Source organism: Streptomyces sp. YS415, assembly GCF_023544665.1.
Lineage (GTDB): Bacteria > Actinomycetota > Actinomycetes > Streptomycetales > Streptomycetaceae > Streptomyces.
This window is the reverse complement of record NZ_JAMJFL010000010.1, coordinates 111,949-223,748: the sequence shown is the minus strand read 5'-3', so window position 1 is coordinate 223,748 and position 111,800 is coordinate 111,949. Positions and strand designations below refer to the sequence as shown.

Annotated in this window: 105 protein-coding genes, 1 pseudogene and 1 riboswitch (1 of these 107 running past the window's edge); of the genes and pseudogenes, 54 read left to right on the top strand and 52 right to left on the bottom strand. The window is 72.4% G+C overall.

Translation table 11 applies throughout. The annotated features are described in order from the left end of the window. Positions 1-35: 35 nt before the first annotated feature. Genes M8H82_RS15715 through M8H82_RS15700 form a run of 4 tightly spaced genes read right to left on the bottom strand, consistent with a single transcriptional unit; the run spans position 36 to position 4,015 of the window. Positions 36-1,304 (bottom strand): FAD-dependent oxidoreductase, encoded by a 1,269-nt coding sequence (locus M8H82_RS15715; protein ID WP_250074299.1) that lies wholly within the window; start codon positions 1,302-1,304, stop codon positions 36-38. A gap of 31 nt (positions 1,305-1,335) precedes the next feature. After that, a complete protein-coding gene (locus M8H82_RS15710; RefSeq protein WP_250074297.1) occupies positions 1,336-2,010 on the bottom strand; it encodes a maleylpyruvate isomerase family mycothiol-dependent enzyme in 675 nt (224 codons plus the stop codon). Continuing rightward, entirely contained in the window at positions 2,010-2,849 is an 840-nt protein-coding gene (locus tag M8H82_RS15705; RefSeq protein WP_250074295.1) for a fumarylacetoacetate hydrolase family protein, read from the bottom strand. Before M8H82_RS15705 ends, M8H82_RS15710 begins: the two co-directional genes overlap by 1 nt. Further along, positions 2,846-4,015, bottom strand: coding sequence for a cupin domain-containing protein (locus M8H82_RS15700; protein ID WP_250074293.1), 1,170 nt, complete (start codon positions 4,013-4,015; stop codon positions 2,846-2,848). Before M8H82_RS15700 ends, M8H82_RS15705 begins: the two co-directional genes overlap by 4 nt. A gap of 77 nt (positions 4,016-4,092) precedes the next feature. Here M8H82_RS15700 and M8H82_RS15695 point away from each other — a divergent pair, with 77 nt between their 5' ends. Then, complete coding sequence (locus M8H82_RS15695) at positions 4,093-4,869, top strand: IclR family transcriptional regulator (RefSeq protein ID WP_250074291.1); 777 nt, start codon at positions 4,093-4,095, stop codon at positions 4,867-4,869. A gap of 60 nt (positions 4,870-4,929) precedes the next feature. On the opposite strand, the gene M8H82_RS15690 is transcribed toward M8H82_RS15695, so the two are convergent. From M8H82_RS15690 to M8H82_RS15680, 3 genes are read right to left on the bottom strand one after another with little or no spacing between them, the layout of a single operon-like run. Beyond that, positions 4,930-6,996 carry an iron ABC transporter permease gene (locus M8H82_RS15690; protein ID WP_250074289.1) on the bottom strand — a complete coding sequence of 689 codons (2,067 nt, stop codon included), beginning with the start codon at positions 6,994-6,996 and terminating at the stop codon, positions 4,930-4,932. A 4-nt stretch (positions 6,997-7,000) separates the two neighbouring features. Then, entirely contained in the window at positions 7,001-7,987 is a 987-nt protein-coding gene (locus M8H82_RS15685) for an iron-siderophore ABC transporter substrate-binding protein (RefSeq protein WP_250074287.1), read from the bottom strand. Continuing rightward, on the bottom strand, positions 7,984-8,841 hold the full coding sequence (locus tag M8H82_RS15680; protein ID WP_250074286.1) for an ABC transporter ATP-binding protein: 858 nt from the start codon (positions 8,839-8,841) through the stop codon (positions 7,984-7,986). The genes M8H82_RS15685 and M8H82_RS15680 overlap by 4 nt, the downstream gene beginning before the upstream one ends. A gap of 251 nt (positions 8,842-9,092) precedes the next feature. Here M8H82_RS15680 and M8H82_RS15675 point away from each other — a divergent pair, with 251 nt between their 5' ends. Further along, positions 9,093-10,601: a SulP family inorganic anion transporter gene (locus tag M8H82_RS15675; protein WP_250074284.1), complete on the top strand. Its 1,509-nt coding sequence runs from the start codon at positions 9,093-9,095 to the stop codon at positions 10,599-10,601. A gap of 203 nt (positions 10,602-10,804) precedes the next feature. Here M8H82_RS15675 and M8H82_RS15670 read toward each other — a convergent pair whose 3' ends face one another. Next, entirely contained in the window at positions 10,805-11,227 is a 423-nt protein-coding gene (locus tag M8H82_RS15670) for a secondary thiamine-phosphate synthase enzyme YjbQ (RefSeq protein WP_250074281.1), read from the bottom strand. A 191-nt stretch (positions 11,228-11,418) separates the two neighbouring features. Here M8H82_RS15670 and M8H82_RS15665 point away from each other — a divergent pair, with 191 nt between their 5' ends. Beyond that, positions 11,419-12,138 carry an ABC transporter ATP-binding protein gene (locus M8H82_RS15665; RefSeq protein ID WP_250074280.1) on the top strand — a complete coding sequence of 240 codons (720 nt, stop codon included), beginning with the start codon at positions 11,419-11,421 and terminating at the stop codon, positions 12,136-12,138. Between the two features lie 44 nt (positions 12,139-12,182). Then, a complete protein-coding gene (locus tag M8H82_RS15660; protein WP_250074277.1) occupies positions 12,183-13,253 on the top strand; it encodes an NAD(P)-binding domain-containing protein in 1,071 nt (356 codons plus the stop codon). Between the two features lie 12 nt (positions 13,254-13,265). Here the strand turns inward: M8H82_RS15660 and mltG are convergent, their stop codons facing one another. Beyond that, positions 13,266-14,114: an endolytic transglycosylase MltG gene (gene mltG / locus M8H82_RS15655; protein WP_250074274.1), complete on the bottom strand. Its 849-nt coding sequence runs from the start codon at positions 14,112-14,114 to the stop codon at positions 13,266-13,268. A 43-nt stretch (positions 14,115-14,157) separates the two neighbouring features. Then, entirely contained in the window at positions 14,158-15,960 is a 1,803-nt protein-coding gene (locus M8H82_RS15650; RefSeq protein ID WP_250074273.1) for an ABC transporter ATP-binding protein, read from the bottom strand. Between the two features lie 92 nt (positions 15,961-16,052). Here M8H82_RS15650 and M8H82_RS15645 point away from each other — a divergent pair, with 92 nt between their 5' ends. Continuing rightward, a complete protein-coding gene (locus M8H82_RS15645; RefSeq protein WP_250074271.1) occupies positions 16,053-16,499 on the top strand; it encodes a MarR family winged helix-turn-helix transcriptional regulator in 447 nt (148 codons plus the stop codon). Here M8H82_RS15645 and M8H82_RS15640 read toward each other — a convergent pair. Continuing rightward, complete coding sequence (locus M8H82_RS15640) at positions 16,486-18,117, bottom strand: peptide-N4-asparagine amidase (protein ID WP_308293257.1); 1,632 nt, start codon at positions 18,115-18,117, stop codon at positions 16,486-16,488. The two genes, M8H82_RS15645 and M8H82_RS15640, sit on opposite strands and share 14 nt — an antisense overlap. 269 nt (positions 18,118-18,386) lie before the next feature. Here M8H82_RS15640 and M8H82_RS15635 point away from each other — a divergent pair, with 269 nt between their 5' ends. The 4 genes from M8H82_RS15635 to M8H82_RS15620 all read left to right on the top strand — a co-directional run bounded on the left by M8H82_RS15635 (position 18,387) and on the right by M8H82_RS15620 (position 23,285). Next, positions 18,387-20,303 (top strand): ABC transporter ATP-binding protein, encoded by a 1,917-nt coding sequence (locus tag M8H82_RS15635; RefSeq protein WP_250074269.1) that lies wholly within the window; start codon positions 18,387-18,389, stop codon positions 20,301-20,303. Then, positions 20,300-22,117 carry an ABC transporter ATP-binding protein gene (locus M8H82_RS15630; RefSeq protein WP_250074268.1) on the top strand — a complete coding sequence of 606 codons (1,818 nt, stop codon included), beginning with the start codon at positions 20,300-20,302 and terminating at the stop codon, positions 22,115-22,117. The genes M8H82_RS15635 and M8H82_RS15630 overlap by 4 nt, the downstream gene beginning before the upstream one ends. 403 nt (positions 22,118-22,520) lie before the next feature. Further along, positions 22,521-22,991: a DUF5709 domain-containing protein gene (locus tag M8H82_RS15625; RefSeq protein ID WP_250074266.1), complete on the top strand. Its 471-nt coding sequence runs from the start codon at positions 22,521-22,523 to the stop codon at positions 22,989-22,991. Between the two features lie 33 nt (positions 22,992-23,024). Further along, positions 23,025-23,285, top strand: coding sequence for a type B 50S ribosomal protein L31 (locus M8H82_RS15620; RefSeq protein WP_250074264.1), 261 nt, complete (start codon positions 23,025-23,027; stop codon positions 23,283-23,285). A 20-nt stretch (positions 23,286-23,305) separates the two neighbouring features. Here M8H82_RS15620 and M8H82_RS15615 read toward each other — a convergent pair whose 3' ends face one another. Then, positions 23,306-24,100, bottom strand: a complete 795-nt coding sequence (locus tag M8H82_RS15615; protein ID WP_250074263.1) for a metal-dependent hydrolase — start codon at positions 24,098-24,100, stop codon at positions 23,306-23,308. A 145-nt stretch (positions 24,101-24,245) separates the two neighbouring features. Here M8H82_RS15615 and M8H82_RS15610 point away from each other — a divergent pair, with 145 nt between their 5' ends. Beyond that, positions 24,246-26,759: a DEAD/DEAH box helicase gene (locus M8H82_RS15610; RefSeq protein WP_250074260.1), complete on the top strand. Its 2,514-nt coding sequence runs from the start codon at positions 24,246-24,248 to the stop codon at positions 26,757-26,759. A gap of 19 nt (positions 26,760-26,778) precedes the next feature. Further along, a complete protein-coding gene (locus tag M8H82_RS15605) occupies positions 26,779-27,648 on the top strand; it encodes an acyl-CoA thioesterase II (protein WP_250074259.1) in 870 nt (289 codons plus the stop codon). A gap of 1 nt (position 27,649) precedes the next feature. Here the strand turns inward: M8H82_RS15605 and M8H82_RS15600 are convergent, their stop codons facing one another. The 7 genes from M8H82_RS15600 to M8H82_RS15570 all read right to left on the bottom strand — a co-directional run bounded on the left by M8H82_RS15600 (position 27,650) and on the right by M8H82_RS15570 (position 34,308). Continuing rightward, positions 27,650-28,516: a DUF6397 family protein gene (locus M8H82_RS15600; RefSeq protein ID WP_250074256.1), complete on the bottom strand. Its 867-nt coding sequence runs from the start codon at positions 28,514-28,516 to the stop codon at positions 27,650-27,652. Between the two features lie 126 nt (positions 28,517-28,642). Further along, a complete protein-coding gene (locus M8H82_RS15595) occupies positions 28,643-29,056 on the bottom strand; it encodes a roadblock/LC7 domain-containing protein (protein ID WP_250074254.1) in 414 nt (137 codons plus the stop codon). 175 nt (positions 29,057-29,231) lie between these two features. Then, a complete protein-coding gene (locus M8H82_RS15590; RefSeq protein WP_250074251.1) occupies positions 29,232-29,837 on the bottom strand; it encodes an ATP/GTP-binding protein in 606 nt (201 codons plus the stop codon). A gap of 197 nt (positions 29,838-30,034) precedes the next feature. Then, complete coding sequence (locus tag M8H82_RS15585) at positions 30,035-30,448, bottom strand: DUF742 domain-containing protein (protein WP_250074248.1); 414 nt, start codon at positions 30,446-30,448, stop codon at positions 30,035-30,037. An 18-nt stretch (positions 30,449-30,466) separates the two neighbouring features. Beyond that, positions 30,467-30,940, bottom strand: coding sequence for a roadblock/LC7 domain-containing protein (locus M8H82_RS15580; RefSeq protein WP_374211663.1), 474 nt, complete (start codon positions 30,938-30,940; stop codon positions 30,467-30,469). After that, positions 30,937-33,492, bottom strand: coding sequence for a sensor histidine kinase (locus tag M8H82_RS15575; protein ID WP_250074245.1), 2,556 nt, complete (start codon positions 33,490-33,492; stop codon positions 30,937-30,939). Before M8H82_RS15575 ends, M8H82_RS15580 begins: the two co-directional genes overlap by 4 nt. 42 nt (positions 33,493-33,534) lie before the next feature. Beyond that, the gene (locus tag M8H82_RS15570) at positions 33,535-34,308 is read right to left on the bottom strand and encodes an MHYT domain-containing protein (protein WP_250074243.1); all 774 of its coding nucleotides are present in this window, start codon (positions 34,306-34,308) and stop codon (positions 33,535-33,537) included. A gap of 173 nt (positions 34,309-34,481) precedes the next feature. Here M8H82_RS15570 and M8H82_RS15565 point away from each other — a divergent pair, with 173 nt between their 5' ends. From M8H82_RS15565 to M8H82_RS15550, 4 genes are all read left to right on the top strand, one after another. Continuing rightward, positions 34,482-35,081 carry a class I SAM-dependent methyltransferase gene (locus tag M8H82_RS15565; protein ID WP_250074240.1) on the top strand — a complete coding sequence of 200 codons (600 nt, stop codon included), beginning with the start codon at positions 34,482-34,484 and terminating at the stop codon, positions 35,079-35,081. Positions 35,082-35,216: 135 nt separating this feature from the next. Continuing rightward, a complete protein-coding gene (locus tag M8H82_RS15560; protein WP_250074410.1) occupies positions 35,217-35,513 on the top strand; it encodes a hypothetical protein in 297 nt (98 codons plus the stop codon). 137 nt (positions 35,514-35,650) lie between these two features. Next, complete coding sequence (locus M8H82_RS15555; RefSeq protein WP_250074238.1) at positions 35,651-36,556, top strand: hypothetical protein; 906 nt, start codon at positions 35,651-35,653, stop codon at positions 36,554-36,556. A gap of 195 nt (positions 36,557-36,751) precedes the next feature. Then, the gene (locus M8H82_RS15550) at positions 36,752-38,137 is read left to right on the top strand and encodes a tannase/feruloyl esterase family alpha/beta hydrolase (RefSeq protein WP_250074408.1); all 1,386 of its coding nucleotides are present in this window, start codon (positions 36,752-36,754) and stop codon (positions 38,135-38,137) included. 48 nt (positions 38,138-38,185) lie between these two features. Here M8H82_RS15550 and M8H82_RS15545 read toward each other — a convergent pair whose 3' ends face one another. Beyond that, positions 38,186-38,368: a hypothetical protein gene (locus M8H82_RS15545; RefSeq protein WP_250074236.1), complete on the bottom strand. Its 183-nt coding sequence runs from the start codon at positions 38,366-38,368 to the stop codon at positions 38,186-38,188. A gap of 241 nt (positions 38,369-38,609) precedes the next feature. Between M8H82_RS15545 and M8H82_RS15540 the strand changes: the two genes are divergently transcribed. The 3 genes from M8H82_RS15540 to M8H82_RS15530 all read left to right on the top strand — a co-directional run bounded on the left by M8H82_RS15540 (position 38,610) and on the right by M8H82_RS15530 (position 44,202). Next, a complete protein-coding gene (locus M8H82_RS15540) occupies positions 38,610-41,459 on the top strand; it encodes a DEAD/DEAH box helicase (RefSeq protein ID WP_250074234.1) in 2,850 nt (949 codons plus the stop codon). After that, positions 41,459-42,712, top strand: a complete 1,254-nt coding sequence (locus M8H82_RS15535; RefSeq protein WP_250074233.1) for an SWF or SNF family helicase — start codon at positions 41,459-41,461, stop codon at positions 42,710-42,712. Before M8H82_RS15540 ends, M8H82_RS15535 begins: the two co-directional genes overlap by 1 nt. A 149-nt stretch (positions 42,713-42,861) precedes the next feature. After that, positions 42,862-44,202 (top strand): esterase-like activity of phytase family protein, encoded by a 1,341-nt coding sequence (locus tag M8H82_RS15530; protein ID WP_250074231.1) that lies wholly within the window; start codon positions 42,862-42,864, stop codon positions 44,200-44,202. A gap of 98 nt (positions 44,203-44,300) precedes the next feature. Here M8H82_RS15530 and M8H82_RS15525 read toward each other — a convergent pair whose 3' ends face one another. Both M8H82_RS15525 and xylA read right to left on the bottom strand, forming a co-directional pair. Beyond that, positions 44,301-44,762 (bottom strand): hypothetical protein, encoded by a 462-nt coding sequence (locus M8H82_RS15525; RefSeq protein ID WP_250074227.1) that lies wholly within the window; start codon positions 44,760-44,762, stop codon positions 44,301-44,303. Positions 44,763-44,935: 173 nt separating this feature from the next. After that, entirely contained in the window at positions 44,936-46,102 is a 1,167-nt protein-coding gene (gene xylA / locus M8H82_RS15520; RefSeq protein ID WP_250074226.1) for a xylose isomerase, read from the bottom strand. A 159-nt stretch (positions 46,103-46,261) separates the two neighbouring features. Between xylA and xylB the strand changes: the two genes are divergently transcribed. From xylB to adh, 5 genes are all read left to right on the top strand, one after another. Next, positions 46,262-47,707 (top strand): xylulokinase, encoded by a 1,446-nt coding sequence (xylB, locus tag M8H82_RS15515; RefSeq protein ID WP_250074224.1) that lies wholly within the window; start codon positions 46,262-46,264, stop codon positions 47,705-47,707. Between the two features lie 33 nt (positions 47,708-47,740). Continuing rightward, positions 47,741-48,928, top strand: coding sequence for an ROK family transcriptional regulator (locus M8H82_RS15510; protein WP_250074222.1), 1,188 nt, complete (start codon positions 47,741-47,743; stop codon positions 48,926-48,928). A gap of 246 nt (positions 48,929-49,174) precedes the next feature. Then, entirely contained in the window at positions 49,175-49,774 is a 600-nt protein-coding gene (locus M8H82_RS15505; protein WP_250074220.1) for an N-acetylmuramoyl-L-alanine amidase, read from the top strand. Positions 49,775-49,881: 107 nt separating this feature from the next. Then, positions 49,882-51,150, top strand: coding sequence for a helix-turn-helix domain-containing protein (locus M8H82_RS15500; protein ID WP_250074406.1), 1,269 nt, complete (start codon positions 49,882-49,884; stop codon positions 51,148-51,150). A 110-nt stretch (positions 51,151-51,260) separates the two neighbouring features. Then, a complete protein-coding gene (gene adh, locus M8H82_RS15495) occupies positions 51,261-52,784 on the top strand; it encodes an aldehyde dehydrogenase (protein ID WP_250074217.1) in 1,524 nt (507 codons plus the stop codon). 54 nt (positions 52,785-52,838) lie between these two features. Here the strand turns inward: adh and M8H82_RS15490 are convergent, their stop codons facing one another. Both M8H82_RS15490 and M8H82_RS15485 read right to left on the bottom strand, forming a co-directional pair. After that, positions 52,839-54,140: an RICIN domain-containing protein gene (locus M8H82_RS15490; RefSeq protein ID WP_250074405.1), complete on the bottom strand. Its 1,302-nt coding sequence runs from the start codon at positions 54,138-54,140 to the stop codon at positions 52,839-52,841. A gap of 100 nt (positions 54,141-54,240) precedes the next feature. Next, positions 54,241-55,674 (bottom strand): endo-1,4-beta-xylanase, encoded by a 1,434-nt coding sequence (locus tag M8H82_RS15485; protein WP_250074216.1) that lies wholly within the window; start codon positions 55,672-55,674, stop codon positions 54,241-54,243. A gap of 444 nt (positions 55,675-56,118) precedes the next feature. Here M8H82_RS15485 and M8H82_RS15480 point away from each other — a divergent pair, with 444 nt between their 5' ends. After that, complete coding sequence (locus M8H82_RS15480; RefSeq protein ID WP_250074214.1) at positions 56,119-58,023, top strand: protein-arginine deiminase domain-containing protein; 1,905 nt, start codon at positions 56,119-56,121, stop codon at positions 58,021-58,023. A 56-nt stretch (positions 58,024-58,079) separates the two neighbouring features. Here M8H82_RS15480 and M8H82_RS15475 read toward each other — a convergent pair whose 3' ends face one another. The 6 genes from M8H82_RS15475 to M8H82_RS15450 all read right to left on the bottom strand — a co-directional run bounded on the left by M8H82_RS15475 (position 58,080) and on the right by M8H82_RS15450 (position 64,513). After that, the gene (locus tag M8H82_RS15475) at positions 58,080-59,342 is read right to left on the bottom strand and encodes a phytase (protein ID WP_250074402.1); all 1,263 of its coding nucleotides are present in this window, start codon (positions 59,340-59,342) and stop codon (positions 58,080-58,082) included. 143 nt (positions 59,343-59,485) lie between these two features. Further along, positions 59,486-60,376: a dioxygenase gene (locus M8H82_RS15470; protein WP_250074211.1), complete on the bottom strand. Its 891-nt coding sequence runs from the start codon at positions 60,374-60,376 to the stop codon at positions 59,486-59,488. 23 nt (positions 60,377-60,399) lie between these two features. Further along, entirely contained in the window at positions 60,400-60,834 is a 435-nt protein-coding gene (locus M8H82_RS15465) for a VOC family protein (protein WP_250074209.1), read from the bottom strand. 82 nt (positions 60,835-60,916) lie between these two features. Further along, complete coding sequence (locus M8H82_RS15460; RefSeq protein WP_250074207.1) at positions 60,917-61,801, bottom strand: ion transporter; 885 nt, start codon at positions 61,799-61,801, stop codon at positions 60,917-60,919. Positions 61,802-62,359: 558 nt separating this feature from the next. Then, positions 62,360-63,934, bottom strand: a complete 1,575-nt coding sequence (locus tag M8H82_RS15455; RefSeq protein ID WP_250074205.1) for an MFS transporter — start codon at positions 63,932-63,934, stop codon at positions 62,360-62,362. A 105-nt stretch (positions 63,935-64,039) separates the two neighbouring features. Next, positions 64,040-64,513: a MarR family transcriptional regulator gene (locus M8H82_RS15450; protein WP_250074202.1), complete on the bottom strand. Its 474-nt coding sequence runs from the start codon at positions 64,511-64,513 to the stop codon at positions 64,040-64,042. Positions 64,514-64,628: 115 nt separating this feature from the next. Between M8H82_RS15450 and M8H82_RS15445 the strand changes: the two are divergent. The 3 genes and pseudogenes from M8H82_RS15445 to M8H82_RS15435 form a co-directional block, all read left to right on the top strand. Further along, a pseudogene (locus M8H82_RS15445) lies at positions 64,629-65,113 on the top strand (NUDIX domain-containing protein); the annotation flags it as partial. A 90-nt stretch (positions 65,114-65,203) separates the two neighbouring features. Next, positions 65,204-65,563 (top strand): DUF779 domain-containing protein, encoded by a 360-nt coding sequence (locus tag M8H82_RS15440; protein WP_250074200.1) that lies wholly within the window; start codon positions 65,204-65,206, stop codon positions 65,561-65,563. Between the two features lie 75 nt (positions 65,564-65,638). Beyond that, a complete protein-coding gene (locus M8H82_RS15435) occupies positions 65,639-66,874 on the top strand; it encodes a phosphodiester glycosidase family protein (protein ID WP_250074198.1) in 1,236 nt (411 codons plus the stop codon). 30 nt (positions 66,875-66,904) lie between these two features. Here the strand turns inward: M8H82_RS15435 and M8H82_RS15430 are convergent, their stop codons facing one another. The 6 genes from M8H82_RS15430 to M8H82_RS15405 all read right to left on the bottom strand — a co-directional run bounded on the left by M8H82_RS15430 (position 66,905) and on the right by M8H82_RS15405 (position 72,126). Next, positions 66,905-67,099 (bottom strand): hypothetical protein, encoded by a 195-nt coding sequence (locus tag M8H82_RS15430; RefSeq protein ID WP_250074196.1) that lies wholly within the window; start codon positions 67,097-67,099, stop codon positions 66,905-66,907. Positions 67,100-67,209: 110 nt separating this feature from the next. Beyond that, positions 67,210-68,073: a phosphatidylinositol-specific phospholipase C/glycerophosphodiester phosphodiesterase family protein gene (locus tag M8H82_RS15425; protein WP_250074194.1), complete on the bottom strand. Its 864-nt coding sequence runs from the start codon at positions 68,071-68,073 to the stop codon at positions 67,210-67,212. 180 nt (positions 68,074-68,253) lie between these two features. Next, positions 68,254-69,336: an acyl-CoA dehydrogenase family protein gene (locus tag M8H82_RS15420; protein ID WP_250074192.1), complete on the bottom strand. Its 1,083-nt coding sequence runs from the start codon at positions 69,334-69,336 to the stop codon at positions 68,254-68,256. Next, positions 69,333-70,505 (bottom strand): acyl-CoA dehydrogenase family protein, encoded by a 1,173-nt coding sequence (locus M8H82_RS15415; RefSeq protein ID WP_250074191.1) that lies wholly within the window; start codon positions 70,503-70,505, stop codon positions 69,333-69,335. The genes M8H82_RS15420 and M8H82_RS15415 overlap by 4 nt, the downstream gene beginning before the upstream one ends. Further along, entirely contained in the window at positions 70,502-71,467 is a 966-nt protein-coding gene (locus tag M8H82_RS15410; protein WP_250074189.1) for an NADPH:quinone oxidoreductase family protein, read from the bottom strand. Before M8H82_RS15410 ends, M8H82_RS15415 begins: the two co-directional genes overlap by 4 nt. A gap of 86 nt (positions 71,468-71,553) precedes the next feature. Continuing rightward, positions 71,554-72,126 carry a helix-turn-helix domain-containing protein gene (locus tag M8H82_RS15405; protein ID WP_250074187.1) on the bottom strand — a complete coding sequence of 191 codons (573 nt, stop codon included), beginning with the start codon at positions 72,124-72,126 and terminating at the stop codon, positions 71,554-71,556. Between the two features lie 64 nt (positions 72,127-72,190). Between M8H82_RS15405 and M8H82_RS15400 the strand changes: the two genes are divergently transcribed. The 8 genes from M8H82_RS15400 to M8H82_RS15365 all read left to right on the top strand — a co-directional run bounded on the left by M8H82_RS15400 (position 72,191) and on the right by M8H82_RS15365 (position 79,887). Then, the gene (locus M8H82_RS15400) at positions 72,191-73,132 is read left to right on the top strand and encodes an NAD(P)/FAD-dependent oxidoreductase (RefSeq protein WP_374211662.1); all 942 of its coding nucleotides are present in this window, start codon (positions 72,191-72,193) and stop codon (positions 73,130-73,132) included. A gap of 73 nt (positions 73,133-73,205) precedes the next feature. Next, a complete protein-coding gene (locus M8H82_RS15395) occupies positions 73,206-74,744 on the top strand; it encodes an ATP-dependent DNA ligase (protein WP_250074185.1) in 1,539 nt (512 codons plus the stop codon). Then, positions 74,741-75,202, top strand: coding sequence for an NUDIX domain-containing protein (locus M8H82_RS15390; RefSeq protein WP_250074183.1), 462 nt, complete (start codon positions 74,741-74,743; stop codon positions 75,200-75,202). Before M8H82_RS15395 ends, M8H82_RS15390 begins: the two co-directional genes overlap by 4 nt. Before the next feature lie 70 nt (positions 75,203-75,272). Beyond that, entirely contained in the window at positions 75,273-76,667 is a 1,395-nt protein-coding gene (locus tag M8H82_RS15385) for an NADP-dependent succinic semialdehyde dehydrogenase (protein WP_250074181.1), read from the top strand. Positions 76,668-76,692: 25 nt separating this feature from the next. Then, positions 76,693-76,926, top strand: a complete 234-nt coding sequence (locus tag M8H82_RS15380; RefSeq protein WP_250074178.1) for a DUF6213 family protein — start codon at positions 76,693-76,695, stop codon at positions 76,924-76,926. Positions 76,927-77,061: 135 nt separating this feature from the next. Then, complete coding sequence (locus M8H82_RS15375) at positions 77,062-78,147, top strand: type III polyketide synthase (protein ID WP_284048941.1); 1,086 nt, start codon at positions 77,062-77,064, stop codon at positions 78,145-78,147. Further along, positions 78,144-79,358 (top strand): cytochrome P450, encoded by a 1,215-nt coding sequence (locus M8H82_RS15370; protein WP_250074173.1) that lies wholly within the window; start codon positions 78,144-78,146, stop codon positions 79,356-79,358. The genes M8H82_RS15375 and M8H82_RS15370 overlap by 4 nt, the downstream gene beginning before the upstream one ends. Positions 79,359-79,365: 7 nt before the next feature. After that, the gene (locus M8H82_RS15365; protein ID WP_250074171.1) at positions 79,366-79,887 is read left to right on the top strand and encodes a cupin domain-containing protein; all 522 of its coding nucleotides are present in this window, start codon (positions 79,366-79,368) and stop codon (positions 79,885-79,887) included. On the opposite strand, the gene M8H82_RS15360 is transcribed toward M8H82_RS15365, so the two are convergent. Continuing rightward, positions 79,884-81,110 carry an acyl-CoA dehydrogenase family protein gene (locus M8H82_RS15360; protein ID WP_250074169.1) on the bottom strand — a complete coding sequence of 409 codons (1,227 nt, stop codon included), beginning with the start codon at positions 81,108-81,110 and terminating at the stop codon, positions 79,884-79,886. The two genes, M8H82_RS15365 and M8H82_RS15360, sit on opposite strands and share 4 nt — an antisense overlap. 171 nt (positions 81,111-81,281) lie before the next feature. Between M8H82_RS15360 and M8H82_RS15355 the strand changes: the two genes are divergently transcribed. Continuing rightward, positions 81,282-81,926, top strand: coding sequence for a TetR family transcriptional regulator (locus M8H82_RS15355; protein ID WP_250074167.1), 645 nt, complete (start codon positions 81,282-81,284; stop codon positions 81,924-81,926). Position 81,927: 1 nt separating this feature from the next. Here M8H82_RS15355 and def read toward each other — a convergent pair whose 3' ends face one another. Then, a complete protein-coding gene (def, locus tag M8H82_RS15350) occupies positions 81,928-82,467 on the bottom strand; it encodes a peptide deformylase (protein ID WP_250074164.1) in 540 nt (179 codons plus the stop codon). 83 nt (positions 82,468-82,550) lie between these two features. Between def and M8H82_RS15345 the strand changes: the two genes are divergently transcribed. From M8H82_RS15345 to M8H82_RS15325, 5 genes are all read left to right on the top strand, one after another. Continuing rightward, entirely contained in the window at positions 82,551-83,789 is a 1,239-nt protein-coding gene (locus M8H82_RS15345) for a MurT ligase domain-containing protein (protein WP_250074162.1), read from the top strand. A 24-nt stretch (positions 83,790-83,813) separates the two neighbouring features. Beyond that, on the top strand, positions 83,814-84,542 hold the full coding sequence (locus tag M8H82_RS15340) for a type 1 glutamine amidotransferase (protein ID WP_250074160.1): 729 nt from the start codon (positions 83,814-83,816) through the stop codon (positions 84,540-84,542). Positions 84,543-84,754: 212 nt separating this feature from the next. Continuing rightward, complete coding sequence (locus M8H82_RS15335) at positions 84,755-85,780, top strand: 6-phosphofructokinase (protein WP_250074157.1); 1,026 nt, start codon at positions 84,755-84,757, stop codon at positions 85,778-85,780. Between the two features lie 105 nt (positions 85,781-85,885). Then, the gene (locus tag M8H82_RS15330) at positions 85,886-86,836 is read left to right on the top strand and encodes a cytochrome c oxidase assembly protein (RefSeq protein ID WP_250074155.1); all 951 of its coding nucleotides are present in this window, start codon (positions 85,886-85,888) and stop codon (positions 86,834-86,836) included. Positions 86,837-86,958: 122 nt separating this feature from the next. Then, positions 86,959-87,129 carry a hypothetical protein gene (locus M8H82_RS15325; protein ID WP_250074154.1) on the top strand — a complete coding sequence of 57 codons (171 nt, stop codon included), beginning with the start codon at positions 86,959-86,961 and terminating at the stop codon, positions 87,127-87,129. A 4-nt stretch (positions 87,130-87,133) separates the two neighbouring features. Here the strand turns inward: M8H82_RS15325 and M8H82_RS15320 are convergent, their stop codons facing one another. From M8H82_RS15320 to M8H82_RS15305, 4 genes are all read right to left on the bottom strand, one after another. Next, positions 87,134-88,339 (bottom strand): sensor histidine kinase, encoded by a 1,206-nt coding sequence (locus M8H82_RS15320; RefSeq protein ID WP_250074152.1) that lies wholly within the window; start codon positions 88,337-88,339, stop codon positions 87,134-87,136. A gap of 82 nt (positions 88,340-88,421) precedes the next feature. After that, a complete protein-coding gene (locus M8H82_RS15315) occupies positions 88,422-90,131 on the bottom strand; it encodes a cation acetate symporter (RefSeq protein WP_250074150.1) in 1,710 nt (569 codons plus the stop codon). Between the two features lie 13 nt (positions 90,132-90,144). Further along, positions 90,145-90,507 carry a hypothetical protein gene (locus M8H82_RS15310; RefSeq protein WP_250074148.1) on the bottom strand — a complete coding sequence of 121 codons (363 nt, stop codon included), beginning with the start codon at positions 90,505-90,507 and terminating at the stop codon, positions 90,145-90,147. Between the two features lie 2 nt (positions 90,508-90,509). Then, a complete protein-coding gene (locus tag M8H82_RS15305) occupies positions 90,510-91,259 on the bottom strand; it encodes a LytTR family DNA-binding domain-containing protein (RefSeq protein WP_250074146.1) in 750 nt (249 codons plus the stop codon). Positions 91,260-91,336: 77 nt separating this feature from the next. On the opposite strand from M8H82_RS15305, the gene M8H82_RS15300 reads away from it, so the two are divergent. The 5 genes from M8H82_RS15300 to M8H82_RS15280 all read left to right on the top strand — a co-directional run bounded on the left by M8H82_RS15300 (position 91,337) and on the right by M8H82_RS15280 (position 97,452). Continuing rightward, positions 91,337-91,840 carry an Lrp/AsnC family transcriptional regulator gene (locus M8H82_RS15300; RefSeq protein ID WP_250074144.1) on the top strand — a complete coding sequence of 168 codons (504 nt, stop codon included), beginning with the start codon at positions 91,337-91,339 and terminating at the stop codon, positions 91,838-91,840. Between the two features lie 122 nt (positions 91,841-91,962). Further along, a complete protein-coding gene (ddaH, locus tag M8H82_RS15295) occupies positions 91,963-92,784 on the top strand; it encodes a dimethylargininase (protein ID WP_250074142.1) in 822 nt (273 codons plus the stop codon). After that, positions 92,781-93,998 carry an ornithine--oxo-acid transaminase gene (gene rocD, locus M8H82_RS15290; protein ID WP_250074140.1) on the top strand — a complete coding sequence of 406 codons (1,218 nt, stop codon included), beginning with the start codon at positions 92,781-92,783 and terminating at the stop codon, positions 93,996-93,998. The genes ddaH and rocD overlap by 4 nt, the downstream gene beginning before the upstream one ends. 117 nt (positions 93,999-94,115) lie before the next feature. Next, a complete protein-coding gene (locus M8H82_RS15285; RefSeq protein WP_250074138.1) occupies positions 94,116-96,563 on the top strand; it encodes a SpoIIE family protein phosphatase in 2,448 nt (815 codons plus the stop codon). Between the two features lie 166 nt (positions 96,564-96,729). Next, on the top strand, positions 96,730-97,452 hold the full coding sequence (locus tag M8H82_RS15280; protein WP_250074136.1) for a 1-acyl-sn-glycerol-3-phosphate acyltransferase: 723 nt from the start codon (positions 96,730-96,732) through the stop codon (positions 97,450-97,452). A gap of 17 nt (positions 97,453-97,469) precedes the next feature. Here the strand turns inward: M8H82_RS15280 and M8H82_RS15275 are convergent, their stop codons facing one another. The 7 genes from M8H82_RS15275 to M8H82_RS15245 all read right to left on the bottom strand — a co-directional run bounded on the left by M8H82_RS15275 (position 97,470) and on the right by M8H82_RS15245 (position 102,740). Next, positions 97,470-98,231 (bottom strand): urease accessory protein UreD, encoded by a 762-nt coding sequence (locus M8H82_RS15275; protein WP_250074398.1) that lies wholly within the window; start codon positions 98,229-98,231, stop codon positions 97,470-97,472. Further along, positions 98,228-98,905, bottom strand: coding sequence for an urease accessory protein UreG (gene ureG, locus M8H82_RS15270; protein WP_250074134.1), 678 nt, complete (start codon positions 98,903-98,905; stop codon positions 98,228-98,230). The genes M8H82_RS15275 and ureG overlap by 4 nt, the downstream gene beginning before the upstream one ends. Before the next feature lie 63 nt (positions 98,906-98,968). Further along, positions 98,969-99,643 (bottom strand): urease accessory protein UreF, encoded by a 675-nt coding sequence (locus M8H82_RS15265; RefSeq protein ID WP_250074132.1) that lies wholly within the window; start codon positions 99,641-99,643, stop codon positions 98,969-98,971. After that, positions 99,643-101,364 carry an urease subunit alpha gene (locus tag M8H82_RS15260; protein WP_250074130.1) on the bottom strand — a complete coding sequence of 574 codons (1,722 nt, stop codon included), beginning with the start codon at positions 101,362-101,364 and terminating at the stop codon, positions 99,643-99,645. Before M8H82_RS15260 ends, M8H82_RS15265 begins: the two co-directional genes overlap by 1 nt. Beyond that, positions 101,357-101,668 (bottom strand): urease subunit beta, encoded by a 312-nt coding sequence (locus tag M8H82_RS15255; protein ID WP_250074128.1) that lies wholly within the window; start codon positions 101,666-101,668, stop codon positions 101,357-101,359. Before M8H82_RS15255 ends, M8H82_RS15260 begins: the two co-directional genes overlap by 8 nt. A gap of 10 nt (positions 101,669-101,678) precedes the next feature. Then, positions 101,679-101,981 (bottom strand): urease subunit gamma, encoded by a 303-nt coding sequence (locus M8H82_RS15250; protein ID WP_250074126.1) that lies wholly within the window; start codon positions 101,979-101,981, stop codon positions 101,679-101,681. A gap of 129 nt (positions 101,982-102,110) precedes the next feature. Beyond that, complete coding sequence (locus tag M8H82_RS15245) at positions 102,111-102,740, bottom strand: TetR/AcrR family transcriptional regulator (protein ID WP_250074124.1); 630 nt, start codon at positions 102,738-102,740, stop codon at positions 102,111-102,113. 127 nt (positions 102,741-102,867) lie between these two features. On the opposite strand from M8H82_RS15245, the gene M8H82_RS15240 reads away from it, so the two are divergent. After that, the gene (locus tag M8H82_RS15240) at positions 102,868-103,839 is read left to right on the top strand and encodes an ABC transporter permease (protein WP_250074122.1); all 972 of its coding nucleotides are present in this window, start codon (positions 102,868-102,870) and stop codon (positions 103,837-103,839) included. A 373-nt stretch (positions 103,840-104,212) separates the two neighbouring features. Here M8H82_RS15240 and M8H82_RS15235 read toward each other — a convergent pair whose 3' ends face one another. After that, complete coding sequence (locus tag M8H82_RS15235) at positions 104,213-104,491, bottom strand: type II toxin-antitoxin system Phd/YefM family antitoxin (RefSeq protein ID WP_250074120.1); 279 nt, start codon at positions 104,489-104,491, stop codon at positions 104,213-104,215. A 69-nt stretch (positions 104,492-104,560) separates the two neighbouring features. On the opposite strand from M8H82_RS15235, the gene M8H82_RS15230 reads away from it, so the two are divergent. The 3 genes from M8H82_RS15230 (at position 104,561) to M8H82_RS15220 (ending at position 106,475) form a co-directional block, all read left to right on the top strand. Next, positions 104,561-105,139, top strand: coding sequence for an ATP-dependent Clp protease proteolytic subunit (locus tag M8H82_RS15230; protein WP_250074118.1), 579 nt, complete (start codon positions 104,561-104,563; stop codon positions 105,137-105,139). Positions 105,140-105,146: 7 nt separating this feature from the next. Next, positions 105,147-105,455 carry a hypothetical protein gene (locus M8H82_RS15225; protein WP_250074116.1) on the top strand — a complete coding sequence of 103 codons (309 nt, stop codon included), beginning with the start codon at positions 105,147-105,149 and terminating at the stop codon, positions 105,453-105,455. 337 nt (positions 105,456-105,792) lie between these two features. Continuing rightward, positions 105,793-105,998: riboswitch (cyclic di-AMP (ydaO/yuaA leader) on the top strand. 3 nt (positions 105,999-106,001) lie between these two features. Beyond that, entirely contained in the window at positions 106,002-106,475 is a 474-nt protein-coding gene (locus tag M8H82_RS15220) for a C40 family peptidase (RefSeq protein WP_250074114.1), read from the top strand. Between the two features lie 128 nt (positions 106,476-106,603). Here M8H82_RS15220 and M8H82_RS15215 read toward each other — a convergent pair whose 3' ends face one another. Then, the gene (locus M8H82_RS15215) at positions 106,604-107,062 is read right to left on the bottom strand and encodes an ATP-binding protein (RefSeq protein ID WP_250074112.1); all 459 of its coding nucleotides are present in this window, start codon (positions 107,060-107,062) and stop codon (positions 106,604-106,606) included. Positions 107,063-107,274: 212 nt separating this feature from the next. On the opposite strand from M8H82_RS15215, the gene M8H82_RS15210 reads away from it, so the two are divergent. After that, on the top strand, positions 107,275-108,144 hold the full coding sequence (locus M8H82_RS15210) for a helix-turn-helix transcriptional regulator (RefSeq protein ID WP_250074110.1): 870 nt from the start codon (positions 107,275-107,277) through the stop codon (positions 108,142-108,144). 9 nt (positions 108,145-108,153) lie between these two features. Beyond that, positions 108,154-108,381, top strand: coding sequence for a DUF397 domain-containing protein (locus tag M8H82_RS15205; protein WP_250074108.1), 228 nt, complete (start codon positions 108,154-108,156; stop codon positions 108,379-108,381). A gap of 86 nt (positions 108,382-108,467) precedes the next feature. On the opposite strand, the gene M8H82_RS15200 is transcribed toward M8H82_RS15205, so the two are convergent. Next, on the bottom strand, positions 108,468-109,595 hold the full coding sequence (locus M8H82_RS15200; RefSeq protein ID WP_250074106.1) for an 8-amino-7-oxononanoate synthase: 1,128 nt from the start codon (positions 109,593-109,595) through the stop codon (positions 108,468-108,470). A 147-nt stretch (positions 109,596-109,742) separates the two neighbouring features. Between M8H82_RS15200 and bioB the strand changes: the two genes are divergently transcribed. Both bioB and M8H82_RS15190 read left to right on the top strand, forming a co-directional pair. Then, entirely contained in the window at positions 109,743-110,918 is a 1,176-nt protein-coding gene (gene bioB / locus M8H82_RS15195; RefSeq protein ID WP_250074103.1) for a biotin synthase BioB, read from the top strand. Then, a protein-coding gene (locus M8H82_RS15190) for an adenosylmethionine--8-amino-7-oxononanoate transaminase (RefSeq protein ID WP_250074101.1) crosses the window boundary here: on the top strand, positions 110,911-111,800 show its 5' portion. Its footprint extends 391 nt past the window's final position; only the first 890 of its 1,281 coding nucleotides appear in the window; it begins with the start codon at positions 110,911-110,913; its stop codon lies off the right edge, out of view. The genes bioB and M8H82_RS15190 overlap by 8 nt, the downstream gene beginning before the upstream one ends.

The window sequence follows — 111,800 nt, the reverse complement described above, 5'->3', positions numbered from 1 at the left end:
CGGCCCGGCCCGTGGCGGACCCGAGGAGCTGCGCATCACGGATCCGGGACCGTCCGGGGCCCGCCGACGGACGTCTCGGCGGGAGCCGGAGACAGCGGGATCGGGGTGAACATGGGGGGCACCTCGTCCGGGGTGAGCGCGGTGGGGCCGTACACCCAGTCGGTGAAGGAGTAGTCGTAGGTGTCCCGCGCCCGCATGATCGCGTTGCGCCGGCGCCGGGGCTCGCCGTCGAGGTGCCACAGCTCGCCCCAGGCACGGGCGGTGGTCTGCACCCGGTGGCAGTGCTCCACGCGCACCGCCTCGTAGGCCATGAGGGCCGTGTCCCAGTCCTGTTGGCGGGCATGGTGCTCGGCCAGTACCCAGCCGTCCTCGATCGCCATGATCGCGCCCTGCGCCATGTACTGGAGCGGCGGATGGGCGGCGTCGCCGAGCAGGACGATCCGGCCGTGCACCCAGGTGTCCACGGGGTCGCGGTCGAGCATCTGCCACCAGCGGTCCCGCCACATCAGCGGAATGCCCTGGCGCACCGTGTCGCAGGTGGCCTCGAAGGCCGTGTCCAGCTCGTCGGGGGTGCCCCAGTCGGCGTGTCCGGCCAGGGCCTTGGGCGACTCGAAGACGGCGACCTGGTTGAACATGTCGCCGCCGCGCAGGGCGTACTGGACGAAGTGGCAGCGGGGGCCGACATGGACGGTGACGTCCTTCTCCGCGATGCCGTTCTCCCGGACCTGCTCGATGGGGACGGCGGCGCGGTAGGCGACGTAGTGGGAGCTGACGACGTCGTCGCCGACCAGCAGACGGCGGGCCGTGGAGTGCAGGCCGTCGGCCGCGACGACCAGCGGGGCGGACTCGGTCCTGCCGTCCTCCAGCACGACGCGGGCCCCGCCAGGGGTGTTCTCGTAGCCGGTGACGGTCCGGTCGGTCAGCAGCTCGACACCGGCGCGTGCGCAGGCGCGCAGGAGGATGCCGTGCAGATCGCTGCGGTGGATGACCAAGTACGGGTAGCCGTAACGGCGTTCGAGGTCTCGCAGGTCCAGCCGGGTGAGCTCCCGGGAGTCGAGCGCGTCGCGCATCACCATGTGCTCGGGGAGGACACCGAGCGTCCTTGCCTCCTCCAGCAGGCCGTACTCGGCGAGGATCCGGGTGCAGTTGGGTGCGAGCTGGAGGCCCGCGCCCACCTCGCCGAACTCCTTGGCGCGTTCCAGGACGCGCACCCGCAGTCCCCGGCGGGCCAGGGCGAAGGCGGCACCGAGGCCGCCGATACCACCGCCGACGACCAGGACGTCGGGGTCGCAGGGAGGGTTCATGATCTGCTCCTTCGGTCGCGGGCGGCGGCGCTCAGAGCCAGGGGCCCAGCACCGGGGCCCCGGGGCAGGTGCCCCTGCCGGTCAGGTAGGCGGCCAGGTCGGCCAACTCGCCCGTGACCAGGCGGAGTTCGCCCTCGCCCGGCAGGTCCCAGGCGGCGGTCGGCGTCCGCAGGGTGACGGCCGGGCCCGGCGCCGCGGACCGCTTGGCCACGACGTCGTCGCACAGGGCCAGGAGGAAGTCGTCCGGGAGATCCGCGAAGGTGACGGTGGTCGCCAGGTCGACGGCGTGCACGCAGACCTCGCGGGCCCGCAGCCAGGGCACCTCGGCGGCCGGTACGGTCCGGCCCTGCGCGGTGACGACCCGCGCCCGCCACTCCCCCTCGCCGAGCGCGGCCATCCCCTTGTCCAGGGCGTCCGCGGAGTGCCGCAGCCAGGCGGCGAGTTCGGCGGCGGGCAGGGCGCGGCCCCGCTCGATGCCCTGGGCGCGTTCCTCGGGCGAGGCGTACATCGGGGTGGGGTCGCCGGTGGCGGCCCAGTGCACGAGGTTGCCGAGCGCGTCGGCGTTGGCCGCCACATGGGCGACCAGGTGCGCGCGGGACCAGCCGGGCAGGGCGCTCGGCTCGTCGGACCCGGTGCCCACTGCCCCGAGAAACAGCTCGGTGCCGAGCCGCGTCCAGCGGCGGGCGTCGTCGAGGGTGCGGGGCATCAGGCGGACTTCTCCTCGACGACCCGGTTCTCCAGGCGGCCGATGCCCTGGATCTCGGTGACGACGGTTTCGCCGCCGAGGAGGTAGCGCTCGGGCCTGCGGGCGTGGCCGACGCCGCCGGGGGTGCCGGTGGCGATGAGGTCGCCGGGGTTGAGGCGGACGACGGTGGAGATGTACTCGACCAGGTCGACGGGGTCGAACAGCAGGTCGCCGGTGGAGTCGGACTGCATGAGCTCGCCGTCCACCCGCAAGGTCACGTCCAGCGCGGGGCGGACCCCGCCGGGCAGTTCGTCCGGGGTGACCAGGAAGGGGCCGACGGGGGTGGAGGAGTCCCACGTCTTGCCCTGGAGCCATTCGCGGGTGCGGAACTGCCAGTCCCGGCAGGTGATGTCGTTCAGCACGGTGAACCCGGCGACGGCGGCCTCGGCCTCGGCGCCCCGGGCGCGGCGCGCGGGTGTGCCGATCACGACGGCGAGTTCGGCCTCCCAGTCGAACTTCCCGGTCTCCGCCGGGCGCACGATGTCGTCGTGGGCGCCGATCAGGCAGTCCGCGAACTTCGCGAACAGCGTCGGATGTTCGGGCAGGTCCCGTCCCATCTCCTGGATGTGGCGCCGGTAGTTGAGGCCGACGCAGACCACCTTCGAGGGGGCCGGGACCACGGGCGCGAAGTCGGCGCCGTCGAGGGGGTACGCGGTCCCGGTCGCCGTCGCGGCCAGGTCCCGCCAGCCGTCCTGGCCGAGCAGAGCGCCCACGTCGGAGAACCCGAGGTCGACAAGCGCGTCTCCGTCGAGGCGTACGGCCTTCGTCGTGCCGCCGGTGCGGATGGTCGCGAGCTTCATCGGGGGGTTCCTTCCACGTGGGTGCGGTCGAGCCGCAGGGCTTCGAGGACGGGCGCGTCACTGAACCGGAACAGGTCCAGGGCGCCGGAGTCGGAGTCGGTGGCACCGGCCTCGGAGCGGACCGAGAAGGGCTGCCAGGAGGGGACGACGAAGAGGTCGCCGCGGGTGACCGACCAGGTGGCCTCGCCGACGGTGACGGTGCCGGAGCCGTCGAAGACCTGGTGGACCGAGGAGCCCGTCTCGCGCACCGGAGCGGTCTCGGTGCCGCGGGCGATCCGGTGCATCTCGGCCCGGATGGTGGGCAGCGCGTCGGCGCCGGTCGCCGGATCGGTGAACCGGACGGCGGCGTGACCGGGCTCGACGGTGCCGCCGTGCCCCTCCGCCTCCAGGGCGAGCTGGTCGCTGAGGGCGCGGTCGGTGTGCTCCCAGCGGTAGGCGAGCAGCGGCGATCCGGGGCCGGTGGGTGCGGCGGCCACCGGGCGCAGGCCGGGGTGGCCCCACAGGCGCTCGGCGCGCGAGCGGTCGGGGGTGGCCCGCTCGGCGTCGCTGAGCCGGTCCCGGCCGAACTCGAAGAACTGGGTCTCGGCGGCGTACTGCAGGGGGATGTCCAGGCCGTCGATCCAGGCCATCGGCGCGGCGGTGGCGTTGTGGTGGGCGTGCCAGTTCCAGCCGGCCTGCGGGAGGAAGTCGCCGCGCCGCATGGCGACCGGGTCGCGCCCGACGACCGTCCACACGCCCTCGCCCTCGACGACGAAGCGGAAGGCGTGCTGGGTGTGCCGGTGCTCGGGCGCGTCCTCGCCGGGCATGAGGTACTGGATCGCGGCCCACAGCGTCGGCGTGGCGAAGGGCCGGCCGCCCAGGGACGGGTTGGCCAGCGCGATGGCCCGCCGCTCGCCGCCCCGGCCGACCGGGACGAGGTCGCCGGCCCGGGCCGCGAGCTCCCGCAGCCGCTCCCAGCGCCACAGGTGCGGCAGGGCCCGGGAGCGCGGGTGGGCGGGCATCAGGTCGCCTATCTCGGTCCACAGCGGGACGAGCAGTTCCTGTTCGAAGCCCCGGTACAGCTCTTCGAGCGCCGGGGTGACCTCGGGCTGTCCGTCCGCGGCGACGGCCTGGAGGCGGACGGGGGAAGCCGGTGCGGTGTCGTGCGCGAGGGAGGAATCGGTCACGGACGACAGCGTGTGCCGCGTCCGCCTGGAGAACGGATAGATTCTGCAGAGCAGAATCCGAAGGCAGGTCACCGGTGATGGACAAGCCGCTGAAGAATCCGCCGCCCTACCCGATCGCCAGCGTGGACCACGCGCTGCGGGCGGCGATCGTCCTGCAGCTGGAGGGCGGCGCGACCGTGTCGCAGATCGCCGAGCGGCTGGGCGTCGCCCGGTCCACCGCCCACCGGATCCTCGCCATGCTCGTCTACCGGGACTTCGCCGTGCAGGACGAGGACCGCGTCTACCGGGCGGGCCCGGTGCTGGAACTCGCCGCGCACTCCCCGTCGCTGGTGTCCCGGCTGCGCGCGGCGGCGCTGCCCCATCTGCAGCGGGTGGTGGAACTGCTGGAGGAGACGGCGAACCTGATCGTGCGCACCGGGGACACGGTCCGGTTCATCGCCGGCGTGGAGTGCCGGCAGGCGCTGCGGGTCGGCTCCCGGGAGGGCATGGTGTTCCCGGCGCACCGCACGACGGCGGGGCTGCTGCTGCTCGCCGACCTTCCCGAGGCGGAACTGGACGAGGTCTACGCCCCCGAGCGGTACCGCGACCGCCCGGCGGACCGTCCCGATCTCGCCCGGCTGCGCACCGAGTTGAAACGACTGCGGCGCAACGGCTTCGCCGTCAACCGGGAGCGCTCCGAGCGCGGCCTCGTGGCCGTCGGCGTGCCGGTGCGCGACCGGAACGGCACCGCGCTGGCGGGCCTGTCGGTGTCGATGCCCCGCGTGCGCTACGACCCCCACCGGCTGCAGCCCCTGGTCGCCACCCTCAACGCCACGGCGCGCGCCCTGGAGAGGGACCTCGCCGAGCAGGACTGAGCACGCCGGTCGCCTGACGGCCGAACTCGTCGCCCGCCGCGGGCTCCACCGGCAGCCTCCCTAACGGCGGCTGCGCACCAGCAGATACAGGAAGTACGGCGTGCCGATCACCGCGGTGACCATCCCGGCGCCGAGCTGTGCGGGCGCGATCACGGTTCGGCCCAGCAGATCCGCCGTGCACACCAGGGCGGCGCCGAGCAGGACGGCCACCGGGACCACCCGGGCGTGCGGCCGTCCCACCAGGGCGCGGGCGGCGTGCGGGGCGACGAGTCCCACGAAGCCGATCGTGCCCGCGGCGGCGACGGCGGTGGCGCTCAGCAGCACCCCCAGCACGAGGAAGCCCAGGCGCCCCCGGGCCAGGTCCATGCCCAGCAGCCGCGGGGTGTCCTCGTCGAGCGAGACCAGGTCCAGCTCCGCGCGCCGCGCCACCGCGACGACCACTCCCAGCACGACGACGATCGCGAGCGGCACGACGTCCGGCATCGTCCGGCCGTACGTCGAACCGGTCAGCCAGGTCAGCGCCTTGACCGCGTTGAACGGGTCGGTGAGCACGATCAACAGGCTGATCAGCGCAGTGGCGGCGGTGGCGACACCGATGCCGACGAGCACCAGCCGGTTCTGCTGGAACCCGCCCCGCGCGGCGAGGCCGAAGACGACGACCGAGCTGACCGCCGCGCCCGCGAACGCCGCCCCCGCGAGGCTCCACGACCCGGCCAGCGGCACGGTCGTCACCAGGAGTACGGCGCCCAGCGCGGCCCCGCCGGAGACGCCGAGCACGGCGGGCTCGGCCAGCGGGTTGCGGGTCACGGCCTGGATGAGCGTGCCGGACAGGGCGAGGGCGGCCCCGGCGAGCAGCGCGGCCAGGACCCGGGGAACCCGGGTGTCCAGCACGAAGGACACGGTCTGACCCGCCCTGCCCTGCGCCCAGTTGACGACGTCACCGAGCAGCAGCTTGGCGTCACCCAGCAGCAGGGCGGCGATCGCCACCCCGACGAGGACGACCGCCAGGACGGCCGTGACGGTGAGGAAGACGGCCCGGCTCCTGATCCGCAGCCGGTCGGGGGCGGCCGAGGCGGCGGTGTCCTTCAGGCGTACCGCCATGACGATCAGGAAGACGGCGCCGACCAGGCTGGTGACCACGCCCGTCGGCACGGCGACCGCGCGGTCCGCCGGGACCAGGGACCTGAGCAGCACGTCCGAGCCGAGGACCAGGGCCGCGCCGGTCAGCCCGGTGACCGGCAGGCTCACACGGGTGCGGGTGAAGGCCCGGTAGCGGCGGGCGAGGGGCCGGACGAGGGCGGGGGCGCACAGGCCGACGAAGCCGATCGGTCCGGCCAGGGTGACGGCCGCGGCGGACAGCAGTGCCGCGAGCACCACGGCGGTGACCCGGGTGGCGCGGACCGGCACGCCGACGCCGCGGGCGGCCTCGTCACCGAGGGCCAGCGCGTCGACCCGGCGGGCCACCAGCAGCAGCCCGAGCAGGCCCACGAGACCGAGGGGCGCCATCCGGACCACGCCGTCGAAGCCGTTCTGGCCGATGCTGCCCTGGTTCCACTGGTAGAGCCCGTGGGTCTCCTCCGGGAACAGCAGGAGCAGCCCTTCCGTGACGGCGTTGAGGCCGAGCATCAGGGCGGTGCCCGCGAGCACGAGGCGTACGGTGCCGGCGCCGAGCCCGGACAGGCCGAGCACCACGGCCGCCGCGGCGAGGCTGCCGAGGAGCGCGACCCCGGAGGAGGCGAGCAGCGGCAGCGAGATGCCGGTGACGGCCACCAGGCCCAGGGCCAGGTAGGAGCCGGCGTTGACGGCGAGGGTGTCGGGGGAGGCGAGGACGTTGCGGCTGACCGCCTGGAGGGCGGCGCCCGCCATGCCGAGCATGGCCCCGACGAGGAGTCCCGCGGTCATCCTGGGCAGCCGGGAGGCGATGACGACGGAGGCGTCGGCGGGGTCGGCCTGCCCGGTGAGCGCCTTCCAGACCTCAAAGGCGCCGACGGCGGCGGTGCCCTGCGTGATGTCGACGACCGCGAGGGCCATGACCAGCAGGACCAGGGCGGCCGTCACCGCGGCCGCGCCCGTCCGGGACATGGCCGCCGACGGACGGGTGGCGGAGGTTGTCGCGGTGACGGCCATGGCGTTACTTCGTCAGCGCGGCGACGACGGAGTCGACGTACTGGTTCATCGACCCGGGACCGCCGAACATCCAGATGCCGTCGTCCAGCCGGTGGACGTTGCCCTTCTTCACGAAGGGCAGCGAGGTCCACACCTTGTCCTTGGCCAGGGTGCCGGTGAACGGGGTGCTGTTCTTGTCGCCGTCGTTGCCGATGTAGGCGAAGTGCACGTCGTCGCTGAGCTTGGTGAGGCCCTCGACGTCGGTGGAGCCGAGGCCGTAGCTCTCGTCGCCCTTGACGGTCCAGTCGTTCTTCAGGCCGAGCCGCTCGTTGACCGCGCCGATGAGGGAGCCGCTGGTGAAGGGGCGGACCGAGACCTGGTTGGAGATGTCGTAGCCGTCGGCGAAGGCGTACGCGGCTCCGGCGAGACCGGCGTCGGCGAGGGCCTTCTTGCCCTCGGCGAGCTTGGCGTCGAAGGCTTCCTTGACCTTGGCGGCCTGCTCGGTGGTGCCGGTGGCCTTGGCGAGCAGGTCGAGGTTCTCCGTCATCTGCCCGATCGGGTCGGCGGCGTCGGCGGACTTCACCTCGACCACCGGGGCGACCTCGCGCAGCTGCTTCACGGCGGCCGGCGGCAGGTCGGTGCTGGCGACGATGAGGTCCGGCTTCAGCGCGGCGATCGTGTCCATGCTGGGCTCGCCGCGGGTGCCGATGTCCTTGGGCTCGTTCTTCAGCGGAACCGCCTGGTCCCAGGTCTGGTAGCCCTTGACGTCGGCGACGCCGACCGGGTCCACACCCAGCGATATCAGCAGCTCGACCTCGTGCCACTCGGTGCCGACGACCTTGGTGGCGGGTCCGTCGAGTTCGACCTTGGTCCCGGAGGCGTCGGTGAGGGTGATGCGCTCGGCGGTCTTGGTGGCCTCGGCGCTGTCGGCGGCGGGCTCGGTGGTTCCGCAGGCGGTCAGGGTGAGCGCCGCGGCGGTGGCGGCCGCCGCGGTGAGGAGGAGGCGTCTCATGAGGGTGTGCTGAGCCTTTCGCTTCGCTGGTGGTGTCGGCCGATGGCGCGGGTGCGCAGCCGGCCGGTGAGGGGGTCGGTGTCGACGTCGATGCGGATGCCGTAGGTGTCGGTCAGCCGCTCGGCCGTCAGTACGTCCTCGGGGAGGCCGTCGGCGACGATCCGGCCCCGGTGCAGCAGGACGATCCGGTCGGCGAGGGCCGCGGCCTGGTCCAGGTCGTGCAGGACGGCGCCCACCGCGATGCCGTGGTCGTCCGCGAGGTCGCGGACCAGGTCGAGGAGTTCGATCTGGTACCGCAGGTCGAGGTAGGTCGTCGGCTCGTCCAGGAGCAGTACGCCGGTCTCCTGGGCGAGGCAGCTCGCGAGCCAGACCCGCTGGAGCTGTCCGCCGGAGAGGTGCTCGGCGCCGCGCCCGGCGAGTTCGGCGACTCCCGTCATGGCCAGCGCGCGGTCCACCGCGGCCGGCCCGTCCGGGTCCGCCCTGCCCCAGCGGCCCCGGTAGGGGTAGCGGCCGAACTCGACGACGTCCCGGACGGTCAGCCCGCTCGGGGTGGGGCGCCCCTGGGTCAGCAGGGCCACCCGGCGGGAGAACTCGCGCGGGGTCAGCGCCAGACCGTCGGTGCCGTCGACGACGAGGGTGGCGGTCCTGGGCCGCTGCAACCGCGCGATCGTCCGCAGCAGCGTCGACTTCCCGCTGCCGTTCGGCCCCACCAGCACGGTCACCCGGCCGGGCCGCAGGGTCACCGACGCGTCGTGCACGACGTCCACGCCGTCGTAGGCCACGGTGACGCCGGTGGCCGACAGTTCATGACCGCGAGCCGTCGGGGCCGCGGGGGTCTCTTCGCTTGATCGCACGAAACAGAGGTTAGCCTAACCTAAACTCGATCAGTGAGGGGGCTGGAGCGACCGGCCGGTCCGGCCGTAGAAGGTAGGCTTGCCCAGGTCATCGGACCGGCTGTCCGCCGCGCCGGGGCCGACGAAGCCCCCGTGTGCCGCCCGGTCTTCGCACCGCCGCCCCTGACCGGGCGAGCGGCTCCGCCGTACCCCTTCCGCCGCCTGCCCGCTCCTGCCGCCGGGTGTGCCCGAGCACGACAGGTCCCTTCCTCTTGCCCTCCTCCGTACCGTCGCCTGCCGCCTGGCTGCGCGGCTGCCGACGTCCGTCGTGGCTGTCCGATCCGAAGGTGCTGCGCACCGAGGTGCTGGCCGGTCTCGTGGTCGCCCTCGCGCTGATCCCGGAGGCGATCTCCTTCTCGATCATCGCCGGGGTGGACCCCGCCATCGGGCTGTTCGCCTCGTTCACCATGGCCGTCACCATCGCCGTCGTCGGCGGCCGGCCCGCCATGATCTCCGCCGCCACCGGCGCCGTCGCCCTGGTCATCGCCCCGCTCAACCGCGAGCACGGCTTTGGCTACCTCGTCGCCGCCGTCATCCTCGCCGGTGTCATCCAGATCGTCCTCGGCGCCCTGGGCGTGGCCAGGCTGATGCGGTTCGTGCCGCGCAGCGTGATGGTCGGTTTCGTCAACTCCCTGGCGATCCTGATCTTCATGGCGCAGGTGCCCGAGCTGACGGACGTGCCCTGGCCGGTCTACCCGCTGCTCGCGGCAGGGCTGGCGCTGATGGTGTTCTTCCCGCGGGCCACCACGGTGATCCCGGCGCCGCTGGTCTCCATCACCGTCCTCACGGTCCTCACCGTCGCGGCCGGGATCGCGGTGCCGACGGTCGGCGACAAGGGGGAGCTGCCGTCGGCGCTGCCGGTGCCCGGTCTGCCGGACGTGCCGTTCACCCTGGACACCCTGACGACCGTCGCCCCCTACGCGCTCGCGATGGCGCTGGTCGGCCTGATGGAGTCGCTCATGACCGCCAAGCTGGTCGACGACATCACCGACACCACCTCCTCCAAGACCCGGGAGTCGGTCGGCCAGGGCGTCGCCAACATCGTCACCGGGTTCTTCGGCGGCATGGGCGGCTGCGCCATGATCGGCCAGACGATGATCAACGTACGGGTCTCCGGCGCCCGCACCCGGCTGTCGACGTTCCTGGCGGGCGCGTTCCTGATGGTGCTGTGCATCGTCTTCGGACCGGTCGTCTCCGGCATCCCCATGGCGGCGCTGGTCGCGGTGATGGTCATGGTGTCGGTCGCCACCTTCGACTGGCACTCCGTCGCCCCGAAGACACTCCGGCGGATGCCCGCGGGGGAGATCACCGTCATGGTGGTCACGGTCGCGTGTGTGATCGCCACCCACAACCTCGCCATCGGCGTCGTCGCCGGCTCGGTCATCGCCATGGCCGTCTTCGCCCGGCGCGTCGCCCGGGTCGCCGAGGTCACCGCCGTCACCGACCCCGACGGCGGCAGCGTGGTCTACCGGGTGACGGGCGAGCTGTTCTTCGCCTCGTCCAACGACCTCGTCGGCCGCTTCTCCTACGCCACCGACCCGGAGCACGTGGTCATCGACCTGTCCGCCGCGCACATCTGGGACGCGTCCTCGGTCGCCGCGCTGGACATGGTCGAGGCGAAGTACGCCCGGCGCGGTAAGCGGGTGGAGATCACCGGCCTGAACGAGCCCAGCGCCCACCTGCACCGGCGGCTCAGCGGCGAGCTCACCGGCGGCCACTGACCGACGTGGTTCCGGTGCCGGACACCCGGTCGGCGCCCGGCACCGGAACCATCCGCGGTGCTCCCCGCGAGGTATCGTGCCCGACCGGCCACCGCCCGCGCATTGCCGGTTCCCGGCAAGGTTCGTGAGGGTTCGGATGCCGGGGCCGCGAACGCGGGGCGCACCGACCGCGCGGCCGGTGCTGCTCGGCCTGTCCGGCTCTTTCAGCTCAGGAAGCTCAGCCGCACCTGCCGGTTGGGGTTGTCCTTGTTCGTGTCCACCAGGCACACCGACTGCCAAGTCCCCAGTTCCAGCCTCCCCTTGAGCACCGGGAGGGTCGCGTGCGGGGGCACGAGGGCCGGCAGGACGTGGTCGCGGCCGTGGCCGGGGCTGCCGTGGCGGTGCTGCCAGCGGTCGTCGGCCGGGAGCAGGGTGTGCAGGGCGGCGAGGAGATCGTCGTCGCTGCCGGCGCCGGTCTCGATCACGGCGATGCCGGCCGTGGCGTGGGGGACGAAGATGTTCAGCAGGCCGTCCCGGCCGCCGGCCGACTCCCGGAGGAAGGCCTCGCAGTCGCGGGTGAGATCGATGACGGTCTCCGCGGAGCCGGAGGCGACCTGGAGAACTCGAGTGGTGAAGGCGTCTGACATGCCGTCCATCCTCCGTCATCCGGTCGTCATCCGGCCGCAGGAGCCCGGCAGGTGACCGCGCGAGTGTGACACCCGCATGAAGTTCCGCGGGCCGCCGTTGACCGGGGCAGCGGCATCTTCTTACGGTCGGCCGCATGCTGCGTCGCCCCGGCGCGAGCCCACCCTTGCCGCCGCGAAAGGCTGTTGACGCCATGGCGACCGACCTGCACCGGCCAAAGACCATCAAGGCCGCACAGGCCGTGCGGGTCGACGAGCTGACCCGCTCCTTCGACGGGCGTCCCGTCCTCGACCGGCTCCGACTCGAGATCCGGCCGGGCGAGTTCGTCGCACTGCTCGGCCGCAGTGGCTGTGGCAAGTCCACACTGCTGCGCATCCTCGCCGGGCTCGACCGCGACATCCAGGGCACGGTGCTGGTGCCGCGCCGCAAGGCCGTCGTCCTCCCGACACCTCGCCCGATGCCGTGGAAACGGCTCCGGCGAGACGTCCTGCGCGGCCTGTCCGGCAGGCCCGCACGCGCACGCGCCGAGGTTGGCCGCGGCCACCGCAGGACCGCCTGGCTCAAGACCCTCGTCGGCGGCGAGGCCCGAGGGACGGCACTCGCCCGGGCATTCATGCGGGAGCCCGATCTGCTGCTGCTCGACGACCCGTTCGGCGCACTGTCCGCGCGGACCCGCAGTGCGGCACAGCGGCTCACCGAGGAGTCGTGGCAGCGCCGCCGCTGCGCCGTGCTGCTCGTCACACGGGACGTGACGGAGGCCGTACTCCTCGCCGACCGGGTGCTCGTGATGGACGACGGCGTCATCACCCACGAGCAGCGGATCGATCTCGACCGGCCCCGGGACCTGACCGACGCCCGGTGCGCCGAGCTGCGAGCCGGACTCCTGCGCCGCCTCGGCGCCGACGACGCCTGACCCCCCTCGGGAAGATCTCCGGCTGCCGTGGGGTTGGTGGAAAGGTGAACAACACCGAGGTAGTCGTCATCGGTGCCGGGCAGGCGGGGCTCGCCGGCGCCTACCACCTGCGGCGCACCGGGTTCGAGCCGGAGCGGGACTTCGTGGTGCTGGACCACTCCCCCGGCCCGGGCGGCGCCTGGCAGTTCCGGTGGCCTTCGCTGACGTACGGCAAGGTGCACGGGATGCATGCGCTGCCCGGCATGGAGCTGACCGGGGCCGATCCGGCGCGGCCCTCCGCCGAGGTGATCGCCGCGTACTTCGCCGCCTACGAGCGCGCCTTCGACCTGCGGGTACGGCGGCCGGTGGACGTGCGGGCGGTGCGTGAGGGCGAGGGCGGGCGGCTGCTCGTCGAGACCTCGGCCGGGGTCTGGTCGACCCGGGCGCTGATCAACGCCACCGGTACCTGGGACCGCCCGTTCTGGCCGCGCTACCCCGGCCAGGAGAGCTTCCGCGGCCGGCAGTTGCACACCGCGCAGTACCCGGGGCCCGAAGAGTTCGCGGGGCTGCGGGTGGTCGTCGTGGGCGGAGGCGCGTCCGGAACACAGCATCTGCTGGAGATCGCCCCGTACGCGGCCGCGACCACCTGGGTCACCCGGCGGCCCCCGGTCTTCCGCGAGGGCCCCTTCGACGAGGACGCGGGCCGGGCCGCCGTGGCGCTGGTGGAGGAGCGGGTGCGGCGGGGACTGCTACCGAAGAGCGTGGTGTCGGTGACCGGGCTGCCGCTGAACGACGCGGTCCGGCAGGGCCTCGCGGACGGGGTGCTCGACCGGCAGCCCATGTTCGACCGGATCACTCCGGAGGGCGTCCTGTGGGCCGACGGCCGGCGCGTGCGGGCCGACGTCATCCTGTGGGCGACCGGCTTCCGGCCCGCGGTCGACCATCTGGCACCGCTGAAGCTGCGCGAACCGGGCGGCGGGATCCGCCTCGAGGGGACCAGGACGGTCGCCGACCCGCGGATCCACCTCGTCGGCTACGGCCCCTCGGCGAGCACCATCGGCGCCAACCGGGCCGGCCGCGCGGCCGTACGGGACATCAGGCGGCTGCTGGCCGAGGAGCAGCCGGTGGCCGCGTGATGCCCCGCCCGGTCACTTCGCCTTCGGCGAGCTCTGCTGGTTGCGGTTGAACTCGGCGACATTGCGCTGGTGCTCGGCGTAGTCGGCGGTGAAGCGGGTGTCGCCGGGCTTGACCGTGACGAAGTACAGCCAGTCGCCCGGGGTGGGGCTGATCGCCGCGCGCACCGCGTCCTCGCCCGGGTTGTCGATCGGGGTCGGGGGCAGCCCCATGCGCTGGTACGAGTTGTAGGGGCTGTCGATCCGGGTGTCGGCCTCGGTGGTCTTCAGCGTCGCCCGGTTGAGGGCGTAGTTGATGGTGGAGTCCATCTGGAGCGGCATGCCGCGCTCCAGCCGGTTGAAGACGACCCGGGCCACCTTGCCCATGTCGGCCTTGGTCGCCGCCTCGGCCTGGATGATGCTGGCGATGGTGACCGCCTGATAGACGTTCATGGCGTTGCGCTGGGCGCCCGCGGCGATCGGGGCGCCGTTGAACTTCTTGTTGGCGGTGTCGACCATGAACGCCAGCAGTTGCTCGGGCGTCGCCTTCTTGCCGTTCTGTTCCAGCGGGTAGGTCGCCGGGAAGAGATAGCCCTCGGGGTTGCCCTCGGCGTCGTTCGGCAGCTTCAGATTCGCCTTGGCCAGGGACTTCTTGGTGGTGCCCGCGGGCAGGGCGAGCGCCTTGTCGACGGCCTGGTAGATCTGGCCGGACCGCCAGCCCTCCGGGATCACCAGGGTGGTGGGCTTCTTCTCCTCTTCGCCGCCCAGGCTGAGCAGCGGCACCGCCACGGCGGTGCCGGCCACGACGGCCCCGGTCGCGATGAGGACGAGTCGGCCCCGGCGCGTCAGACGAATCGTGCTCCGTGACGGAGTGTTCATGTGCATGCGGGCACGGTAACCCGCTAAAGCTCACAAACCCGGCATATTTTCACCTTGTCGGCTCCAGTTGGGCGTCCCGGCGGACCAGCGCCGCGTACCGCCCGTCCCGCCCCAGCAGCTCCTCGTGCGTGCCGCGTTCGACGGCCCGCCCGGCGTCCAGAACGACGATCTGGTCGGCGCCCCGGATCGTGGACAGCCGGTGCGCGATGGTGAGCGTGGTGCGGTCGGCCGAGAGTGCGTCGATGGCCTCCTGCACGGCCCGTTCGGTACGGGTGTCCAGGGCGCTGGTCGCCTCGTCGAGGATCAGCACCGGAGGGTCGCGCAGGATGGTCCGGGCGATGGCCAGGCGCTGCTTCTCGCCGCCGGAGAAGCGGTGGCCGCGCTCCCCGACCACGGTGTCGTACCCCTCGGGCAGCGACGCGATGTGGTCGTGGATCTGCGCCGCCCGCGCCGCCTCGTGCAGTTCCTCGTCGGTGGCGTCCGGCTTGGCGAAGCGCAGGTTGTCGGCGACGGAGGCATGGAAGAGGTACGTCTCCTGGGAGACGACGCCGACCGCCCGGGCCAGGGTGTCGAAGTCCAGGTCGCGCACGTCGACGCCGTCGAGGGTGACCCGGCCGCCGGTGACGTCGTAGAGCCGCGGCACCAGATGGCCGAGCGTGGACTTGCCCGCACCGGTGGGGCCGACGACCGCGAGGCTTCCGCCGGCGGGGACGGCGAGGTCCACGCCGTCGAGGATGGGGGTGCCCTCACCGTCGTAGCGGAACTCGACGTTCTCGAAGCGGAGCTCACCCCTGATCTTGTCGAGGTGGACCGGACGTTCGGGCTCGGTGATGTCGATGGGCAGGTCGAGGTATTCGAAGATGCGCTGGAACAGGGCGAGCGAGGCCTGGATCTGGACGCCGGTGCCGAGCAGGCTGACGGCCGGGCGGAACAGGCCCTGTTGGAGCGAGACAAAGGCGACGAGCGTGCCGATCGAGACCTGCGTCCCGCCGAACTGCAGGGCCAGGCCCGCGGTCCAGTAGATGACGGCGGGCATCGCGGCCATGACGATCGTGATCACGGCCATGCGCCAGCGGCCGGCCATGTTGGAGCGCACTTCGAGGTCGACGAGGCCCTCGGACTCCACCGCGAAGGACTGCGTGAGCGAGTCGGAACGGCCCATCGTGCGGCCCAGCAGGATGCCGCTGACGGAGAGCGACTCGGTGACCGTGGCGGCCATCGCGGCCATCTGCTTCTGGCGCTGGGTGGTGATCTTCTTGCGTTCGTTGCCGACCCGGCGGCTGATCCACACGAACACCGGGAGCAGCAGCAGCGAGACCGTCGTCAGCCGCCAGTCCAGGACCAGCATCGCGATGATCGTGGCGACGACGCTGGTGAAGTTGGCGACCAGCGAGGTGGCGGTGGACGTGACGGTGGCCTGCATGCCGCCGATGTCGTTCGCGATCCGGGACTGCACCTCGCCGGTGCGGGTGCGGGTGAAGAAGGCCAGCGACATGCGCTGCAGGCGGCCGTAGACGGCGGTGCGCAGGTCGTGCATGACGCGCTGGCCGACGGTGGTGGAGATCAGGGTCTGCAGGACGCCGAAGACGCTGGTGAGGACGGCGCTGAGGATCATGCCCAGGGCGAGCAGGCTGAGCAGCCCGGTGCGGCCCTCGGGGATGGCGACGTCGAGGATCGCCTTCAGCAGGAACGGCGTGGCGACGGACACCAGCGAGGCGGCGCCGACCAGCAGGCCGACGACGGCGAGGCGTCCGCGGTAGGGGCGGAACAGCCGCAGGATGCGGCGCACCTGCCGGGGCTGCTGCTCGGCTTCGGCCGGCGGCGTCCAGACGGGTTCGTGATCGGGATGCATGGGCTCCTACGGAGGGGTGAGGAGGAGACTGAGGGAGCTTAGCTCATTGTTACCTATACTCACAATGAACTACGTCCTGATATTGTTCCCGTATGACCACCCAAGATCCCGACGGCCCGCTCGCCGAGCAACTGCTGCGGTTCACCCGGCGTGTGCACCGGATCCAGAAGCGGCACATCGAGCAGTCCGGACTGGGCGTCACCCCGGCCCAGTCCAGGCTGCTGCGCACGCTCGCGCACTATCCCTCGCCGCCCCGGATGGCCGACCTCGCCGAACGTCTCGAAGTGGTTCCGCGGGCCGTCACCTCGCTGGTCGACGGCCTCGAGGCGAGCGGCAAGGTGCGCCGGGTGCCGGATCCGACGAACCGGCGGGTGATCCGGATCGAGCTCACCGAGGACGGCCTCAAGGCGCTGCGCGCACTGCACGGGGCTCGTCGCTCGGCGGCCCAGGAGATCCTCGCGCCGCTCACGGAGGACCAGCGCGAGGTGCTCGGCGGACTGCTGGACACCCTGGTGGACGGCGGCGTCAACCGCTGCTGACCCCAGGGGGCGACTGGCAGCCCTCGCGATCCTCCGTCAGCACGCCCTGCTCGGTGGCCAGCCGGCGGTCGTGGCAGCCGCCGGGCACGTGCGAGCCGTACAGCCGGTAGTGCTCGCTCGACGTGCCCACCGCGCGGCGCTGGTCGCGCGGCACGTTCACGGTCCAGGTCGCGTCACCGCTGTAGGTGTCGTCCAGTTTCGACCAGGCGGTGCGCCGCCCGTCGCGCGCGGTCACGGCCGACGCCCGGTCGCCGAGGGTCAGCACCGTGCGCAGCCGGTCGTCCGCGCCGAGCGTGGTGGTGCCGTCCATCGTGTACGTCCGGTCGGTGCGCGTCGTCCTGGCCGGTCCGGGTCCGTCGACCGTCACCGACTCGTCGTCGCGCCAGGTGGCGTCGAGTGCGTCCATGGTCTCGCCGTCGGTCCAGCGATGGACGGAGGTGTGCGCCAGTGACCTGCGGACGGTGGTGGTCACCCGGCCGTGCGACGTGTCGACGTACCCGGCGACGGTCAACCGGTGCCCGCTCCCGATGTCCACCCGGTGCTCCGGACCGGGCGTGTGCGTCGAGGAGTTGGCGAGGCCCTGGTCCCGGTGCGCGGTGAGCGCGCCGGTGACGTGGGCGCGGCCCTCGTCCTGCCGGACGAGGATGTTGACCGGGGCGCTCCAGCCGGGCCTGCCCTCGGGCAGTCCGGCGACGGAGACCCGGATGTCGTGCGGGCGGCCGTCGTTGAGGATCCCGGCGAACGGCGTCAGGTCGTACGTGATCGGCCGGACGTCGAAGGCGCGCGGTCCCGGAACGACGTACCAGAGGAAGGGATTGGACCAGCCGCCGGTCCACACGTGCGGAAACGGCGCGGCGACACCGGCCAGTCGGCCGTCCACCCTGATCTGCACCTCACGGTAGGGGCCGCTGGCGGCCCGGCAGGAGTACGGCGCCGGGTCGGGCACCGTGAGATACCAGTACTCCTCACAACCTCCGCCGGATCCGGTGGCGTACACCTCGGCGACGATGCGCTCGCTGTTGCGCGGGGTGGTGAGGGTGCCGTCGGTCAAGGGGATGACCCGGTCGGGAACTTGGGCGGGCTTGCCGGTGTAGAAGGTCAGGGTGACCTTTACGTCGATGATGCCGGTGTGGGTGTCGTCGACGACGTTGCCGATGAGCATCTCGACGTCCTGGCGCTCGCGGAAAGTGTCGCTGTAGCGCGTGACGTCCTTCTCCACGGACCAGGCGATGCCGTCCGGGGAGGGCTGCGGGGTGGAGGTGCGGAAGATCTCGACTCCGCCCACGCTCACGTGGCCGAGGCGGTCGTACTGGCGGCCCTTGACCGTGCCGTCCAGGCGCAGCACGACCTTGCTCCAGCGGTCGCCGCAGCCGGCGGGCGGGGTGTACGTGCCGCGGTAGGGCGTGAAGTCGCGGAACTGCGCCTCGGCCAGGGTGACCCGGCAGGACCTGGTGTCCGGCGCGGTGACGGGTGGGGCGGCGGTGACCGGGTCGTGCCAGTCCGAGCCGAACTCGGCGGGGACGTCGACGTGTCGGGCGGACGCGGGGTGCGCTCCGAGGAGCGTGCTCGCGAGGAGGGTCGCTCCCGCGAGCATGGACATGACCATCCGGCTCTTCATGGGCATGTTCTACGGGGTGGTTGAGGGCCGCGCAATGGCGCCTCGTGGTGCAGGTGGGAGGGGCTGCGGGCGGGCCGGTACCGCCGTGGGCCCGCGACGTGCGGAACCCGTGGGTCCGGTGGTGCCCCGGGGGACAGCCGAATCGGTTCAGCTGTGCGGAAAAACCGGTTGCCCCCGACCACGCTACGACGCGAACCTGTCACGGTTTGCTGCCGCAGCGCGCGGCGGCAGCCGCCCTCCCACCCCCCGACCCGAGCCACTGGGACGTCATGCAGATTCAAGACCTTCCGTATCCCGACCCAGGCGTACCGGACGCCCGCTCGGGGCCCCGCTTCCTGTGGTGGCTCTTCCGGAACCAGCTGGGCGGACAACTCAAGGCCCTGGCCTGGGGCCTGGTGCATTTCGTGTCGGTCGCCTCGCTGCCGTTCTGTGTCGGGCTCGCCATCCAGGCCGTCGTGGACCGCTCCGGCGGCCGGCTCGCCCTCGCGGGCGGACTGCTGGCGGTCGCCTGCGCCGGCAACGCCCTCGGCGACACCTTCCTGCATCGCGCCGCCGTCACCAACTGGATCGGCGCCGCGGCCCGCGTCCAGCAACTGCTCGCCCGCAAGGCCGCCCTGCTCGGCTCCGCGCTGACCCGGCGCGTCGCGGCCGGCGAGGTCGTCGCCGTCTCCACCGGTGACGTGGAGAAGATCGGCTGGTTCGTGGAGGCCCTCTCCCGGTTCACCGCCGCCGCGGTCACCATCGTGCTGGTCTGCGTCGGCCTGGTGCTCTACCAGCCCGCACTCGGCGTCATCGTCGCGGTCGGCCTGCCCGTCCTGGCGCTGGCGGTGCTGCCGCTGCTCCCCCGGGCCACCCGGCGCGCCGACTTCCAGCGCGAGAAGGCGGGCCGCGCCACCGAACTGGCCTCCGACACCGTCGCCGGGCTGCGCGTGCTGCGCGGCATCGGCGGCGAGGAACTCTTCCTCGACCGCTACCGCCGCGCCTCCCAGGAGGTCCGGCACGCCGCCGTGCGCAGCGCCCGCATGTGGGCCCTGATCGCCGCGATCCAGGTCCTGCTGCCCGGCCTGCTGCTGATCGCGGTCGTCTGGTACGGCGTCCATCTCGCCCGGGACGGCCGCATCGCCGTGGGTGAACTGGTCACCGCCTACAGCTCGATCATGCTGCTCACCTATCCGCTGCGGCACTTCGAAGAGATCGCCATGGCCTACTCCTTCTCGCGCCCCTCGGCCCGGCGGGCCGCCGGGGTGCTGTCGCTGGAGCGGGCCGTCGACGACCGGGGAACCGACGGGTCGCGCGCGGCGGACCTGCCGTCCGGCGACCTGTACGACCCGGCCACCGGACTGCTCGCGCCCGCGGGGAGTTTCACCGCCGTGGTGTGCGGCGACCCGGACGCGGCCGGACGCCTCGCCGAACGGCTCGGCGGCCACCCCTCCGAGGCCGGCACGTCGGTCCTGCTGGGCGGAGTGCCGCTGGACGGGCTGCCGCTCGACACCGCCCGCACGGCCGTCCTCGTCCAGGACAAGGACCCGGTGCTGCTGTCCGGCACCCTGCGCGAACTGCTGGACGTGCCCAACTCGGGCGCGGTCGGCACGGCCGAGGCGCTGGCGGCGGCGCAGTGCGCGGACGTACTGGCCGCGCTGGCCCAGGGTTCGCTCGACGCCGCGGACCCGATGGACGCGCTCATCACCGAGCGCGGCCGGTCCCTGTCCGGCGGCCAGCGCCAGCGCCTGGCCCTGGCCCGGTCCCTGGTCACGGACCCGGAGGTGCTCGTTCTCGACGAACCCACCTCGGCCGTGGACTCCCACACCGAGGCACGGATCGCGGAGGGCCTCCGGGAGCTGCGCGCGGGGCGCACCACCGTGGTGTTCACCTCCTCGCCGCTGCTCCTGGACCGGGCCGAACGGGTCGTCCTCGTCCACGAGGGCGAGGTCACGGCGGTCGGTGTGCACCGGGAGCTGCTGCACAAGGAGCCGCTGTACCGGGCCGTGGTGACGAGGGAGACGGACGAGGAGACGGCGCTGCGGGACGCTGCGCGGGCAAGAGCGGGGCTGGAGTCCCGCCTCGACGCGGAGGCGCGGCAGAACGCGGAGGCGCGGGGGGGCCGGGGATCCCGGCTCGGTGACGACGCCCCGCAGACCGGCGCCGCACGGCTGGACGCACTGGAAGAAATCGAGGAGAGCGCATGATCGGCGTAGCGCCACCGGCCTACGACCCCGCCGCCCCGACGACGGCGAACACCCTGCCCGTCGGCGCCCCGGCCACCGTACGCGCCTACGTGACCGAACTGTTCCGCCGGCACCGCCGGGCCTTCCTGCTCCTGGTCGCCGTCAACACGGCCGCCGTCATGGCCTCCATGGCCGGGCCGTGGCTGCTCGGCGGCCTGGTCGAGCGGGTGTCGGACGAGGCGCGCGAGCTCCATCTGGAGCTCACGGTCTCGCTGTTCCTGGTCGCGCTCGTCATCCAGGCGGTGTTCGTCCGGGAGGTGCGGCTGCGCGGCGCGATACTCGGCGAGCGGATGCTGGCCGACCTGCGCGAGGACTTCCTGGTCCGGTCCGTCGGGCTGCCGCCCGGCGTACTGGAACGCGCCGGGACCGGCGATCTGCTGTCCCGGATCACCACCGACATCGACCGCCTGGCCAACGCCATGCGGGAAGCCGTGCCCCAGCTGGCCATCGGCGTCGTGTGGGCGGCCCTGCTGCTGGGCGGACTGGTGGTCACCGCGCCGCCCCTGGGCGCCGCGGTGCTGGTCGCCGTACCGCTGCTGGTCGTCGGCTGCCGCTGGTACTTCAAGCGGGCGCCCGCCGCCTACCGTTCGGAAGCCGCCGGCTACGCGGCCGTCGCCGCCGCCCTGGCCGAGACGGTGGACGCCGGCCGCACGGTCGAGGCCCACCGGCTCGGCGACCGCCGGATCGAGCTGTCCAAGCAGCGGGTGCGGGAGTGGACGGCCTGGGAGCGCTACACCCTCTGGCTGCGCTCGGTGCTCTTCCCCGTCATCAACGTCACCCATGTCACCGTCCTCGGCTCGGTCCTCATACTCGGCGGGGTGTTCGTGCTCCAGGGCTGGATCGGGGTCGGTGAGCTGACCACGGGCGCGCTCATCGCGCAGATGCTCGTCGACCCGGTCGGCCTCATCCTGCGCTGGTACGACGAGCTCCAGGTCGCCCAGGTGTCGCTGGCCCGCCTCGTCGGGGTCCGGGACATCGAGCCGGACGCCGGGGACGCCTCGCTCGCTCCCGACGGGCGTGACGTCCACGCCGACCGGGTGCACTTCGGTTACCTCGAAGGCGTGGACGTCCTGCGCAAGGTGTCCCTGGAGGTCGCTCCCGGCACCCGGCTGGCCCTGGTCGGCCCCTCCGGCGCGGGCAAGTCCACCCTGGGCCGGCTGCTCGCCGGGATCTACGCCCCCCGGAAGGGCCGCATCGCCCTCGGCGGCGCGGAACTGTCCCGGATGCCTGCCGAACGGGTCCGCGAGCACGTGGCCCTCGTCAACCAGGAGCACCACGTCTTCGTGGGCTCCCTGCGCGACAACCTGCTGCTCGCCCTCCCCCAGTCCCGGCTGCCGTCGAAGGCGGGGGTGGCGGACGACGCCGTCGACGCCGAGCTGTGGGCGGCGCTCGGGGCGGTCGACGCGGACGGCTGGGCCCGCGCTCTCGACGACGGCCTGGACACCGAGGTCGGCTCGGGCGGCTTCGCGCTGACCCCGGCACAGGCGCAGCAGATCGCGCTGGCCCGGCTGGTACTGGCCGACCCGCACACGCTGGTCCTGGACGAGGCGACGTCCCTGCTCGACCCGCGGGCCGCCCGCCATCTGGAACGCTCCCTGGCCCGCGTCCTGGAGGGCCGCACGGTGGTGGCCATCGCCCACCGCCTGCACACCGCCCATGACGCCGACGTCATCGCCGTCGTCGAGAACGGGCGCATCAGCGAGCTGGGCAGCCACGACGAGCTGGTGGCGGCGAAGGGCGCGTACGCGGCCCTCTGGCAGTCCTGGCACGGCTGATCCCACCGACCGCGAACGCCGGACGCGCACACCCGGGCGGGGGCCAGGTCCGGCGGCACACGTCCCGTGCGGGCCCCCGGGTCCGGGTGCACGTGTCCCGGGCGGGGCCTCGCCCCGTCTCCCGGCACCGCTGTGCATCGCCCCCGCCCTCCCGGCCTTGCCGCCCGCACTCCCCGGGCCGCAGTCCGACCGGCCCGAGGGCAGCTCGTGCAGGCCCTTCTCGCCCGCCCCGGACCTGTGCCGTTGCGCTGGGGTGAAAAGGGGTGGAAGGCTGGATAGCGGCACCGGTTCGGGGAGCACCCGGGAAGCATGCGGCACACGTCGGGCGCAGCCAGTGCCCCGCGTGCCGGCCTGTCGCCGATCGCAGTGACAACGGGCCCGTCCCCACCACCTGGAGGTACCCGTGAACAGCGCCGACGGATGGGGGGACGACGTCTACCAGCCCGACGCGTCCGAGATCCAGGACGACGCGGGACTGCTCGACGCCGAGGACACCCTGGACAACGACGGCGTCGACGATCCTCTCGACCGCGGCTGGTCCCCGCCGGAGCGGCCATGGGCGGTGGAGCACAACGGTGTGACGGCGGCGGAGCGCCACCGGGGGGAGACGCTGGACCAGCGGCTCGCCGAGGAGCTGCCCGATCTCGCCACTCCCGACGGCGACGGCCTCGGCGACTGCGAGGGCACCGACGGCGAACTGCTGGACAACGAGGTCGGTGCCGCCCGCTCCGGCCGCCTCGTCGCCCCCGACGAAGGGGCGCGCGAGGACGACGAGCCCGCGCTGGTCGCCACGGACGTCGGCATCGACGGCGCCGCAGCCTCGGCCGAGGAGGCCGCCATGCACATCGTCGACGAGGAGTCCCTGCCCGGCTGACGCAGCCGCCAGGACAGCCCGCGAGGAGCCTTCATGCAGCAGGACAAGCACCCCGACTACCAGCCGGTCGTCTTCCGGGACCGCGCCGCCGGCTACGCCTTCCTCACCCGGTCCACCGCCACCAGCGGTGAGACCATCGAGTGGGACGACGGCGAGACCTACCCGGTCGTGGACGTGGAGATCTCCTCGGAGAGCCACCCCTTCTACACCGGCAAGGCGCGCACGGTGGACTCGGAGGGCCGGGTCGCCCGCTTCGAGCGCCGCTACGGCGGGGCAGGCGCCGAAGAAACCTGACCGGCAAGAGCCTCGCTCGCTCAGATCACGTTGAGGGCTGCGGCACCGCCCACGCCGCCGAGCAGCATGAACGCCGGCATCAGCACCTTCAGCTCCACCCAGCTGCCCGCCCGGAACCGCAGGACCTTCGGCGGTCCGATCGGGTACCAGCGCTTGCGGCCCACCGGGATCGGCCACAGGATCGGGCAGCCCGACACCGTCAGCGCGTCCCCGATGTCGTGCACCAGCGCCCCCAGCACGATCGGCAGCCCCAGCCACAGGTACTCCTGGCCCGGCTCCGTGAACAGCCAGTCCGCGCCGTTGCCCGGCTTGGCCAGCACCCCCGCCAGGATCCAGGCGCTGGTCGCCCCCAGCAGCCAGACCAGGACATCGCTGCTGGAACCCCGCGTCGCCCGCCACAGCAGACCCTCGATGGCCAGCACCACGTGCGCGAAGAGGATCCCCAGCACCGCCCAGCGCCCACCGTTGACCGCCAGCGCCGAGGAACCCGCACCGATCAGGACCGCCCACAGCCAGGTGTGCGTGAGCGTACGGTGACCGCCGGAGCGACGCGGGTCGCCCTGCTTCTTGGTCGCCTTGTAGACGGCGTAGGAGAGCTTGTCGACGATCTCGCACAGCCCCCGGGAGAGCGGGCCGAAGGCCCGGGAGATGGTGGCCGCCTTGTGGTCGAGGTCCGGGGCCAGCGCAGCACCGGCGCAGATCAGCGCGCCGACCAGGACGACGGGCCAGGGCATCGGACGCCCGGTCGCGGCGGCCGCCGCCCCGACGCCGAGCCAGGCGGCGGCGCCCGACAGTGAGTGTGCTGGTCCCATCATGGCCGTTGCCCGCCCCATTCCTCGTGTGCCGCTGTCCAGTTGACGGAGTGCGCCGACGTGTCGTCGGCGACACAGCGTAGCGTTCGCGATCTTCGTGCGGGCAGCCGATTCCCCCGTCGGCCAGGACGCCAGGCAAGATGGGTGGGTGACCCTCATCGATCAGCTGCCGCCGACCCCCGACCCCGACGCCCTGTACGAAGCCTTCGAGTCGTGGGCCCAGGAGCGCGGTCTGACTCTCTACCCCCACCAGGAGGAGGCGCTGATCGAGGCGGTGTCCGGCGCGAACGTGATCGTGTCGACGCCCACCGGCTCCGGCAAGAGCATGATCGCGGCGGGTGCCCACTTCGCCGCGCTCGCCCGGGACGAGGTCACCTTCTACACGGCTCCGATCAAGGCGCTGGTGTCGGAGAAGTTCTTCGAGCTGTGCAAGATCTTCGGCACCGAGAACGTCGGCATGCTCACCGGTGACGCGTCCGTCAACTCCGACGCCCCGGTCATCTGCTGCACCGCCGAGGTCCTCGCCTCGATCGCGCTGCGCGACGGCAAGCACGCCGATGTCGGCCAGGTCGTCATGGACGAGTTCCATTTCTACGCGGAGGCGGACCGCGGATGGGCCTGGCAGATCCCGATCCTCGAACTGCCGCAGGCGCAGTTCGTGCTGATGTCGGCCACGCTCGGTGACGTCTCGATGTTCGAGGGGGACCTCACCCGGCGCACCGGCCGCCCCACGGCCGTGGTCCGCTCGGCGACCCGTCCCGTGCCGCTGTCCTACGAGTACAAGCTCACGCCGCTCACCGAGACGCTGACCGAGCTGCTGGAGACCAAGCAGGCGCCGGTCTACATCGTGCACTTCACGCAGGCGCAGGCGGTGGAGCGGGCGCAGGCGCTGATGAGCATCAACATGTGCTCGCGCGAGGAGAAGGACCGGATCGCCGAGCTGATCGGCAACTTCCGCTTCACCACCAAGTTCGGCCGCAACCTCTCCCGTTACGTCCGGCACGGTATCGGTGTCCATCACGCGGGCATGCTGCCCAAGTACCGCCGCCTGGTGGAGAAGCTCGCCCAGGCCGGTCTGCTGAAGGTCATCTGCGGCACGGACACCCTGGGCGTGGGCGTCAACGTGCCCATCCGCACGGTGCTGTTCACGGCGCTGACGAAGTACGACGGCAGCCGGGTCCGTACGCTGCGCGCCCGTGAGTTCCACCAGATCGCGGGCCGCGCCGGCCGTGCGGGCTTCGACACGGCGGGCTTCGTCGTCGCCCAGGCGCCCGAGCACGTCATCGAGAACGAGAAGGCGCTCGCCAAGGCCGGCGACGACCCCAAGAAGCGGCGCAAGGTCGTCCGCAAGAAGGCGCCCGAGGGTTTCGTCGGCTGGACGGAGAACACCTTCGAGAAGCTCATCTCCTCCGAGCCGGAGCCGCTGACCTCGCGTTTCCGGGTGACGCACACCATGCTGCTGTCGGTGATCGCCCGGCCGGGCAACGCCTTCGAGGCGATGCGGCATCTGCTGGAGGACAACCACGAGCCGCGCAAGCAGCAGCTCCGGCACATCCGGCGCGCGATCGCCATCTACCGCTCGCTCCTGGACGGCGGCATCGTCGAGAAGCTCGACCAGCCGGACGCCGAGGGCCGGATCGTGCGGCTCACCGTCGATCTGCAGCAGGACTTCGCGCTCAACCAGCCGCTGTCCACCTTTGCGCTGGCCGCGTTCGAGCTGCTGGACCCGGAGTCGCCGTCCTACGCCCTGGACATGGTGTCCGTCGTGGAGTCCACCCTGGACGACCCGCGGCAGATCCTCGTCGCCCAGCTGAACAAGGCCAAGGGCGAGGCCGTCGCCGCGATGAAGGCCGACGGCGTCGAGTACGAGGAGCGCATGGAGCGCCTCCAGGACATCAGCTACCCCAAGCCCCTGGAAGAGCTGCTCTTCCACGCCTACGACACGTACCGCAAGAGCCACCCCTGGGTCGGTGACCATCCGCTCTCGCCGAAGTCGGTCATCCGCGACATGTACGAACGGGCGATGACCTTCACGGAGTTGGTGTCCCACTACGAGCTGGCCCGCACCGAGGGCATCGTGCTGCGCTACCTGGCGAGCGCCTACAAGACGCTCGACCACAACATCCCGGACGACCTGAAGTCCGAGGACCTGCAGGACCTGATCGAGTGGCTGGGCGAGATGGTCCGCCAGGTCGACTCCAGCCTGCTGGACGAGTGGGAGCAGCTCGCCAACCCGGAGGTGATGACCGCGGAGGAGGCCCAGGAGAAGGCCGACGAGGTCAAGCCGGTCACCACCAACGCCCGTGCCTTCCGCGTCCTGGTCCGCAACGCCCTCTTCCGCCGTGTCGAGCTCGCCGCGCTCGACCAGGTCGAGGAGCTGGGCGAACTGGACGCCGACGCCGGCTGGGACGCGGACGCCTGGGGCGAGGCCATGGACAAGTACTGGGACGAGTACGACGACCTCGGCACCGGACCCAACGCCCGCGGCCCGAAACTGCTGGTGATCGAGGAGGAGCCGGCGAACCGGCTGTGGCGCGTCCGCCAGATCTTCGACGACCCGAACGGGGACCACGACTGGGGCATCAGCGCGGAGGTCGACCTCACCGCCTCCGACGCGGAGGGCCGCGCGGTGGTCCGCGTCACCGACGTAGGCCAGTTGTGAGCACAGGAGAAACCCACCCATGACGACGAATCCGGCCGAGAAGCTCGTCGACCTGCTCGACCTGGAGCAGATCGAGCTCAACATCTTCCGCGGCCGCAGTCCCCAGGAGTCCCTCCAGCGTGTCTTCGGCGGCCAGGTCGCCGGCCAGGCGCTGATCGCCGCCGCGCGGACCACGGACGGCGAGCGTCCGGTGCACTCGCTGCACGCGTACTTCCTGCGCCCGGGCCGGCCGGGTGTGCCGATCGTGTACCAGGTCGAACGGGTGCGGGACGGGCGGTCGTTCACGACCCGCCGGGTCACCGCCGTGCAACAGGGCCGCACGATCTTCAATCTCACCGCCTCCTTTCACAAGCCTGAGCAGGGGAGCTTCGAGCACCAGCTGCCGCCGGCCCGCGAGGTCCCGGACCCGGAGTCGCTGCCGACGGTCACCGACGAGATCCGGGAGCATCTGGGGGCGCTGCCGGAGCAGTTGGAGCGGATGGCGCGCCGCCAGCCCTTCGACATCCGCTATGTGGACCGGTTGCGCTGGACGCCCGAGGAGGTCAAGGACGCCGAGCCGCGCAGCGCGGTGTGGATGCGGGCGGTCGGCCCGCTCGGCGACGATCCGGTCGTGCACACCTGCGCGCTCACCTACGCCAGTGACATGACCTTGCTGGACGCGGTGCGCATCCCGGTCGAACCTCTGTGGGGCCCGCGGAGCTTCGACATCGCGTCGCTGGACCACGCGATGTGGTTCCACCGGCCGTTCCGCGCGGACGAGTGGTTCCTGTACGACCAGGAGTCGCCGATCGCCACGGGCGGGCGCGGTCTGGCCCGCGGGCGGATCTATGACCTCCAGGGGCGGCTGCTGGTCTCCGTAGTCCAGGAAGGGCTGTTCCGGGCGCTGTAGGTCAGGCGCCTCTGCGGCGCAGCCAGCCCAGCAGACGGTGTGGCGGGCGGGGTTCGTCGGGCACCTCGGGAGCGGGCTTCGCCGCCGGGCGCGGGGCGGGGCGGTGCTCGCGCGCCTCGTCGACCGCCCGCGCGAGGTCGGCCCGCAGCCAGCCGATCTCGTCGGCGTCGTCCGCCGTCATGAGCTGCTCGCACAGGCGCGCGGCCGGTGATCCCGGTGCTCCGTGCACGGGCGGCCCGGGCCGGAAGCGGTTCAGATGGGAGCGTTCGTAGGGGTCGGTGACGACCTCCGCGATCTGGACGGGGTCGAGGAAGGCGGAGACGGCCCCGGCCTGCTGCCACGGATCGTCGGTCTGCCGCAGCACGAATCCCAGATGGCGTCCGCGCCAGTTGCGCGGGCGCAGGTCCAGGCCGGCGTCCAACTGGTCCCGCAGCCCTTCGGGGGTGCGCGCCTTCAACAGCGGGGTGTTCTTCTCGTCGGCCGCGAACTGCCGCAGCTCCTCGGCCAGATACATCCAGACCACGGCCCGGTAGCGGTTGAGGTAGAAGGACACGGGCACCACCAGGCCCAGCCGGGCAAGGCGGGTGAAGCGGCCGGGCGGTACCTGCATCAGGGCCGCCCCTTCGGTGGTGCCGACCGTCTTCACCCGCTCCAGGAGCGTCTCGGGAAAGCCCGGCGCGGCCCGGACCCGCTCGATCTCCGCACGCTCGACGCGGCGGGCGCCGCCTCCCGCTTCGTCCGGCACGGTCCGGATCCGGCCGAGGTGGACCGCGAGGTCGAACTCGCGCCGCTTCAGCCCCAGTTCCCGTGCGGCCCGTCCGGGCGTGCAGGAGGTGCCGTGCCGTTGGGTGATGGTGTCGCCTGTCATCGTCGATCTCCCCCGTGGAGCCGGATGCTCACGCTGTGTGCGTTCGCCGTGACAAAACGGTAGCCAATGCGGCGGATCTCGGCGCAAGCCTGTGGATAACTCCACCGAGTGGATCAAAAGCGCAGGTCAGGGCTGTGGAGGGAAATCCCGTTCCGGCTTTCTCGCGTCGACCGCGAGGTGCTCGCCGACCCGGTTGACGAGCAGCGTCATCTCGTACGCGATCAAACCGATGTCGGCCTCCGCGCCGCTGAGGACGCAGAGGCAGCTGCCGGTCCCCGCGGCGGTCACGAACAGGACCGCGTCGTCGAACTCGACCATCGTCTGACGCACCCTGCCGGCGCCGAAGTGGTGGCCGGAGCCCTTGGCGAGGCTGTGCAGCCCGGAGGAGACCGCCGCCAGATGCTCGGCGTCCTCGCGGCGCAGCCCCGTGCTCGCCCCCGTCACCAGCCCGTCGTTGGACAGGACCAGCGCATGCCGCACATGCTCCACACGCTCGGTCAGATCGTCCAAGAGCCAGCCCAGTCCCTGATTCTGCGCCATGTCCTGTCTCCCCGTGCGATGTCTCCCCCTTGGTCGAGGGGGTATCTGTTCGCCAGCCTTGCCGACGAGCCGGGCTCCGGGCAAGGAGGACGGGGACACGGCACAGAAGATGACCGACACCGAAGGGCGATCGAGCAGGCCCTGGCACACCAAGTCCGTCGCCAGCCGCGCCGGTTCAGCTCACCGAGTCCAGCAGCCGGGCGGTGTGCATCCGCCCGGCGTACTCGACGAGCCGGATGAGCACCTCCTTGCCCGAGTCGCGGTCCCGGGCGTCGCAGAGCACCACGGGCGTGCCGTTGTCGAGGTCGAGGGCGCGCGAGACGTCGCGGGCGCCGTAGGAGCGGGCGCCCGTGAAGCAGTTGACGGCCACCACGAACGGGATGTGCCGGTGCTCGAAGTAGTCCACGGCGGGGAAGCAGTCCTCCAGGCGCCGCGTGTCGGCGAGGACCACGGCACCGAGGGCGCCCTGGGAGAGCTCGTCCCACAGGAACCAGAAGCGGTCTTGGCCGGGCGTGCCGAACAGATAGAGGGAAAGCCCGGACCGGATGGTGATGCGCCCGAAGTCCATGGCCACGGTCGTGGTGACCTTCTGGTCCACGCCGTCGGTGTCGTCCACCGACTGGCCGGCTTCGCTGAGCAGTTCCTCGGTGCGCAGCGGCCTGATCTCACTGACCGCGCCCACCAGAGTCGTCTTGCCCACGCCGAAACCGCCGGCGACCAGGATCTTCAGCGCCAGGGCGGCCGTCTCGCCGTCCTGGTCAGCGGAGTGCTCGGAGACCATCGATCACTTCTCTCGGGAGTGCCGGCAACGGGCGACGTCGTCGGGTGTGCACCGCGCTCTCACGGAACGTGCGTACGCGGCTTCAGTGCGTGTGTGCGAGGTCAGCATCATGACAACTCCGGCTCCACCCCGAGGGATTCGACCGGTTTTTGCCCTATTCGACCGACTGGTGGTGCTTCCGTGTCCTGAACCGTCATCTACAGCGCCCGCAATCCTTCGATGACTTCGCGCAGAATCCGTTCGTCGGGAAGCTGCGCGGGCGGCACCGGGCGGCTGACGGTGACGCATCCCATTTCCAGGAGGTCACCGAGGAGCACGCGCACGACGCCTACCGGAAGGTCGGCGCCGGCGGCCAGTTCGGCGACCGACTGGGTCTCGGGCCGGCACAGGTCGATCAGCGCCCGGTGCTCCGGACCGAGCGCGGTGTCGTCGTCGACGCCCGGGGCGCTCGCGTCCAGGGTGACGAGCGCGATCAGGTCGAAGCGGACTCCGGTGGGGCCCGGCTTGGTGCGCCCGCCCGTCATGGCGTACGGGCGGACGAGGGGTCCGGCCTCGTTGTCGTACCACTGGCTGCCCTGCTCGCGCAGGGCGCCCCTCAGGTCTTCGTTCATCGGTACCGACCGCCTGCCTCAGCCTGCGGCGGGCGGCCGTGCCGCGACGCGCGGGGCGGTGCGGAGGTGTTCGCCGACACGTTTCACCAGTCGCGCCATCTCGTAGGCGACCAGGCCGATGTCGGCGGCAACGGCGGTGAGGACGGCGAGGCAGGAGCCGTCGCCCGCGGCGGCCACGAACAGGAAGCCGTCGTCCATCTCCACCATGGTCTGGCGCACGCCACCGGCTCCGAAGTGCCGGCCCGCGCCCTTGGCCAGACTGTGGAAACCGGACGCGACCGCCGCCAGATGCTCGGCGTCCTCACGGCTGAGATCGGTCGACGCGCCCACGGCGAGCCCGTCGTTGGAGAGCACCACCGCGTGGCGCACCTCGCTCACGCGCAGCACCAAGTCGTCCAGCAGCCAGTCGAGTTCGCCGGACCTCCCCCACTCTCGGCTTCGCTCGCGCGGGGGGACCCCCACGCCGTCCCTCATGCCGGGGTCCTGGATCATGCAGGGTCTCCTTCGCTGCTGTCTCTGCGCACTGTCGGATCGGGGGCGGCACCTCGGCCGGGGCGCCGCCCGCCGCCGCGCGTCCAGCCGTCGCGGTACGCCGCCATGCGGTCCCGTACCAGTTCGGGCGTGCGCCGGTCCTCGTCCCGGGCGGACGGCCGGTCGGGCTCCTCGGCGTGCGGCTCGCGCAGCTGGGGGGCGAGGCTCGCCTGCCGGACGCGGCGCGGGAGGTCGTCGGAGCCGTCGGCGTCGTCCGGGGGGCGGTGCAGTCGCAAGGCGGTGACTCCGGGGGGCGGGGTGTCGGTGACGGTGACTCCGGGGGGCGGGGTGTCGGTAGCGGTCGTCGCGGCCGTGGGCGCGGGGGCGGGGGCCACCAGCGCGGGCCGGCCGGCCGGTGCCTCGACCGGCTCCTGGTGCGCGGTGCCGCCGGGCACGCGCGCGTACTCGCGCTCGGCGGGCCGGGGCGCTTCGGCGGCCTTGCGGGGGGAACGTTCCGCCGCGCCGCCGTGCAGCAACGAGGTGGGCAGCAAAACGACCGCGGTGGTGCCGCCGTAGGGCGAGGTGCGCAGGTGCACCTTGATGCCGTGCCGGGCGGCGAGCCTGCTCACCACGAAAAGACCCAGCCGGTCGCTGTCGAACAGGTCGAGCGCCTCGGACTGCTCGATGCGGCGGTTGGCCTCGGCGAGGGTCTCCTTGCCCATGCCGAGTCCGCGGTCCTCGACCTCGACCGCGTAGCCGTTGCCCACGGGTTCGCCGGTGACGCGCACGCGCGTGTGGGGCGGCGAGAACTGTGCGGCGTTCTCGACGAGTTCCGCCAGCAGGTGGGTGAGGTCGGCGACGGCCCCGCCGACGACGGCGGCCTCGGGCAACTGTCGTACCTCCACGCGCGCGTAGTCCTCGACCTCGGAGACGGCCGCGCGCACCACGTTCGTCAGGGAGACCGGCATCCGCCAGGCGCGGCCGGGTGCCGCGCCGGACAGGATGATCAGGCTTTCCGCGTGCCGGCGCATACGGGTGGTTAGGTGGTCCAGCCGGAACAGGTCGCTCAGTTCGTTGGGGTCGTCGGAGCGGCGCTCCATGCTGTCCAGCAGGCTGAGCTGCCGGTGGACCAGGACCTGGCTGCGGCGGGCGAGGTTGACGAAGACCCCGGAGATGCCGCTGGCGAGTTCGGCCCGCTCCACGGCGGCGCGCAGGGCTGCGCGGTGGACGGTGCCCAGCGCCTCGGCGACCTGTCCGCTCTCGTCCTCGGCGGGCGGACCCGGCGGGGCCTCGGCCCGGACGTCGATCTCCTCCCCGGCGCGCAGTCGCCGCATGGCTTCGGGCAGCTTGTGGCGGGCGATCTCCAGCGCGCTGTTGCGCAGGCTCACCAGTTCCACGACCAGGCCGCGGCCGATGCGCACCGAGATCACCAGCGAGGCGGCGACGGCGGCGAGGCCGAACAGCACGGCGGCGCCGGCCGGGGTGAGCAGTCCACGGGTGAACGGGTCGGCCCGCTCGACGACTTCGCGTCCCGCGTCGGCCTCGATGGTGCGCATCTCGTCCCGCACGCGCGCGAGTGCCCCGTCCCAGGCGGCCTGCGGGGCGGCGTGGATCGCGCGCGTTCCCGGTGCGGCGGCGAGGACCGCGTCCTCCGCGGCGCCCACGGCGGCGTAGTCACCGCCGGAGGCGAGCTCGTGCCAGGCGGTGCGCTCGGGGCCGCGCAGGTCGGCGACGGCGGCCTCCGTGAGGGTACGTCGGGTCTCGACCGCGCCGGCGAACAGCCGCAGCCGGTCTCCGTCGAGCTTCCCGGCCAGGCGCGCGCCGACCAGGACGGCGTCCTCCTGGGCCAACGCCTCCCCCGCGCGGGAGAACTCGAGCAGCACGCGCGCGTCGGAGCCGAGATCGGCGTCCTGGATGCCGGTCAGGGCGCCGCCCACGGAGAAGGCCGCCGCGATCGTCTGCGTGTACCGCGCGTAGGTCTGCTCCCAGCCTGCCCTGCGGTCCAGCACCGCGGTCCGCAGCGAGCCGAGCCGTTCGGCACCGGTGACGAAGTCCTCCAGCCGCTGGGCCACTCCGGCGGGCAGTTCCTCGGAGTCGGCGACGGTGCTGGTGTCGCCGAGCCGCAGCTCGGCCACGGCGGCGTCGGTGCGTTCGGTGAGCTTCCGGTAGTCGCCGGCCTGCACCGAGGCGGGGTCCGTGGTGAGCCGGACCGCGGTCGCGCGCTCGGTCTGGAGGGCGGCGACGGCGGTCGCGACGGGCGCGCGGATCTCGGCGTCGACGCGCTGAACCTGCCGGAGTCCGGAGACGTCCTGCGCGGTGGTGACCGTGGCGTGGGCCCACAGGGCCAGCAGGGAGACCACGGGCACCATCAGCAGGCAGACGATCTTGGCCCGGACGGTGCGCGGCCGGATCCGCCACCCCCCTGCGCGCGCGGGTACGTCCTCGGGCAGCGCGCCCGCGGGCCCGTCCGGGCCTTCGTCGGCGGGCGGTCCCGCGTGGGCGCGGCGGCCGCGCACGAGCGGTGACGACGGCGTCTCGGCGCCGGGTGCGGTGGTCCTACGGGGTGTACGCATGGCCTCCTCGCTCGGAAGGGGTTCGTCGGGGCGCGCCGGGGGCTAGCGGGCGACGCTCTGGACCGGCCGCTGCGCGGAGGCGGAGGCCGCGCGCTCCCCCGTCGTCGGGGACAGGGCGACGAAGGCCGAGGTCAGGAAGAGATAGGACCCGAGGCCGACGGCGAGGGGGAAGATGAACTGCATCGCCGTGGCCCCGGGCAGGACGTCCCCGGCGGGTGCGACCCGCACGCTCACCGCGAACATCCCGGTGTAGTGCATGCTGCTCACCGCCGCGCCCATGATCAGGGAGGCGACGGTGACGGCGACGGCCGACTTGATGTTGAGCGCCGCCCACAGTGCCGCCGTGGCGGCGACGACGGCGATCAGCACCGAGAGCCCGACGAGGGCGGGGTCGTAGCTCACGTCGCCGTGCAGGCGCACGGCCGCCATGCCCAGGTAGTGCATGCTGGCCACCCCCAGCCCGGTGGTGAGACCGCCCAGGAGGAGTGCGCGCGTGCGGTCGCGGCTGTAGCCGACGGCGAAGACCCCGGCGCAGACGACGGCCATGGCGACGAGCAGGCTCGCGACGGTCAGCGGCACGTCGTAGCGGATGTCGGTGCCACTGACGCTGAAGCCCAGCATGGCCACGAAGTGCATGGTCCAGATGCCGGTGCCGAGGGCGGAGGCGGCGGTGACGAGCCAGTTGCGGCGCGAGCGGCCGGTGGCGCCGAGGGCGCGGACGGTGCAGCGCAGCCCCAGCGCGGCGCCGATGCAGGCCATGGCGTACGACAGCGCGGGGGTCAGCCACCCCAGGGCGGCGTGGTCCAGGTGTCCCATGGCCCAGGGACGCTAGTCGGGGCAGGGGCGCACAAAGAGGGCGCATTTCGAAAGCTGTTGCAATATGACACGGATTCCGCTCGAAACGATCGGCTGCCGCTCGAACATGTGCGCCGCTGCGTCATCTCTGCAAGCGAGGAGGTCACTCCCTCCGGTGAGGGATCATGCGGAACATGAGCGACGACCACACACATGTCCAGGAGTTCTTCACCGCCCGCGCCGCCGACTGGGACGCCAGGTTCCCCGACGACGGCCCCGCGTACGATGCCGCGGTCGCCGACCTCGGTCTGCGCGAGGGGGACCGCGTGCTCGACGCGGGCTGCGGCACCGGACGGGCCTTGCCGCCCCTGCGTGCGGCCGTGGGAGCCTCGGGAGTGGTCCTCGGCGCCGATCTCACTCCGGCCATGCTGCAGGCCGCCGTACGGGCGGGACGGCACCGGGACGGGCAGCTGCTGCTCACCGACGTGGCGGCGCTCCCGCTGCGGTCGGAGTCGCTGGACGCCGTGTTCGGAGCAGGGCTCATCGCGCACCTGCCCCATCCGGCGCGGAACCTGCGGGAGTTGGCCCGTGTGGTGCGCCCGGGCGGCACCCTCGCCCTGTTCCACCCGATCGGCAGGGCCGCCCTCGCGGCTCGTCAGGGGCGGCAGATCACCCCGGACGACCTGCGGGCGGAGGCCAGCCTCCGGCCGCTGCTGGCCGGTTCCGGGTGGCGCATGACGTCGTACGTCGACGCGGACGACCGCTTCCTGGCGCTCGCCGTACGCGAGGGCTGAGCTCAGCGCGCCCGGCCGGGCACCCGGCGCCCTCGACCGCGCCGTCCCCCTTCTGCCCCCGGAATTTCAACTCTACGTTGAACAGCAGGAGATGGACGATCAGCCATGGCAACCACGCAGGGGAAGGTGGTCAGCATGCTCGGCAGGATCCGACAGTCCTGGGGCAGAGTTCTGGACGCATGGCGCACGGAGTCCGGCGGCGATCAGGACGGCCGTACGCACAACCTGTTCGAGGCCGCCGCAGCCTACGTCTCGGCCTGCGCGGAGGACGACCAGGAGCGCATCGACGAGGCGGCGGGATGGGTGTCGCCGGAGGCGCTGTCGTTCGGGGTGAACGAGCTGGCCTGCCGGGCCGTCATCGCCCTCGCGCGGGCACGCGACGAGTCCCCCGGGACCGTCGCGCGGGACCTCCTCGGCCTGCCGGCGGCCTGAACCGCGCCGCGCTCACAGGTCGATTTCACCCCGTCCAGGTGGAAAGCTGCAGCTCCGGGTGGGCTGGGGAGTCGTGACAAGGGCCTTCCGCTCGCATTAGGGTGCGCGCCGATGGACGAACCGATGGGGAGGCTGGGATGGCCGGGACGGACGAGGACGCCGTCGCCGCCGAGGACGACGCGCTCTATGTGCTGACGGCGGTGCTGCTGACGCCTGCGAAGTTCCCGAGCGTGCTGGGCGACGACTATCCGGAGGCATGCGCGGCGCTCGGCCTCGCGCCCCTCGCCGACGGGTACGGGCTGGTGCTCGGCCAGGACGGCGACGGTGCCCGCTGGACGGTCGTCATCGACGACGTCTCGCTGGTCGCGGTCGCCATCGCGTCGTGGGACTGCGGCATGGAGTACGACCTGTCGCCCGACGAGCGCACGGTCGTGGCCGCCCTGCCCGGCTGGCCCCTGGCGGTCGCCGTAGCGGCCCCCAACGTGCCCCCGCCGCACGACCCCGACCCCGACGACGCCGACGGTCCGCCCCTGGCACCGCCGGACACCTCCACCTGGGGCCCGGCACAGCGCCGGCTCGGCGCCGACGAGATCGCCCTGCAGTGGGCGCTGTGGCGCGAGCAGATCGACGACGCCGACTTCCCGAGTTCCGGGGACGGCCCGGGGGCCGCCGAGGGCCTGGAGGTCGCCCAGGAGGCCGCCGAGGCCGCACCGCAGGAGACCGCGGGCGAGTCCTCGCGTGAGTCGTCGGACGAGGGCGAGCCGAAGCCCAAGGGGCACAGCGGCATCCGCCGGGTCCTCGCCGAGGCACGCGCGTACGTGGACAACCCGCCGCCCCTCGGACGGGTCCGGTCCGCCTTCGCCTCGGGCGACGCCCGCACCTTGCGTGCCGACGGTCCCGGCTGGTCGCTCGTGGCCAGGACCGACGACATCGCGTTCGTGCTGCTCGACGACGAGCCCGGCGAGGTCCTGCCGGTGGGCCGCGGCCCGGAACTGCCGGGTCTGCTGGAGGCGCTCGACAAGATGGCGGTACGCCCCAGCTGAGGCCGTCGACGCCGTTGCGGCCGTAGGCCACGGGGTGCGCGCTTCAGGGCGTGTACTGCGACGGCACGTAGGCCGCACCCATACGACGGCACCGCTCCATGTGGCCCCAACCCATGGATGAGGGGACCGAAGAATCACACCATGGGGCAGCTCCGACGCCGCCCCTGGCGTCGGCTCCCGTCCCTGGAGGCCGCCATGCGCCTGTCCCGAGGTGTTCCCTTCGTCGCCGTCACCCTGATCGCGGCCGCGCTCATCGGGCCGACGTCCGCCGGGGCCGCACCGGCCGGCGAGGACCACTGCGGACGCCAGGAGCGGGTGCGGATCCCCGGCGCGGCCTTCCAGCGGAGTGCCTGTCTGCCGGACCTGACCACCACGGGCCTCGCCGGGACGCCGTACACCGACATGGCGGACCAGGCGGGGCTGACGGCCGCCGGCACCCGGGTGCCGTCCGGGGTGCCGGGGATCCAGATCGACGGCTACTTCCCGGACTCCTCGCGCTTCAACGCCACCCACGGCTGGAAGCACGACGCGCAGTTCGTCCTCCGGCTGCCGGACCGCTGGAACGGCGGCCTGATCGTCACGGGCGCCCCCGGCACGCGCCGGCAGTACGCCACGGACAAGGCGATCTCGGACCAGGTGCTCGCGCAGGGCTACGCGTACGCGGCGACCGACAAGGGCAACAACGGTGCCGACTTCTACCGTGACGGCACCCGGCCCGGTGACGCGGTGGCTGAGTGGAACACCCGGACCACCCAACTCACCCGCGCGGCCCGGAAGGCCGTGGCGCAGCGCTACGGGCATCTCCCGCGCCGTACGTTCGTCACCGGCATCTCCAACGGGGGCTACCTCACCCGCTGGCAGCTGGAGAACCACCCGGAGCTGTACGACGGAGGCGTGGACTGGGAAGGGGCGCTGTGGACCGCGAACGGCCCCAACCTGCTCACCTCGCTCCCCACCACCGTGGCCCGCATGCTCGGTTCCGCACGGGACGAGGACCTGTACGGGGTGGGCTTCGCACGCGGCTCCGAGTTCCTGTGGCCGTACCACGGGAAGGCCTACTGGGGCGTCACGCAGAAGATCTACCGGGCGGAGTTCGACCCGACGTACGCCCCGGGCTGCCCGGGCCTCTCCGCCGGCACGACCGCGGAACAGATCCTCGCGCCCTGCGCCGAGGACGCGGCCTACGACTACGCGTCCCGTCCGGCTTCCGTCCATAGAGCGGTGGCCCGGGTGGCGTTGACCGGACGGATCGGCAGACCGCTGATCACGCTGCACGGCGATCTGGACGCGCTGCTGCCGAAGGCGGCCGACTCCGACGTGTACGCGCGCATGGTCGGCGCCGCCGGCCGGGGCTCGTTGCACCGCTACTACACGGTCGAGGGCGGCACGCACGTCGACGGGCTGTACGACACCTATCCGGACCGGCTGCGGCCGATCCTGCCCTGCTACCGCTCCGCGTTCGACGCGCTGGTCTCCTGGGTGGACCGGGACGTCCGGCCGCCCGCGGACCGAACCGTGGGCAGGCCCGCGAGCGGCGACGTCGTCAACTCCTGCGCCCTGTCGGACCCGGCCGAGCGCTAGCCGGCGAGCCTGGCCGGCGGATCATTTGCCGGCCAGGCCGCCGGTGTCTCAGCGGCCGAGCTCCTTGCGGGTGGTGCGGCGCAGCCTGCGCCGCTGTGAGGGGTCGAGTGCGAGGTACGCGCCGGCCGGGACGCCCAGAATGATCAGGAGCGCTGCCCACCAGGGCAGCCAGATGAGCAGAATGATCCCGACCGCCGCACCTCCTGCGGCGATCTTGTGGTTCCTCGTCATGTGTGTCGCCTCCTCCGCGGCGCACTGCCGCTCTCTGCTCTCAAAACGGGCCCGCGCTTCCCGCGGTTCCGCACCGCGACCCTGAGACGTCCCTGAGGTGCACCCCCTACTGGTCCACCTCCTGCCCCACCCTCCCACGGCAGTGACGCGGAACACAGCCCTGTCCTGCGGGTCCGCGCCGACCGGTGCTGTACCCTCGGCGACCGGCCTGGTAGTCAAATTTGAGGAATTCACTATCGCTGTGCAGACGGTACCCCCGGCACTTCCCTCCGAGATCTTCGAACTGGCCCGCCGTTCCGCCGTGTTCGTCCCCGGCGATCCGGCCCGCACCGGCAGGGTCGCCTTCTGGTGCCCCGACGGTGAAGCCCTTCCGGTCGTCGAGGCGGCGTCGGCCGAGGACCTGACCGTCGTCGTGCCCGGCGGCGACGGAGTCGAGCTCATCGCGGTCCCCGCCGTGCTGCTGCCCCTGCGTGCCGCGCTGCCCGTCCTGATCCGCGCGCGGGTCACCGCGGACGCCCACCGAGGTCCCGCCTTCTGGGGCGCGGCGGCCGCCCTGGCACTGCAGTTCGCGGCGCGGGGGCTGCTGCTGCCCGGGGTGTCACCCGCCGACCACGACGCCTGGCGCATCGGCCCGCTGAACGCCGCGGACCTGGATCACATCCGCCGACTCGCCGCGGCGATGCCGCCCGAGGCGCACGCCGTACCGCCGGCGGCCGACGGGCCCTTGCGGCTTCCCGACCCCGAACGGCTGCTGCGCTCCTTCCTGGACGCCGTCGCGGACACCCTGCCCCGCACGCCCGCGGCCCCGCTGGTGACCGGTGGCCCCGCCTACGCCGCCCCGGAACCGCAGCTGCTGCCCGGGCACCGCGCGTGGGCGGCCGATGTGGCCGCGGGCCACGACGCCGGCGTCCGCCTGTCCCTGCGCGTCGAGGTTCCCGGCCTGGCGGCGATGACCGACGAGGACGCGGCGCCCGCCTTCCGTGCCGTGCTCCAGGTGCACGGCGTGAGTGATCCGGCGCTCGTCGCGGACGCCGCCCAGGTGTGGGCCGGCACCTCCCCCTTCGGCTCCCGCGCGCGGATGGACGCCCTGCTGGCCCTGCGCGGCGCGGCACGGGCGTGGCCGCCCCTCGCGCCCCTGCTCTCGGCCGCCGTGCCGGACGCCGTGGAACTGGCCGACGAGGAGGTCACCGACCTGCTCTCCACCGGCGCCCGGGCGCTGTCCGCAGCGGGCGTCGAGGTGCACTGGCCCAGGGAGCTGGCCCATGAGCTCACCGCCCGCGCGGTGGTGGGCCCGCCCGACGACGAGACGGGCCCCGCCAGGCTCGACTCCGGCACACCGTCCTTCCTGTCCGCCGACGCCCTGCTCGCCTTCGACTGGCGGTTCGCGCTGGGCGACCAGCAGCTCAGCCGCGCGGACCTGGACCGTCTGGCCGAGGCAGGCCGGCCGCTCGTGCGGTTGCGCGACCAGTGGGTCCTGGTCGATCCCGATGAGGTGCGCCGGGCGCGCGGGCAGCGGGACCGCAAGGTGACACCCGTCGACGCCCTGAGCGCCGCTCTGACGGGCTCGGCCGAGATCGACGGGCGCCGCGTCGAGGTGCAGCCCACGGGGTGGCTGGCGGCCCTGCGGGAGCGGCTCGCCGACCCCGAGGGGCAGGAGCCGGTCCCGCAGCCCGCCGCGCTCGCCGCCACCCTGCGCGACTACCAGCGGCGGGGCCTGAACTGGCTGGCCCGGACGACCTCCTCCGGCCTGGGCTGCTGCCTGGCCGACGACATGGGTCTCGGCAAGACCATCACGCTGATCGCCCTGCATCTGCACCGGCAGACGGACGACGCGTCGGCCGGTCCCACCCTGGTGGTGTGCCCGACCTCGCTGATGGGCAACTGGCAGCGCGAGATCGAGAAGTTCGCGCCCGGAACCCCCGTGCGCCGCTTCCACGGCGCCCGGCGCGACCTCGACGGCCTCGCCGACGGCGAGTTCGTGCTCACCACGTACGGCACGATGCGGCTGGACGCGCCCCGGCTCGCCGAGGTGCCCTGGGGCATGGTCGTGGCCGACGAGGCGCAGCATGTGAAGAACCCCTATTCGGCCACCGCGCGGGCGCTTCGTTCCATCGGCGCACGCGCGCGCGTGGCGCTCACCGGAACCCCGGTCGAGAACAACCTGTCGGAGCTGTGGGCGATCCTCGACTGGACGACCCCGGGACTGCTCGGCCGGCTCGGCACGTTCCGCACCCGGTACGCGCAGTCCGTCGAGAGCGGTCAGGACCCGGCCGCCGCCGAGCGGCTCGCCCGGCTGGTCCGGCCGTTCCTGTTGCGCCGCCGCAAGTCCGACCCCGGGATCGCGCCGGAACTGCCGCCGAAGACCGAGACCGACCGCGCGGTGTCGCTCTCGACGGAGCAGGCGGGGCTGTACGAGGCGGTGGTGCGCGAGACGCTCGCCGAGATCGCCGGGGCCGACAGCATGGCGCGGCGCGGGATGATCGTGAAGCTGCTGACGGGCCTGAAGCAGATCTGCAACCACCCGGCGCAGTACCTCAAGGAGGAGCGGCCGAAGATCGCCGGGCGCTCGGGGAAGCTGGAGCTGCTGGACGAGCTCCTCGACACGATCCTCTCCGAGGGGGCGGGCGTTCTGGTCTTCACCCAGTACGTGCGCATGGGACGCCTCATCGAACAGCATCTGGCGGCCCGTGGGGTGCCCTCGCAGTTCCTGCACGGAGGGACGCCGATCGCCGCGCGCGAGGAGCTGGTGCGCCGGTTCCAGGAGGGGGAAGTGCCGGTCTTCCTGCTGTCGTTGAAGGCCGCGGGCACCGGCTTGAACCTCACCCGGGCCGAGCACGTCGTGCACTACGACCGCTGGTGGAACCCGGCGGTGGAGGCGCAGGCCACCGACCGCGCGTACCGCATCGGGCAGACGCGGCCCGTGCAGGTGCACCGGCTGATCGCCGAGGGGACGATCGAGGACCGGATCGCGGACATGCTGCACCGCAAGAAGGAACTCGCCGCCGCCGTGCTCGGGGCCGGTCAAGCGGCGTTGACGGAGCTCTCGGACGCGGAGCTGGCCGAGCTGGTGGAACTGCGAGGAGGCGCATGATGAATCGCTACGACGGTGACGAGCACACCGAGCGCACGTTCGCGGCGCTGCCGCCCGCGCAAGGGAGGGCTTTCGCGCAGACGTGGTGGGGACGGGCCTGGCTGAAGGCGCTGGAGGACGCGGCGCTGGACGCCCAGCAGCTCAAGGCGGGCCGCAGGCTCGCCCGCGCGGGAAGCGTGGGCGCGGTGTCGGTGCGTCCGGGGCGCATCACGGCCGTCGTCCAGGACCGCGACCGCACGCAGCACCGGGCGGACGTCCTGCTGGAGGAGCTGTCCGGCGAACAGTGGGACCGGTTCCTGGACATGACCGTCGAGCGGGCGGGGCATGTCGCGGCACTGCTGGACCGTGACATGCCTCCGCACCTGGTCGAGGACGCGGCGGCCACCGGCGTCGACCTGCTGCCGGGTATGGGCGACCTGGAGCCCGAGTGCGGCTGCGGTGCCTGGGACCACTGCGCGCACACAGCGGCGCTGTGCTACCAGGTGGCCCGGCTGCTCGACCAGGATCCGTTCGTGCTGCTGCTGATGCGAGGGCGGGGCGAACGCGCCGTGCTGGACGACATCCAGGCCCGCAGCGCCGCGCCAGCCGAGGCGGCGCCGGAACCGGACGGCGTGGACGCGGCGGAGGCGTTCGCGGCGGGGGACATCCTGCCGCCGCTGCCGGAACTCCCCCGGCTTCCCGAGCACCCGGGCGTACCGCCGTCCCTGGACACCGAGACACCGCCGCCGTCCGGTCTCGACCCGGCCGCGTTGGAATACCTCGCCGCCGGCGCCGCGGCGCAGGCGCACCTCCTGCTCTCCGACGCGCTGCGCGGAGTGGCGGAGCACGCTGCCCTGACACCGGCCCAGGACGCGGTCCGGCTCGCCGCGGGTACATCCGTGCAGGCCGTGCGGGAGCGCCTGGCCCGTGGCTCGGGGCGCAGCCGCGAGCAGCTGGAGCTGGCCGTACGGGCCTGGGAGATCGGCGGGGCCGCCGCGCTGGACGTCCTGGAGGACGAGTGGGCCGTGGAGGGTGACACGCTCGTACGCGCGCGTGCGGCTCTGGAGTCGGCCTGGGACGAGGACGAACGGCCGTCGCTGCGGGCGAAGGCCAACCGGTGGACGGCCTCCGGTGCCGCCGGGCAGGTCCGGCTGGGACGGGACGGCCGCTGGTGGCCGTACCGCAAGGAGCGGGGCCGCTGGGTGCCCGCGGGCGGCCCGGCCCAGGACCCGGCCACGGCACTGGCCTCGGCGACGGCAGGGGCCGAGGAGTAACTCGCGCATCTCTCCCCGCGGACCGATGGGAGTTCGGGGCGTCGGCTCGACGAGCGGCCGACGCCCCGCGTTCACCCGGGGGTCGTACGGCGTTCCGCGCGGGGGCCAAATCTGGCCACTGTCAGCGAACTTGCTCCTCAGGAGGCCCGATGTCCCCGCACGCCACCGGCCGGCGACGCGTCCACCGTTCCGTCGCAGCGGGCGTACCCCTGGCCGTTCTGGTCGTCCTTGCGGCCACCGCCCCGGCCGTGGGCACGTCCTCCAGGGAGGCCCGGGTCATCGGCACCGCCACGCTCGGCGACATACCGCTCGGCGCCTTCAGCAACGCCCTGCTGCCCGGCACCGTCGCCGACGACCGGGGGGTCGACCTCGGTGGCATCGGCAGTGACATCTATCCGACCGGCCGCAAGGGCGAGTTCTGGACCGTCACCGACCGCGGTCCCAACGGCCAGATCAAGGTGGGCGGCAGCAAGCGCCGCACCTTCCCGGTGCCCGGCTTCGACCCGGCCATCGTCAAGATCCGGGTCTCGGGCGACGCGGTGCGGGTCGTCGACGCGATCCCGCTGACCACCTCCTCCGGCAGGCCCGTCACCGGCCTGTCCAACCAGAAGGGCCGCGACGAGGCGCCGTACTCCTACGACGCGTCCACGCCGCTGGCGTACAACCCCGATGGCCTCGACACCGAGGGCATCGTGCGGGCCAAGGACGGGAGCTTCTGGCTGGTCGACGAGTACGGGCCCTCGCTCGTGCACGTCTCCGCGCGCGGGAAGGTGCTCACGCGCTATGTGCCCGAGGGGCTGAACCTCACCGGCGCCGACTACCCGGTGGTCGAAGCGCTGCCCGCCGTCCTGCTGCACCGCAAGAACAACCGCGGTTTCGAGGGTCTCGCCCAGTTGCCCGGCGGTGACCTGGTGCTGGCCGTGCAGAGCCCGCTCTCGCTGCCCGACCCGGACGCCGGGGAGGCCTCGCGGACCACCCGTCTGCTGCGCTTCTCGCCGAAGCAGAAGGCGGTCACCGCGGAGTACGCGTACCGCTTCGACCCGGTGAACGTGGTCGACCCCGGCGAGGACGACACCTCCGAGCTGAAGATCTCCTCGGTGGTCGCCGTCGGCGGCAACCGTCTGCTGGTGGAGGAGCGCACCGACAAGGCCGCCCGGCTGCACGTGGTCCGGCTGGACAAGGACGCGGACATCCTCGGCGGCCCCTGGGACGACGACACCACGTCCCCGTCGCTGGAGCAGCTCGAGGACCCGGCCGCCGCGGGTGTGCCCGTCCTCGCCAAGAAGCTGGTCGTCGACCTCGGTACGGTCGCCGGGGTGCCCGGCAAGATCGAGGGCGTCGCGCGCGTGGGCCACGACACGCTCGCCCTGATCAACGACAACGACTTCGGCATGACCGACGGGACAGGCGCGTTCGACGCGCAGGGCCGGCTCGTCGACAGCGGGATCGAGACGACGGTGACGTACGTCCGGCTGCCGCGCGGCATCTGACAGCGGCCTCCACGCGTGCGTGGCGGTCGACCTCCGCCCCGCACGCGACCGTCGCACCCTGGGGCCTTACGGCCCTACAGCCCTACAGCCCTACAGCCCTACGACAGGTCGGCCTCGTCGAGCTCCGGCAGCAGCGACTCGATCGCACTGGGCAGGTCGCTGGGAAGGTCACTGGGCAAATCGCTGGGGAAACCCGACGGCAGCTCGCTCGGCAGTCTGCTGGGCAGTTCGGTGGGAAGGCTGAAGGACGGCCTCGGTGACGGGCTCCGGGTGCTCTCCCCGGACGGCTTCTCCTCCGGCGAGTCGTCGCTGCCCGAGGCCAGCAGCACCACGAGGGCGACGGCCACGCCCGCCACGATCACCGCGAGCAGGGCGAGCAACGGACCGCGTCGCCTCCCCGGGCCTCCGCCGGGCGGCGGCCCGTCGTACGGGGGCGGTCCGGAGCCGTCGGGTGGCGGTCCGGAGCCGTCGGTGGGTGGTCCGGCGCCGTCGGGCGGCGGGCCGAAGCCACCGCCCGGCGGCGGACCGGGCGGCTGGGGCGGTACGGGCGGGATGGCCATACCGCCCAGCGTCGCCTCCCGACGGTGATCACGCGAGCCCGTCGCGGAAGTTGGTACCGGCCCATGCGGTGGACGGAACGATTCCGACGCATACCCCGCCATGACACACCCCGCAAAGGCGCCGCACGCTCACCCGAAGGCGGCGTGCGGCGCCCGTACGAGTGCGTAGTCGGTCAGCCGCGGGCTCCCAGGAGGTGGTCCATCGCCAGCTGGTCGAGCTGCTCGAAGGCCATCCCGCGCGCGGCGGCCGCGTCCACGTCGAAGTCCTCGAACGCGGCACGGTCGGCGAGCAGGGACTGCAGCCCGTCGCCCGCGGTCGGCTGCGCGAGCTCGTCCAGCCGCGCGGCCCGCAGCGCCTCCTGCACCTGCGGGTCCGCGCGGAAGGCCGCAGCGCGCTCCTTGAGGATCAGGTAGTTGCGCATGCAGCCCGCGGCCGACGCCCACACCCCGTCCAGGTCCTCCGTCCGCGGCGGCTTGAAGTCGAAGTGACGCGGCCCCGCGTACCCCGCGCTTTCCAGCAGGTCCACCAGCCAGAAGGCCGCACGCAGGTCACCGGCGCCGAACCGCAGGTCCTGGTCGTACTTGATGCCGGACTGACCGTTGAGGTCGATGTGGAAGAGCTTGCCCGCCCACAGCGCCTGCGCGATGCCGTGCGGGAAGTTCAGCCCGGCCATCTGCTCGTGCCCCACCTCGGGGTTCACCCCGTACAGCTCGGGGCGCTCCAGGCGCTCGATGAACGCCAGCGCGTGACCGACCGTGGGCAGCAGGATGTCACCGCGCGGCTCGTTCGGCTTGGGCTCGATCGCGAACTTCAGGTCGTAGCCCTGGGAGGTCACGTACTCGCCCAGGAGGTCGAAGGCCTCCTTCATGCGGTCCAGGGCCACGCGCACGTCCTTGGCCGCGCCGGACTCCGCGCCCTCCCGGCCGCCCCACGCCACATACGTCTTCGCGCCCAGCTCGACCGCCAGGTCGACATTGCGGATCGTCTTGCGCAGGGCGTACCGGCGCACGTCACGGTCGTTGGCGGTGAAGGCGCCGTCCTTGAAGACCGGGTGCGTGAAGAGGTTGGTGGTGGCCATCGGCACGGTCATGCCGGTCGCCTCGAGAGCCTGCCGGAAGCGCTTGATGTGCGCCTCGCGCTCGGTGTCCGAGGATCCGAAGGGGATCAGGTCGTCGTCGTGGAAGGTCACCCCGTGGGCACCGAGTTCGGCCAGGCGCTGCACCGTCTCGACCGGGTCCAGAGCGGCCCGGGTGGCATCGCCGAAGGGGTCCCTGCCCTGCCAGCCGACGGTCCACAAGCCGAAGGTGAACCTGTCCTCGGGGGTGGGCTGGTAGTTCATGCCGCGGCTCCTTGCCTGCTGCGAGTTGCTTGCTGCCGACTATTTCGTCATGGCGCTTTACAAATTAGTATGCCGAGGCAGATCTGGGAAGAGAACAGTCGTCCTCGGGCATGGACACGCGCCGCACACCGGACCCGAGCCGCACAAGAGGAGAGCCCGATGTCAGCAGCCGAAGGACCGCTCGTCGTCGGCGTGGACACGTCCACCCAGTCGACCAAGGCCCTCGTCGTCGACGCGGCCACGGGGCGGGTCGTCGCGAGCGGACAGGCCCCGCACACCGTGTCCGCCGGGGCGGGCCGCGAGTCCGACCCGCGTCAGTGGTGGGACGCCCTGTGCGAGGCCCTGCGCCAGTGCGGCGACGCCGCGCACGAGGCCGCCGCCGTGTCGATCGGCGGCCAGCAGCACGGCCTGGTCACGCTGGACGAGCGGGGCGAACCGGTCCGCCCGGCGATGCTGTGGAACGACGTCCGCTCGGCGCCGCACGCCCGCCGGCTCATCGAGGAGCTGGGCGGCCCGAACGCCTGGGCGGAACGCACCGGCAGCGTGCCCGGCGCCTCCTTCACGGTGACGAAGTGGGCGTGGCTGGCGGAGCACGAGCCCGACGCCGTCCGCGCCACCAAGGCGGTACGCCTCCCCCACGACTACCTCACCGAGCGCCTCACCGGCGAGGGCACGACCGACCGCGGCGACGCCTCCGGCACCGGCTGGTGGGCGGCCGGCACGGAGGCGTACGACGAGGAGACCCTCGCGCATGTGGGCCTCGACCCGGCGCTGCTCCCCCGCGTGGTCCGGCCCGGCGAGGTGGCGGGCACCGTGCGCACCCACCACGACCTGCCGTTCTCCAAGGGCACCCTGGTCGCCCCCGGCACCGGCGACAACGCCGCCGCCGCGCTCGGTCTCGGCCTGCGCCCCGGCACCCCGGTGCTCAGCCTCGGCACGTCCGGCACGGTGTACGCCGTGTCCCGGCACCGCCCCGCCGATCCCACCGGCACGGTCGCGGGCTTCGCCGACGCCCACGGCGACTGGCTGCCGCTGGCCTGCACCCTGAACTGCACGCTCGCCGTCGACCGGGTGGCGGCGCTGCTGGGCCTGGACCGCGAGGCGGTGGAACCGTCCGGCGACGTCACGCTCCTGCCGTACCTGGACGGCGAGCGCACCCCGAACCTGCCGAACGCCTCGGGCCTGCTGCTCGGCCTGCGCCACGACACGACCGCGGGCCAGCTCCTGCAGGCCGCCTACGACGGCGCCGTCCACTCCCTGCTCGGCGCGCTGGACCTGGTCCTCGACGCCGACGCGGACCGCTCGGCCCCGCTGCTGCTGATCGGCGGCGGTGCGCGCGGCACGGCCTGGCAGCAGACCGTGCGCCGGCTGTCGGGGCGTCCCGTGCGGGTGCCCGAGGCCAAGGAACTGGTGGCGCTCGGCGCCGCCGCCCAGGCGGCCGGCCTGCTGACCGGGGAGGACCCGGCCGCGGTCGCCCGGCGCTGGGACACGGCCGCGGGCCCCGTGCTGGAGGCGGTGGAGCGGGACGAGGCGGCCCTGGCGCGGATTGCCAAGGTACTCTCCGACGCGGCCCCGCTGCTGGAGCGGGGCGCCCAGGCCCAGTGACCGCACGCACACCGACCGAGGACTGAGGGAGGCATGACCGCACCGCTTCCCGGACGGGCGCTGCCCGACACGCAGCAGGGCATGCGCCGCCGCAACCTCGCCCGGGTGATGCACACCGTGAGCGCGGACGGCCCCCTGTCCCGGGCCGCCGTCGCCTCCCGGATCGGCCTGACGCGGGCGGCGGTGTCGACCCTCGTGGACGAGCTGATCCGCGCCGGGCTGATCGAGGAACTGGGCCCGGAGCGCCCCGGCCGGGTGGGCCGGCCCGGCTCGGCGCTCGCCGTCAGCGCACACGGCCCGGCCGGCATCGGCGCCGAGATCGGCGTCGACCACCTCGCGGTGTGCGCAGTGGATCTGCGCGGCGCGATACGGGCCAGGGCCGTGCGGCACGGCGCGAACCGGGGGCGTGCCGCCGAACCGGTGATCCGGGAACTGACCGAGCTGGTGCGGGCGGTCGTCGCGGAGGCGGGACGCGAAGGGCTGTGGCCGGCCGGGCTCGCGGTGGCGGTGCCCGGTCTGGTGGCCCGCGACGGCCGTACGGTCGTCCGGGCGCCGAACCTCGAATGGCACGACGTCGACCTCGGGGCGCTGCTGCCCGAGGAGTTCGCGCTCACCGTGGACAACGAGGCGAACTTCGGCGCGCTCGCCGAACTCTGGCTCGGTGAGGGAACACCGCGGGACTTCCTGCACGTGTCCGCGGAGATCGGCATCGGTGCGGCCGTCGTCGTGGACGGGCAACTGCTGCGCGGCACGCGGGGGTTCGCGGGCGAGCTGGGGCACGTTCCGGTCCGCCCGGAGGGACCGCCCTGCCCGTGCGGGGGGCGCGGCTGTCTGGAGCAGTACGCCGGTGAGGAGGCGGTGCTGCGGGCGGCGGGCCTGGAACCGGGCGACGACCGCGTCGGACTGCTCGCGGGACGGGCCGCCGAGGGGGACACAAACGTACGGGGAGCACTGCACGAGGCGGGCGAGGCGCTCGGCGTCGCGCTGACCGGTGCCGTGAACCTGCTGGACCCCGAGAGCGTGGTGCTCGGCGGCGCGCTGGCCGGGCTCGCACCCTGGCTGCTGCCCGCGCTGGAGGCCGAGTTGGACGGGCGTACCGCGGGCGCGGCCTGTCCGGTGTCCGTGTCGCGGCTCGGGCCCGAGGGGCCGCTGCTGGGCGCCGCGCACTGGGTGGTGCGCGGTGTGCTGGACGATCCGGCCGCGGTGGGCGAACGAGCCTGAGACCAGGCGCCCTTCACCCGGTCGAGTGAGCGAGTTCTCCACAAGCCGACCGCCGTCCACGGAAACACTGCGGGTCCTTCGAGCCGGTCCCTTGGCGCCGTACCGTGATGCACGGATTCCACACCCGCCTGCACGAGACCGCGTCCACTTCCACACCCGCGTCCACCCTCCAGCTCCGACCCGGAACCCGGGCTTCTCCCGACCCCCGCCGAGCCCGCCCACCCCCGACCGAGAGGCACGACCCGTATGGAAAGGGCCCGACCACTGACCGACAGACGCACGCTGCTCAAGGGCGCCGCCCTCGCCGCCGTGCCCTACGCGCTGCTCCCCGGACCGCAGGCCGGCGCCCAGGTTCCGGCCCCCGACCAGCCGACCGCCGAGTGGCAGGGGGCGAACACCGCCAACTTCACCGCTGCCCGCAGACCGCTGGACCACCGGGTCGACCTGGTCGTCGTCCATGTCACCCAGACCGACTACCTCGGCACCCTGTCCGTCTTCCGGAACCCGAAGAAGAAGGTGTCCGCGCACTACGTCGTCCGCTCCGCCGACGGTCATGTCGCGCAGTGCGTACGGGAGTCGGACATCGCCTGGCACGCGGGGAACTGGGACTACAACACCCGCAGCATCGGCATCGAGCACGAGGGCTGGGTGGACCGGCCCGCCTACTTCACCGACGCCCTGTACGAGCGGTCGGCCGCACTGACCGCGGCGATCTGCGCCCGGCACGGCATCCCGAGGGACAGGAGGCACATCATCGGCCATCACGAGGTGCCCGGCACCGACCACACCGATCCCGGACCTCTCTGGGACTGGAAGCGCTACCTGAGACTCGTCAAAGCCGCCTGAGGGAGTCTTCCGGCCAGTCGTTCGGGTGACGCCGGTCGAAACGGTTGTCCGCGCGCGTACGCGGAGTGACGATGTCCCCAGCCGCATCGCCGTCCGTGGAGGCCGAGTTGACCGATCCGTGGGTGGCCCTGGAGCCGGGGGCCGACCCTGCCGAGCGCGCCCGGACGCTGCGCCGCGCGTATGAGACGTTCACCGCGGCGGGCACCGTGCCGAAGCCGGTGCGTGCCGTGGTGGCCGACTCCTGGCGGCGTTCCGCGAGAGCGGGCGTCGGGCCGGACGGCACGGCGAGCGTGGAACTCGCCGACGGCGACCTCGGCGCCTACCGGGCGGAGCATCCGCTGGCCCGGGTGATGCCGCTCTTCCGCGAGCTGATGGGCACCTTCGCGGCCGACGGCGAGCATCTGCTCGCGGTGTGCGACGCGCACGGCAGGCTGCTGTGGGTCGAGGGACATGCCTCGACCCGGCGGCAGGCGGACCGGATGAACTTCGTCCCCGGCGCCCGCTGGTCGGAGACGGCGGTCGGGACGAACGCCCCCGGCACGGCGGTCGCCGTCGACCGGCCGGTGCAGGTGTTCGCCGCCGAGCACTTCATCCGGCAGGTGCAGCCCTGGACCTGCGCGGCGGCACCCGTGCACGATCCGCGCACCGGGCGGGTGCTCGGGGCCGTGGACATCACCGGCGGGGACGGGCTGGCCCATCCGCACAGCCTGGGCTTCGTGCAGGCGGTCGCGCGGGCCGCCGAGTCCCATCTGGCGCTGCTCGCCCCGCCGGGCCCGGCCGAGGACACCCACGAGCTGTCCGCGCTCGGCCGGGACGAGGCCCTGCTGCTCACCGACGGCCGCACGGTCAGGCTCAGCCGCCGGCACAGCGAGATCCTGGTGCTGCTCGCCCGGCACCCGGAAGGGCTGACCGGCGACGAACTGCTGTGCGCGCTGTACGAGGACGAGTCGGTGACGCCCGTGACGCTGCGGGCCGAACTCGCCCGGCTGCGGCGGCTGCTCGGCCCGGGCCTGCTGGCCTCCCGGCCGTACCGGCTCACCGTGCCGGTCGAGTCGGACCTCGGCATCGTCGAGCGGCGGCTGGCGGCGGGGGCGGTCGGCGCGGCGGCGACGGCGTACACCGGTCCGCTGCTGCCCGCCTCGCAGGCACCGGCGGTGGCCCGGATCAGGCGCCGGCTCGCCGACGGACTGCGTACGGCGTTGATCGTCCGCCGGGACCCCGACCTGCTGGCGGACTGGGCGCACGCGCCCTGGGGCGAGGACGACCTCGACGTGTGGCAGGCCCTGGCCGCCGTACGCCCGACCGCGACGGTCCGCTCCCGGCTCGCCGCACTGGAGTCGGAGCTGGCGGTAGCGCCGGCCAGGATGCCGCGCTGACCGGGCAGCAGCGCGCGGCCCGCGCAACGTCCTTGCAACCTCCCGCTGCCTAGCCTCGCGCCGAGAGCTGCCCAACGGCGGGCAGCGCTGTTGCAGGGAGGCAGGCCGGCATGACCCGTTACGCGGCACCCGGGACCGAGGGCGCGATCGTCTCCTACCAGGCGCGCTACGACCACTTCATCGGCGGCGAGTACGTGCCGCCGGTTCGGGGGCAGTACTTCGAGAACCCCTCCCCGGTGAACGGGCAGCCGTTCACCGAGATCGCGCGCGGTACGGCCGAGGACGTGGAGCGCGCCCTGGACGCCGCGCACGCGGCAGCTCCGGCCTGGGGGCGTACGCCGGTGGCCGAACGCTCCGGCATCCTGCTGAAGATCGCCGACCGGATGGAGGCGAACCTGGAGCGGTTGGCGGTCGCCGAGAGCTGGGAGAACGGCAAGCCGGTGCGCGAGACGCTGGCGGCCGACATCCCCCTCGCCATCGACCACTTCCGCTACTTCGCCGGAGCGATCCGCGCCCAGGAGGGCTCGCTCGGCGAGATCGACGACGACACAGTGGCGTACCACTTCCACGAGCCGCTCGGCGTCGTCGCGCAGATCATCCCGTGGAACTTCCCGATCCTGATGGCGACCTGGAAGCTCGCCCCGGCGCTGGCGGCGGGCAACGCGGTCGTGCTCAAGCCCGCCGAGCAGACCCCGGCCTCCATCCACTACTGGCTGAGCCTGGTCGCCGATCTGCTGCCGCCGGGCGTTCTCAACGTGGTGAACGGCTTCGGCGTGGAGGCGGGCAAGCCGCTGGCGTCCAGCCCGCGGGTGGCGAAAGTGGCGTTCACCGGCGAGACCACGACGGGCCGGCTGATCATGCAGTACGCCTCGGAGAACATCACCCCGGTCACCCTCGAACTCGGGGGCAAGTCCCCGAACATCTTCTTCGAGGACGTCTGGCGGGACGACGACGACTTCCGCGACAAGGCCCTCGAAGGGTTCACGATGTTCGCGCTCAACCAGGGCGAGGTGTGCACCTGTCCGTCGCGGGCGCTCGTCCAGCGCGGCCACTACGGCGAGTTCATGGAGGCGGCGGTCGCCCGCACCGAACTGATCAAAACCGGGCATCCGCTCGACACCGACACGATGATCGGCGCCCAGGCCTCCAACGACCAGCTGGAGAAGATCCTCTCCTACCTCGACATCGGCCGGCAGGAGGGCGCCCGGGTCCTCACCGGCGGCGAGCGCGTCGAGCACGACGGCGAACTCAAGGGCGGCTACTACGTCCAGCCGACGATCTTCGAGGGCAACAACCGGATGCGGATCTTCCAGGAGGAGATCTTCGGCCCCGTCGTCTCGGTGACGTCCTTCGACGACTTCGACGACGCCATCAAGATCGCCAACGACACCCTGTACGGCCTCGGCGCCGGCGTGTGGACCCGCGACGCCAACACGGCGTACCGCGCGGGCCGGGCGATCCAGGCGGGCCGCGTCTGGACCAACTGCTACCACGCCTACCCGGCCCACGCGGCCTTCGGCGGCTACAAGGGCTCGGGCATCGGCCGCGAGACGCACAAGATGATGCTGGAGCACTACCAGCAGACGAAGAACCTGCTGTGCTCCTACAGCCCGCGGAAACTCGGGTTCTTCTAGAGCACCGGAAGTGGAGCCAGGACGGTCCTGGCTCCACTCCGTGGTGCGGGCGGGTCACTGGAACTGTGCGAAGAACCTCCAGATCTCTGCTTTGGTCCAGGTGGTGACGCCGCTTTCGCCGGCGGAGCCGTCGACCGGACCGGGGATGTGGTCTCCGTCGAACGCGGCCCACTGGACCGGGTATCCGGCACGGCAGCCCGAGTAGGTGGTGGTGATGTGCGTTCGGCTGCCGGGCGCGGGTTCGCGCGGATTCTGGGCGGTGCAGCCGTTGTTGCTGACGAACTTGTCGCGCAGGGCCCTTCCTTGCGCGATGTTGAGGACGGAGTCGTTGATGCCGTGGATGCCGAAGTAGGCGACGGGCTGGGTGCCGCCGCTGCATCCGCTGATCTGCGCGCCGGCGATGACCGCGACGGCCCGGAAGACGTTCGCCCGGCTGCAGGCGAGCGCGTAGCTCATACCGCCGCCCCAGCTGAATCCCGTGGCGAAACGCTGTGCCGGGTTGACACAGAGGCCGCTCTCGATGCGCCGGATCATGTCGTCGACGAAGGTGACGTCCTCACCGCCCGAGTTGGCCCAGCCGTTGCCGAGGCCCTGGGGGGCGACGAGGATGGCGCTGTTGTTCGACTGCTCCTGCTGGCCGTAGTAGGACCAGGCGGTCCCGCTCGTGCCGCCCGAGGCGACGTCGCCGGCGGTTCCGCCGCGCCAGTGGAACGCGAAGATCAGCCGGTAGCGGTGGCTGTTGTCGTAGTTGGCGGGAACCCGGAGGATGAAGCTGCGGCTCTTGCCTCCGCTCTGGATCGTGTGCGTACCGCTCGTCAGGGTCGGGGCGCTGCCGCACCCGCCGCCGCCTCCGGACGACAGCTTGACCATCTGCCACTGCTGGTTGGCGCCGCTCCGGTCGGCGTACTGGACGACGTTGGCGCCGTCGGCGGTGGAGGCGCCCTGCACCTCCACCGCCTTGCTGCTGGCGCGGTTGATCAGCCGGACATGGCCCGCGTCGGAGTCGGCCAGGCGGAACTGCTGGTTGGCTCCGTTGTGGTCGGCCCACTGCTGGATGGCGGCACCGTCCGCGGCCGAGGCGCCGGCCACGTCGAGGACCTTGCCCGAGTGCCGGGCCTTGAGGCGGTAGAAGCCGTCGCCGGAGTCCACGAACTGCCACTGCTGGTTGGCCCCGTCATGGCGCGCCCACTGGCTGACCCGCGCGCCGTCGGCGGTGGACGTGCCGGCGACGTCCAGCGCCTTGCCGCTGTTGCGGTTGACCAGGACGTACCAGGCGTTGGTGTCCACCGTCGCCGCCTCGGCGGGAGCCGGACGCACCACGGCGAGCACGCCGATCGCGAGGGTCGCCGCCACCACTGCGGCGACCCGGGACCACCAGCGGTGTTGTCGTGCAGGAGCCGGGAGAACCGCACCGGAGTGCCTCATCTTTCACCCCTTCCTGTGGTGGCGGATCCCGTCAGGTGCGGGTCCAGCGCTGGTTGCTGCCGCCCGAGCAGGAGTAGAGCTGGATCTGGGTGCCGTTGGCGGTGCCGGCCCCGACGGCGTCGAGGCAGAGGCCGGACTGGACGCCGACGATGGATCCGTCGGAGTTGAGGCGCCACTGCTGGTTGGCGCCGCCCCAGCAGCTGTAGATCTGGACCTTGGTGCCGTTGCCGCTGCCGGCGGCGTCCAGGCACTTGTTGCCGTAGACCCTCAGCTCGCCGGCGCTGGTGTGCGTCCACTGCTGGTTGGTGCCGGTGTTGCAGTCCCACAGCTGGAGCTGGACGCCGTCGGTGGTGCTGGAGTTCGGCACGTCCAGGCAGCGGCCCGAGGCGACGCCCTTGATCTGTCCGCCGCCCGTGGGAGGCGGGGTGGTGGTGCCGCCGTTGAGGGCGTTGAGGACCGCGGTGTACGCGGGCTTCTTGCTGCCGTCGTTGTTGAACAGCAGCGGCGTGTCCCCCGACCGCCAGGAGTCCATGTCACGCACGCCCCAGACGGTGATGCCGAGGCAGCGCGGGACGGCCAGGCAGTCGTTGGTCACGGCGGCGTAGGTCGAGGCCGAGGCGCCCTGGATGTCGAGTTCGGTGATGGCCACGTCGACGCCGAGAGCGGCGAAGTTCTGCAGGGTGGTGCGGAAGTTGGCGTTGTAGGGGCTGCCGCTGTTGAAGTGCGCCTGGAAGCCCACGCAGTCGATCGGTACGCCGCGCTGCTTGAAGTCCCGGACCATGGCGTACATGGCCTGGGTCTTGGCCCAGGTCCAGTTCTCGACGTTGTAGTCGTTGTAGCAGAGCTTGGCGGCCGGGTCGGCGGCGCGCGCGGTGCGGAACGCGACCTCGATCCAGTCGTTGCCGGTGCGCTGCAGGTTGGAGTCGCGCCGGGCTCCCGAACTGCCGTCGGCGAACGCCTCGTTCACGACGTCCCACTGGGCGATCTTGCCCTTGTAGTGGGCCATCACGCCATTGATGTGGTCGATCATCGCCTGGCGCAGCGCGCTGCCGCTGAGGCTCTGCATCCAGCCGGGCTGCTGGGAGTGCCAGGCCAGGGTGTGGCCGCGTACCTGCTTGCCGTTCTGCACCGCCCAGTTGTAGACGCGGTCGGCGGCGGCGAAGTTGAACTGGCCCCGCTGCGGTTCGGTGGCGTCGATCTTCATCTCGTTCTCGGCCGTCACCGAGTTGAACTCACGGTTCGCGATCGTCGTGTACGCCGAATCGTTGAGTCGGCCCGAGGCGATGGCGGTACCGAAGTAGCGGCCGCTCTGCGCCGCCGCGGCGCCGAGGGTGCTCTCGGCGGCGTGGGCGGACGGCGGCGCGACCAGTGCGGTGACCACACCGAGGACGCCGACGACCAACGCCAGCAGCAAGCCGCGGATCTTCCGGCGGACGGGTGGCCTGGGAAGTGCATACGAGCCCATGACTGTGCCTCCAAGCTGGACATCACGAAAGGACTGCGGCGCAGGGGAAGCGTCGTCCGCGGTGTGCGCGAGAGCGCCGAACACCGCCGGTAGTTCGACATTCCGAACTGCGACCGGCTTCCCAGACAGGGATGATTGAGGTGTTGACGGTGGATCGTCAACACTCCTCGCAGAAAAAGTTTCTGCCGCATGTCCGAAACTTTCGAACCCGCCGTGAGCGGACAGTAAGCAACCAGAGGTCAGCCCCTGCGTAGCTCCCGGCATCGGATCATTCGGTGATTGCCTCGAAATGTTTCGAGCGCGGTCCTGCACAGCCAGCGAGCACAGCTGTACCTCAACTCGGCAGCAATCAGGAAGAATTCACGCGGCACAGCCAACGCAGAGCGTCCGTTCCACCTCATCCCCTTCAGCGGGGGAGAACCGCACGGGACGAAAGGACGCGATGTGCGTACGAGGAACGCTGTACGGGCGCTGCTGGCCCTCACCGCGACGGGAGCGGTGCTGACGCCCCCGGCGGCGTACGCGGAGGAGCCGCTGCGCGTGGACCTGAGGGCGGACACCGACCGCGACGGGCGGGTCGACCTCACCGGCGGCACCGACACCGCCGGTGAGGACACCTGGTCCGTGGCGCGGGGAGCGGTCTTTTTGCCCAACATCGACGACGACAGCAAGCGGTGCCCGACCACCGGCCCGGGCGGCCGCCCGCTCTCCGACGCCAAGCTGGCCGCCTGCAACGACGCCTCCGACACGAAGGTCAACGGCCGCGCCGACGCCGCCGACCTGGCCCGGGTGCGCTCGGTGCCGATGGGCGGCCTGCCGTCCGACGCCAAGGGCAGCGTCAAGGTCACCGTGGGAGCGGCGCAGACCAAAGTCTTCCTCCTGCGCAACGGCGCCTGGGAGCCGGTTACTTCGTCGACCCGGCTGACCCGGGCCGAGCTGCGCGCCGGCGTCGAGTTCGGGGTCGAGGGCAAGGACGTGATCCGGGACAGCGCGAAGTGGGACGGCCGCGTCGCGATCCGGCTGAAGGTCACCTCCGCGTCCGGCACCGCCTCCGACACCGTCACTTTGCGCGCCGCCCCGCTGCTCACCCACCATGCCCGTCAGAACACCCAGCAGTTGCTGGTCACCAAGGTCAGCGGCAACGACCCCTGGGCCAAGCGGCAGCGCGAGTTCGTCAAGAGGCTGGCCCGGGAGAGCCGGCGGGCGGGGATCACCAAGCCGCTGGTGACCTTCGAGAAGTACGGCGACATCTGGGCCCAGGACTTCGTCGAGCCGGCCTACCTCAACATGACCGGCCCGGACGGACGGCAGCGGACGATGCGCGTGATGCTGCGCTCCGCCCAGGACCGCGAGGCGGGCCGGGAGCTGTACGAGAAGCTGCGTGGCCCGAACGTCGGCGTCGTGCAGGCCAAGGGCGGGGACATGCAGGGGTGGGAGACCCTGAACTCCTACGGCAACCTGGAGACCATTCCGCCCTACGCGCTGGGCGGCCGCTCGTACCCGGCCGGGCGGATCATCATGGGTGAGCGCAAGGACGGCAGCGGCATCCGCCCCTCGAAGGAGATACGCACGCTGCTGAAGTCCCAGGGGCTGCAGGACCCGCTCCTGCTGGACACCTCATGGCTGCACGTGGGGCACGTCGACGAGTTCGTGCAGTTCCTGCCCGCCGACACACCGCGCGGCTGGCGGATCGGTGTCGCCGATCCGGCGGGCGGACTGCAACTCCTGCGCGACGCGCAGCGCGACGGCCACGGCGCGAAGAAGATGTTCTCCGTTCCCGGCTTCGACGAGCTGCTGCCCCCCGAGGAGACCATCGACGAAGCCCTCGCCTCCCGGCACCTCGTGTCCGACAACGAGATGGCGGCCGGGAAGATCGCGGCCAACCTGGAGATCCTCAAGCGGGAGACGGGCGTCACCGACGAGGAGATCGTGCGGGTGCCGGCCCTCTACACCCGGGGCATCGTGGGGGACAGTGCCGAAACGCGCGTTCCGCTGCTCCGCCGTCTCGGCGGCGGCACCCCGGAGGCCGCGCGGAAGTACGGCCAGCAGAAGCTCGCCGAGGACGCTGCCGCCGCCGCACCGGCGCCCACCGTCATGACCAGCGCGTACGTCCCCGGTGCCGTCAACGGCATCCTGCTCTCCCGCGACCGCTACCTCGCCCCGCGCCAGTGGGGTCCGGTCGTCGGGGGCAAGGACATCTTCACGGAGGCCGTCACGGCCGCGTACACCCGCGCGGGTCTGAAGGTTACGTACGTCGACGACTGGTACACGTACCACCTCGGCATGGGCGAGATCCACTGCGGCACCAACACCCTGCGCGACGCGTCCGGCCTCTGGTGGAAGCCGTAGCCGGACGTCACTGACGAGGGGCGCTCGGCATCCGCGGAGGCCGAGCGCCCGGTGCGTCAGTCGTCCAGGGCCGTCAGGACGTCCGCGAGGTCGACGAACTTGAAGCCCGTGGCGGCCCGGTCGCCGGATCGCGGGGTCTCGTCGCCGTCCTGGACGACGAGGAGGCCGTTGGGGTAGCGGCGGCCGAGCGGGGCGTTCAGGGCCGCCGCTCCGTCGCACTCCTCGGATCCGTCGAGGGTCGCGGAGGCGGCCGTCACCCGGAAGCCGCCCTCGTACTCGTTGCGGTCCTCCAGCTCACGGTCGTACGCGGCGAAGGTGTTGTCCCCCTGGCTGGAGGCGAGGAGGTATCCGTCGCCGTCGGCCTCGGGCAGCAGGGTCAGGCCCTCGACGTCGGCGGAGATGCGGGAGCCGCCGTAGCCGGGGTCGGCGCCCGGGGTGCACTCCTCGGTGGCCTCGTCGTAGGTCCCGGGGACGCCGTACTCGCGGACCTTGTCGATCAGCCGGGGCGTGCCGGTGAGGTCGGCGCGCAGGCGCCAGATGCCGACGTCCTCCTGGCCCGCGTAGAGGACGCCGTTCGCGGGGTCGACCACCATGCCCTCCACCTGGGGCAGTTCACCGGGCTCCAGGCAGGGGGTCCAGGACGTGCCGTCGGGCAGGGTGAAGGACGAGGGCAGGTCGATGGTCCGCAGCTTGCGGTAGCCGACCGTCCCGGAGCGGGTGGGAAGAAGTTCCAGGAGGGCGACGCTGGTGGTCTCGCGGCGGCTGACCAGGGCGTACGAGCGGCCCGACGCGCGGTCGGTCCAGGTGGCGAGGCCGTACGCGGTGCGCTGGTCGTTGATCTCCTCCTGGTCGGCGGAGAAGACGGGCGCCGCGGCCGGGTCGGTGACGTCGGTGAGCGGGCCGCCGGCGCGGTCGCGGTCGATGCGGTAGAAGCGGAGCCGGTCGTTGCCGCGGTCGCTGGTGACGGCGAGGTCGGCGGGGCCGGCGGACAGCTTCAGGCCGTGCACCAGGTCGACGTTGTTGAACCGCCCGGGCGCGTCCTCGGGCGTGGGACCGGCCGGGGCGGGCAGGGACTGGATCTCGCGCGCGTCGAGGTCGTAGACCCGCAGGCCGCCCTCCTTGGCGGTGGCGACGACCAGGCTGCGGCCCGGCTGTGCGGCGTTGCGCCAGATCGCCGGGTCGTCCGCGTCGGAGTTGCCGCCCGCCTCGTCGTCGTGGAGCGGCGCGGTCTCGGCCCGGGGGGTGACGGCGGGCAGACCGGACGACGCCTGTGCCTGGGCGGGCAGGGTCACGGCGAGTGCCACCAGGGTGGCGGTCATCAGGAAGACGTACGGTCGGCGGGTACGGGGCTCGGGCACGCGAACGCTCCTTCGGCTCATGATCGGATGCGGCTCGCAGCCTTCCCGGCGTGTGTGACGGGTGGGGGCGAGTCACTTGCCGGGACATGGCCGTGGCATGAACACTACATACCCGGTTCGCGGCGGACGGTGACCGGGAAGTCCACATGGCGGAAAGGGTTCGGCAGGCCGTACTCGGCGGCCCGTCCCGGATCGTCGACGCGGGCGAAGGTGCGGATCAGGCTCGCCTTCACGCCGAACACAGCGTCGGAGTCCAGGTAGGGCGAGTCGTCGGCGAACAGATGGGTCGTCAGGGTGCGGACTCCCGGCGCCGACACCTGGAGGTGGATGTGCGCGGCCCGGTTGGCGTGGCGGCCGGTCGCCCGCAGCAGGGCTCCCACCGGACCGTCGGTGGGGATCGGGTAATGGCGCGGAACGACCGTGCGGAACCGGAACTCCCCGTCGCCGTCGGCGGTGAACAGCCCGCGCAGATTGCCGTCCGGCACCTCGCCGGGCCGCTGCACGTCGTAGAACCCGTCCGCGTCGGCCTGCCACACGTCCACCCGCGCCCCGGCCACCGGTGCCCCGGCGGTGTCCGTGACCCGGCCGGTGACCAGGCAGGGCTCGCCGCCCTCGCCGATGGCGTCCCCGAGTTCCCGCTCGGGCGAGTCGACCAGGTGGAAGGGGCCCTCCACGGTCGCCTCGGTGCACCGCCCGTCGGCCGGGTTGTTCAGCGACTCCACCAGCATCGACACCCCGAGCACGTCCGAGAGCAGGATGAACTCCTGCCGGGTGGCGTCGCACCGCCGGCCGGTCGCGGTGAGGAAGCGGATGCCCTCGGCCCACTCCTCGCCGGTCAGCCCCACCTCCTTGACGAAGGCGTGGGCGTGCCGGACCAGGGACGCGAGGATCTCGCGCATACGGGCGTCCGGGGCGCCGTCGAAGGAGGCGGCGACGATCTCCGCGGAGCGTTCCGTCTCGAAGAGCCCGGAGAGGTCGCGGGGTCGGTCGGTCATCTGCCGCCTCCTTCACAGCACGGTCAGTTCACGGTCGCGCCGGGCACCTCTTCGGTCACGCCGTTCAGCTCCGAGGCCGGGTCGGAGCCGTAGGGGCGGGTGAAGGCCTCGAGGCCGTGTCCTGAGGGATCGAGGAAATACACGCCCCGGCCGCCGTCGTTGCGGTTGATCCGGCCCGGGTGCCTGCCGTGCGGATCGGCCTGGATGGGCACGCGCCCGGCGACGAGCCGGGCCAGGATCGCGTCGAACTCCGCCTCCGAGACGAGGAAGGCGTAGTGCTGGACCGGGATGTCCGGACCGGCGGTCATGAAGTCCAGGGTGACGCCGTTGGCGGTGACGACGGGCAGGAACGGCCCGCCGGGTGCGCCGACTTCGAGGCCGAGGGTGTCGGCGAGGAAGCGGGCGGACTTCTCCCGGTCGCGGGAGAGAACGATGGTGTGGTTGAACTCGACTGCCAAGGGAATGCCTCCACGGGCATCTCCGCGGAACCTCCATGCCTCACCCAGCCGGTGACCGGCACGCGATGCCGCAATGATCACCCTAGGCACAGGGTCTTCGGCGCGTCGAGCGGTTTTGCGCCGGAAGGCTCGCCTCCAGCTCGTCGAGGGCTCGTCGCGCCACGGCGATGCGCGTCAGCAGGTCTCGGTCGACGGGCGGGGTGTCGTCCCGCTGCTCCCGCTCCAGCTCCCGCGCCTCCTCCAGCGAGCTGATCACCACCCCGATCAGGACGTTGACCAGCACGAACGAGGCTATGAGCACATAGGACGCGTAGTAGACGATGCTCCAGCGCGTCGCCTCGAGGCCGGCGTGCACCGCCTCGCCGAGGCCGTCCAGGGTCATCAGCAGGAAGAGGGTGAGTACGGCCCGGCCGATCGAGCCGTACTGCTCGGGGTCGTGGTGGCCGAAGAGGAGCCAGCCGACCATGGCGTAGACGTACAGCAGCAGGGCGCCCACGAGCAGGAAGCTGACCGTGCCGGGCAGGCTGCGGCCCACCGCGACCATGACAATGCGCAGTTGGGGCAGGAAGCGGGCGGTGCGCAGGACGCGGGCCAGCCGCAGCAACCGCAGAATCGTGGCGTTCTCGCGGACGAACGGCAGGAAGGCGCAGCCCACCACGGCCAGGTCGAAGAGGTTCCACGGGTCGCGGAAGAAGTCGTGGGGGCGGTCGGCGTGGGCGCAGACGCGCAGCACGATCTCGGCGGTGAAGGCGGCCAGGCACAGGTTCTCGGCGAGCCGCAGCCCCTGGGACCAGTCCGCCGCGAGGCCGCGGTAGGTCTCCACGCCCAGCAGGGCGGCGTTGACGAGGATCAGGACGAAGACGGTGAGCGCGAACCAGCGGGCCTCCGTGACGTTGCGGGCCCACCGGGCGAGTGCTCGGCGGGCGGGCCATGACGCGTTCTCCGGAAGAAACGGGTGCTCGGTCATCGTGCTGTATCTGCTCCGGCGGGCAGCCTGCTATTCCGGGCTCAGGTGTGCGAACGGGCCTCGGCAGCGCGTAGGGGCACGGCCCGACGCGGGGACCGGCCCCGCGCGTAGGGGCACGCCCGGCACAGGGACCGGCCCGGCTCAGGGACACGGCCCGGCGCGGAAACCGGCCCCCTCAGGGACACAGCCCGCGTAGGGACACGGCCCGGCGGGGACCGCCCCGCCTAGGGGCACGGCCCCGCGCGGGGACCGGCCCCGCGCGTAGAGGCACGCCCGGCACAGGGACCGGCCCGGCACAGGGACACGGCCCGGCGCAGAAACCGGCCCCCCTCAGGGACACAGCCCGCGTAGGGACACGGCCCGGCGGGGACTGCCCCGCCTAGGGGCACGGCCCCGCGCGGGGACCGGCCCGCGCGTAGAGGCATGCCCGGCACAGGGACCGTCCCGGCACAGGGGCACGACCCGGCGCAGGGACCGTCCCGGCTCAGGGACACGGCCCGGCGCGGAAACCGGCCCCGCGCAGGGACACCGCCCCGCTCAGGGACCGTGCCCCTTCCCTCACTTCGCCGGGCGCCGCAGGCCCGCCGCTGCCACGGCTGCGCCCACCAGGCACAGCGCACCGGTGAGGACCACGGCCGCGTGGACGCCGTTGAGGAAGGCCTGCCCGCTGCCCTCGATGACGGCCGCCCGCACACCCGCCGGCATGTCGGCGGAGACCGGCGAGATACCCATCGCCACCGCGTCCTCGGCCTCCTGGAGCCGGCCGGCGAGGGCGGACGGCACGCCCGCCCCGGTCAGTTCGCCGGTGAGCGTGGCGCCCACCTTGGCGCTGATCAGGGAGACCAGCACGGAGGTGCCGAGGGCGCCGCCGATCTGGAGGGTGGTGGCCTGGAGGCCGCCCGCCACCCCGCCGTCCTGGACGGGGGCGTTGCCCACGATGGCGTCCGAGGACGCCGACAGCACCATGCCGACGCCGAGACCGAGCGCCACGAACGGCGGCCACATGGTGGCGTAGGAGGAGTCGGTCTGCCAGGTGAGCATGCCGAAGCAGGCGGCGGCCTGGAGCACCATGCCGAGCGGCATCGTGAAGCGGGCGCCCAGCCGTTGGGTGAGCACCGCCCCGAGCGGGGAGGCGACCAGCGAGGCCAGGCTCAGCGGGAGGGTGCGCACCCCCGCCTCGACGGGGCTGAATCCGCGGACGTTCTGGAGGTAGAGCATCACGAAGAAGATCACGCCGAGCAGGACGAAGAAGTTGAGCGCGGTGATGATCGCGCCGACGGTCAGGGACCGGTTCCGGAACAGCCGCATGGGCAGCAGCGGATGCTCCACCCGCGTCTCGTACCAGCCGAAGAGCACCAGCAGGAGCACGCCCGCCCCGACCGCCGCCCAGGTGCCGGCCGAGGTCCAGCCCCAGCTCTCGCCCTTGACCACGCCGAAGACCACACAGAGGAGTCCGGCCGCGAGCAGCAGGACGCCAGGGATGTCGAAGCGGTGGTGACCGGTGGAGTTCTTGCTCTCCGGGAGCACGAACATGCTGAACAGGAGGGCGGCGACGCCGATGGGGGCGTTGATGTAGAAGACGAACTCCCAGGTGACGTGTTCCACGAGGAGACCGCCGACGATCGGGCCGAGGGCGGTCGAGACGGCGGAGACCATGGCCCAGATGCCGACGGCCATGCCGAACTTCCGCGGCGGGAAGACCGCCCGCAGCAGGCCGAGGGTGTTGGGCATCAGCAGTCCGCCGAAGACGCCCTGGAGCGCCCGGAAGACGATCACGCCGGTAATGGATCCGGAGAGCCCGATGGCGACCGAGGCTACGGTGAAGCCGGCGACGCCGACGAGGTAGTAGGTGCGCCGCCCGAAGCGGTCGCCGAGCTTGCCGCCGAGGATGAGGGTGGCGGCCAGGGCGAGCAGGTAGGCGTTGGTCACCCACTGGAGCTGGGCGGTGTCGGCGCCGAACGCCTCGCCGATCGCGGGGTTGGCGATGGCGACGACGGAACCGTCGAGCTGCACCATGAACAGGCCGAACGCGACGGCGCACAGCGTCAGCCAGGGGTTGGCGCGACGGCCCGCGGCCGCCGCGGCCTTGCCGGACGCGGGCAGGGTGGAGTGATCCACGGATGTGGACGGCATGGATGAGCCTTCTCTTCGAAACAGGGTGGGGAGAAAAGGGGAAGGGAGGCCCACGGAGGGGGGTGAACCGACGGCGTCACGCCCCTCCCGGGGCGCGCCGGCCGCTCAGCGGACGGCGGAGTGGAGCCGGTTCGTCAGTGAGTTGAGGGCGCCGAGGGCGGAACCCAGCGCGTCCTTCTCGCCCTCGGTGAGGGCCATCAGCGCCTGGCGGAGGTACGTCGCCTCCAGCTCACGGACCTCGGCGAGACGCTGCCGGGACGTGGCCGTGAGGTGGAGATGGGCGACCCGCTTGTCGGTGCCGTCCGGTCGGCGCTCCAGGAGCCCGCGCTCGGTCAGCTGGGAGACGAGGGTGCTGACGTTGTTGGGCTTCATCAGCAGCGCCTCGGCCGCCTCGCGCACGGTGGCGCCCTCGCGCTGGGCGACGAACCGCAGCAGCGCGAGCTGTCCCTCGGGCGGCTTGGGGTGCGGATACTCCGCGGAGACCCGGCGGTCCAGGGCACGGTGCAGCGCGGGCACCCGTTCCGCGAGCACGGCGGCTACGCGGTCGAGGTCCCGGCCGGGGGCGCTGGAGGGGGTCACCCTCCGACTATAGATATGGCATCATAGGTATGTCAAAAGACCTACTGGAAATCACCTCGGAAGCCTGCCCAAAAGGCCTCCCTGAACCCTTCGTCCCACGAGAGCCCGGAGCCCGATGACATCCCCCGACCGCGTCTCCTCCCGCCCCCGCACTCCTCACCCGCCCGCCCCCCAGACGGCCCTGGGCGTCGGCGCGATCCTGCACGGCCCCCGGGGCCTGCTCCTGGGACGCCACCGGCACGGCACCCGGGAGCTGCCCGGGGCATGGTGGAGCCCGGCGAGTCGCTGCAGGAGACGGTCGTGCGCGAGCTGGCCGAGGAGACCGGCCTGACGGCCACACCTGCGGACGTACGCCTCCTCGGCACCCTGCTGGACCGGGTCGACGGAGTGGTGCGGCTCACCGTCGCCGCCGAGGTCACCGCCTGGCAGGGCGAGCCGGCCGACCAGCCCGGCGAGAAGGTCGGCGACTGGCGCTGGTACGCCCTGGACCGGCTGCCGCAGGAGCTGTTCGTGTGCAGCGCCCAGGCGCTGACCGCCTGGCGTCCCGGTCTGCCGATCGACCACACCCCGGCCCACTTCACGCCGTACGAGATCGCCTAGCGGACAGGGCCCGGCAGCCTGCAACCCTCTCGCAACCTCTCCCGTGCTCCCCTGGTCCGTCCGGATCCGGTTCCCCTGGGGATGGTTGGCATGTACGAGGAGATCCCGCGCGTCGAACTCACGCCCGCGGCCGCCGAACTGCTGCGCACGCTGCACGCGGCGCACGGCCCGCTGATGTTCCACCAGTCCGGCGGCTGCTGCGACGGCAGTGCCCCCATGTGCTACCCGAAGGGCGAGTTCCGTATCGGCGACTCGGACGTGCTGCTCGCGGAGCTGTACGTGGACGGCGTCGAGGAGCCGGTCGGTTTCTGGATGTCCCGCAGCCAGTACCAGGCGTGGAGCCACACCCGGCTGATCGTCGACGTGGTCGAGGGCCGGGGCAGCGGCTTCTCGCTGGAGGCACCCGAGGGAGTGCGTTTCCTCATCCGTTCTCGCGTCGTCGGCGCATAGGCATCCCTGCGGCCGTCTCCGTCTGATGCACTTCCCCTGAGTCCCGGGACAGTTGACGAGCCCTCAGGGGGATCCGTGAGACGACGGCAGAACCGGTTAGCGGCAGGCAGAACGGCACTGACCCTTCTCACCGCACTCGGCGCGCTGGCCGGTACCGCCCTGGTGGGGGCCGGGCCGGCCGCCGCCGTTCCCGACGGCACCCGTCTCGCCCCGGGTGTCGTGTACGAGCACTTCGACATCGAGGGCGCCCGCGGCACCGCGCACGCCCATCTGCTGCGCGTGGACCTGACCGACCCGCACGTCACGCTGGACCTGCTGCATCCGGGGAAGGTGGCCGCGCGGGAGCCCGTGTCCCGGCTGGCCGACACCCGGGGTGCCGTCGCCGGGGTCAACGGCGACTTCTTCAACATCACCGAGGTCCAGCACCCGGGCGTGGAGGCGACCGGCGCGAGCGTGGGACCGGCGGTGGCGAGCGGCCGTACGCTCAAGGCGGCCGTGCCGGACGGCCAGCGCTTCGGACCCGCGCTGCCGCCCGGCACCTCCACCGAGGACGTCGTCGGCATGGGCGTGGACCGCCGGGTCCGTCTCGACGGCATGACGCTGCACGGCTCGATCCGCACGGTGACCGGACAGCTGAGGCTCGGCGGGCTCAACCAGTACGCGCTGCCGGTCAATTCCGTCGGGGCGTTCACGTCCGTGTGGGGGTCCGTCTCCCGGCTGCGCGCGACCTGCGGGACCGACACCGAACGGGCGGCGCCGTGCAGCGGGGACACCCACGAGGTGACGATCCGGGGCGGCCGGGTGGTGTCGACGGCCGACACCCCGGGCAGCGGCGCCATCGAGCCCGGGACCACCGTGCTGGTGGGCCGGGAGGCAGGGGCGCAGGAACTGCGGAAGTTCGTCCCGGGCCAGCCGGTGACGGTACGGCACCGGCTGGTGGCGGACGAGTCGCGGATCCCGTACCGGTTCGCGGTCGGCGGGTATCCGGTACTCGCCGGCGGACAGCCGCTGCCGGGCCTGGACGACACCACCTCGGCGGTGCGCAGCGCCGTGGGCATCGAGGAAGGCGGCAGGCAGGTGCTGCTGCTCTCGCTGGACGGCGGACCGGAGTACCGCGGACTGACCATCGCCGAAATCGCCGCCGCCCTGCGCGGGTTGGGTGCGGCCGACGCCTTCAGCCTGGACGGCGGCGGATCCTCGACCCTGGTCGCCCGGGACCCGGGGGCCTCGGCGGTCACGGTCCGCAACCACCCCTCGGGCGGCGCGGAACGCCCCGTCCCGAACGGCATCGGCGTGTTCGTCACCCCGTGAATCACCCCCTCGCGCGGGGCGGCACCGGCCTCACGGCCGCAGACCGCTGACGATGCCGGCGGTCGCCGTGAGGCCGCTCTGAATGGTGGGCGCGATGCTCGTGCCGGCCATGTAGAAGCCGAGCAGCACGCACACCAGGGCGTGCGAGACCTTCAGCCCGCCGCTGCGCAGGAAGATCACCGCAAGGACCAGGAGCAGCAGCACCACAGAGATGGAAATCGCCATCGTCAACCTCCTCCGCCACGCCGTCACGTCCGGTTCACGGCGTTCGGCCGTAAGTGTGGCGTAGCGGAGGGTTCGTCCGGGCGGCTGACCTGTCCGCCGAACGTGTGGTGTCACGCCCGGTCGTTCGCCTCCAGGAAGGCGCGCAGCCCCGCGAGGTCGTCGGTGTTGAGGTGGTCGACGTCGGCGGCGACGAGTTCGGTCCACAGCGCGTCGCGCTCGGGGCCCGGGAGGTCCGGGGTGGCCCAGAACCGCACCCGCCGGCCGCGGGAGTGCGCCGCCTGCACGATCGTCGTCAGCTTCTGCCGCTCGGCGTCGGGGAAGGCGCCGGCGCCCCGCCAGGTGAAGTGGTTGGTCCAGTTGTCGCTGATCAGCGGGACGAAGGAGGCGGGGGCCGCGCTGCCGAGGTCGGCGAGCCGGCCGTCGTAGAAGGCGCGGCGCACGGTCTGCGCCTCCATCGGGACGCGGGCGGCGCGGTGGCCGGAGATCACGGCGGTGACGGGGCCGGGGAAGACACGGCCGTGGGCGTAGGTGGTGAACAGGTGCTTGTAGCGCTTGAGGTGCCGGTCGAGTTCGAGGTACGTCGAGGAGCCCTCGGTCTTGAGGTCGATGAGCAACTGGAGCGGCCCCCGGTGACCGCGGTACACGGAGCCGTGGTTGGCCTTGACGCGTGCGGCGAGCGGGTCCAGGTAGAGGGACTCCAGGGTGCGCGCGGGGTCCAGGTCCTCGGGGTCGTGGGCGACCAGGAGCTGGTCGCCGACCAGGAAGATGTCGGCCTCCAGGCTGCCGAAGCGGTGGTCGAGGGCGTCGAGGAGGGGACGCGGGTGCTCGTAGTCGTTGTGGGCGTGGGCGCGCCACAACGGGCGCGGGCGGTGCTTGCGTTCGGTCGCGAACGCGCTGCCGACGGGCTGGGCGGCGACGCCCGCGAGTGCGACGCCGACGGTGGTGAGGGCTCTGCGACGAGTGATGAGCGCCATGTCCTGCCTCCCTGTGGGCCGATCCGAACCACAGGGAGTATGGAGCGGCCCGGGCCGCAAGGGACCTGTCCGTGCCAGGAGTTGGCCGGACTGCCGCCACCCGTTCACTCCTTGCGCGCGGGCGCACGGAAAAGCCCGCCCCAGGCAGGGCGGGCTTTGCCCGGTGAACGTCCCGTTGCGTCAGGGGGCCTGGAGGTCGACGAGTTCGGCCAGGGCCGCCCGGTGGGCGCCCGCCGTGCCGTACGCGATCGAGTCCGCCTTGGCCCGCTTCAGATACAGGTGGACCGGGTGCTCCCAGGTCATCCCGATACCGGCGTGCAGTTGCAGCGCCTCCTCGGCGGCATGGACGGCGACGGACGCCGCGTAGGCCTGGGCGACGGCGACCGCCACATCGGCGTCCGTGCCGGAGGCCAGCGCGCCGGCGGCGTTGCGGGCGGCGGCCCGCAGGTTGACGACCTCCAGCCACAGCTGGGCGAGCCGGTGCTTGAGCGCCTGGAAGCCGCCGACGGGCCGGTTGAACTGCTTGCGCTCCTTCAGGTACCGGACCGTCTCGGTCAACGTCCATTCCGCGAGGCCCAGTTGCTCGGAGGCGAGCAGACCGGCACCGGCGCGCAGGGCCCGCCGTACGGCCGGCTCGGCGTCCCCCAGCCGACGCCCCGGCGCGCCGTCCAGCCTCACCGTCGCCACCGGCCGGGTCAGGTCGAGGGACACCTGCGGAGTGACGGTCACAGCGTCGGCGTCCACGGCGTACAGCCCGCCGTCGTCCGCGGGCACGAGCAGCACATGGGCGACGGCCGCGTCCGCGATGCCCGTCAACTCCCCGTGCAGGGCGCCGTCTTGGACTCGTACGGCCTGGTGGGCGGCGCCCGGGGCGAGGTGCAGGGCGACGGCGAGGGCGCCGATGCGGCGGCCGGAGGCGAGTTCGGCCAGCAGGTCGAAGGCGTCGCAGGCCAGCAGCGCCTCGGTGGCGACGACGGCGCTGGTGAGGTAGGGCACGGGGGCGACCGCCCGGCCCAGTTCCTCCAGGACGACCGCGGCTTCGCGGTGGCCGGCGCCCTGGCCGCCGTGCTCCTCGGGCACCAGCAGGCCCGCGAGGCCCATGCCGTCGGCCAGCGCCTTCCAGGCCTCCAGGTCGTGCGGGGCGTCGGACTCGGTGCGCGCGATGACGCCGGGCGCGTCGCAGTGGTCGGCGAGCAGGTCCCGGACGGCGGCGCGCAGCGCCTCTTCCTCCTCCGAGTACAGCAGATCGGGCTGTGCGCTCATCGGGCCAGGTCCTTCCATGCGACGTCCTTGTCGGTGCGCGGCTCGGCGGGCAGGCCGAGGACGCGCTCGGCGACGATGTTCAGCAGGACCTCGCTGGTCCCGCCCTCGATGCTGTTGCCCTTGGAGCGGAGGTAGCGGTAGCCGGCGTCGCGGCCGGTGAAGTCCACCTTGTCGGGGCGACGCATGGTCCAGTCGTCGTACAGCAGGCCCTCCTCGCCGCGGAGTTCGACCTCGAGGCCGCTGATCTCCTGGTTGAGGCGGGCGAAGCCGAGCTTCATGCCGGCGCCCTCGGGGCCGGGCTGGCCCGCGACGAGCTGCTGGCGCAGGCGCTCGCCGGTGAGCCGGGCGACCTCGGCGTCGACCCACAGCTTCAGCAGCCGCTGGTGCAGGTCGTGGGTGCGCAGTTCGGGGCGTTCGCGCCAGGTCCTGGCGAGGGGGCCGATCATGCCGCCCTCACGGGGCAGCCGCATGCCGCCGATGGCGACGCGCTCGTTGTTCAGCGTGGTCTGCGCGACCCGCCAGCCGTCGCCGACCGCGCCGAGGCGGCGGGAGTCGGGGATGCGGACGCCGGTGAGGAACACCTCGTTGAACTCGGCCTCGCCGGTGATCTGGCGCAGCGGCCGCACCTCGACGCCGGGGTCGGTCATGTCGCAGACGAAGTAGGTGATGCCCGCGTGCTTGGGCACGTCCGGGTCGGTGCGGGCGATGAGGATGGCCCAGCGGGCCACATGGGCGCTGGAGGTCCACACCTTCTGCCCGTTGACGACCCACTCGTCGCCCTCCCGGACGGCGCGCGTGCCGAGCGCGGCCAGGTCGGAGCCGGCGCCGGGCTCGCTGAAGAGCTGGCACCAGACCTCCTCGCCCGTCCACAGCGGACGCAGGTACTGCCGCTTCTGCTCCTCCGTGCCGTAGGCGAGGATCGTCGGGGCGGCCATGCCGAGGCCGATGCCGATGCGCCGGGGGTCGTTGTCGGGGGCGCCGGCGGCCTCCAGTTCGGCGTCCACGACGGCCTGGAGGGAGCGCGGGGCGCCGAGGCCGCCGAGGCCCTCCGGGAAGTGCACCCAGGCCAGTCCCGCGTCGAAGCGCGCCCTGAGGAAGTCCAGGCGCTCGGTGGTGGCGGGCGGATGCGCGGCCAGGAACTCCTGGGTCAGACGGCGGACGTCGGTCATGCCGCTCCTCCCGTCAGCACGGCGACGCGGCCGGTGGTGACACCGTCGCCGACCCGCTGCACGGCGGCGGCGGCCTCGCCGAGCGGTACGCGCTCGCTGATCAGCGGCTTGATGGCGCCCCGCGCGGCCATCTCGGTGAGCTGCTCGTGGCAGTGCTGGACCAGCTTGGGGTTCTTGGTGTTGTACAGGCCCCAGTGCAGGCCGAGGATCGCGTAGTTCTTCACCAGCGCGTGGTTGAGCCCCGGGCTGGGGATCGTGCCGCTGGCGAAGCCGACCACGACGATCCGGCCCTCGAAGGCGACGACCTTGGTGGACTGGGTGTACGCGTCGCCGCCGACGGGGTCGTAGATCACATCGGCGCCCCGGCCGCCGGTGGCCTCCTTCACCGCGCCCACGACATCCTCGGCGCGCCGGTCGATCACCACGTCACAGCCCAGGTCCCGGGCGGCCGCGGCCTTCTCGGGGCCGCCGACGACACCGATGACGGTGGCGCCGGCGGCCTTGCCGAGCTGCACGGCCGCGCTGCCGACCCCTCCGGCGGCAGCGTGGACGAGCAGCGTCTCCCCCGCTTCGAGCCGGGCCCTGCGGTGCAGACCGAACCAGCCGGTCTGGTAACCGATGTGCAGGGCGGCCGCCTCGGCGTCGTCCAGCGAGTCGGGGGCGGGCAGCAGCGCGGCGGCATCGGCCACGGCGTATTCGGCGAAGCCGCCGTGCGGCAGGGCGGGGTTGGCGATGACGCGGCGGCCGTCCTCGGTCTCCCCGCAGATCTCCACGCCCGGGGTGAACGGCAGCGGCGGCCGGACCTGGTAGTGGCCCCGGCACATCAGTACGTCCGGGAAGTTGATGTTGGCGGCGCGTACCTTCAGCAGGACCTGGCCGTCACCGGGGGTGGGCCGCTCGACGTCCGCGAGCCGCATCACCTCGCTCGGCTCGCCGTTCTCGTGCACTTGCCATGCCTGCATGCGGAGCCTCCACGGACTGCGTCGTCTGACCGGGGTCGGTTCGCATACTAAGCGGTCGCTTGCCGATCAGGGAACAGTCACGCGGGTCACGCCTGCCGGGGCTTCGCGCGGACGTGCATCCGCTCCCCCTGCGGACCGAACAGGCTCAGGAATTCCGCGGGCCCCTCCCCCGTCGACCCGAACCAGTGCGGCACCCGGGTGTCGAACTCGGCGGCCTCACCCGCCGTGAGCACCACGTCGTGCTCGCCGAGCACGACCCGCAGCCGCCCGGACAGCACGTACAGCCACTCGTAGCCCTCATGGGTGCGCGGTTCCGGCTCCTCCTCGCGCCGCGGCACCAGCACCTTGAAGGCCTGGAGGCCGCCGGGCTGCCGGGTGAGCGGCCAGAAGGTGCGCCCATGGCGGACCAGAGGCTCGGCCCGTACCCGCGGATCCCCCACCGGCGGCGCCCCGATCAGCTCGTCCAGCGGCACCTGGTGGGCCTGGGCGATCGGCAGCAGCAGCTCCAGGCTCGGCTTGCGCAGCCCGGACTCCAGCCGCGACAGGGTGCTGACGGAGATGCCGGTCGTCTCGGCCAGCGCCGCCAGGGTCACCTCGCGGTCCTTGCGGATCCGCCGCAGCCGGGGGCCCACCTCTGCGAGAACGTCCTCAGTCGTCATGACGACAATTGCAGAATCGGCAAAGAAGTTTGTCAATCCCGCGTCCCGGAGCGACCGTGACGGCATGAGCGAGACAGACGACATGACCGAGACCTACGAAGTGATCGTGATCGGCGGCGGAGCGGCCGGCCTCTCCGCAGCCCTGGTCCTGGGCCGCTCCCGGCGCCGCACCCTGGTCGTCGACGCGGGCGAGCCGCGCAACGCCCCCTCCGCCCACATGCAGGGCTATCTGTCCCGGGACGGAATGGCGCCGGGCGAGTTCCTGCGGATCGGGCGCGAGGAGATCGCCCGGTACGGGGTGGAGCTCGTCCGGGACCGGGCGGTCGACGTCAGCAAGGACGAGGACTTCACCGTCGTCCTGGCCGGCGGACGCAGTCTCCGGGCCCGGCGGCTGGTGATCGCCACCGGACTCAAGGACGAGCTGCCGGAGGTGCCGGGGCTCGCCGGGCGGTTCGGACGGGACGCGCTGCACTGCCCGTACTGCCACGGCTGGGAGGTGCGCGACCAGGCCTTCGGAGTGCTCGCGACGAGCCCGCTGAGCGTCCACCAGGCCCTGATCGTCTCCCAGTGGTCCAAGGACGTGACGCTCTTCCTGCACGAGGTCGACGAGAGCGAGCTGACCGGCGACGACCTGCGCCGACTGGCAGCCGCCGGGGTCGAGACGGTGCCCGGCGCGGTCGCCGAGGTGCTGGTCGAGGACGACCGGCTCACCGGCGTACGCCTCGCCGACGGCTCGGTGCACCACCGCCAGGTGCTGTTCGTGGCGCCCCGCGCCGTCCCGCGAACGGACCTGCTCCAGCGGCTGGGCGCGGAGCTGACGGAGACCCCGTTCGGCGCCTACCCCGTGGTCGACCCGACGGGCCTGACCAGCGTGCCCGGCGTGTGGGCCGCCGGCAACGCGATGGGCTTCGCCGAGCAGGTCGTGAACGCCGCCGCCGGCGGCTACCGGGCGGGGGCCACCATCAACGGAGAACTGCTGATGACCGACCTGGATGCCCAGCCCTGAGTGCGGGTCGCGCCCCGTCGGGGCGGCACCGTACGGAGTGTGAAGCGGCCGGGGCCGGGGCACCATGGGCTGCATGCTGCTGACCCGGCTGGCCCAGGTGTCCCAGGAGGTCGCCGCGACCTCGGCCCGGTCCCGGAAGGTCGCCCTGCTGGCGGAGCTGTTCCGGGACGCCGAGGCCGCGGACGTGCCGATCGTCATCCCGTACCTGGCGGGACGGCTGCCGCAGGGGCGGCTCGGCGTCGGCTGGAAGGTGCTCGGCCGCCCGGTCGCCCCCGCCGCCGAACCCACCCTCACGGTGGCCGGGGTCGACGCCCTGCTCACCGAACTCGGCAAGGTGTCGGGCGCCGGTTCGCAGGCCGAACGGGCCCGGCTGGTGGGCGAGCTGATGGGCGCGGCCACGGCGGACGAACAGCGGTTCCTGCTCGGTCTGCTGACCGGCGAGGTCCGCCAGGGCGCCCTGGACGCGGTCGCGGTGGAAGGGCTGGCGCAGGCCGTTCAGGCACCCGCGGCGGACGTGCGGCGGGCGGTGATGCTGGCCGGCTCGCTCCAGACGGTGGCCGAGGCCCTCCTCGCCGACGGCCCCGCCGCGCTGGAGCGCTTCCGGCTCACCGTGGGCCGCCCGGTCCTGCCGATGCTGGCGCACAGCGCCTCCTCGGTGTCCGAGGCGGTGGAGAAGCTCGGCACCTGCGCGGTGGAGGAGAAACTGGACGGCATCCGCGTCCAGCTCCACCGGGACGGCGACACCGTACGGGTCTACACCCGCACCCTCGACGACATCACCGACCGGCTGCCCGAAGTGACCTCCGCGGCACTGGAGTTGCGGGGAGAGCGGTTCATCCTGGACGGCGAGGTCATCGCCTTCGACGAGCAGGGGCGGCCCCGCTCCTTCCAGGAGACGGCGGGCCGGGTCGGCTCCCGGGTGGACGTGGCGACGGCGGCACGCGCGGTCCCCGTCTCCCCCGTCTTCTTCGACGCGCTCTCCGTCGACGGCCACGACCTGCTCGACCTCCCCTTCGCCGACCGCCACGCGCAACTGGCCCGGCTCGTCCCCGAGCCGATGCGGGTCCGGCGCACCCTGGTCTCCGGACCCGAGGACGTGCGGCAGGCCGAGGACTTCCTCGCCGAGACCCTGGAGCGCGGCCACGAGGGCGTGGTCGTCAAGGGACTGGACGCCGCCTACAGCGCGGGCCGGCGCGGCGCGTCCTGGCTGAAGGTCAAGCCGGTGCACACCCTCGACCTGGTCGTCCTGGCCGCCGAGTGGGGCCACGGCCGGCGCACCGGCAAGCTCTCCAACCTGCACCTCGGCGCCCGCACCGCCGACGGCTCCTTCGCCATGCTCGGCAAGACCTTCAAGGGCATGACCGACGCGATGCTCACCTGGCAGACGGAACGCCTGCAGGAGCTGGCGGTCGAGGAGAGCGGCTACGTCGTCACCGTACGCCCCGAACTCGTCGTCGAGATCGCCTACGACGGCCTGCAGCGGTCCACCCGCTACCCGGCCGGTGTCACCCTCCGGTTCGCCCGGGTGATCCGCTACCGGGAGGACAAGCGTCCCGAGGAGGCGGACACCGTGGAAACCCTGCTGGCCGCGCATCCCGAGGTGAGGCCGTGAAGTACAGCGCGGGCCTGCTGCTGTTCCGCCGGACAGAAGCGGGCGTGGAGGTGCTGCTCGGCCACATGGGCGGCCCCTACTTCGCGCACCGCGACGCAGGGGCGTGGGGCGTGCCGAAGGGCGAGTACGAACCGGAGTCGGAGACCGCGTGGGACGCGGCCCGGCGCGAGTTCCAGGAGGAACTCGGCCTGCCGCCGCCCGACGGCGACGCCGTGCCCCTCGGCGAGGCCCGCCAGTCCAACGGCAAGCTGGTCACCGTGTGGGCGATCGAGGCCGACCTCGATCCGGACACCGTCACCCCGGGCACCTTCCGGATGGAGTGGCCCCCGAAGTCGGGCCTGACCGAGGAGTTCCCTGAGCTGGACCGGGTGGCCTGGTTCGGGCTGGACCGCGCCCGGGAGGTGATCGTCAAGGCCCAGGGCGCGTTTCTGGACCGGCTGGCGGAGCACTCGGGCTGAGCCGCCCGCGTTGCGGCCACCGGCGACGCGCGGGAAGGTCGAAGCACATCAGCTCCCCGGGAGGTCAGTCATGCCCATCGCAACGGTGAACCCGGCGAACGGCGAGACACTCAAGACGTACGAGGCCATGGGCGCGGAGGAGATCGAGCGCCGCCTGCAGCTCGCCGAGGCCACGTTCCGCACGTACCGGACGACGACGTTCGACGAGCGGGCGCGGCTGCTGAACCGGGCCGCCGACCTCCTGGACGAGGACCAGCGGGACATCGCCCGGGTGATGACCACCGAGATGGGCAAGCCCGTCAAGCAGGCCCGAGCCGAGGCCGCCAAGTGCGCCAAGGCGATGCGCTGGTACGCCGGACGCGCCGAGGCGCTCCTCGCCGACGAGGTGCCCGACGACACCGATGTGCGGGACTCCGGCGCCGCCCGGGTCCGGGTCCGCTACCGCCCGCTCGGCCCGGTGCTCGCGGTGATGCCGTGGAACTTCCCGCTGTGGCAGGTGATGCGCTTCGCCGCGCCCGCGCTCATGGCGGGCAACGTCGGCCTGCTCAAGCACGCCTCCAACGTGCCGCAGACCGCGCTGTACCTGGAGGACCTGTTCCACCGTGCGGGCTTCCCGGAGGGCACCTTCCAGACGCTGCTGATCGGCTCCGGCGCCGTCGAGGAGATCCTGCGCGACGAGCGCGTCAAGGCAGCCACCCTCACCGGGAGCGAGCCCGCGGGCCGGGCGGTCGCCTCGGTCTGCGGCGACATGGTGAAGAAGACGGTGCTCGAGCTCGGCGGCAGCGACCCGTACATCGTCATGCCCTCGGCCGACCTCGACCGGGCCGCCGAGGTCGCGGTCACCGCGCGGGTGCAGAACAACGGGCAGTCGTGCATCGCCGCCAAGCGGTTCATCGTGCACACCGATGTCTACGACGCCTTCGCGGAGCGGTTCACGGCCGGCATGCAGGCGCTGAAGGTCGGCGACCCGATGGAGGAGGACACCGAGGTCGGGCCGGTCGCGACCGAGCAGGGGCGGACCGATCTGGAGGAACTCGTCGACGACGCGCGGCGGAGCGGGGCTCAGGTGCTGTGCGGCGGCCACCGGCTGCGCCGGCCCGAGCTGCCCGGCTGGTACTACCCGCCGACCGTGCTGGCCGGCATCACCCGCGGGATGCGCATCCACCGCGAGGAGGCCTTCGGTCCCGTCGCCACGCTGTACCGCGCGGGTGACCTCGACGAGGCCGTGCTCATCGCCAACGACACGCCGTTCGGACTGAGTTCGAACGTGTGGACGCGCGACGAGGCCGAGGCCGACCGGTTCGAGCGGGACCTGGACGCCGGCAGCGTGTACGTGAACGGGATGACGGCCTCCCACCCGGCGTTCCCGTTCGGCGGGGCCAAGCGGTCCGGGTACGGACGTGAGCTGTCCGGGCACGGAATCAGGGAGTTCTGCAACATCACCACGGTTTGGCACGGGGCGTGAGCGCTGCGCGGCTACCATCCCGTTTGTGAACCGCGAAGTGACTCTGCCTCTGATCGTCGACGACCGCGGGACCTTGCAGGTGGCTGCCGCCGATGTGAGCAAGTTGTTGCGGACCGTGGGTGGGCGGTGGCTGCATCTCGTCGAGGCCGGGGAGGATCTCGACGAGGACACCGTGGCCGCGCTGACCATCGAGCTGGCCAAGCTCGCGGACCGTATCGATGTCGCCTGTATCGCGCACAGCAGCGGCAGCGCGCCGTAGGAGCTCTTCTTCGTCTGTCGCCGGGTGCCGGTTCGTCGTGGCCGGCCGCCCCTCGGTACGGACGGTCATCGCGCGTTCGGCGTAGCCCGACGCGAAGTCGCCGCGTCCTCGGGTGAAGGTGGACTGGACCACCCTCTGAGGCGAAAGCAGGCACGGTTCATGGCGACTTTGTGCAGACCCTCGGTGTCCGTTCCGGAGCACGTGATCACGATGGAGGAGACGCTGGAGCTGGCGCGCTCCCGCCACGCCGACCACCCTCAACTGCCGCTGGCTCTCCGGCTGATCGAGAACACGGGTGTGAAGACCCGGCACATCGTGCAGCCCATCGAGGAGACGCTGAAGCATCCCGGCTTCGAGGAGCGCAACAAGATCTATGTGTCGGAGGCGAAGGCCCGGGTCCCCTCCGTCGTCCAGCGGGCGCTCGACGACGCGGAACTGCTCACCACCGACATCGACGTGATCATCTACGTCTCGTGCACGGGCTTCATGATGCCCTCGCTCACGGCCTGGCTGATCAACGAGATGTCCTTCGACGCCACCACCCGTCAGATACCCATAGCCCAGCTGGGCTGCGCGGCCGGCGGCGCGGCGATCAACCGGGCGCACGACTTCTGCATGGCCTACCCCAAGGCCAACGCGCTCATCGTGGCCTGCGAGTTCTGCTCGCTGTGCTACCAGCCCACCGACATCGGCGTCGGCTCCCTGCTCTCCAACGGCCTGTTCGGCGACGGGATCGCCGCGGCCGTGGTGCGCGGCCGGGGCGGCGAGGGCATCGAACTGGAGCGCAACGGCTCGTACCTGATCCCCAAGACCGAAGAGTGGATCATGTACGACGTCCGCGCCACCGGCTTCCACTTCCTGCTGGACAAACGGGTGCCGGCCACCATGGAGCCGCTCGCCCCGGCGCTCCAGGACCTCGCGGGGCTGCACGGCTGGGACGCCGCCGACCTGGACTTCTACATCGTCCACGCGGGCGGGCCCCGCATTCTCGACGACCTGAGCAAGTTCCTCCAGGTCGACCCGCACGCCTTCCGGTTCAGCCGGGCCACGCTCACCGAGTACGGCAACATCGCCAGCGCCGTCGTCCTGGACGCGCTGCGCCGGCTGTTCGACGAGGGCGGGGCCCAGGACCGGGCGCGCGGGCTGCTCGCCGGGTTCGGTCCCGGCATCACCGCCGAGATGGCACTCGGCCGCTGGCGCACGGACGAAGAGGCGGTATGACCGAAGAGACGCTCACCGAGATCCTCCCCCCGATCCGGCACTGGCCGGCGCTCGATCTGACCGGGGTCGACTTCGACCCCGTGCTGACCGAGCTGATGCGGGAGGGCCCCATCACCCGGATCCAGCTGCCCAACGGCGAGGGCTGGGCCTGGCTGGTCACCCGGTACGAGGACGTACGCATGGTGACCAACGACCCCCGGTTCAGCCGCGAGGCCGTCATGGACCGGCCGGTCACCCGGCTCGCCCCGCACTTCATCCCGGCCCGCGGGGCGGTCGGTTTCCTGGACCCGCCCGACCACACCCGGCTGCGCCGCTCGGTGGCAGCCGCGTTCACGGCCAAGGGTGTGGAGCGCATCCGCGACATGTCCCGCCGGATGCTGGACGACCTGGTCGGTGAACTCCTCGCGGCCGGGCCGCCGGCCGACCTCACCGCGACGGTCCTGTCCCCGTTCCCCATCGCGGTGATCTGCGAGCTGATGGGCGTGCCGGCCGCGGACCGCCACACCATGCACACCTGGACCCAGCTGATCCTGTCCTCCGCGCACGGCGCGGACGTCAGCGAGAAGGCGAAGAACGAGATGGGCGCCTACTTCGCCGATCTCATCGGGCTCCGGGAGGGCAGTTCCGCCGAGGACGTCACCTCCCTGCTCGGCGCCGCCGTGGGCCGGGAGGAGGTGACGCTGGAGGAGGCCGTGGGGCTCGCGGTGCTCCTGCAGATCGGCGGCGAGGCGGTCACCAACAACAGCGGGCAGATGTTCTACATCCTGCTGACCCGCCCCGACCTCGCCGAACGCCTGCGCACGGAGCCGGAGATCCGGCCCCAGGCCATCGACGAGCTGCTGCGCTACATCCCGCACCGCAGCGCGGTGGGCCTGTCGCGGATCGCGACGGAGGACGTGGGCATCCAGGGCGTACGGATCCGGGCCGGGGACGCGATCTACGTGTCGTACCTGGCCGCCAACCGGGACCCGGACGTCTTCCCGTTCCCCGAGACGATCGACTTCTCGCGCTCGCCGAACCCGCATGTGGCCTTCGGCTTCGGTCCGCACTACTGCCCCGGCGGCATGCTGGCCCGGATGGAGTCGCAGCTGCTGGTGGACGCGCTGCTGGACCGGCTGCCGGGGCTGAAGCTGGCCGTGCCGCCGGAGAAGGTGCCGTTCCGCAAGGGCGCGCTGATCCGCGGGCCCGAGGCGCTGCCGGTGACGTGGTGAGCGGTCGATGACGGCGACGGAGGGACTGCTGGTGCCGCCGGGGCAGGGCCGGGTCGTGCAGACCCCGGCCCAGCACGTGACCTTCAAGGTCACCGGCTCGCACTCCCGGATGGCGTCCACGTTCGAAGTGATCGTGCCGCCCGGCTTCGATGTGGGCGCGCATGTGCACACCCGCAGCGAGGAGTTGTTCTACGTGCTCGAGGGCGAGCTGGACGTGCTCGCCTTCGAGCCGAGGATCCGGACGCCCGACAACTGGCAGCGCTGGGAGTCCCCTTCGGGCAACCGGGTGGTACGCGCGACACCGGGCACGGTGATCGTCGTACCGCCCGGCTGTCCGCACGCCTTCGCCAACCCGACGGACGAGCCCGCGAAGATGTTCTTCCAGGCGAGCCCGCCGCCGGACCACGAGCGGTACTTCGAGGAACTCCTGGAGATCCTGGGCAACGGGGGTCCGCCGGATCATGCGGCGATCGAGGAGCTGCGCAAGCGGTACGACATCGAGCAGCTGACGCCGCTCAGGCATCGCTAGCGGATGGGCATCCCCGAGAGCGTCCGGGCGATCACCAGGCGCTGGATCTCGCTCGTGCCCTCGAAGATCGTGTAGATGGCCGCGTCCCGGTGCATCCGCTCCACCGGGTACTCCCGGGTGTAGCCGTTGCCGCCGAGGATCTGGATCGCCTGCCCGGTGACCTTCTTGGCCGTCTCGCTGGCGAACAGCTTCGACATCGAGCCCTCGGCGGCGGTGAACGGCTTGCCGTTGACCGCCATCCAGGACGCCCGCCAGACCAGCAGCCGTGCCGCGTCGATCGACGTCCGCATGTCGGCGAGCTGGAAGGCGACGCCCTGGTTGTCGATGATCGGGCGGCCGAACTGCTCACGGGTGGTGGCGTAGTCCAGCGCCACCTCGTAGGCGGCGCGTGCGGTGCCCACCGCCATGGCGCCGACCGCCGGACGCGAGGCCTCGAAGGTCGCCATCGCCGCGTTCTTCACTCGCTCGCCGCCGCTGCGGGCCCGCTCCCGGGCACGGGCCAGGCGCTCGTCGAGCTTCTCCTTGCCGCCGAGCAGGCAGGAGCCGGGGACGCGGACGTTCTCCAGGACGACCTCGGCGGTGTGCGAGGCGCGGATGCCGTGCTTCTTGAACTTCTGGCCCTGGGACAGGCCCGGCGTGTTCGGCGGGACGATGAAGGAGGCGTGGCCCTTGGAGCCGAGCCCGGGGTCGACGACCGCGACGACGACGTGGACGTTGGCGATGCCGCCGTTGGTCGCCCAGGTCTTCGTGCCGTTGAGCACCCACTCGTCCTTGGCCTCGTCGTACACGGCACGCGTGCGCATGGAGGCGACGTCGGAGCCGGCGTCGGGCTCGGAGGAGCAGAAGGCCGCCACCTTGACATCGTTGGCGTCGCCGTACATCTGGGGGATCCAGGTGCCGATCTGCTCCTCGGTGCCGTTGGCGAGGACGCCCACGGCGGCGAGGCCGGTGCCGACGATGGACAGGGCGATGCCGGCGTCGCCCCAGAACAGTTCCTCCATCGCCATCGGGATTCCGAGACCCGTGGCGTCGAAGTACTGCTGGGCGTAGAAGTCGAGGGAGTAGATTCCGACCTTGGCGGCCTCCTGGATGACCGGCCAGGGAGTCTCCTCACGCTCGTCCCATTCGGCGGCCGCGGGGCGGATGACATCGGCGGCGAAACCGTGCAGCCAGTCCCGGACCTCCTTCTGTTCGTCGTTGAGCTCCATGGTGAACTCGGCCATGTCCCCTCCAGCGGCAGCGCACTGCATGTTACTTGCGGTAACCGCAGTCTGTTACCGACGGGTAGGAAAAGTCAACTCCTGATGACCGGTCGGTAGCCCGTTCGAAGTCGAGAACGTGTTGAGTGTTAGTTTGCGCAGGCGTCACCGAAAAAGCACGGGTGGGGAGAGCACATGGACACCACACAGCGGACCGAGCAGCAGCGGTCCGCGGACCGCCGTCGGCGCGAGCTGCTGGAGGCCGCCGACCGGGTGGTGCTGCGCGACGGCCCGCAGGCCTCGATGAACGCGATCGCCGCCGAGGCGGGCATCACCAAGCCGATCCTCTACCGGCACTTCGGCGACAAGGGCGGGCTGTACGCGGCCTTGGCCAAGCGGCACACGGACGCGCTGCTGGACTCGCTGCGGGCCGCGCTGGACGCCCCCGCGGAGCGACGCGAGCGGGTGGAGGCCACCCTGGACACCTACTTGGCCGCCATCGAGGCACGGCCCCAGGTGTACCGGTTCCTGATGCACCCCGCCGAGGGCGGGCAGACCGCGGACCAGGGGTTCGACGTCGGCAAGCACTCGGCCCCGCTGCTGCGGCGGATGGGTGAGGAGCTGGCGCAGGTCATCGAGGAGCGGCTGGACCTCGGACCGGGCAGCCAGCAGCTGGCCCGGGTGTGGGGCCACGGGATCGTCGGGATGATGCATGCCGCGGGCGACTGGTGGCTGGGGGAACGCCCGTGTTCCCGGGCCGAGTTGGTGCGGAGCCTGGCGGATCTGCTGTGGGGCCGTCTCGCGGCGGCCGGCGACAAGGTGGGTGGCCCGGGTTTCTGAGTCAGCCGCTCCAGGAGGCTCGCGCCGCCTGCCGCATCAGCCGCCGGTGCCGCCACCCCGTGACGCGGTCCGCATACACCGTCCCCGCCACGTGGTCGCACTCGTGCTGCAGACACCTCGCGAAGAAACCCGTCCCATGCACCGTCACCGGCTCCCCCGCCACCGTGAACCCCTCGACCACCGCATGGTCGTACCGTTCCGTCCCCGCTTCCAGGCCCGGCAGGGACAGGCACCCCTCCGGGCCCCGCACCACCACACCGTCGGCCTCGACCAGACGCGGATTCACCACATGGCCCAGATGCCGTACGTCCTCGTCGTCGGGGCAGTCGTAGACGAACACCCGCAGCGGCACGCCGACTTGGTTCGCCGCGAGGCCGACGCCCTGCGCCGCGTACATCGTGGCGAACATGTCCTCGACGAGCCTCGCCAGTTCGGGGCCGAAGTCCGTGACCTCCTCGGCGGGGGTATGCAGGACCGGGTCGCCGAGCAGAGTGAGAGGCCGGACCCGCCCGTGGGCGCCCGGAATCGAGCCGTGTCGCATGGGCGCAAGACTACGGCCGATTCGGGAGCGCGAATGGATCTCGATAGGCTGACCACCTACGACGTTGGGAGGATCGAGGACTGATGGCAGGCAACTCGGACCCGCTCACTCCGCGGGCCAAGATCGCCGTGACCGCGGGCAAGGCGGTCGCGGCGGCATCGCGCGCAGCGGGGCGCGGCAGCGGTTCGGTGATCGGTGGCCGGGTGGCGCTCAAGCTCGACCCCGACCTTCTCGCACGGCTCGCGCAGAACCTGGACGTGGTCCTGGTGTCGGCGACCAATGGCAAGACCACGACCACCCGGCTGATCGCGGAGGCTCTCGGCGCCGCGGGCCCGGTGGTCTCCAACGCGCTCGGCGCCAACATGCCCGCCGGTATCACCTCCGCGCTGGCCGGTGGCTCGGAGGCCCGCTACGGCGTCATCGAGGTCGACGAGAAGTACCTCGCGGGCGTCGCCCGGGACACCGACCCGAAGTGCATCGCCCTGCTGAACCTCTCCCGCGACCAGCTCGACCGCGCCGCCGAGACCCGGATGCTCGCCGAGAACTGGCGTGAGGGGCTCGCGGGGTCGAAGGCCGTGATCGTCGCCAACGCCGACGACCCGCTGGTGGTGTGGGCCGCGTCCTCCTCCCCCAATGTGATCTGGGTCGCCGCCGGGCAGATGTGGAAGGACGACGCCTGGTCCTGCCCGTCCTGCGGCGGTGTGATGCAGCGGCCGGGCGACGACTGGTTCTGCGGCGAGTGCGGATTCCGCCGGCCGACGCCGAGCTGGGCGCTGTCCGGGGACCACGTCCTCGACCCGCACGGCTCCGCCTGGCCCATCCACCTCCAGCTGCCGGGCCGCGCCAACAAGGCCAACGCCGCCTCCTCGGCCGCCGTCGCCGCCGTGTTCGGGGTGCCGCCGCAGGTGGCCCTGGAGCGCATGTACCAGGTGCAGGCGGTCGCCGGACGCTACGACGTCGTCCAGTTCCAGGGCCGCGACCTGCGCCTGCTGCTGGCGAAGAACCCGGCCGGCTGGCTGGAGACGTTCTCCCTGATCGACCCGCCGCCCACCCCGGTGATCCTCTCGGTGAACGCGCGCGGCGCCGACGGCACCGACACCTCCTGGCTGTGGGACGTCGACTACACGCGTCTGACCGGGCACCCGATCTGCGTCATCGGGGACCGCAAGCTCGACCTCGCGGTGCGTCTGGAAGTGGCCAACCAGCACTTCCAGGTCTGCGAGAACCTCGACCAGGCCGTGCAGCAGTGCCCGCCGGGACGGATCGAGGTCATCGCCAACTACACCGCGTTCCAGGACCTGCGCCGCCGCGTCGGCAACTGACGTATCCGTAAGGACAGTGACCTCATGAGCGACAACCAACTGCGGGTCGTCTGGATCTATCCGGACCTGCTGAGCACCTACGGCGACCAGGGCAACGTCCTCGTCGTGGAGCGCCGGGCGCGGCAGCGCGGCCTGGACGTGGCCCGCCTCGACGTGCGCAGCGACCAGCCGATCCCGACCTCCGGGGACATCTACCTGATCGGCGGCGGCGAGGACCGGCCGCAGCGGCTCGCGGCGGAGCGGCTGCGCCGGGACGGCGGTCTGCACCGGGCCGTGGGCAACGGCGCGATCGTCTTCTCGGTCTGCGCCGGCTACCAGATCCTCGGCCACGAGTTCATCAACGACCTCGGGCAGCGCGAGCCCGGTCTCGGTCTGCTGGACGTGGTGTCGGTGCGCGGCGAGGGCCAGCGGTGCGTCGGTGACGTGCTCGCCGACATCGACCCGCGCCTCGGCCTGCCCCCGCTGACCGGCTTCGAGAACCACCAGGGCGTCACCCACCTCGGCCCCACCGCCCGCCCGCTCGCCCAGGTCCGCCTCGGCAACGGCAACGGCACGGGGGACGGCACCGAGGGCGCGTACAACGACACCGTCTTCGGTACGTACATGCACGGCCCGGTGCTGGCCCGGAACCCGCTCATCGCCGATCTGCTGCTGAAGCTGGCGCTGGACGTCAACGCCCTGCCGCCGACCGACGACCGCTGGTACGAGGCGCTGCGCACCGAGCGCATCGCGGCCGCCCAGCAGCCGGCCTAGCCGGTGCTCCAGAGGTACTGAAGCGGCCTTCCAGCACGCCCTGCCACCGTGCTCCCCGGGCCCGCCTGACGGCATCTCCGCTCACATGTGCGGACGCGTCCAGCAGGCGGACGCCCGGTACGGTGCCACCCCCTCACGCCGGTAGGGTGGCCGGGATCCAGCCGGACAGCGTGGTCCGGTCCCCGGCCCACGTTGAGAAGGTATTTCGGGCTATGCGCATTGGTGTCCTCACGTCCGGCGGCGACTGCCCCGGCCTGAACGCCGTCATCCGGTCCGTCGTGCACCGTGCCGTCGTCGACCACGGCGACGAGGTCATCGGTTTCCGGGACGGCTGGAAAGGCCTCCTGGAGTGCGACTACCTCAAGCTCGACCTGGACGCGGTGGGCGGCATCCTCGCCCGCGGCGGCACCATCCTCGGGTCCTCCCGGGTGCAGCCCTCGCACCTGCGGGACGGCGTGCAGCGGGCCAAGGGCCATGTCCAGGAACTCGGGCTCGACGCGATCATCCCGATCGGCGGTGAGGGCACGCTGAAGGCCGCCCGGCTGCTGTCGGACGGCGGGCTGCCCATCGTCGGCGTGCCCAAGACCATCGACAACGACATCGCCGTCACGGACGTCACCTTCGGCTTCGACACCGCGGTCGGTGTCGCCACCGAGGCGCTCGACCGGCTCAAGACGACCGCCGAGTCGCACCAGCGGGTGCTGGTCGTGGAGGTCATGGGCCGCCACACCGGCTGGATCGCCCTGCACTCCGGCATGGCGGCCGGCGCGCACGCCGTCGTCGTCCCGGAGCGCCCCTTCGACATCGAGGAGCTGACCCGCAAGGTCGGCGCGCGGTTCGAGGCGGGCAAGCGGTTCGCGATCGTCGTCGCCGCGGAGGGCGCCAAGCCGGCGCCGGGCTCCATGGAGTTCGACGAGGGCGGCAAGGACGTCTACGGCCACGAGCGCTTCGCGGGCATCGCGCGGCAGCTCTCCATCGAGCTGGAGCACCGGCTCGGCAAGGAGGCCCGGCCGGTGATCCTCGGGCATGTGCAGCGCGGCGGTACGCCCACCGCCTACGACCGGGTCCTGGCGACCCGGTTCGGATGGCACGCGGTGGAGGCCGTGCACCGCGGCGAGTTCGGGAAGATGACCGCGCTGCGCGGCACCGACATCGTGATGGTGTCCCTGGCCGAGGCCGTCGAGACGCTGAAGACGGTGCCGGAGGACCGGTACACCGAGGCGGAGTGCGTGCTGTAGTCCAGCCCGCAACGGAACGGCCCCCGGTCACGAGCGTGACCGGGGGCCGTTCTACTGTGGGGGCCGGACAGACTTGCACAACCCCCACGAAACAGGAGCCGGCGGATGGATCACAGCGGGCACGGCATGATGGTGGATCTGCCGCCGTTCACGCTGGGGCGGGGGCTCCAGTGGTCGCCGGATCCCTTCTTCCTCGTCGCGTGTCTGGCCGGGCTCGCCCTGTACGCGTGGGGGGTCGTGCGGCTGCGGCGGCGCGGGGACGCCTGGCCGGTGGCCCGTACGGTCTCGTACGTCGCCGGGGTGCTGACCATCGCGCTGGTGATGTGCACCGCGCTCAACGACTACGGCATGGTCATGTTCAGCGTGCACATGGTGCAGCACATGGTGATCAGCATGCTGTCGCCGATCCTGATCCTGCTCGGCGCCCCGGTCACCCTCGCCCTGCGCGCGCTGCCGGTCGCGGCCCGGGGCCGCAAGGGGCCCCGCGAGCTGCTGCTGGCGCTGCTGCACAGCCGCTACATGCGGATCATCACGCACCCCGCCTTCACCATTCCGCTGTTCATCGCGAGCCTGTACGCGCTGTACTTCACCCCGCTCTTCGACTTCCTGATGGGCTCCACGGTCGGGCACGTCGGAATGATGGTGCACTTCCTCGCCGTGGGCGTGGTGTTCTTCTGGCCGATCATCGGCGTGGACCCGGGGCCGCACCGGCCCGGGTATCTGATGCGGATGCTGGAGCTGTTCGCGGGGATGCCGTTCCACGCGTTCTTCGGGATCGCGCTGATGATGGCGTCGTCGCCGATGGTCGGCACGTTCGAGAACCCGCCCGCCTCGCTCGGCATCGACGCGCTCTCCGACCAGAACGCCGCCGGGGGCATCGCCTGGGCGTTCAGCGAGGTCCCGTCCGTCCTGGTGCTGATCGCGCTGCTGTTCCAGTGGTACCGCTCCGAGCAGCGACAGGCCCGGCGCACGGACCGCGCGGCCGACCGGGACGGCGACAAGGAGCTGGAGGCGTACAACGCCTACCTGGCCTCCCTGAACGCCCGCGGGAACTGAGACGCACGTTCGAATCCAGGGCGTGGCAGCCCCGAAAATCGGGCACATGTTTCCTTCGGGGCACCGTCCGGCGGCAGAACGGGGCACCATGGTGGGGGACGAACCATGAGGAGGGTGTTGCGATGCCCGGTTCTACGGACGGCTCTACGCGGACGATGGGGGTGCTCACCGTCGGCGGACTCGTCGCGGTGACCGCCTACACGGTGGCGCTCGGCAGCAACGGCTGGCTGTGGTTCGGCTGGATCGTGCTCGGGATGATCACCCTCGGCATGGTGGTCACCCGCCCCTCGTGACGGCTCAGGCGCCGGTCAGCCGGCCCGCGGAGTGCACGCCCGGCTGGTACTTGGGCAGCCGGGCGGTGACCTTCATCCCCGCTCCCACGGCGGTCTCGATGACGAGGCCGTAGTCGTCGCCGTAGACCTGGCGGAGCCGGTCGTCGACGTTGGACAGGCCGATCCCGCCGGACGGGCTGACCTCGCCGGCGAGGATGCGGCGCAGCAGGGCGGGGTCCATGCCCACGCCGTCGTCCTCGATGACGACCAGGGCCTCCGCCCCCGTGTCCTGTGCGGTGATGCTGATCCGGCACTTGTCGGTCCTGCCCTCCAGACCGTGCTTGACGGCGTTCTCGACCAGCGGCTGCAGGCAGAGGAAGGGCAGCGCGACCGGGAGGACCTCGGGGGCGATCTGCAGGGTCACCGAGAGGCGGTCGCCGAAGCGGGCCCGGACCAGCGCCAGGTAGTGGTCGATGGCGTGGAGCTCGTCGGCGAGGGTGGTGAAGTCGCCGTGCCTGCGGAACGAGTAGCGGGTGAAGTCGGCGAACTCCAGGAGCAGTTCGCGGGCGCGCTCGGGGTCGGTGCGGACGAAGCTGGCGATCACCGCGAGCGAGTTGAAGATGAAGTGCGGGGAGATCTGGGCCCGCAGCGCTTTGATCTCGGCCTCGATCAGCCGGGTCCGGGACTGGTCGAGGTCGGCCAGCTCCAGCTGGACCGAGACCCAGCGGGCGACCTCCCCGGCCGCGCGGACCAGGACCGCGGACTCGCGGGGCGCGCAGGCGACCAGGGCGCCGTGGACGCGGTCGTCGACGGTGAGCGGGGCGACGACCGCCCAGCGCAGGGGACAGTCGGGGGTGTCGCAGGTCAGCGGGAACGCCTCGCCGCGGCCGGACTCCAGCGGTCCGGCGAGCCGTTCCATGATCTCGGCGCGGTGGTGCGCGCCGACGCCGTCCCAGGCCAGCATCCCCTCGCGGTCGGTCAGGCACAGGGCGTCCGTGCCGAGCAGGGAGCGCAGCCGGCGGGCCGACTTGCGGGCGGTCTCCTCGGTCAGTCCCGCCCGCAGCGGAGGCGCGGCGAGGGAGGCGGTGTGCAGGGTCTCGAAGGTGGCGTGCTCGACCGGCGTACCGAGCCCGCCCTGGTTCTCGGGCCGCGCGGTACGCCGGCCCAGCCAGAATCCCGCCGCCAGCAACGGCAGGATCGCCACGCACAGCCCGGCGACGAATCCGCTCATGCTCACACCGTTCATGCCTTCACCTCCGCGCGGCGCTCCGCGGGGTGAGCCGGAACAGGCCGTCGGGCGGCTGCCGCGCCGTTCACGCCTTCACCTCCGCCAGTTCCTCCGGCAGGTGGAAGCGGGCCAGGATGGATGCCGTTCCGGGCGGAACCCGGCTCGGGGTGGCCAGGGAGACCAGGGTCATCGTGAGGAAGCCCAGCGGTACCGACCAGAGGGCGGGCCAGGCCAGCAGGGCGTGCAGGGCGCCGGTGCCGGGCAGACCGGCCATGGTCGCGGCGACGGCGAGCAGGGCGGAGCCGCCGCCCACCAGCATCCCGGCGGCCGCCCCCTGCGGGGTGAGCCGGCGCCACCAGATGCCCAGCACCAGCAGCGGGCAGAAGGAGGACGCGGACACGGCGAAGGCGAGCCCCACGGCGTCGGCCACCGGCAGCCCGCCGACCAGGGCGCTCGCCGCGAGCGGTACGGCCATCGCCAGCAGCGTGCCGAGCCGGAAGTGCCGTACGCCCCGCGAGGGGAGGACGTCCTGGGTGAGGACGCCCGCGACGGCCATGGTCAGTCCCGAGGCGGTCGACAGGAACGCGGCGAACGCTCCCCCGGCGACCAGCGCGCCGAGCAGGTCGCCGCCCAGGCCCCCGATCATCCGCTCCGGCAGCAGCAGCACGGCGGCGTCCGCGTCGCCGGTGAGGGTGAGCTCGGGGGCGTACAGCCGGCCGAGGGCGCCGTAGACCGGGGGCAGCAGGTAGAAGGCGCCGATCAGGCCGAGGACGGCGACGGTGGTGCGGCGGGCGGCGACGCCGTGCGGGCTGGTGTAGAAGCGGACGACGACGTGCGGCAGGCCCATGGTGCCGAGGAAGGTGGCGAGGATCAGCCCGTACGTGGCGTACAGCGGGCGTTCACCGCGGCTCTCGGCCTGGGAGGGCGACAGGCCCCCGTCGCCGTCGCGTTCGGCCTCGGGGACGTGGGCGCCCCGGGCGAACGTCAGCCGGGTGCCGGCCTCGATGCGATGGCTGCCGACGGGGAGTTCGAGCCGCTGGTCCTCGTGCGGGCGGCCGTCGACGGTACCGCTCACGGTGACGGTCAGCGGACGCTCCAGGCGCAGCTCCAGGCTGTCGTCGACGCGGATCGTGCGCTGTTCGCGGAAGGCGGCGGGTTCGTCGAAGGCGTGGTGCGGGGCGCCGTCGCGCTGCCAGGCGAGGACCAGGAAGAGGGCGGGCACCAGCAGGGCCGTGAGCTTCAGCCAGTACTGGAAGGCCTGCACGAAGGTGATGCTGCGCATGCCGCCCGCGGCGACGATGGCGACCACCACGACCGCCACGATCACCCCGCCGAGCCAGTCGGGCGCACGGGTGAGGACGGTCAGCGTCAGCCCGGCGCCCTGCAGCTGGGGCAGCAGATAGAGCCAGCCGACCCCCACCACGAAGGCCCCGGCCAGCCGCCGTACCGCCGAGGAGGCGAGCCGGGCCTCGGCGAAGTCGGGGAGCGTGTAGGCGCCGGAGCGGCGCAGCGGGGCGGCGACGAAGAGGAGCAGGACCAGATAGCCGGCGGTGTAGCCGACCGGGTACCAGAGCATGTCGGGGCCCTGGACGAGAACCAGGCCGGCGATGCCGAGGAAGGACGCGGCGGAGAGGTACTCGCCGCTGATGGCGGCCGCGTTCAGGCGAGGTCCGACGGTGCGGGAGGCGACGTAGAAGTCGGAGGTGGTGCGGGAGATGCGCAGGCCGAAGGCGCCGACGAACACGGTCGCCAGGACGACGAGCGCGACGGCGGGGACGGCGTAGTTCTCGTTCACGGTCCGTCGGCCCTCAGCGGTCCTGGTCCTCGACGAGGCGCACGAGGTCCCGCTCGTTGCGCTCGGCGCGCCGCACGTACCAGCGGGCGAGCAGCACGAGCGGGGCGTACAGGCCGAAGCCGAGGACCGTCCATTCCAGGCGGTCGGAGTCCGGGACGGTGGCGAACAGCAGCGGCAGCGGTCCGACGAGCAGTACGAGGACGGCGACCACGGCGAGGGCGGCGCGCAGTTGGGAGCGCATCAGGGAGCGGACGTAGGTGTGGCCGAGGGTGGTCTGCTCGTCGATCTCGGTGCGCGGACGGTAGTAGCCGGACGGGGGGCGGCGGGGCGGGCCGGTGACGACGACGCGGCGCTCGGCGGGGTCCTGGCCGGGCATCGTCAGGTCCTCCTCATCAGCAGGTCCCGCAGCTCCCGCGCGTGCCGCCTGCTGACCTGCAGTTCCTCGGAGCCGACCAGGACGCTCACGGTGCCCGCGTCCAGGCGGAGTTCGCCGATGTGGCGCAGGGCGACCAGATGGCGGCGGTGGATGCGGACGAAGCCGCGGGAGCGCCAGCGCTCCTCCAGGGTGGACAGCGGGATGCGGACGAGGTGGCTGCCCTTGTCGGTGTGCAGGCGGGCGTAGTCGCCCTGGGCCTCGACATGGGTGATGTCGTCGACGGGGACGAACCGGGTCACCCCGCCGAGTTCGACGGGTATGTGGTCGGGGTCGGGCTCGTGGACGGGTATGCGGGAGCCGGTGCCGATGAGTTCGGCGGCCCGGCGGACCGCCTCGGCGAGCCGCTCCTTGCGGACCGGTTTGAGGACGTAGTCGACGGCCTTGAGGTCGAAGGCCTGCACGGCGAAGTCCTCGTGCGCGGTGACGAACACGACCAGCGGCGGCTTGGCGAACCCGGTGAGCAGCCGGGCCAGGTCGAGTCCGTCGAGGCCGGGCATGTTGATGTCGAGGAAGACGACGTCGATCGCCTCGGGCCCGCCCGGCCCCGACTCCAGCGCGCGGTTGATCCGGCGCAGCGCCACGGTGGCGTCCCCCGCGCCCTCCGCGCTGCCGATCCGGGGATCGGCGTTGAGGAGGAACAGCAGTTCCTCCAGCGAGGGGCTTTCGTCGTCGACAGCCAGGGCGCGCAGCATGAACGTGGAGTGTAGGAGCAATTCGTACGCCTGCACACGGGCGCAGGGAAGACGTTCCCGCTGGATAGGGTGCCGCCATGAACAGCAGGCCCACGCCGTTCGACGAGCTCGACCGGAAGATCCTCACCGCCCTGATGGCGAACGCCCGGAGCAGTTTCGCCGAGATCGGCGCGGACGTCGGACTGTCCTCCACGGCGGTCAAGCGGCGGGTGGACCGGCTGCGGGAGTCCGGTGTGATCACCGGGTTCACGGCCACGGTGAAGCCGTCCGCGCTGGGCTGGCGCACGGAGGCGTACGTCGAGGTGTACTGCGAGGGCGCGGCCCCGCCGCGGCGGCTCGCGGAGGTGGCCCGCAACCATCCGGAGATCACCGCGGCGATGACGGTGACCGGTGGCGCGGACGCGCTGCTGCACGTCCGGGCGCGGGACGTGGAGCACTTCGAGGAGGTGCTGGAGCGGATCCGCGTGGAGCCGTTCATCCGCAAGACGATCAGCGTGATGGTGCTGTCCCACCTCCTGCCGGACAGCCCGGAGGCGGGCGCCAGCCAGCCGGCCCCCGACGGCGCAGCAGACGTGCGCTGAGCGGCGAGAACACGCAGCATTCCTGCGCGAACGCGCAGCTCTTGTTCCTTGTCGGGCGTCTGGGTCCCTCCCTACCGTGGTGACAACCCCATCCACACCGCAGGAAGCGGAGGAACCCCTCTGTGCCCGAAAGCCGTGTGCAGCGCCGACGGCGCTTTCTCGTCTGCGAACCCAGACACTTCGCCGTGCAGTACGCGATCAATCCCTGGATGCATCCCGACAACCGGGTCGACGCCGGTCTGGCCCAGAAGCAGTGGCGGTCACTGATCCGCGCCTACCGCTCCCACGGCCACACCGTCGAGTCGGTGGAGCCGGTCCCCGGCCTGCCCGACATGGTCTTCGCCGCGAACTGCGCGGTGACCGTCGACGGCCGGGTCTTCGGCTCGCTCTTCCACGCGCCCGAGCGCCGCCCGGAGTCCACCCACTACGACACCTGGTTCAAGGCGTCCGGATTCGACGTCTACCGCCCGGAGTCGGTGTGCGAGGGCGAGGGCGACCTCGTCCCCACGGGCCGGTACGTGCTGGCCGGCACCGGCTTCCGCACGACCCGCGAGGCTCATCGCGAGGTGCAGGAGTTCTTCGGCGTCCCGGTGATCGGGCTGACGTTGGTGGACCCGTACTTCTACCACCTCGACACCGCGCTGTTCGTGCTCGACGACGGCCCCGAGGAGAACATCGCCTACTACCCGGAGGCGTTCTCGCCGGGCAGCCGCGAGGTGCTGCGGCGCCTGTACCCGGACGCCGTCCTGGCGACCCGCGAGGACGCGATGGCCTTCGGCCTGAACTCCGTCTCCGACGGCCTGCACGTCTTCATCGCGCCGGGCGCGACCGCCCTGGCCGACCAGCTCGCCCTGCGCGGCTACGTCCCCGTCCCCGTCGACCTGTCCGAGCTGCACAAGGCCGGCGGCGGCATCAAGTGCTGCACCCAGGAGATCCGCTCATGACCGCACCCGCGCGCACCCGTTCCTCCGCCGACCTGATCCGTGCCGAGGAGCCCGTCCTCGCGCACAACTACCACCCGCTGCCGGTCGTCGTCGCGCGTGCCGAGGGCACCTGGGTGGAGGACGTCGAGGGCCGCCGGTACCTCGACATGCTGGCCGGCTACTCGGCGCTGAACTTCGGCCACCGCCACCCCGGCCTGATCGAGGCCGCCCACCGCCAGCTGGACCGGCTCACGCTGACCTCGCGCGCCTTCCACAACGACCGGCTCGCCGAGTTCGCCGAACGCCTCGCCGCGCTGACCGGCCTGGACATGGTGCTGCCCATGAACACCGGCGCCGAGGCGGTCGAGAGCGCCGTCAAGGTGGCCCGCAAGTGGGCGTACGAGGTCAAGGGCGTCCCCGCCGACCGGGCCACGATCGTGGTCGCGGCGGACAACTTCCACGGCCGTACGACGACGATCGTCAGCTTCTCCACCGACGAGACGGCCCGCAGCGGCTTCGGCCCCTTCACCCCGGGGTTCCGGATCGTGCCGTACAACGACCTGGCCGCGCTGGAGGAGGCCGTCGACGACACCACGGCGGCGGTGCTCATCGAACCCATCCAGGGCGAGGCGGGCGTGCTCATCCCGGACGACGGCTATCTGGCCGGGGTGCGGGAGCTGACCCGGCGCACGGGGTGCCTGTTCATCGCGGACGAGATCCAGTCGGGCCTCGGCCGCACCGGCCGCACCCTCGCCGTCGAGCACGAGGCGGTCGTCCCCGACATGCTGCTCCTCGGCAAGGCGCTCGGCGGCGGCATCGTGCCGGTGTCCGCGGTGGTGGCCCGGCGGGAGGTGCTCGGGGTGCTGCGGCCCGGCGAGCACGGCTCGACGTTCGGCGGCAACCCGCTGGCCGCCGCGGTCGGCACCGCGGTGGTGGAACTGCTGGAGACGGGTGAATTCCAGCGCCGGGCGGCCGAGCTGGGCGTGGTCCTGCGGGGCGGTCTGACGGAGCTGGTCGGCAAGGGCGTCGTCGGCTTCCGCGCGCGCGGCCTGTGGGCGGGCGTGGACGTCGACCCGGCCGTGGGCAGCGGGCGGGAGATCGGTGAGCGGCTGATGCGGGAGGGTGTGCTGGTCAAGGACACCCACGGCTCCACCATCCGGCTCGCGCCCCCGCTGACGATCACCGCGGAGGAGCTGACCGGGGCACTCGCCTCGCTGGAGAAGGTGCTCGGGTAGGCCTGACCGCGCGGTGGCCGTCTTTGCTCCTCGCTGCGAGGGTGAACACTGGGATCAGAGGTGGTAGACCTCTGACGTGGACCGCTCTCAGCGAACCCAGCGACGGAGAGGTCGGCCGTGGGCACACACGAGGAGCACACCCCGGAGCGGCATCGGTTCGACGTGGCCGATGCCGCCCCCGTGCTGCTCGACGCCCAGGGGCTGGTGACCTGCTGGACCAGCGGGGCCCAGCGGCTGTTCGCGTATGCGGCGGCGGAGGTGGTGGGCCGGCCCGTCTCGGTCCTGCTGGCGGCCGGGGACGCGGCCCGCGTCCCCGAATTGGCCGAACGCTGTCGCCGGGACGGCGGATGGGCCGGGCTGCTGACCGCCCGGCGCGCGGACGGCCGCGAGCTACGGCTCATGGTGCGGGTCGTTGCGGCGCCGGAGCCGGGCGGCCCGGCACGCTGGCTGGCGCTGCTGTCGGAGATGGAGCAGGCGCCCGGCTGGAACATGAGCCGGCCGGTGCTGGAGCAGATGGTGGCCCGCTCGCCCGTCGGCATAGCGATCGTCGACACGGACCTGAGGTTCGTGTGGTCCAACGCCGCGCTGGAGCAGTTCGGCGGCGGACCGGCCCACCAGCGGCTCGGGCGGCGGCTCGGCGACATACAGCCCGGACTGGACGCGGCGGGCGTCGAGGCGCAGATGCGGCACGTGCTGGAGACCGGCGAGCCGGTGGTCGGGTACGAGCATCTGGGGCGGGTGCGCTCCGCCCCGCACCGGGAGACGGCGCACGTGATGTCGTTCACCCGGCTCGACGACGACCGGGGCCGGGCCATGGGCGTGTACTACACGGTCGTCGACGTCAGCGAGCGGCACCGCGCCCGCGGGCGGCTCGCCCTGCTGGACAAGGCGGGCCGGCACATCGGCCGCACCCTGGACGTGGTGCACACCGCCCAGGAGCTGGCCGACGTGGCCGTGCCCGGCTTCGCCGACCTGGCCCGGGTGGACCTGCTGGAGTCGGTGATCACCGGCGGGGAGCCTGCGCCGGGGCCGCTGAGCGACCGTGAACCGGTGGAGCTGCGCCGGGCGGGCCACCGCTCGGTGACCGAGGACGAGGCCGTCGGCATCGGCTCGGTCGCCACCTACCTGGCCGGATCGCCGCCGATCCGCTGCCTGACCACGGGCAGCTCCTGGCGCGCGGAGCAGCTCGATCCGCTGGCCCGGGAGTGGGCGGCGGACGTGCTCGGCCGGGAGGCCACCTTCCGGGAGCTGGGCCTGCACAGCGTGATGATCGTGCCGGTCCGGGCCCGGGGCGTGACCCTGGGCATCACCACGTTCTTCCGGCGGGGCCGCCAGGAGCCCTTCGACGAGGACGATCTGCGGCTTGCCGAGGACCTGGTGTCGCGGGCCGCGGTCTGCGTGGACAACGCCCGCCGCTACACCCGCGAACGGGACGCGGCCCTGGTCCTGCAGCGCAGTCTGCTCCCCCACCGGCTGTCCGACCAGGACGCCGTGGAGGTCGCCGCCTGCTACCGGCCCGCCGACGAGCTGACCGGCCTCGGCGGCGACTGGTACGACGTGGTGCCGCTGTCCGGGGCGCGGGTGGCCCTGGTGGTGGGCGAGGTTCCCGGGCACGGGATCGGCGCCGCCGCCGCCATGGGCCGGCTGCGGACAGCCGTACGGACGCTCGCCGCGCTGGACCTGCGGCCCGAGGAGGTGCTGGCCCACCTCGACGACCTGGTCGGACGGTCGGCCCGGGACGACGGCGTGGCGCCGGACACGGAGGGCGCCGACAGCATGCGGGCGGTGGGGTCGGGGTGCGTGTACGCGGTGTACGACCCGGTCGACGGGCAGTGCACCATGGCCGCCGCGGGCCATCCGTCCCCGGCCGTGGTGCTGCCCGACGGGGAGGTCACCTTCGTCGACCTGCCGCAGGGCCCGCCGCTGGGCATCGGCGGTCCGCCGTTCGAGTCGGTCGAGATGGTGCTGGCCGAGGGCAGCATCCTCGCCCTGTACACGGACGGTCTGCTGGCCCGCGGAGAGTCGTGGGCGATCGACGCGGACCCGGACCGGCTGCGGCCGGTCCTGGAGCGCCCCGCGGCCTCGCTCGCGCTGCGCTCGCGTGCGGTGGTCGACGCGCTGGTGCCGGTGCGGCCGCACGACGACGTGGTGCTGCTGATGGCCCGCACCCGGCTGCTCGGCGACGGCCAGGTCGCGGACTGGGACCTGCCGAGCGACCCCGCCATGGTCGCCGACGCCCGCAAGGGCGCCACCCGCCAGCTCACCGAGTGGGGCCTGGAGCCGCTGGCCTTCACCACCGAGCTGGTCGTCAGCGAGCTGGTCACCAACGCCATACGGCACGCCGGCGGGCCCATCCGGCTGCGGCTGATCAAGGAGCGCTCACTGATCTGCGAGGTCCTGGACGGCGGCGCCTCCGCACCCCATCTGCGCCACCCCCGCGTCACCGACGAGGGCGGCCGGGGGCTGCTGCTGGTGTCCCAGTTCGCCCAGCGGTGGGGCACGCGCTTCGCTCCCGAAGGGAAGATCATCTGGGCCGAGCAGTCGCTCACCGAGCCGATCGAATGATCCGTCCTTCGCCTGACGGGGCATGAGGTCCGGTGGCGGGGTACCCGTCGAGCCTGCCGGAAAGGTCTGAGCCAGTCGTCCCGGCCCGGTTACGGGCACCCTGGCCCATGCCTACACTGGCACCCCCACAACACGCCGGTTGACCAGCACGTAGAGGAGCGACTCCTTGTTCTACTACCTGCTCAAGTACGTGTTGCTGGGCCCGTTGTTGAGACTGGTCTTCCGCCCGCGCATCGAGGGCCTCGGACATGTCCCGTCGTCCGGGGCGGCCATCGTCGCGGGCAACCACCTCTCCTTCTCGGACCACTTCCTGATGCCCGCGATCCTCAAGCGGCGCATCACCTTCCTGGCCAAGGCCGAGTACTTCACCGGCCCCGGCCTCAAGGGGCGCCTCACGGCCTTCTTCTTCCGCAGCGCCGGGCAGATCCCGGTCGACCGCTCCGGCAAGGACGCCGGCCAGGCCGCGATCCGCGAGGGCCTCGGCGTGCTGAGCAAGGACGAGTTGCTGGGCATCTACCCGGAGGGCACCCGCTCGCACGACGGCCGCCTGTACAAGGGCAAGGTGGGCGTCGCCGTGATGGCGTTGAAGGCCGGCGTCCCGGTGATCCCGTGCGCGATGATCGGCACCTTCGAGGCCCAGCCGCCCGGGAAGGTCATCCCCAACATCCACCCGGTGGTCATCCGCTTCGGCAAGCCCCTGGACTTCTCCCGCTACGCCGGGATGGAGAACGAGAAGGCGATCCTGCGCGCCATCACCGACGAGATCATGTACGCCATCCTGTCCCTCTCGGAGCAGGAGTACGTCGACGAGTACGCGGCCGTCGTCAAGGCGAAGGAGGCCGAGGCGAACGCCCCCAGGCGCAGGTTCCCGAAGATGCCGCTCGGCTGAAGCCCCGGGCGGCGGGTTCACCCGGCCAGCGCCCCCAGCGCCCGGTCCAGCACCTGCCGCAGCACCCGCGCGTCCGGCGCCACGGCGGTCACCAGCGCGGCGGGCCCGGCCAGCGGAACCAGGACGGCGTGCTCGGCGAGGATGCGCGGCGTCACCGGCTCGTCCCCGAACTCCGGCCGTACGACGACGAGTTGCCCGACCGCGCGATGCCCCGCCAGTCCGGCGGGCCCGTCCCAGCCGCCCGGCGCTCCGGGCCCGCAGGCCAGTTCCTGATCCAGGACGGTCCGCCCGGCGATCCGCACCGCCAGCCGGCTGGTGAGCCGCCCCGGCTCCTCCCCCACCCGCCCGAGCACCTGCTCCTCGCGCAGCACCAGCCGGGCCCCGGCACCGAGGTCGGCCCGGGTGGTGACGTACAGGTCGCTGCCGCCGGCGCAGATCAGCTGCTCGGGCAGCCAGCGCAGTTCGCCGCCGTCCGCGACGGTCAGCCGGACGTCGTAGCGGGCCTCGCCCTTGGCCTGCCCCGGGAGGGCGATGGTCGCGGCGGCGGATCCGACGTGCAGGCACGCCCCCTGCGCCACCTCGGCCTCGACGGCGAAGCGGTCACCGCCGAGGGGGCCGCTCATCGCGCCGACGAGCATGACCCGGGCCTCGCTCCCGCTCCCCCGGGTGCGCCGCAGCGCCAGCGGCCCCTCGCCCTCCAGTACGGGCAGCGCCGTACCGCCCCGGCCGTCGGCGCGGGCGCCGATCCGGGCGGTGGCGGCGACGCCGGTGGCGATCACGCCGACCACGCGGCGAGTTGCGCCCGCACCCACGCGGCGACGTCCCGCACGCCGTGCTCGGAGCGCAGCGACTGGAACACGACCGGCAGTTCGGCCCGCTGCGCCATGGCGTCCGCCGCCATGCGGGCGAGGTCGGAGCCGACGTACGGGGCGAGATCGGTCTTGTTGACGACGAGCAGATCGGCGGTGGTCACGCCGGGCCCGCCCTTGCGGGGGATGTCGTCGCCGCCGGCCACGTCGATCACGAAGACCTGCGCGTCGACGAGCCCCTTGGAGAAGGTCGCCGTGAGATTGTCCCCGCCGGACTCCACGAGGATGAGCTGCAGCGGCCCGACCTCGTCCTCCAGGTCCTCGACGGCTTCGAGGTTGGCGGAGATGTCGTCCCGGATGGCGGTGTGCGGGCAGGCCCCGGTCTCGACGGCGGTGATCCGCTCGGGCGGCAGCACGGCTTCCCGCAGCAGGAACTCGGCGTCCTCGCGGGTGTAGATGTCGTTGGTGACGACGGCGAGGGACAACTCGTCGCGCAGGGCGCGGCAGAGCGCGGCGACGGTGGCGGTCTTCCCCGACCCCACGGGCCCGCCGAGCCCGATGCGCAGGGCCCGGCGGGAGCCGTCGGGGCGCCGGGCGTCGGCGCCGATGGCGGCGGGCCCGTCGTGGGAGTGGTCGAGATGCATGGAACGGCTCCTTCTCCGCCGGCCCGGCGGGTACAGCCCGTCGGGCCGGCCTTGCGTGTGATCTCAGGACGCGAACAACCGCACCGCCCAGGAGGCGTGCACCTCCGCGCCGATCTCCAGCAACGGCGCGGACGCGGCGGGCAGCGCGTCGACTCCCTCGTCGGCCACCGCATGCGCGGCCCGCACCGCCTGGTCCACCACCCGGTCCAGCTCGGGAGCGAGCCGGGCCAGCACCGCCGTGGCCTGGAACGGGTCGAGGCTCAGCAGCCGTACGGTCGCGGACGCGGGCCCGCTGACGCTCTCGTAGACGGCGCAGTACGCCGCGTCCTGCGGTCCGAGCCCCGCCGCCCGGGCGGCGAGCCCCAGCACCACCGGCTGGTGCGCCCCCTTGGGGAACGCCCGTGCCAGCGCGTCGAGTTCGTCGGAGGGCCAGACGGCGCGGGCGGCCCGCAGCAGCTGCCGTCCCAGCTTGCGGGCCGCGGTACGCAGCGCGGGCGAGGGGGTGCGGGCGTCCGCGGCCGCGTCCAACGACACCGCGTCCACCCCGAGCGCGGCCGACGCGGCGAGTGCGGCGGAGACCCGCCCCGCCGTGTGCAACCGCCCCCGGCAGAAGTCCTCCAGGCTCCCTGCCCCGGTGATCCGTCCCGCCTTGACCGCTGCCTCGGCACCGCCCGAGTGCGCGTGCCCCCCGGCGGGGAACCGTCCGTCGGCCAGGACGAGCAGTGCTGCCCTGGACATCAGAAGAGGAAGTAGCGCTGCGCCATGGGCAGTTCAGCGGCGGGAGCGGCCTCGACCAGCTCCCCGTCGATGTGCACGGCAAAACTGTCGGGGTCCACCCGCACCTCGGGCCGGGCGGAGTTCTCCCGCATGTCGGCCTTGGTGACCGCCCGGGTCGACTCGATCCCCACGAACCGCTTGCCGAGCCGCAGCCGCTCGGGCAGCCCGTCCTCGATCGCCAGCGGGGCCACGAAGTTCAGCGAGTTGGCGGCCGGGCCGCGGCCGATCGCCCCGTACATGGGCCGCGGCAGGATCGGCTGCGGGGTGGGGATGGAGGCGTTGGCGTCGCCCATCTGCGCGTACGCGATCTGCCCGCCCTTGATGACCAGATGCGGCTTGACGCCGAAGAACGCCGGCTCCCACAGCACGAGGTCGGCGAGCTTCCCGGTCTCCACGGACCCGACCTGCCCGGCGATGCCCTGGGCCAGCGCGGGGTTGATCGTGTACTTGGCGACGTACCGCCGTACCCGGCGATTGTCCGCGCGCCCGTCCCCCGGCAGCGCTCCCCGCCGCCCCTTCATCACATGGGCGGTCTGCCAGGTCCGCATGACGACCTCGCCGACGCGACCCATCGCCTGCGAGTCGGAGGAGATGATCGAGATGGCGCCGAGGTCGTGCAGGATGTCCTCGGCGCCGATGGTCGAGGGCCGGATGCGGGACTCGGCGAAGGCGAGATCCTCCGGCACCGCGGGGTTGAGGTGGTGGCACACCATCAGCATGTCGAGGTGTTCCTCGGCGGTGTTGACGGTGAACGGCCGCGTCGGGTTGGTGGAGCTGGGCAGCACGTGCGGCTCGGAGACCACGGTCATGATGTCCGGCGCGTGCCCGCCGCCCGCGCCTTCGGTGTGGTACGCGTGGATGCCCCGGCCGCCGATCGCGGCGAGGGTGTCGCCGACGAACCCGGCCTCGTTCAACGTGTCGGTGTGGATGGCGACTTGGATGCCGGTGCGGTCGGCGACGGTCAGCGAGGCGTCGATGACGGCGGGCGTGGAGCCCCAGTCCTCGTGCAGCTTCAGCCCCATCGCGCCGCCCCGGATCTGCGACAGCATCGCCTCGTGCGAGACGGTGTTGCCCTTGCCGAGGAAGCCGACGTTGAGGGGGTACTGCTCCATCGCCTCCAGCATCCGCGCCAGATGCCAGGGCCCCGGCGTCACGGTGGTCGCCTTGGAGCCCTCGGCCGGTCCGGTGCCGCCGCCGATCAGCGTGGTGATCCCCGCCGCCAGCGCCTCGTCGGCGATCTGCGGGCAGATGAAGTGGACGTGCGCGTCGATGGCACCGGCCGTGAGGATCCGGCCGTTGCCCGCGATGATCTCGGTCTCGGGGCCGATGACGAGGTCGGGATGGACCCCGTCCATGGTGTCGGGGTTGCCCGCCTTGCCGATGCCGGCGATCCGGCCGTCGCGGATGCCGACGTCCGCCTTGACGATCCCCCAGTGGTCGATGACGACCGCACCGGTGATCACCGTGTCCGGGGTGCCCTCGGCGCGTGTGGCGCGGGACTGGCCCATGGACTCACGGATGACCTTGCCGCCGCCGAACACGGCCTCGTCACCGGAGAGTCCGGGGCCGCCGGAGCGGTCCTCCTCGATCTCGACCAGCAGATCGGTGTCGGCGAGCCGGATCCGGTCACCGGTCGTCGGGCCGAACAGGTCGGCGTACGCGGCCCGGGAGATCTCAGGCATCGAGGGCACCCCCGGTCTCCCCGCGCAGTCCGGGCACCACGCGGGCGCCGGCGAGCGGGACGAGTTCGACGTCGACGGGGATGCCGGGCTCGAAGCGCACGGCGGTGCCGGCGGCGATGTTGAGGCGCTTGCCCCGGGCGGCGGCGCGGTCGAAGTCCAGACCGGGGTTGGCCTCGGCGAAGTGGTAGTGGGAGCCGACCTGGACGGGCCGGTCGGCGGCGTTGAGGACGGTCAGCGCGGTGACCTCGCGGCCCTCGTTGAACACGACGGGCTCGTCCGCGAACAGGATCTCTCCGGGAATCATCGACGCCCCCTCAGACGATCGGCTCGTGGACGGTGACGAGCTTGGTGCCGTCCGGGAAGGTCGCCTCGACCTGGACGTCGTGGATCATCTCGGCGATGCCGTCCATGACGTCGTCCCGGGTGAGCAGCCTGCGTCCGGAGGCCATCAGCTCGGCGACCGTGCGGCCGTCCCGCGCGCCTTCGAGGATGTGCGAGGTGATGAGGGCGACCGCCTCGGGGTGGTTGAGCCTGAGCCCGCGGGCCCGGCGCTTCTCGGCCACGTCGGCCGCCACATGGATCAGCAGTCTCTCTTGCTCGTGCGGGGTCAGTTGCACAGCCCACCTCACAGTCCTCGCTCCGGACCGTGCGGGGCCCGGTTGCCGCAGCCACGGGCAACGTCCCTGGTGGCGTGGAGGGAGGCTAGTTGGACCGGGTTTCGGGCACGTTAACCAAGCTGTGACCCGTCAGGCGCCCGGCTGCGGTCCGGCCATGCTCATCAGGGCGCGCAGACCGTCCTGGAGGACCTCGACCGGGGCCGGTCCGAGCAGGGACTGCTGGGCGATGAAGCCCTGGACGGTGGCGACCATCGTGCGCGCGACGTGCTCGGCGGGGATGTCGGCCCGCATCATCCCGGCGTCCTGGTAGGCCTCGACCACCCGGATCCAGGCGGTGGTCACCACGCCGTACACCTCGTCGACGACCCCCGCGAGCTCCGGGTTGCGTGCGGCTTCCGCCCAGACCTGCATGATCAGCCGCGGGAAGGTGGCCTCCCCGTCGGCGGACAGGGTCTCCCACCTGCCGAGTGCGCGGGCCAGGACCTCGCCGACCAGGACGTCCGGCGGCGGGGGCGGGCTCTGCCGGGTGATCTCCTCGAACGCCGCGCGCACCTCGGCGAGGACGCCCTTGACGATCGCCGTGATCAGCTCGTCCTTGCCGCTGAAGTAGCGGTACACCGCTCCGGCCGAGAGGTCGGCTTCCTTCAGGACGTCCTGCATGGAGGTGGCGTGGAAGCCGTTGCGGGCGAAGCAGCGGGCGGCGCCTTCCAGGATCTGGCGGCGGCGGGCGTCGAGGTGTTCCTGGGATACGCGAGCCATGGCCCTCAATCTAAAACGAACGTTCCTTCTTGACAAGGCCGCATGACGGCGCGACGGTGGTGTCACGCCTAAAACGAATGCTCGTTCTCTTTAGCTCCAGCGCCACCGCACCACGCAAGGGGAAACCATGTCCAGCCGCCGCCGATCGATCGCGGTCGTCGTCCTCGTCCCGGTCATCGCCGCCGTCGCCCTGTGGGCCTTCGCATGGCCCGCCGCCCGTACCGCGCCCCGGGACGTGCCGCTCGGGGTGGCCGGGCCGGCCGCCGCCACCGCTCAGGTGGAACGCCGACTGGACCGGAACGAGGGAGTCTTCGAGGTTCACCGCTACGCCGACGAGGCGGCGGCTCGCGACGCCGTCGAGGACCGTTCCGTATACGGCGCGATCGTCGTGGCCCCGGAGGGCACGAAGCTGCTCACGGCCTCGGCGGGGAGTCCGAGCGTGGCCCAGTTGCTCCAGCAGCGGATCGCCGCCGAGGGCAGCGGGGTCACCACCGTCGACGTGGTGCCCGCCTCCGCCGACGACCCCCGGGGCGCGACCCTCAGCGCGAGCGTCCTGCCGCTGGTGCTGGCCGGCATCGCCGCCGGGGCGATGGCGACCCTGGTCGGGCTGCGCGGCGGTCGGGCGGTGGCCGCGCTGATCGGCTCCGCCGGTCTGGTGGGCGCCGCCGCGACCGCCGTGGCGCACAACTGGCTGGGCGTCGTCGACGGCAACTGGTGGGCCGAAGCGGGCGTGTTCGGCCTGATGACGCTGGCGGTGAGCGCCGCCGTCGCCGGGGTGGCCGCGCTGCTCGGAACCGCCGGGATCGGGATCACCGCGGCCCTGGTCATGCTCATCGGCAACCCCTCCTCCGGGGCCTCCTCGGCACCGGAGATGCTGCCCGTGCCCTTCGGCGCGATCGGCCAGTGGCTGCCGCCGGGCGCGGGGGCCAGCGCCCTGCGCTCCACGGCCTTCTTCGACGGCGCCGCGGCCACGGGCCCCCTGCTCACCCTGACCTGGTGGGCAGCCCTGGGCCTGGGCGCAGTCCTGCTCGGCGCCTTGCTCAAGCACCGGTCGGCAACCGCACCGACTACGGAACGGGAGCCGGCGCTGGCGGGTTAGGCCCTGGGAGCGTGAGCGCCGGGGGCGACCGGGGAGCGTGAGCGCGGGGGCGACCGGGGGCGTGAGCACCGGGGGGGGCGCCCGAGGGTGCATGAGCGCCGCGGCGCCCGGGAGGGCGTGAGCGGCAGGGACGCCCCGGCCCGGCAACACGGCGGCGTGCCTGAGGCCCCTTCAGCGGGACCGTCAGCGCCGCGACATCCAGGCGGAGGTCCGCGCCCCAGGCACCCACCCGGACCAGCCGCGCACGCGGGGACGAGGCACCGGGGCGCCAGCGCGGCGGAGGCCTACGAGTGCAGCAACGACAAGGCGCCCGGACAGGTGTCCAGGTCCAGCAGCCACCTCCGCCTGCGCAGCACCAGGTGGCGGCGGGGTCCTACGAGGCGCCCGGGCGCCGGTGCTCCGCTGCGATTCCGAAGCGTCGCGGTTCGCGCGGGGCCGGTGCGGGGTCGCGGACCGTCGAGATCGCGGTGATCACCTGGTCCTCCGCGGGACCGTCGAGGGCGGCGAGCCGCTCCAGGTCGGCGGCGGAGACGAGGGCGACCAGGGGCTTGCCGTGCCGCGTCACGACGACGCGTTCACCGCCGTAGACCACCCGGTTGATGAGGTCGGCGAGTTCAGCCCTGGCTTGCGTCACCGGAATCTCGTAGGCCATGTCCCTATCTTACGTCATGTACGTCCTGTACATTTTGCACGGGTACCCCTGCCGAGGGAGGCGTGAGCCATGACCGACCGCACGGATTCGTACGCGAAGCTCCTGGAGGAGCGGATCGTCCTGCTGGGGACGCGGGTGGACGACGGTGCCGCCAACGACGTGATCGCGCAATTCATCCTTCTGGAGCACCAGTCCCCCGACCGGGACATCTCGCTGTACGTCAACTCCCCCGGCGGCCCGTTCAGCGCCATGTCCGCGATCTACGACACCCTGCGCCACGTCACCTGCGACGTGGAGACGGTCCTGCTCGGCCACGCCGGTCCGACCGCGGCGGTACTGCTCGCGGCGGGCACCCCGGGCAAGCGGTACGCGCTGCCGGACGCGCGCGTGATGCTCGGCCAACCCGCGCCGAGCGAGCCGGTGGAGGGCCGGGCGAGCGACCTGGCCGCCCAGGCGGAGGAACACGTACGCGTCCGGACCCTGCTGGAGGAGATGCTCGCGCGCCACACCGGGCGCAGCCCGCAGCAGGTGCACGCGGACATCGAGCGGGACAAGGTGCTGGACGCTCAGCAGGCCCTGGAGTACGGACTGGTGGACGGGATCGTCCCCAGCCGCAGCGCCCCGCGCACCACCCCGGGCGGGAGGTGAGCCGCGGATGCTGCCCCCGGAGCTGCCGCCGCTGCCCGCCCTGACCCGCGCCGAGGGCGAGCTGATCGACCGTTACCTCGACGTGGTCGATCTGCTCGGCCGGATCAACCCCGCGCGCCACGGGGACACCTACGGCGGCCTGCGCGCCGCCCAGGCGTTGGTCGCCCGGGCCGCCGAACTGCGGGACGCGCTGGCCCTCATGCACCAGCGCGGCGAGACCGAGGTGCACGCGCCCACCCTGGCGCGCGCCCTGCGGGTGCTGGACGGCGAGCGCCGCACGGCTCGCGTCACGGTGCCGCCGCGCTCGGACAGTTGACGCAGGTGAGCCCGGTCCGGCCATCCGGCGATGGCGCGAGCCGTCCGGACCGGAGATGAAACGGACCAAAGGAGGTACCCCCTTTCGGCGTAGTCGCGTCTCCTTCCGCGGGCCCGTCAGGGTTGCGCAACGAGGCTAGGCCCTCACTCGAAAGAGACGTTCCGATGCTGGTCCGGGCATCCCCCGTCGCCGCGACGCTAGTTCGAACGGAGCAGTGTCCACCCGAACGGGTGAGTGGTGAGTAACGCCACAAATCCACGGTTCCGTTGGGATTTTCGGACATCCGTGAGCCAAGATCCCTGTCTGACGACAAGCCCCCGCCACAACGGCGGGGCGATCCGGGCGGACGCCGAGTCCTGCCGCCGCCCGGATGACCGGTCGACAGGAGTGGATCGGCAGGAGTGGAGGACCCGAGCATGACGGGTTGTCGGCACGGAATGTCCGTACCGAGCAGCCCTTGGGGTGAAGCCGCATCCGCGGCCGGGCAACTTCGCCAGCCCGAATCCGACAGGTCATCCTTCACAGGCGGCTGACGAAGGGTTGCGCATGACTGCGCTCAATCGTGTCCCGTCGCTCATGGCCCGAGCCGGTACGGCTTCGGCTCTGACCATCGCCGCCGTGGGCGGTTCGATCGTGGCCCCTGGCCTCTCCGCCGAAGCGGAGGCGGCCACGCCTGCGACGAAGGCACTCCAGGTCGCGGCCTCGAAGAAGGGCGCCCCGTACAAGTGGGGCGCCACGGGCCCCTACCGCTTCGACTGCTCCGGGCTCACGCTGTACTCGTTCAAGAAGGCGGGCAAGAAGCTGCCTCGTACGGCGGCCCAGCAGTACAACAAGACGCGCCACATCTCCGCCAAGAGCCGCAAGGCCGGCGACCTCGTGTTCTTCCACTCGGGGTCGAACGTCTACCACGTCGGCATCTACGCCGGTAAGGGCAAGCTCTGGCACGCCCCGAAGTCCGGGGATGTGGTGAGGCTGCAGAAGATCTGGACCAAGAGCGTCTGGTACGGCCGGGTGAGCTGACCCGGCCACCCGAAGGGCGGCGGCGCCCCTGACACGCCGCCGCCCTGACGGGTGCCCGGAGGACCGCTTCGAGGAGCAGGACGACCGCTCCCGGGGCGGCCGGCGCCATGCCGTCAGCGGAGCGTCCGCTAGGGCTCCTGCTGGCTCGCGGTGGTGACCGGCTGGGCCGGTACGGTCCAGGGAAGTTCGATGGAGATCGTTTTGCCGCCCTCGCGGGTCGGCCTGACTCTGAGTCGGCCGCCGCACTCGGCGGTCAGCCAGCGGATGATGACCAGACCGCGGCCGTTGTCCTGCTGGACAGCGGCCGGCAGTCGTTTGGGGAACCGCGGGTGGCTGTCGGTGACCCCGATGCGCAGGTGTTCGTCATGGTGCAGTTCGATGTCCACCGTGAAGGTGGGTGACTGGCCGAGGGTGTGCTGTACGGCGTTGGTGGCGAGTTCGGAGACGATGAGCCGGATGGTGTCGGCCACGTCCGTCTCCGCCGGCAGTCCCCATTCCGCGAGAGTGCTGACCACATAGCCGCGGGCCGCGGAGACCGAGGCGGGATCGCTCGGCAGAGTGACGGATGCTTCCAGATGGTCTGCCATGGCGGCGTCGTCCCTTTCCCACGGGACCGCAGTCCGACACGGAGCGGATGGTTCGAGTACGGTCCCGGACTGGTGCTTCCTCGCCAGACTGCCATTACCGCGCCGGTCACGGTGGCGATCCACCAAGATATGCATATATCTGTCGCTCGATGCGGTGAACTCTGCTACTCGAGAGCGTATTTGGGCGGCCCGGTTGGAGTAAGGAGTAGCGCATGCAGCACGGTCCTGCGGTGCGCCGCCGGAAGCTGGGCGCCGAACTGCGTGCGTTGCGCGCCGGCGCCGGGCTCACCAGCGGTGAGGCGGCTCGGCTGGTGGGCTGGCACCAGTCGAAGGTCAGCCGGATCGAGACCGGGGCCAGCGGGGTGAAACCGGCCGATGTGCGGTTACTGCTGGACGCCTACGCCGTCGCCGACTCGCAACTGCGTGAGCTGCTGCTGGTGTTGGCCGGGTCCGACGACAGCGCGGGTCGGCACCACTGGTGGCACGCCTACCGTGGGGTGCTGCCCCCGACCTACCGGGACTTCATCAGCCTGGAGTCCCAGGCGAGCGGGATGCGCACGCTGGAGACCTGCGTGGTGCCGGGGCTGCTCCAGACGCCCGAGTACGCGCGGGCGGTGACCCGGGCCGCGGTGGGCGGCCTGGACGAGACGGACGACGAACGCCTCGACACCCTGGTGGAGGTGCGGCTGGCCCGGCAGGACGTGCTGCGCGGCGAGCCGCCGCTGGAGCTGAGCGCGGTGCTGGACGAGGCGGTGCTGCACCGGGAGATCGGCGGCCCCGGGGTGATGGCCCGGCAGCTGTGGCGGCTGGTGGAGGCGGGACGCCTGCCGCAAGTGCGGTTGCAGGTCCTGCCGTTCACGGCCGGAGCCCACATCGGGGTCACCGGGCCTTTCGTTATCTTCTCATTTTCGCGCGCTTCTGATCTGGACGTGGTTGTTCTCGACCACTTGACGAGTAGCCTCTACCTCGAACGGAAAGAAGACCTCCAGGCGTACACGGAGGCCTTCACCACCCTTCAGATCCACGCCCTTTCGCCCGAGGAATCGTTGGAATACATCGCCGGGCTAGCTGACGGCGCGTAAGGAGGCACCATGTCTGCACTGCCTCGGAACGTACCTTCCAGTACCGAATTGCACGACGTGCATTGGCTGCGCAGCAGTTACAGCACGGGCGCGAACAACTGCGTGGAGACCGCTCGGCCGCCGGCCGGCCCCTGGGCCGGACTGCTCGCCGTACGGGACTCCAAGGCCCCGGCCGGGCCCGCGCTGCTCTTCTCCCCCGAGAGCTGGGCGGACTTCACGGCCGCGATCCGGTCCTGACAGTTCCGATCAAGTCCAAGTGAGTTCCGAGCACGTTCTGTTCAACGTCAAGCAGTTCCGCGGCGGCAGGGCCGTGTCACGCCGACTCATGGTCGTGTCTCGCCGATGACTCGTACAGCGCGTTCGATCTGGCCGCCCGTGAGGTCCGCGCGGGCGGTCAGCCGCAGCCGTGAGATGCCGTCGGGCACGGAAGGAGGACGGAAACAGCCCACGGCGAGGCCCGCCGCGCGGCAGTCCGCCGCCCAGCGCAAGGCCCCCTCGGGGGACGGCGCGCGCACGGAGACGACCGCCGCGTCCGGACGCACCGCCTGATGGCCCGCGGCCGTCAGGCGGGCGTGCAGTTCGCTCGCCACCGCACGCGCCCGGCCCGCCCGCTCCGGCTCCCGGCGCAGCAGCCGCAGGGCCGCGAGGGCGGCACCGGTCGCGGCGGGGGCGAGACCGGTGTCGAAGATGAACGTCCGGGCCGCGTTGACCAGGTGGTCGACGACCCGGGCCGGGCCGAGCACGGCACCGCCCTGACTGCCCAGTGACTTGGACAGCGTCACCGTGGCCACCACGTCGCCGGCGCCGGCCAGCCCCGCCGCGTGCGGGGCGCCCCGGCCGCCGTCGCCGAGCACGCCCAGGCCGTGCGCGTCGTCCACGATCAGGCCCGCGCCGTGTTCCCGGCACGCCTCGGCGAGCCCGGCCAGCGGGGCGGCGTCGCCGTCGACCGAGAAGACGGTGTCGGAGACCGCGACGGCCGGTCCGTCGTGCGTCCGCAGCGCCTTGCGCACCGCGTCCGGTTCGGCGTGCGCGACCACCTGGGTCGTGCCGCGGGCCAGCCGGCAGCCGTCGATGAGCGAGGCGTGATTGCCGGCGTCGGACACGATCAGCGAGCCGTGCGGCCCGAGCGCGGTGACCGCGGCGAGGTTGGCCGCGTAACCGGAGGAGAAGACGAGCGCCGCCTCGAAGCCGCAGAAGTCCGCCAGCTCCCGCTCCAGCTCGCCGTGCAGCTCCGTCGTACCGGTGACGAGCCGGGATCCGGTCGCGCCGCCGCCCCAGGTCCGCGCCGCGCGCGCGGCGGCCTCGGTGACCTCGGGGTGGTGGGCCAGACCCAGGTAGTCGTTGCCGGCCAGATCCAGCAGCGGTGAGTCGGCGGGGCGAGGGCGCAGGGTCCGTACGAGTCCGGCGCGTCGGCGCAGCTCCGCCTGCTCGTCGATCCAGCCGAACGCCATGAGTCCTCCGGAGTTTTTGTAGGCAGCGCACAGACACTAGCGGGACGACCAGGCACCCACGGTGTGGCAATACCCACACGTCGAAGGGGCCGAGTTGTACGAACTCTCCTTGGCCGGGGACCACTCCTTAGGACAGGATCAGCTTTCATGGACCTGCTGAACACGCTGCTGGACAAGGGGCTGCGGCGCGAGCTGCCGACCCGCGAGGAGGCCCTGGCCGTCCTCGCCACCTCCGACGACGACCTGCTCGATGTGGTGGCCGCGGCCGGCAAGGTGCGCCGGCACTGGTTCGGCCGCCGGGTGAAACTGAACTACCTGGTCAACCTCAAGTCCGGCTTGTGCCCCGAGGACTGCTCGTACTGCTCGCAGCGGCTCGGCTCGACCGCCGGCATCCTGAAGTACACCTGGCTCAAGCCGGACGAGGCCTCCAAGGCGGCGGCCGCCGGTCTCGCGGGCGGCGCCAAGCGCGTCTGCCTGGTGGCCAGCGGACGCGGCCCGACCGACCGTGACGTGGACCGGGTCTCGGACACCATCAAGGCGATCAAGGACCAGAACGAGGGCGTCGAGGTGTGCGCCTGCCTCGGACTGCTCTCCGACGGCCAGGCCGAGCGGCTGCGCGAGGCGGGCGCCGACGCCTACAACCACAATCTCAACACCTCCGAGGCCACCTACGGCGACATCACCACCACCCACACCTACGCCGACCGGGTCGACACCGTGCAGAAGGCGCACGGCGCCGGTCTGTCCGCCTGCTCCGGCCTGATCGCGGGCATGGGCGAGAGCGACGAGGATCTGGTGGACGTGGTCTTCTCGCTGCGCGAGCTGGACCCGGACTCGGTGCCGGTCAACTTCCTGATCCCGTTCGAGGGCACCCCGCTGGCCAAGGAGTGGCACCTCACCCCCCAGCGCTGTCTGCGGATCCTGGCGATGGTGCGGTTCGTCTGCCCGGACGTCGAGGTGCGCATCGCGGGCGGCCGTGAGGTCCACCTGCGCACGATGCAGCCCCTCGCCCTGCACCTGGCCAACTCGATCTTCCTCGGTGACTACCTCACCAGCGAGGGCCAGGCGGGCAAGGCCGACCTGGAGATGATCGCGGACGCCGGGTTCGAGATCGAGGGCGCCGGCGAGGTTACCCTGCCCGAGCACCGGGTCGGCGGTGGCTGCGGTTCGCACGAGGGCGGCGGTGGCTGCGGTTCCGCCGCACAGCCGGAGGGCGGCGGTGCCTGCGGTTCCACCGCGCAGCCGGAGCCCGGGGAGGCCCGCACCGACCTGGTCGCCGTACGCCGTCGAGGCGCCGGAACGGACCTCGCGCCCAATGCCTGACCTGAACGTGCCCGAGCTGCTGGACCTGGACCGGAAGCACGTGTGGCATCCGTACGGTCCCATGCCGGGCCGGCAGGAGCCGCTGGTCGTGGAGTCGGCGAGCGGGGTGCGGCTGCGCCTGGCGGACGGCTCGGGCGAGCTGGTCGACGGGATGTCGTCCTGGTGGTCGGCCATCCACGGCTACAACCACCCGGTGCTGAACGAGGCGGCGCGCGAGCAGCTCGGCCGGATGAGCCATGTGATGTTCGGCGGGCTCACCCACGAGCCCGCCGTCCGCCTCGCGAAGCTCCTTGTCGACATGTCGCCCGAAGGCCTTGAGCATGTGTTCCTCGCCGACTCCGGCTCGGTGTCGGTCGAGGTCGCCGTCAAGATGTGCCTCCAGTACTGGCGCTCCCTCGGCCGTCCCGGCAAGCAGCGGCTGCTGACCTGGCGCGGCGGCTACCACGGGGACACCTGGCAACCGATGTCGGTGTGCGATCCCGAGGGCGGGATGCACGAGCTGTGGACGGGCGTGCTCCAGCGCCAGGTCTTCGCGGATCCGCCACCGGCCGAGTACGAGGAGTCGTACGCCGACCAGCTGCGCACGCTGATCGAGCGGCACGCGGACGAGCTGGCCGCGGTGATCGTCGAGCCGGTGGTGCAGGGCGCGGGGGGGATGCGGTTCCACTCCCCCGCGTATCTGCGGGTGCTGCGCGAGGCGTGCGACGCCCACGACGTGCTGCTGGTGTTCGACGAGATCGCGACCGGGTTCGGGCGCACCGGCGCCCTGTTCGCCGCCGACCACGCGGCGGTGACGCCGGACGTGATGTGCGTGGGCAAGGCGCTGACCGGCGGATACCTGACGATGGCCGCCACGCTGTGCACCGCGCGCGTGGCCGACGG

Bases quoted from the DNA above. Each gene is read 5' to 3' on its own strand.
- M8H82_RS15715 (WP_250074299.1), bottom strand. From the start codon at position 1,304: ATGAACCCTCCCTGCGACCCCGACGTCCTGGTCGTCGGCGGTGGTATC.
- M8H82_RS15710 (WP_250074297.1), bottom strand. From the start codon at position 2,010: ATGCCCCGCACCCTCGACGACGCCCGCCGCTGGACGCGGCTCGGCACC.
- M8H82_RS15705 (WP_250074295.1), bottom strand. From the start codon at position 2,849: ATGAAGCTCGCGACCATCCGCACCGGCGGCACGACGAAGGCCGTACGC.
- M8H82_RS15695 (WP_250074291.1), top strand. From the start codon at position 4,093: ATGGACAAGCCGCTGAAGAATCCGCCGCCCTACCCGATCGCCAGCGTG.
- M8H82_RS15690 (WP_250074289.1), bottom strand. From the start codon at position 6,996: ATGGCCGTCACCGCGACAACCTCCGCCACCCGTCCGTCGGCGGCCATG.
- M8H82_RS15685 (WP_250074287.1), bottom strand. From the start codon at position 7,987: ATGAGACGCCTCCTCCTCACCGCGGCGGCCGCCACCGCCGCGGCGCTC.
- M8H82_RS15670 (WP_250074281.1), bottom strand. From the start codon at position 11,227: ATGTCAGACGCCTTCACCACTCGAGTTCTCCAGGTCGCCTCCGGCTCC.
- M8H82_RS15665 (WP_250074280.1), top strand. From the start codon at position 11,419: ATGGCGACCGACCTGCACCGGCCAAAGACCATCAAGGCCGCACAGGCC.
- mltG (WP_250074274.1), bottom strand. From the start codon at position 14,114: ATGCACATGAACACTCCGTCACGGAGCACGATTCGTCTGACGCGCCGG.
- M8H82_RS15650 (WP_250074273.1), bottom strand. From the start codon at position 15,960: ATGCATCCCGATCACGAACCCGTCTGGACGCCGCCGGCCGAAGCCGAG.
- M8H82_RS15645 (WP_250074271.1), top strand. From the start codon at position 16,053: ATGACCACCCAAGATCCCGACGGCCCGCTCGCCGAGCAACTGCTGCGG.
- M8H82_RS15640 (WP_308293257.1), bottom strand. From the start codon at position 18,117: ATGAAGAGCCGGATGGTCATGTCCATGCTCGCGGGAGCGACCCTCCTC.
- M8H82_RS15635 (WP_250074269.1), top strand. From the start codon at position 18,387: ATGCAGATTCAAGACCTTCCGTATCCCGACCCAGGCGTACCGGACGCC.
- M8H82_RS15630 (WP_250074268.1), top strand. From the start codon at position 20,300: ATGATCGGCGTAGCGCCACCGGCCTACGACCCCGCCGCCCCGACGACG.
- M8H82_RS15620 (WP_250074264.1), top strand. From the start codon at position 23,025: ATGCAGCAGGACAAGCACCCCGACTACCAGCCGGTCGTCTTCCGGGAC.
- M8H82_RS15615 (WP_250074263.1), bottom strand. From the start codon at position 24,100: ATGATGGGACCAGCACACTCACTGTCGGGCGCCGCCGCCTGGCTCGGC.
- M8H82_RS15605 (WP_250074259.1), top strand. From the start codon at position 26,779: ATGACGACGAATCCGGCCGAGAAGCTCGTCGACCTGCTCGACCTGGAG.
- M8H82_RS15600 (WP_250074256.1), bottom strand. From the start codon at position 28,516: ATGACAGGCGACACCATCACCCAACGGCACGGCACCTCCTGCACGCCC.
- M8H82_RS15595 (WP_250074254.1), bottom strand. From the start codon at position 29,056: ATGGCGCAGAATCAGGGACTGGGCTGGCTCTTGGACGATCTGACCGAG.
- M8H82_RS15590 (WP_250074251.1), bottom strand. From the start codon at position 29,837: ATGGTCTCCGAGCACTCCGCTGACCAGGACGGCGAGACGGCCGCCCTG.
- M8H82_RS15585 (WP_250074248.1), bottom strand. From the start codon at position 30,448: ATGAACGAAGACCTGAGGGGCGCCCTGCGCGAGCAGGGCAGCCAGTGG.
- M8H82_RS15580 (WP_374211663.1), bottom strand. From the start codon at position 30,940: ATGATCCAGGACCCCGGCATGAGGGACGGCGTGGGGGTCCCCCCGCGC.
- M8H82_RS15575 (WP_250074245.1), bottom strand. From the start codon at position 33,492: ATGCGTACACCCCGTAGGACCACCGCACCCGGCGCCGAGACGCCGTCG.
- M8H82_RS15570 (WP_250074243.1), bottom strand. From the start codon at position 34,308: ATGGGACACCTGGACCACGCCGCCCTGGGGTGGCTGACCCCCGCGCTG.
- M8H82_RS15565 (WP_250074240.1), top strand. From the start codon at position 34,482: ATGAGCGACGACCACACACATGTCCAGGAGTTCTTCACCGCCCGCGCC.
- M8H82_RS15560 (WP_250074410.1), top strand. From the start codon at position 35,217: ATGCTCGGCAGGATCCGACAGTCCTGGGGCAGAGTTCTGGACGCATGG.
- M8H82_RS15555 (WP_250074238.1), top strand. From the start codon at position 35,651: ATGGCCGGGACGGACGAGGACGCCGTCGCCGCCGAGGACGACGCGCTC.
- M8H82_RS15550 (WP_250074408.1), top strand. From the start codon at position 36,752: ATGCGCCTGTCCCGAGGTGTTCCCTTCGTCGCCGTCACCCTGATCGCG.
- M8H82_RS15545 (WP_250074236.1), bottom strand. From the start codon at position 38,368: ATGACGAGGAACCACAAGATCGCCGCAGGAGGTGCGGCGGTCGGGATC.
- M8H82_RS15535 (WP_250074233.1), top strand. From the start codon at position 41,459: ATGAATCGCTACGACGGTGACGAGCACACCGAGCGCACGTTCGCGGCG.
- M8H82_RS15530 (WP_250074231.1), top strand. From the start codon at position 42,862: ATGTCCCCGCACGCCACCGGCCGGCGACGCGTCCACCGTTCCGTCGCA.
- M8H82_RS15525 (WP_250074227.1), bottom strand. From the start codon at position 44,762: ATGGCCATCCCGCCCGTACCGCCCCAGCCGCCCGGTCCGCCGCCGGGC.
- xylA (WP_250074226.1), bottom strand. From the start codon at position 46,102: ATGAACTACCAGCCCACCCCCGAGGACAGGTTCACCTTCGGCTTGTGG.
- xylB (WP_250074224.1), top strand. From the start codon at position 46,262: ATGTCAGCAGCCGAAGGACCGCTCGTCGTCGGCGTGGACACGTCCACC.
- M8H82_RS15510 (WP_250074222.1), top strand. From the start codon at position 47,741: ATGACCGCACCGCTTCCCGGACGGGCGCTGCCCGACACGCAGCAGGGC.
- M8H82_RS15505 (WP_250074220.1), top strand. From the start codon at position 49,175: ATGGAAAGGGCCCGACCACTGACCGACAGACGCACGCTGCTCAAGGGC.
- adh (WP_250074217.1), top strand. From the start codon at position 51,261: ATGACCCGTTACGCGGCACCCGGGACCGAGGGCGCGATCGTCTCCTAC.
- M8H82_RS15485 (WP_250074216.1), bottom strand. From the start codon at position 55,674: ATGGGCTCGTATGCACTTCCCAGGCCACCCGTCCGCCGGAAGATCCGC.
- M8H82_RS15475 (WP_250074402.1), bottom strand. From the start codon at position 59,342: ATGACCGCCACCCTGGTGGCACTCGCCGTGACCCTGCCCGCCCAGGCA.
- M8H82_RS15470 (WP_250074211.1), bottom strand. From the start codon at position 60,376: ATGACCGACCGACCCCGCGACCTCTCCGGGCTCTTCGAGACGGAACGC.
- M8H82_RS15460 (WP_250074207.1), bottom strand. From the start codon at position 61,801: ATGACCGAGCACCCGTTTCTTCCGGAGAACGCGTCATGGCCCGCCCGC.
- M8H82_RS15455 (WP_250074205.1), bottom strand. From the start codon at position 63,934: ATGCCGTCCACATCCGTGGATCACTCCACCCTGCCCGCGTCCGGCAAG.
- M8H82_RS15440 (WP_250074200.1), top strand. From the start codon at position 65,204: ATGTACGAGGAGATCCCGCGCGTCGAACTCACGCCCGCGGCCGCCGAA.
- M8H82_RS15430 (WP_250074196.1), bottom strand. From the start codon at position 67,099: ATGGCGATTTCCATCTCTGTGGTGCTGCTGCTCCTGGTCCTTGCGGTG.
- M8H82_RS15425 (WP_250074194.1), bottom strand. From the start codon at position 68,073: ATGGCGCTCATCACTCGTCGCAGAGCCCTCACCACCGTCGGCGTCGCA.
- M8H82_RS15420 (WP_250074192.1), bottom strand. From the start codon at position 69,336: ATGAGCGCACAGCCCGATCTGCTGTACTCGGAGGAGGAAGAGGCGCTG.
- M8H82_RS15415 (WP_250074191.1), bottom strand. From the start codon at position 70,505: ATGACCGACGTCCGCCGTCTGACCCAGGAGTTCCTGGCCGCGCATCCG.
- M8H82_RS15410 (WP_250074189.1), bottom strand. From the start codon at position 71,467: ATGCAGGCATGGCAAGTGCACGAGAACGGCGAGCCGAGCGAGGTGATG.
- M8H82_RS15405 (WP_250074187.1), bottom strand. From the start codon at position 72,126: ATGACGACTGAGGACGTTCTCGCAGAGGTGGGCCCCCGGCTGCGGCGG.
- M8H82_RS15400 (WP_374211662.1), top strand. From the start codon at position 72,191: ATGAGCGAGACAGACGACATGACCGAGACCTACGAAGTGATCGTGATC.
- M8H82_RS15395 (WP_250074185.1), top strand. From the start codon at position 73,206: ATGCTGCTGACCCGGCTGGCCCAGGTGTCCCAGGAGGTCGCCGCGACC.
- M8H82_RS15385 (WP_250074181.1), top strand. From the start codon at position 75,273: ATGCCCATCGCAACGGTGAACCCGGCGAACGGCGAGACACTCAAGACG.
- M8H82_RS15370 (WP_250074173.1), top strand. From the start codon at position 78,144: ATGACCGAAGAGACGCTCACCGAGATCCTCCCCCCGATCCGGCACTGG.
- M8H82_RS15365 (WP_250074171.1), top strand. From the start codon at position 79,366: ATGACGGCGACGGAGGGACTGCTGGTGCCGCCGGGGCAGGGCCGGGTC.
- M8H82_RS15360 (WP_250074169.1), bottom strand. From the start codon at position 81,110: ATGGCCGAGTTCACCATGGAGCTCAACGACGAACAGAAGGAGGTCCGG.
- M8H82_RS15355 (WP_250074167.1), top strand. From the start codon at position 81,282: ATGGACACCACACAGCGGACCGAGCAGCAGCGGTCCGCGGACCGCCGT.
- def (WP_250074164.1), bottom strand. From the start codon at position 82,467: ATGCGACACGGCTCGATTCCGGGCGCCCACGGGCGGGTCCGGCCTCTC.
- M8H82_RS15345 (WP_250074162.1), top strand. From the start codon at position 82,551: ATGGCAGGCAACTCGGACCCGCTCACTCCGCGGGCCAAGATCGCCGTG.
- M8H82_RS15340 (WP_250074160.1), top strand. From the start codon at position 83,814: ATGAGCGACAACCAACTGCGGGTCGTCTGGATCTATCCGGACCTGCTG.
- M8H82_RS15335 (WP_250074157.1), top strand. From the start codon at position 84,755: ATGCGCATTGGTGTCCTCACGTCCGGCGGCGACTGCCCCGGCCTGAAC.
- M8H82_RS15330 (WP_250074155.1), top strand. From the start codon at position 85,886: ATGGATCACAGCGGGCACGGCATGATGGTGGATCTGCCGCCGTTCACG.
- M8H82_RS15325 (WP_250074154.1), top strand. From the start codon at position 86,959: ATGCCCGGTTCTACGGACGGCTCTACGCGGACGATGGGGGTGCTCACC.
- M8H82_RS15320 (WP_250074152.1), bottom strand. From the start codon at position 88,339: ATGAGCGGATTCGTCGCCGGGCTGTGCGTGGCGATCCTGCCGTTGCTG.
- M8H82_RS15310 (WP_250074148.1), bottom strand. From the start codon at position 90,507: ATGCCCGGCCAGGACCCCGCCGAGCGCCGCGTCGTCGTCACCGGCCCG.
- M8H82_RS15305 (WP_250074146.1), bottom strand. From the start codon at position 91,259: ATGCTGCGCGCCCTGGCTGTCGACGACGAAAGCCCCTCGCTGGAGGAA.
- M8H82_RS15300 (WP_250074144.1), top strand. From the start codon at position 91,337: ATGAACAGCAGGCCCACGCCGTTCGACGAGCTCGACCGGAAGATCCTC.
- rocD (WP_250074140.1), top strand. From the start codon at position 92,781: ATGACCGCACCCGCGCGCACCCGTTCCTCCGCCGACCTGATCCGTGCC.
- ureG (WP_250074134.1), bottom strand. From the start codon at position 98,905: ATGCATCTCGACCACTCCCACGACGGGCCCGCCGCCATCGGCGCCGAC.
- M8H82_RS15265 (WP_250074132.1), bottom strand. From the start codon at position 99,643: ATGTCCAGGGCAGCACTGCTCGTCCTGGCCGACGGACGGTTCCCCGCC.
- M8H82_RS15260 (WP_250074130.1), bottom strand. From the start codon at position 101,364: ATGCCTGAGATCTCCCGGGCCGCGTACGCCGACCTGTTCGGCCCGACG.
- M8H82_RS15255 (WP_250074128.1), bottom strand. From the start codon at position 101,668: ATGATTCCCGGAGAGATCCTGTTCGCGGACGAGCCCGTCGTGTTCAAC.
- M8H82_RS15245 (WP_250074124.1), bottom strand. From the start codon at position 102,740: ATGGCTCGCGTATCCCAGGAACACCTCGACGCCCGCCGCCGCCAGATC.
- M8H82_RS15240 (WP_250074122.1), top strand. From the start codon at position 102,868: ATGTCCAGCCGCCGCCGATCGATCGCGGTCGTCGTCCTCGTCCCGGTC.
- M8H82_RS15235 (WP_250074120.1), bottom strand. From the start codon at position 104,491: ATGGCCTACGAGATTCCGGTGACGCAAGCCAGGGCTGAACTCGCCGAC.
- M8H82_RS15230 (WP_250074118.1), top strand. From the start codon at position 104,561: ATGACCGACCGCACGGATTCGTACGCGAAGCTCCTGGAGGAGCGGATC.
- M8H82_RS15225 (WP_250074116.1), top strand. From the start codon at position 105,147: ATGCTGCCCCCGGAGCTGCCGCCGCTGCCCGCCCTGACCCGCGCCGAG.
- M8H82_RS15220 (WP_250074114.1), top strand. From the start codon at position 106,002: ATGACTGCGCTCAATCGTGTCCCGTCGCTCATGGCCCGAGCCGGTACG.
- M8H82_RS15215 (WP_250074112.1), bottom strand. From the start codon at position 107,062: ATGGCAGACCATCTGGAAGCATCCGTCACTCTGCCGAGCGATCCCGCC.
- M8H82_RS15210 (WP_250074110.1), top strand. From the start codon at position 107,275: ATGCAGCACGGTCCTGCGGTGCGCCGCCGGAAGCTGGGCGCCGAACTG.
- M8H82_RS15205 (WP_250074108.1), top strand. From the start codon at position 108,154: ATGTCTGCACTGCCTCGGAACGTACCTTCCAGTACCGAATTGCACGAC.
- M8H82_RS15200 (WP_250074106.1), bottom strand. From the start codon at position 109,595: ATGGCGTTCGGCTGGATCGACGAGCAGGCGGAGCTGCGCCGACGCGCC.
- bioB (WP_250074103.1), top strand. From the start codon at position 109,743: ATGGACCTGCTGAACACGCTGCTGGACAAGGGGCTGCGGCGCGAGCTG.